Source organism: Streptomyces sp. NPDC040589 (genome assembly GCF_055594445.1).
Genome location: NZ_JBVIWP010000001.1, coordinates 358,746 through 472,420, shown reverse-complemented (window position 1 = coordinate 472,420; position 113,675 = coordinate 358,746). Strand labels below are relative to the sequence as shown.

99 protein-coding genes (2 of these 99 cut by a window edge) are annotated in these 113,675 nt (G+C 70.4%); 50 read left to right on the top strand and 49 right to left on the bottom strand.

Translation table 11 applies throughout. The annotated features are described in order from the left end of the window. From ACZ58V_RS02055 to ACZ58V_RS01990, 14 genes are all read left to right on the top strand, one after another. Positions 1 to 177, top strand: the final stretch of a protein-coding gene (locus tag ACZ58V_RS02055) for an L-threonylcarbamoyladenylate synthase (RefSeq protein ID WP_382832890.1). Its footprint begins 471 nt before the window's first position; only the last 177 of its 648 coding nucleotides appear in the window; the start codon falls outside the window, past its left edge; it ends in the stop codon at positions 175 to 177. Next, entirely contained in the window at positions 174 to 854 is a 681-nt protein-coding gene (locus ACZ58V_RS02050) for an arsenate reductase/protein-tyrosine-phosphatase family protein (protein WP_215118527.1), read from the top strand. The genes ACZ58V_RS02055 and ACZ58V_RS02050 overlap by 4 nt, the downstream gene beginning before the upstream one ends. Before the next feature lie 72 nt (positions 855 to 926). Then, positions 927 to 2,165, top strand: a complete 1,239-nt coding sequence (locus tag ACZ58V_RS02045) for a serine hydroxymethyltransferase (protein WP_471287900.1) — start codon at positions 927 to 929, stop codon at positions 2,163 to 2,165. A 129-nt stretch (positions 2,166 to 2,294) separates the two neighbouring features. Then, positions 2,295 to 3,620, top strand: a complete 1,326-nt coding sequence (locus tag ACZ58V_RS02040; RefSeq protein ID WP_468188091.1) for an MraY family glycosyltransferase — start codon at positions 2,295 to 2,297, stop codon at positions 3,618 to 3,620. Positions 3,621 to 3,917: 297 nt separating this feature from the next. After that, complete coding sequence (locus ACZ58V_RS02035) at positions 3,918 to 4,355, top strand: hypothetical protein (RefSeq protein WP_468188093.1); 438 nt, start codon at positions 3,918 to 3,920, stop codon at positions 4,353 to 4,355. Positions 4,356 to 4,628: 273 nt separating this feature from the next. Continuing rightward, positions 4,629 to 5,396: a F0F1 ATP synthase subunit A gene (gene atpB, locus ACZ58V_RS02030; protein ID WP_382832954.1), complete on the top strand. Its 768-nt coding sequence runs from the start codon at positions 4,629 to 4,631 to the stop codon at positions 5,394 to 5,396. 65 nt (positions 5,397 to 5,461) lie between these two features. Beyond that, the gene (locus ACZ58V_RS02025; RefSeq protein ID WP_030246434.1) at positions 5,462 to 5,701 is read left to right on the top strand and encodes an ATP synthase subunit c family protein; all 240 of its coding nucleotides are present in this window, start codon (positions 5,462 to 5,464) and stop codon (positions 5,699 to 5,701) included. Positions 5,702 to 5,739: 38 nt separating this feature from the next. Then, positions 5,740 to 6,288 (top strand): F0F1 ATP synthase subunit B, encoded by a 549-nt coding sequence (locus tag ACZ58V_RS02020; RefSeq protein WP_189723229.1) that lies wholly within the window; start codon positions 5,740 to 5,742, stop codon positions 6,286 to 6,288. Next, positions 6,285 to 7,100, top strand: a complete 816-nt coding sequence (locus tag ACZ58V_RS02015; RefSeq protein ID WP_233878801.1) for a F0F1 ATP synthase subunit delta — start codon at positions 6,285 to 6,287, stop codon at positions 7,098 to 7,100. Before ACZ58V_RS02020 ends, ACZ58V_RS02015 begins: the two co-directional genes overlap by 4 nt. 123 nt (positions 7,101 to 7,223) lie before the next feature. Continuing rightward, a complete protein-coding gene (gene atpA / locus ACZ58V_RS02010) occupies positions 7,224 to 8,813 on the top strand; it encodes a F0F1 ATP synthase subunit alpha (RefSeq protein WP_184590444.1) in 1,590 nt (529 codons plus the stop codon). A gap of 20 nt (positions 8,814 to 8,833) precedes the next feature. Continuing rightward, the gene (locus ACZ58V_RS02005; protein ID WP_189723231.1) at positions 8,834 to 9,748 is read left to right on the top strand and encodes a F0F1 ATP synthase subunit gamma; all 915 of its coding nucleotides are present in this window, start codon (positions 8,834 to 8,836) and stop codon (positions 9,746 to 9,748) included. A 2-nt stretch (positions 9,749 to 9,750) separates the two neighbouring features. Continuing rightward, positions 9,751 to 11,187, top strand: a complete 1,437-nt coding sequence (gene atpD / locus ACZ58V_RS02000) for a F0F1 ATP synthase subunit beta (RefSeq protein WP_359886338.1) — start codon at positions 9,751 to 9,753, stop codon at positions 11,185 to 11,187. Between the two features lie 116 nt (positions 11,188 to 11,303). Then, positions 11,304 to 11,681, top strand: a complete 378-nt coding sequence (locus ACZ58V_RS01995) for a F0F1 ATP synthase subunit epsilon (protein WP_184590438.1) — start codon at positions 11,304 to 11,306, stop codon at positions 11,679 to 11,681. A 130-nt stretch (positions 11,682 to 11,811) separates the two neighbouring features. Then, on the top strand, positions 11,812 to 12,258 hold the full coding sequence (locus tag ACZ58V_RS01990) for a DUF2550 domain-containing protein (protein ID WP_189723233.1): 447 nt from the start codon (positions 11,812 to 11,814) through the stop codon (positions 12,256 to 12,258). A 14-nt stretch (positions 12,259 to 12,272) separates the two neighbouring features. Here the strand turns inward: ACZ58V_RS01990 and ACZ58V_RS01985 are convergent, their stop codons facing one another. From ACZ58V_RS01985 to ACZ58V_RS01975, 3 genes are all read right to left on the bottom strand, one after another. Next, positions 12,273 to 14,096, bottom strand: coding sequence for a glycosyl hydrolase family 18 protein (locus ACZ58V_RS01985; RefSeq protein ID WP_468188098.1), 1,824 nt, complete (start codon positions 14,094 to 14,096; stop codon positions 12,273 to 12,275). Between the two features lie 123 nt (positions 14,097 to 14,219). Beyond that, positions 14,220 to 14,861, bottom strand: coding sequence for a response regulator (locus tag ACZ58V_RS01980; RefSeq protein WP_468188100.1), 642 nt, complete (start codon positions 14,859 to 14,861; stop codon positions 14,220 to 14,222). Beyond that, the gene (locus tag ACZ58V_RS01975) at positions 14,858 to 16,042 is read right to left on the bottom strand and encodes a sensor histidine kinase (protein WP_468188102.1); all 1,185 of its coding nucleotides are present in this window, start codon (positions 16,040 to 16,042) and stop codon (positions 14,858 to 14,860) included. The genes ACZ58V_RS01980 and ACZ58V_RS01975 overlap by 4 nt, the downstream gene beginning before the upstream one ends. 151 nt (positions 16,043 to 16,193) lie before the next feature. On the opposite strand from ACZ58V_RS01975, the gene ACZ58V_RS01970 reads away from it, so the two are divergent. Both ACZ58V_RS01970 and ACZ58V_RS01965 read left to right on the top strand, forming a co-directional pair. Then, a complete protein-coding gene (locus tag ACZ58V_RS01970; RefSeq protein ID WP_468188104.1) occupies positions 16,194 to 16,778 on the top strand; it encodes a hypothetical protein in 585 nt (194 codons plus the stop codon). Then, complete coding sequence (locus ACZ58V_RS01965; RefSeq protein ID WP_189723238.1) at positions 16,775 to 16,963, top strand: DUF5708 family protein; 189 nt, start codon at positions 16,775 to 16,777, stop codon at positions 16,961 to 16,963. The genes ACZ58V_RS01970 and ACZ58V_RS01965 overlap by 4 nt, the downstream gene beginning before the upstream one ends. Here ACZ58V_RS01965 and ACZ58V_RS01960 read toward each other — a convergent pair. The 3 genes from ACZ58V_RS01960 to ACZ58V_RS01950 are packed head-to-tail and all read right to left on the bottom strand — an operon-like array spanning position 16,960 to position 19,106. Beyond that, positions 16,960 to 17,532 (bottom strand): cob(I)yrinic acid a,c-diamide adenosyltransferase, encoded by a 573-nt coding sequence (locus ACZ58V_RS01960; protein ID WP_468188106.1) that lies wholly within the window; start codon positions 17,530 to 17,532, stop codon positions 16,960 to 16,962. The two genes, ACZ58V_RS01965 and ACZ58V_RS01960, sit on opposite strands and share 4 nt — an antisense overlap. 13 nt (positions 17,533 to 17,545) lie before the next feature. After that, positions 17,546 to 18,295 carry an ABC transporter permease gene (locus tag ACZ58V_RS01955; protein ID WP_405507410.1) on the bottom strand — a complete coding sequence of 250 codons (750 nt, stop codon included), beginning with the start codon at positions 18,293 to 18,295 and terminating at the stop codon, positions 17,546 to 17,548. 28 nt (positions 18,296 to 18,323) lie between these two features. Continuing rightward, positions 18,324 to 19,106 (bottom strand): ABC transporter ATP-binding protein, encoded by a 783-nt coding sequence (locus ACZ58V_RS01950; protein ID WP_189723241.1) that lies wholly within the window; start codon positions 19,104 to 19,106, stop codon positions 18,324 to 18,326. A 94-nt stretch (positions 19,107 to 19,200) separates the two neighbouring features. On the opposite strand from ACZ58V_RS01950, the gene ACZ58V_RS01945 reads away from it, so the two are divergent. The 4 genes from ACZ58V_RS01945 (at position 19,201) to ACZ58V_RS01930 (ending at position 24,072) form a co-directional block, all read left to right on the top strand. Then, positions 19,201 to 19,842 carry a TetR/AcrR family transcriptional regulator gene (locus tag ACZ58V_RS01945; protein ID WP_468188109.1) on the top strand — a complete coding sequence of 214 codons (642 nt, stop codon included), beginning with the start codon at positions 19,201 to 19,203 and terminating at the stop codon, positions 19,840 to 19,842. A 128-nt stretch (positions 19,843 to 19,970) separates the two neighbouring features. After that, positions 19,971 to 20,819, top strand: a complete 849-nt coding sequence (locus ACZ58V_RS01940) for a 3-hydroxyacyl-CoA dehydrogenase family protein (RefSeq protein WP_189723243.1) — start codon at positions 19,971 to 19,973, stop codon at positions 20,817 to 20,819. A 150-nt stretch (positions 20,820 to 20,969) separates the two neighbouring features. Then, positions 20,970 to 21,293 carry an STAS domain-containing protein gene (locus ACZ58V_RS01935; RefSeq protein ID WP_003993003.1) on the top strand — a complete coding sequence of 108 codons (324 nt, stop codon included), beginning with the start codon at positions 20,970 to 20,972 and terminating at the stop codon, positions 21,291 to 21,293. Positions 21,294 to 21,561: 268 nt separating this feature from the next. After that, complete coding sequence (locus ACZ58V_RS01930; RefSeq protein WP_471287893.1) at positions 21,562 to 24,072, top strand: ATP-binding protein; 2,511 nt, start codon at positions 21,562 to 21,564, stop codon at positions 24,070 to 24,072. Positions 24,073 to 24,158: 86 nt separating this feature from the next. On the opposite strand, the gene nucS is transcribed toward ACZ58V_RS01930, so the two are convergent. Further along, positions 24,159 to 24,830 carry an endonuclease NucS gene (gene nucS, locus ACZ58V_RS01925; protein WP_184590411.1) on the bottom strand — a complete coding sequence of 224 codons (672 nt, stop codon included), beginning with the start codon at positions 24,828 to 24,830 and terminating at the stop codon, positions 24,159 to 24,161. A gap of 253 nt (positions 24,831 to 25,083) precedes the next feature. On the opposite strand from nucS, the gene ACZ58V_RS01920 reads away from it, so the two are divergent. After that, positions 25,084 to 25,476: an SCO5389 family protein gene (locus tag ACZ58V_RS01920; RefSeq protein ID WP_003993005.1), complete on the top strand. Its 393-nt coding sequence runs from the start codon at positions 25,084 to 25,086 to the stop codon at positions 25,474 to 25,476. 84 nt (positions 25,477 to 25,560) lie between these two features. Here the strand turns inward: ACZ58V_RS01920 and ACZ58V_RS01915 are convergent, their stop codons facing one another. Continuing rightward, entirely contained in the window at positions 25,561 to 26,589 is a 1,029-nt protein-coding gene (locus ACZ58V_RS01915) for an LLM class flavin-dependent oxidoreductase (protein WP_468188114.1), read from the bottom strand. Positions 26,590 to 26,840: 251 nt separating this feature from the next. Here ACZ58V_RS01915 and ACZ58V_RS01910 point away from each other — a divergent pair, with 251 nt between their 5' ends. Then, positions 26,841 to 27,173, top strand: coding sequence for an ATP/GTP-binding protein (locus tag ACZ58V_RS01910; RefSeq protein ID WP_189723247.1), 333 nt, complete (start codon positions 26,841 to 26,843; stop codon positions 27,171 to 27,173). Positions 27,174 to 27,179: 6 nt separating this feature from the next. On the opposite strand, the gene ACZ58V_RS01905 is transcribed toward ACZ58V_RS01910, so the two are convergent. The 7 genes from ACZ58V_RS01905 to mce form a co-directional block, all read right to left on the bottom strand. Beyond that, positions 27,180 to 28,058, bottom strand: a complete 879-nt coding sequence (locus tag ACZ58V_RS01905) for an ABC transporter permease (RefSeq protein WP_468188117.1) — start codon at positions 28,056 to 28,058, stop codon at positions 27,180 to 27,182. Further along, a complete protein-coding gene (locus ACZ58V_RS01900; protein WP_471287890.1) occupies positions 28,055 to 29,464 on the bottom strand; it encodes an ABC transporter ATP-binding protein in 1,410 nt (469 codons plus the stop codon). The genes ACZ58V_RS01905 and ACZ58V_RS01900 overlap by 4 nt, the downstream gene beginning before the upstream one ends. A 152-nt stretch (positions 29,465 to 29,616) precedes the next feature. Beyond that, positions 29,617 to 30,387 carry an ABC transporter permease gene (locus ACZ58V_RS01895; protein WP_468188121.1) on the bottom strand — a complete coding sequence of 257 codons (771 nt, stop codon included), beginning with the start codon at positions 30,385 to 30,387 and terminating at the stop codon, positions 29,617 to 29,619. Between the two features lie 2 nt (positions 30,388 to 30,389). Next, on the bottom strand, positions 30,390 to 31,352 hold the full coding sequence (locus ACZ58V_RS01890; protein WP_468188123.1) for an ABC transporter ATP-binding protein: 963 nt from the start codon (positions 31,350 to 31,352) through the stop codon (positions 30,390 to 30,392). An 85-nt stretch (positions 31,353 to 31,437) separates the two neighbouring features. Then, entirely contained in the window at positions 31,438 to 32,373 is a 936-nt protein-coding gene (locus ACZ58V_RS01885) for a coiled-coil domain-containing protein (protein WP_454365891.1), read from the bottom strand. 209 nt (positions 32,374 to 32,582) lie between these two features. Next, complete coding sequence (gene scy, locus ACZ58V_RS01880; protein ID WP_468188125.1) at positions 32,583 to 36,497, bottom strand: polarized growth protein Scy; 3,915 nt, start codon at positions 36,495 to 36,497, stop codon at positions 32,583 to 32,585. Positions 36,498 to 36,707: 210 nt separating this feature from the next. Then, complete coding sequence (gene mce, locus ACZ58V_RS01875; RefSeq protein WP_468188127.1) at positions 36,708 to 37,148, bottom strand: methylmalonyl-CoA epimerase; 441 nt, start codon at positions 37,146 to 37,148, stop codon at positions 36,708 to 36,710. Positions 37,149 to 37,296: 148 nt separating this feature from the next. Here mce and ACZ58V_RS01870 point away from each other — a divergent pair, with 148 nt between their 5' ends. Beyond that, a complete protein-coding gene (locus ACZ58V_RS01870) occupies positions 37,297 to 38,496 on the top strand; it encodes an acetyl-CoA C-acetyltransferase (RefSeq protein WP_468188129.1) in 1,200 nt (399 codons plus the stop codon). A 65-nt stretch (positions 38,497 to 38,561) separates the two neighbouring features. Next, on the top strand, positions 38,562 to 39,518 hold the full coding sequence (gene meaB, locus ACZ58V_RS01865) for a methylmalonyl Co-A mutase-associated GTPase MeaB (RefSeq protein ID WP_382832841.1): 957 nt from the start codon (positions 38,562 to 38,564) through the stop codon (positions 39,516 to 39,518). Positions 39,519 to 40,071: 553 nt separating this feature from the next. Here the strand turns inward: meaB and ACZ58V_RS01860 are convergent. Then, positions 40,072 to 40,722 carry a PepSY domain-containing protein gene (locus ACZ58V_RS01860; RefSeq protein ID WP_471287886.1) on the bottom strand — a complete coding sequence of 217 codons (651 nt, stop codon included), beginning with the start codon at positions 40,720 to 40,722 and terminating at the stop codon, positions 40,072 to 40,074. Between the two features lie 116 nt (positions 40,723 to 40,838). Here ACZ58V_RS01860 and ACZ58V_RS01855 point away from each other — a divergent pair, with 116 nt between their 5' ends. Then, the gene (locus ACZ58V_RS01855) at positions 40,839 to 41,507 is read left to right on the top strand and encodes a response regulator transcription factor (RefSeq protein WP_468188133.1); all 669 of its coding nucleotides are present in this window, start codon (positions 40,839 to 40,841) and stop codon (positions 41,505 to 41,507) included. Next, positions 41,504 to 42,913 carry a sensor histidine kinase gene (locus ACZ58V_RS01850; RefSeq protein ID WP_471287884.1) on the top strand — a complete coding sequence of 470 codons (1,410 nt, stop codon included), beginning with the start codon at positions 41,504 to 41,506 and terminating at the stop codon, positions 42,911 to 42,913. Before ACZ58V_RS01855 ends, ACZ58V_RS01850 begins: the two co-directional genes overlap by 4 nt. A gap of 37 nt (positions 42,914 to 42,950) precedes the next feature. Here ACZ58V_RS01850 and ACZ58V_RS01845 read toward each other — a convergent pair whose 3' ends face one another. The 4 genes from ACZ58V_RS01845 to ACZ58V_RS01830 form a co-directional block, all read right to left on the bottom strand. Beyond that, a complete protein-coding gene (locus tag ACZ58V_RS01845; RefSeq protein ID WP_184590382.1) occupies positions 42,951 to 43,427 on the bottom strand; it encodes a MarR family winged helix-turn-helix transcriptional regulator in 477 nt (158 codons plus the stop codon). 116 nt (positions 43,428 to 43,543) lie between these two features. Beyond that, positions 43,544 to 44,344 carry an AIM24 family protein gene (locus tag ACZ58V_RS01840; RefSeq protein ID WP_382832833.1) on the bottom strand — a complete coding sequence of 267 codons (801 nt, stop codon included), beginning with the start codon at positions 44,342 to 44,344 and terminating at the stop codon, positions 43,544 to 43,546. Beyond that, positions 44,341 to 44,991: an AIM24 family protein gene (locus ACZ58V_RS01835; protein ID WP_468188138.1), complete on the bottom strand. Its 651-nt coding sequence runs from the start codon at positions 44,989 to 44,991 to the stop codon at positions 44,341 to 44,343. Before ACZ58V_RS01835 ends, ACZ58V_RS01840 begins: the two co-directional genes overlap by 4 nt. A 1-nt stretch (position 44,992) precedes the next feature. After that, positions 44,993 to 45,625: an AIM24 family protein gene (locus ACZ58V_RS01830; protein ID WP_471288722.1), complete on the bottom strand. Its 633-nt coding sequence runs from the start codon at positions 45,623 to 45,625 to the stop codon at positions 44,993 to 44,995. A gap of 220 nt (positions 45,626 to 45,845) precedes the next feature. Between ACZ58V_RS01830 and ACZ58V_RS01825 the strand changes: the two genes are divergently transcribed. From ACZ58V_RS01825 to glxA, 4 genes are all read left to right on the top strand, one after another. Continuing rightward, positions 45,846 to 46,190: a DUF3817 domain-containing protein gene (locus ACZ58V_RS01825; RefSeq protein ID WP_468188140.1), complete on the top strand. Its 345-nt coding sequence runs from the start codon at positions 45,846 to 45,848 to the stop codon at positions 46,188 to 46,190. Then, entirely contained in the window at positions 46,187 to 46,480 is a 294-nt protein-coding gene (locus tag ACZ58V_RS01820) for an MTH1187 family thiamine-binding protein (protein WP_189723263.1), read from the top strand. The genes ACZ58V_RS01825 and ACZ58V_RS01820 overlap by 4 nt, the downstream gene beginning before the upstream one ends. A gap of 575 nt (positions 46,481 to 47,055) precedes the next feature. After that, on the top strand, positions 47,056 to 48,900 hold the full coding sequence (locus tag ACZ58V_RS01815; RefSeq protein WP_471287881.1) for a glycosyltransferase family 2 protein: 1,845 nt from the start codon (positions 47,056 to 47,058) through the stop codon (positions 48,898 to 48,900). A gap of 3 nt (positions 48,901 to 48,903) precedes the next feature. Beyond that, positions 48,904 to 50,859, top strand: coding sequence for a radical copper oxidase GlxA (gene glxA / locus ACZ58V_RS01810; RefSeq protein WP_468188145.1), 1,956 nt, complete (start codon positions 48,904 to 48,906; stop codon positions 50,857 to 50,859). A gap of 19 nt (positions 50,860 to 50,878) precedes the next feature. Here the strand turns inward: glxA and ACZ58V_RS01805 are convergent, their stop codons facing one another. Next, entirely contained in the window at positions 50,879 to 51,877 is a 999-nt protein-coding gene (locus ACZ58V_RS01805; protein WP_468188147.1) for a glycoside hydrolase family 6 protein, read from the bottom strand. Positions 51,878 to 52,059: 182 nt separating this feature from the next. Between ACZ58V_RS01805 and ACZ58V_RS01800 the strand changes: the two genes are divergently transcribed. From ACZ58V_RS01800 to ACZ58V_RS01790, 3 genes are all read left to right on the top strand, one after another. Then, a complete protein-coding gene (locus ACZ58V_RS01800; RefSeq protein WP_468188149.1) occupies positions 52,060 to 52,569 on the top strand; it encodes a MarR family winged helix-turn-helix transcriptional regulator in 510 nt (169 codons plus the stop codon). Positions 52,570 to 52,612: 43 nt separating this feature from the next. Further along, positions 52,613 to 52,951, top strand: a complete 339-nt coding sequence (locus ACZ58V_RS01795; protein WP_468188151.1) for a DUF3817 domain-containing protein — start codon at positions 52,613 to 52,615, stop codon at positions 52,949 to 52,951. Between the two features lie 84 nt (positions 52,952 to 53,035). Then, the gene (locus ACZ58V_RS01790) at positions 53,036 to 54,736 is read left to right on the top strand and encodes an acyl-CoA mutase large subunit family protein (RefSeq protein ID WP_471287879.1); all 1,701 of its coding nucleotides are present in this window, start codon (positions 53,036 to 53,038) and stop codon (positions 54,734 to 54,736) included. 8 nt (positions 54,737 to 54,744) lie between these two features. Here ACZ58V_RS01790 and ACZ58V_RS01785 read toward each other — a convergent pair whose 3' ends face one another. Then, positions 54,745 to 55,353, bottom strand: a complete 609-nt coding sequence (locus tag ACZ58V_RS01785; protein WP_468188155.1) for a TetR/AcrR family transcriptional regulator — start codon at positions 55,351 to 55,353, stop codon at positions 54,745 to 54,747. A 233-nt stretch (positions 55,354 to 55,586) separates the two neighbouring features. On the opposite strand from ACZ58V_RS01785, the gene ACZ58V_RS01780 reads away from it, so the two are divergent. The 5 genes from ACZ58V_RS01780 to ACZ58V_RS01760 all read left to right on the top strand — a co-directional run bounded on the left by ACZ58V_RS01780 (position 55,587) and on the right by ACZ58V_RS01760 (position 60,523). Beyond that, positions 55,587 to 56,561 carry a tetratricopeptide repeat protein gene (locus ACZ58V_RS01780; protein WP_468188157.1) on the top strand — a complete coding sequence of 325 codons (975 nt, stop codon included), beginning with the start codon at positions 55,587 to 55,589 and terminating at the stop codon, positions 56,559 to 56,561. A 622-nt stretch (positions 56,562 to 57,183) separates the two neighbouring features. Continuing rightward, positions 57,184 to 57,828, top strand: coding sequence for a DUF6230 family protein (locus ACZ58V_RS01775; RefSeq protein ID WP_189723272.1), 645 nt, complete (start codon positions 57,184 to 57,186; stop codon positions 57,826 to 57,828). A gap of 190 nt (positions 57,829 to 58,018) precedes the next feature. Further along, the gene (locus ACZ58V_RS01770; protein ID WP_468188159.1) at positions 58,019 to 58,603 is read left to right on the top strand and encodes a DUF6114 domain-containing protein; all 585 of its coding nucleotides are present in this window, start codon (positions 58,019 to 58,021) and stop codon (positions 58,601 to 58,603) included. Further along, entirely contained in the window at positions 58,593 to 59,933 is a 1,341-nt protein-coding gene (locus tag ACZ58V_RS01765; RefSeq protein ID WP_468188161.1) for a hypothetical protein, read from the top strand. Before ACZ58V_RS01770 ends, ACZ58V_RS01765 begins: the two co-directional genes overlap by 11 nt. Before the next feature lie 83 nt (positions 59,934 to 60,016). After that, positions 60,017 to 60,523 carry a hypothetical protein gene (locus ACZ58V_RS01760; RefSeq protein ID WP_468188163.1) on the top strand — a complete coding sequence of 169 codons (507 nt, stop codon included), beginning with the start codon at positions 60,017 to 60,019 and terminating at the stop codon, positions 60,521 to 60,523. 59 nt (positions 60,524 to 60,582) lie between these two features. On the opposite strand, the gene ACZ58V_RS01755 is transcribed toward ACZ58V_RS01760, so the two are convergent. The 4 genes from ACZ58V_RS01755 to pta all read right to left on the bottom strand — a co-directional run bounded on the left by ACZ58V_RS01755 (position 60,583) and on the right by pta (position 69,611). After that, entirely contained in the window at positions 60,583 to 64,308 is a 3,726-nt protein-coding gene (locus tag ACZ58V_RS01755; protein WP_468188165.1) for a hypothetical protein, read from the bottom strand. A gap of 500 nt (positions 64,309 to 64,808) precedes the next feature. Continuing rightward, complete coding sequence (gene pyk / locus ACZ58V_RS01750) at positions 64,809 to 66,236, bottom strand: pyruvate kinase (protein WP_468188167.1); 1,428 nt, start codon at positions 66,234 to 66,236, stop codon at positions 64,809 to 64,811. 73 nt (positions 66,237 to 66,309) lie between these two features. After that, positions 66,310 to 67,524 carry an acetate kinase gene (locus tag ACZ58V_RS01745; RefSeq protein WP_468188169.1) on the bottom strand — a complete coding sequence of 405 codons (1,215 nt, stop codon included), beginning with the start codon at positions 67,522 to 67,524 and terminating at the stop codon, positions 66,310 to 66,312. After that, positions 67,521 to 69,611 carry a phosphate acetyltransferase gene (gene pta, locus ACZ58V_RS01740; protein ID WP_468188171.1) on the bottom strand — a complete coding sequence of 697 codons (2,091 nt, stop codon included), beginning with the start codon at positions 69,609 to 69,611 and terminating at the stop codon, positions 67,521 to 67,523. Before pta ends, ACZ58V_RS01745 begins: the two co-directional genes overlap by 4 nt. 226 nt (positions 69,612 to 69,837) lie before the next feature. Between pta and ACZ58V_RS01735 the strand changes: the two genes are divergently transcribed. Beyond that, entirely contained in the window at positions 69,838 to 70,863 is a 1,026-nt protein-coding gene (locus ACZ58V_RS01735) for an ATP-dependent 6-phosphofructokinase (RefSeq protein WP_382497242.1), read from the top strand. Here the strand turns inward: ACZ58V_RS01735 and ACZ58V_RS01730 are convergent. Next, complete coding sequence (locus ACZ58V_RS01730) at positions 70,860 to 71,615, bottom strand: helix-turn-helix domain-containing protein (protein WP_468188174.1); 756 nt, start codon at positions 71,613 to 71,615, stop codon at positions 70,860 to 70,862. The two genes, ACZ58V_RS01735 and ACZ58V_RS01730, sit on opposite strands and share 4 nt — an antisense overlap. Positions 71,616 to 71,793: 178 nt before the next feature. On the opposite strand from ACZ58V_RS01730, the gene ACZ58V_RS01725 reads away from it, so the two are divergent. After that, positions 71,794 to 72,252 (top strand): PPOX class F420-dependent oxidoreductase, encoded by a 459-nt coding sequence (locus tag ACZ58V_RS01725; protein ID WP_468188176.1) that lies wholly within the window; start codon positions 71,794 to 71,796, stop codon positions 72,250 to 72,252. Positions 72,253 to 72,350: 98 nt separating this feature from the next. On the opposite strand, the gene ACZ58V_RS01720 is transcribed toward ACZ58V_RS01725, so the two are convergent. Continuing rightward, positions 72,351 to 73,139, bottom strand: coding sequence for an IclR family transcriptional regulator (locus tag ACZ58V_RS01720; protein ID WP_468188177.1), 789 nt, complete (start codon positions 73,137 to 73,139; stop codon positions 72,351 to 72,353). A gap of 170 nt (positions 73,140 to 73,309) precedes the next feature. Between ACZ58V_RS01720 and ACZ58V_RS01715 the strand changes: the two genes are divergently transcribed. Then, positions 73,310 to 74,647, top strand: coding sequence for a gluconate:H+ symporter (locus ACZ58V_RS01715; RefSeq protein WP_471287873.1), 1,338 nt, complete (start codon positions 73,310 to 73,312; stop codon positions 74,645 to 74,647). A gap of 36 nt (positions 74,648 to 74,683) precedes the next feature. Continuing rightward, a complete protein-coding gene (locus ACZ58V_RS01710) occupies positions 74,684 to 76,015 on the top strand; it encodes an enolase C-terminal domain-like protein (protein WP_471287871.1) in 1,332 nt (443 codons plus the stop codon). A 277-nt stretch (positions 76,016 to 76,292) separates the two neighbouring features. Here the strand turns inward: ACZ58V_RS01710 and ACZ58V_RS01705 are convergent, their stop codons facing one another. The 5 genes from ACZ58V_RS01705 to ACZ58V_RS01685 all read right to left on the bottom strand — a co-directional run bounded on the left by ACZ58V_RS01705 (position 76,293) and on the right by ACZ58V_RS01685 (position 81,936). Further along, positions 76,293 to 77,132 (bottom strand): carbohydrate ABC transporter permease, encoded by an 840-nt coding sequence (locus ACZ58V_RS01705; RefSeq protein WP_468188183.1) that lies wholly within the window; start codon positions 77,130 to 77,132, stop codon positions 76,293 to 76,295. Positions 77,133 to 77,136: 4 nt separating this feature from the next. Next, on the bottom strand, positions 77,137 to 78,057 hold the full coding sequence (locus tag ACZ58V_RS01700) for a carbohydrate ABC transporter permease (RefSeq protein WP_471287869.1): 921 nt from the start codon (positions 78,055 to 78,057) through the stop codon (positions 77,137 to 77,139). Between the two features lie 16 nt (positions 78,058 to 78,073). After that, positions 78,074 to 79,447, bottom strand: coding sequence for an extracellular solute-binding protein (locus ACZ58V_RS01695; protein WP_468188187.1), 1,374 nt, complete (start codon positions 79,445 to 79,447; stop codon positions 78,074 to 78,076). Between the two features lie 123 nt (positions 79,448 to 79,570). Continuing rightward, on the bottom strand, positions 79,571 to 80,269 hold the full coding sequence (locus ACZ58V_RS01690; protein ID WP_382497225.1) for a response regulator: 699 nt from the start codon (positions 80,267 to 80,269) through the stop codon (positions 79,571 to 79,573). Further along, entirely contained in the window at positions 80,266 to 81,936 is a 1,671-nt protein-coding gene (locus ACZ58V_RS01685) for a sensor histidine kinase (protein ID WP_471287866.1), read from the bottom strand. Before ACZ58V_RS01685 ends, ACZ58V_RS01690 begins: the two co-directional genes overlap by 4 nt. A 177-nt stretch (positions 81,937 to 82,113) precedes the next feature. Here ACZ58V_RS01685 and ACZ58V_RS01680 point away from each other — a divergent pair, with 177 nt between their 5' ends. Beyond that, a complete protein-coding gene (locus tag ACZ58V_RS01680; RefSeq protein ID WP_471287863.1) occupies positions 82,114 to 83,505 on the top strand; it encodes a cation:dicarboxylate symporter family transporter in 1,392 nt (463 codons plus the stop codon). A gap of 233 nt (positions 83,506 to 83,738) precedes the next feature. Further along, the gene (locus tag ACZ58V_RS01675) at positions 83,739 to 85,250 is read left to right on the top strand and encodes an AAA family ATPase (RefSeq protein ID WP_471287860.1); all 1,512 of its coding nucleotides are present in this window, start codon (positions 83,739 to 83,741) and stop codon (positions 85,248 to 85,250) included. Positions 85,251 to 85,259: 9 nt separating this feature from the next. Here ACZ58V_RS01675 and ACZ58V_RS01670 read toward each other — a convergent pair whose 3' ends face one another. The 4 genes from ACZ58V_RS01670 to ACZ58V_RS01655 form a co-directional block, all read right to left on the bottom strand. Then, positions 85,260 to 85,481: a ferredoxin gene (locus ACZ58V_RS01670; RefSeq protein ID WP_468188197.1), complete on the bottom strand. Its 222-nt coding sequence runs from the start codon at positions 85,479 to 85,481 to the stop codon at positions 85,260 to 85,262. 4 nt (positions 85,482 to 85,485) lie between these two features. Next, positions 85,486 to 86,727, bottom strand: a complete 1,242-nt coding sequence (locus ACZ58V_RS01665; RefSeq protein WP_471287859.1) for a cytochrome P450 — start codon at positions 86,725 to 86,727, stop codon at positions 85,486 to 85,488. A 73-nt stretch (positions 86,728 to 86,800) separates the two neighbouring features. Further along, a complete protein-coding gene (locus tag ACZ58V_RS01660) occupies positions 86,801 to 87,691 on the bottom strand; it encodes a DUF4097 family beta strand repeat-containing protein (protein WP_468188201.1) in 891 nt (296 codons plus the stop codon). Positions 87,692 to 87,787: 96 nt separating this feature from the next. Next, positions 87,788 to 88,315 carry a toxin-antitoxin system HicB family antitoxin gene (locus tag ACZ58V_RS01655; protein WP_471287858.1) on the bottom strand — a complete coding sequence of 176 codons (528 nt, stop codon included), beginning with the start codon at positions 88,313 to 88,315 and terminating at the stop codon, positions 87,788 to 87,790. Positions 88,316 to 88,533: 218 nt separating this feature from the next. Between ACZ58V_RS01655 and ACZ58V_RS01650 the strand changes: the two genes are divergently transcribed. Next, a complete protein-coding gene (locus tag ACZ58V_RS01650; protein WP_468188205.1) occupies positions 88,534 to 90,783 on the top strand; it encodes an MMPL family transporter in 2,250 nt (749 codons plus the stop codon). On the opposite strand, the gene ACZ58V_RS01645 is transcribed toward ACZ58V_RS01650, so the two are convergent. Further along, positions 90,780 to 91,697: an aldo/keto reductase gene (locus ACZ58V_RS01645; protein ID WP_468188207.1), complete on the bottom strand. Its 918-nt coding sequence runs from the start codon at positions 91,695 to 91,697 to the stop codon at positions 90,780 to 90,782. The two genes, ACZ58V_RS01650 and ACZ58V_RS01645, sit on opposite strands and share 4 nt — an antisense overlap. Position 91,698: 1 nt before the next feature. Next, complete coding sequence (locus ACZ58V_RS01640) at positions 91,699 to 92,613, bottom strand: NAD-dependent epimerase/dehydratase family protein (RefSeq protein WP_471287856.1); 915 nt, start codon at positions 92,611 to 92,613, stop codon at positions 91,699 to 91,701. Positions 92,614 to 92,658: 45 nt separating this feature from the next. Here ACZ58V_RS01640 and ACZ58V_RS01635 point away from each other — a divergent pair, with 45 nt between their 5' ends. From ACZ58V_RS01635 to ACZ58V_RS01620, 4 genes are all read left to right on the top strand, one after another. Next, the gene (locus ACZ58V_RS01635) at positions 92,659 to 93,168 is read left to right on the top strand and encodes an Lrp/AsnC family transcriptional regulator (RefSeq protein ID WP_382832764.1); all 510 of its coding nucleotides are present in this window, start codon (positions 92,659 to 92,661) and stop codon (positions 93,166 to 93,168) included. A gap of 29 nt (positions 93,169 to 93,197) precedes the next feature. Then, positions 93,198 to 93,611 (top strand): MerR family transcriptional regulator, encoded by a 414-nt coding sequence (locus ACZ58V_RS01630; RefSeq protein WP_468188212.1) that lies wholly within the window; start codon positions 93,198 to 93,200, stop codon positions 93,609 to 93,611. Beyond that, on the top strand, positions 93,608 to 93,922 hold the full coding sequence (locus ACZ58V_RS01625) for a thioredoxin family protein (RefSeq protein WP_468188302.1): 315 nt from the start codon (positions 93,608 to 93,610) through the stop codon (positions 93,920 to 93,922). Before ACZ58V_RS01630 ends, ACZ58V_RS01625 begins: the two co-directional genes overlap by 4 nt. A 141-nt stretch (positions 93,923 to 94,063) precedes the next feature. Then, positions 94,064 to 96,325 carry a HelD family protein gene (locus tag ACZ58V_RS01620; RefSeq protein ID WP_468188214.1) on the top strand — a complete coding sequence of 754 codons (2,262 nt, stop codon included), beginning with the start codon at positions 94,064 to 94,066 and terminating at the stop codon, positions 96,323 to 96,325. A gap of 49 nt (positions 96,326 to 96,374) precedes the next feature. On the opposite strand, the gene ACZ58V_RS01615 is transcribed toward ACZ58V_RS01620, so the two are convergent. From ACZ58V_RS01615 to ACZ58V_RS01585, 7 genes are all read right to left on the bottom strand, one after another. Continuing rightward, complete coding sequence (locus ACZ58V_RS01615; protein WP_468188216.1) at positions 96,375 to 96,782, bottom strand: hypothetical protein; 408 nt, start codon at positions 96,780 to 96,782, stop codon at positions 96,375 to 96,377. Next, positions 96,779 to 97,249, bottom strand: a complete 471-nt coding sequence (locus ACZ58V_RS01610) for a hypothetical protein (RefSeq protein ID WP_468188218.1) — start codon at positions 97,247 to 97,249, stop codon at positions 96,779 to 96,781. The genes ACZ58V_RS01615 and ACZ58V_RS01610 overlap by 4 nt, the downstream gene beginning before the upstream one ends. Before the next feature lie 152 nt (positions 97,250 to 97,401). Continuing rightward, a complete protein-coding gene (glgB, locus tag ACZ58V_RS01605) occupies positions 97,402 to 100,236 on the bottom strand; it encodes a 1,4-alpha-glucan branching enzyme (RefSeq protein WP_471287854.1) in 2,835 nt (944 codons plus the stop codon). 31 nt (positions 100,237 to 100,267) lie between these two features. Next, on the bottom strand, positions 100,268 to 101,710 hold the full coding sequence (locus ACZ58V_RS01600) for a maltokinase N-terminal cap-like domain-containing protein (RefSeq protein WP_468188222.1): 1,443 nt from the start codon (positions 101,708 to 101,710) through the stop codon (positions 100,268 to 100,270). A gap of 155 nt (positions 101,711 to 101,865) precedes the next feature. Next, positions 101,866 to 103,566: a maltose alpha-D-glucosyltransferase gene (treS, locus tag ACZ58V_RS01595; protein WP_468188224.1), complete on the bottom strand. Its 1,701-nt coding sequence runs from the start codon at positions 103,564 to 103,566 to the stop codon at positions 101,866 to 101,868. Next, on the bottom strand, positions 103,563 to 105,683 hold the full coding sequence (locus ACZ58V_RS01590; RefSeq protein WP_471287852.1) for an alpha-1,4-glucan--maltose-1-phosphate maltosyltransferase: 2,121 nt from the start codon (positions 105,681 to 105,683) through the stop codon (positions 103,563 to 103,565). Before ACZ58V_RS01590 ends, treS begins: the two co-directional genes overlap by 4 nt. A gap of 215 nt (positions 105,684 to 105,898) precedes the next feature. After that, complete coding sequence (locus ACZ58V_RS01585) at positions 105,899 to 107,101, bottom strand: S8 family peptidase (protein ID WP_468194647.1); 1,203 nt, start codon at positions 107,099 to 107,101, stop codon at positions 105,899 to 105,901. 289 nt (positions 107,102 to 107,390) lie between these two features. On the opposite strand from ACZ58V_RS01585, the gene ACZ58V_RS01580 reads away from it, so the two are divergent. Then, positions 107,391 to 110,009 carry a glycosyltransferase family 1 protein gene (locus ACZ58V_RS01580; RefSeq protein WP_468194650.1) on the top strand — a complete coding sequence of 873 codons (2,619 nt, stop codon included), beginning with the start codon at positions 107,391 to 107,393 and terminating at the stop codon, positions 110,007 to 110,009. A 72-nt stretch (positions 110,010 to 110,081) separates the two neighbouring features. Here ACZ58V_RS01580 and ACZ58V_RS01575 read toward each other — a convergent pair whose 3' ends face one another. The 3 genes from ACZ58V_RS01575 to ACZ58V_RS01565 form a co-directional block, all read right to left on the bottom strand. Next, complete coding sequence (locus ACZ58V_RS01575) at positions 110,082 to 110,603, bottom strand: DUF1990 domain-containing protein (RefSeq protein ID WP_189727713.1); 522 nt, start codon at positions 110,601 to 110,603, stop codon at positions 110,082 to 110,084. 69 nt (positions 110,604 to 110,672) lie between these two features. Further along, positions 110,673 to 112,316, bottom strand: a complete 1,644-nt coding sequence (locus ACZ58V_RS01570) for a M4 family metallopeptidase (protein ID WP_471287849.1) — start codon at positions 112,314 to 112,316, stop codon at positions 110,673 to 110,675. A 242-nt stretch (positions 112,317 to 112,558) separates the two neighbouring features. Further along, on the bottom strand, positions 112,559 to 113,675 hold the 3' portion of the coding sequence (locus ACZ58V_RS01565) for a M4 family metallopeptidase (protein WP_468194656.1). The gene runs 965 nt beyond the window's last position; only the last 1,117 of its 2,082 coding nucleotides appear in the window; its start codon lies beyond the right edge, outside the window — the gene reads right to left on this strand; it ends in the stop codon at positions 112,559 to 112,561.

The following is a 113,675-nucleotide window of genomic DNA, read 5'->3' as shown; positions in this document are numbered from 1 at the left end:
GCGCAGGAGATGCTCGGCGACTCCGTCTCCGTCTACCTCGACGGCGGCCCGACCCCCGGCAACGTGCCGTCGTCGATCGTCGACGTGACCCGTGAGGTGCCTCTGCTGCTGCGCGCGGGCGCGATCTCGGCCGACGAGCTGCGAAAGGTCGTACCCGACCTCGAGGTGGCGAATTGACGGCCCCTGGAGCGGGGCGTGGCATAGGCAACGGGGAAAGCGCGGCGGAGATCACGACGACGTTCGTGGGGCTTCCGCGTGACAGCTTCCGCATCCTCCACGTCAGTACCGGCAATGTGTGCCGCTCGCCCATCACCGAGCGGCTGACCCGCCATGCCGTGCGGGAGCGCCTCGGGATCCTGGGCGGCGGTCTGATCGTGGAGAGCGCGGGTACCTGGGGCCACGAGGGCGCGCCCATGGAGTCCCACGCGGAGACCGTCCTGGCCGACTTCGGCGCGGACGCCTCCGGCTTCACCGGGCGCGAACTCCTCGACGAGCACGTGATCCGCGCCGACCTGGTGCTGACCGCCACCCGGGACCACCGGGCCCAGGTCATCTCGATGGGGCACTCGGCGGGCCTGCGGACCTTCACGCTCAAGGAGTTCACCCGTCTGGTGAAGGCCATCGACCCGGCGACCCTGCCTCCCCTGGAGGAGGGCGTGGTCACCCGCGCGCGTGCGCTGGTGCGTGCCGCGGCGGCTCTACGCGGGTGGCTCCTGGCGCCGAACGCCGAGGCGGACGAGGTGTACGACCCGTACGGGGCGCCCCTGACGTTCTTCCGGTCCATCGGGGACGAGATACACCAGGCACTCGATCCGGTGGTCACGGCCCTCACGGGTGTCCCCGCGAAGACGTAACCGACCGAGCGCCCCGGGGGCCCCGGGCCTACATTGGACGTACGTCACCGTCGACGCCGCCCGGAGCCCATCATGACGGTCACCCCTGCCATCGAGGCCGACGTCCTGCGCCACCAGGACCCCGAGCTCGCCGACATCCTGCTCGCGGAGCGGGAGCGGCAGTCGACGACGCTCCAGCTGATCGCCGCCGAGAACTTCACCTCGCCGGCCGTGCTGGCCGCCCTCGGCTCACCGCTGGCCAACAAGTACGCCGAGGGCTACCCGGGGGCGCGCCACCACGGCGGCTGCGAGATCGTCGACGTCGCCGAGCGCCTCGCCGTGGACCGGGCCAGGGCCCTGTTCGGCGCCGACCACGCCAACGTCCAGCCGCACTCGGGCTCTTCGGCGGTGCTGGCCGCCTACGCCGCCCTGCTCCGCCCCGGCGACACCGTCCTCGCCCTCGGCCTGCCTTACGGCGGCCACCTCACCCACGGCTCGCCCGCCAACTTCTCCGGCCGCTGGTTCGACTTCGCCGGATACGGCGTGGAGGCCGAGTCCGGGTTCATCGACCACGAGCAGGTGCGCACCCTGGCCCGCACGCGCCGGCCCAAGGCGATCGTGTGCGGTTCGATCGCCTACCCCCGGCACATCGACTACGCCTTCTTCCGCGAGGTCGCCGACGAGGTGGGCGCCTACCTGATCGCGGACGCCGCGCACCCCATCGGGCTCGTCGCGGGGAGGGCGGCGCCGAACCCGGTGCCGTACGCGGACATCGTCTGCGCGACCACCCACAAGGTGCTGCGCGGCCCGCGCGGCGGCATGATCCTGTGCCGCGCGGAGCTGGCCGAGCGGGTCGACCGGGCCGTGTTTCCTTTCACACAGGGCGGCGCGCAGATGCACACCATCGCCGCCAAGGCGGTCGCGTTCGGGGAGGCGGCAACACCGGCGTTCGTCGCGTACGCCCATCAGGTGGTCGCCAATGCGAGGGTTCTCGCGGCCCGGCTGGCCGCCGAGGGCCTGGTCGTCACCACCGGTGGCACCGACACCCACCTCATCACGGCCGACCCGGCACCCCTGGGCGTCGACGGGCGCACCGCCCGTGGCCGTCTCGCCGCGGCCGGCCTGGTCCTGGACTGCTGTGCGCTTCCTCACGGCGACACCCGGGGCCTCAGGCTGGGCACGGCCGCGGTCACCACGCAGGGCATGGGAGAAGCCGAGATGGCGAGGATCGCCAAACTGCTCGCGGGCGTGCTCAGGGGCGTGACCGAGACCGCCAGGGCCCGTGAAGAAGTGCGGGAGCTGGCCGGTGGATTTCCGCCGTATCCGCGCTGAGTGGGGGTAGACGCACCAGGGTGCACAGCCACTCGTGCAACCATCGTCGCTACCCGGAAGTCCCCACCCATATGCGCGCATCGCTAGGGTGTGGGGCTGTGATGGCCAGCGAGACCTGTGGGGAAGCCCGTGCGTGAATACCTGCTGACGCTCTGCATCACGGCCGCGGTGACGTATCTGCTGACAGGGCCGGTACGGAAATTCGCGATCGTGGCCGGAGCGATGCCGGAGATCCGGGCACGTGACGTGCACCGGGAACCCACTCCGCGGCTCGGCGGGATCGCGATGTTCTTCGGCCTGTGCGCGGGGCTGCTGGTCGCCGACCACCTGACCAACCTCAGCCAGGTCTTCGAGACGTCGAACGAACCCCGGGCGCTGCTGTCCGGGGCGGCGCTGATCTGGCTGATCGGTGTGCTGGACGACAAGTTCGAGATCGACGCCCTGATCAAGCTGGGCGGCCAGATGATCGCCGCGGGCGTGATGGTCGTGCAGGGTCTGACGATCCTGTGGCTGCCGATCCCGGGCGTCGGTTCGGTCGCGCTCTCCCAGGGGCAGGGCACGCTGCTGACGGTGGCGCTGGTCGTCATCACCATCAACGCGGTCAACTTCGTCGACGGCCTGGACGGTCTGGCGGCGGGCATGGTGTGCATCGCGGCCGCGGCGTTCTTCCTGTACGCCTACCGCATCTGGTACTCGTACGGCGTCGAGGCCGCCGCCCCCGCCACTCTCTTCTCGGCGATCCTGATGGGCATGTGCCTCGGCTTCCTGCCGCACAACATGCACCCGGCGCGGATCTTCATGGGCGACTCGGGCTCCATGCTCATCGGCCTGGTCCTGGCCGCCGGCGCGATCTCCGTCACCGGGCAGGTCGACCCGGACGCGCTCAACCTGTACGTGGGGTCCGAGAAGGAGGCCGTGCACCAGACGGTCCCGGTCTACATCCCGCTGCTGCTGCCGCTGACCATCATCGCGGTGCCCGCCGCCGACCTGATCCTGGCCATCGTGCGGCGCACCTGGCGGGGCCAGTCGCCGTTCGCCGCCGACCGCGGCCACCTGCACCACCGCCTCCTGGAGATCGGCCACTCGCACAGCCGCGCGGTGCTGATCATGTACTTCTGGTCGGCGCTGATCGCGTTCGGGGCGCTCGCCTACTCGGTCAACTCGGCGTCCATGTGGATCGTGCTCGGCGTCGTGTTCCTCAGCGCGATCGGTCTGCTGCTGCTTCTGCTGCCGCGCTTCACGCCGCGCGCCCCGCGCTGGATGGAGCGCTTCGTGCCGCCGCGCTACCGGCGCCGCGGCTCGGTCGCCGCCCTCGCACCCGAGGCCTCGACGCCGGCGTCAGCGGCGGCCGCGGCGGCCGTGTCAGGGGTCTCCGGTGTCTCCGGTGTCAACGGGGCGACCGCCATCGGCCCCCGTTCGCGTCTGGCGGACCGGCGCAAGGCCGGGACAAGGTAAGAATCTGACTAGAGCATTGCCAAGTCGTGGGGTTGTGATGGGGGAGCGAAGTGCCCCAATACCAGACAAGTCGGCGCCGTTCTTGCACAGACGCGCAGCTTCACTCTCATGTGTGACAGCTCGCACACCCCCAGGTAAAGACTGCATCAAATAGTTTGTGATACGGTTCACGAGAACCCCCGGATAGAGCCGAAGGACCGCAGTGCGACGGTCCATTGGCGTGAGGACTCCACTCAGCCCGGGACTACGCTCGTCCATGACGACACCCCTGCCCCCTGCGAAAGCGGAGTTGCCGCCATGCCGTCCAATGACGCCCGGAATCTTCTGCAGTGCGCTGTGCCCACAGCGGCTGCCGGTGCGGTCGTGGTCGCCGTCAGTGGCGTGGTGGCCGGAGGCAAGGGAGCCGTCGGAGCGGCCGTCGGCACGGTGCTGGCCATTCTCTTCATGGGGGTCGGCCTGTTCGTTCTCCAGTGGACGGCAAAAACGCTCCCGCAGTTGTTCCAGGCCATGGGGCTGATGCTCTATGGCGCCCAGTTGCTGCTGCTTCTGATCTTCGCCGCCGTCTTCAAGGACACCTCTCTCTTCAACCCGAAGACGTTCGCCATCGGGCTCGTCGTCGCGACCGTCGTATGGATGGCCGCGCAGGCCCGTGCGCATATGAAGGCCAAGATCTTCTACATCGACCCGGACTCGGAGAAGGGCGAGAAGCCCGAGAAGACCGGGTCGTCGTCGTGACGAGTAGGGGCGCGATAAAGGGCAGTACGAACTCCTGCTATCGTCCGGTGCCAACTGCGGCATCGCGGGCGCGGGCATCTGAGCTGACGCCTGCTCGAACGCGAGGCTCGATGCCCCAAAGCCGCCCTCACATCCGTAACACCAGTCCAGTGCCGATCCGCGGCTGCGCGCCGCGCCGACACAACGAGGTTGCCGTACCCATGCGTCACGCCGAAGGAGCCCCCGGTGAGTGCTGACCAGACCCAGCTCGCCTTTGACTGGAGCTGTCGGATCATGTCCGACGGGTGTGGTTTTCCGGCACCGGGCCTGCACTCGTTCCTCTTCAAGCCGATCGCCACGGTCGGGGGGTTCGAGTTCAACAAGGTGATGCTGCTCGCCATCATCACCACCGTCCTCGTCATCGGCTTCTTCTATGCGGCCTTCGGCAAGGCCAAGGTGGTGCCGGGCAAGCTGCAGATGGTCGGTGAGGCCGGCTACGACTTCGTCCGCCGCGGCATCGTCTACGAGACGCTCGGCAAGAAGGAGGGCGAGAAGTACGTCCCCCTGATGGTCTCGCTGTTCTTCTTCATCTGGATCATGAACATCTGGTCCGTGATCCCGCTGGCGCAGTTCCCGGTGTCGTCGATCATCGCGTTCCCGGCCGTCCTGGCCGTGATCGTCTACGTGACCTGGGTCTCGCTGACCTTCAAGAGGCACGGCTTCGTCGGGTTCTTCAAGAACGTCACCGGCTACGACAAGTCGCTCGGCGGCGTGCTGCCGCTCGTGATGGTCATCGAGTTCTTCTCGAACCTGCTCGTCCGGCCGTTCACGCACGCGGTGCGACTCTTCGCCAACATGTTCGCCGGTCACCTGATGCTGGTCATGTTCACCGTCGCCTCCTGGTACCTGCTGAACAGCTGGATGATCCCGGCGGCCGGTGTCTCGTTCGTGATGACCATCGCCATGATCGGCTTCGAGCTCTTCGTGCAGGCCGTCCAGGCGTACGTCTTCGTACTCCTCGCCTGCACGTACATCCAGGGCGCTCTCGCCGAGCACCACTGAGCCCCACCACCCCAGTCGTCCGGTGGCCAACCCCCACCGGTCCGTTAAGAGAAGGAAGATTCAGCATGGCTGCCACTGAGACCCTTGCCGCTGTCTCCGGTTCCATCGGTTCCGTCGGTTACGGCCTCTCGGCTATCGGCCCCGGCATCGGCGTCGGCATCATCTTCGGCAACGGCACCCAGGCCCTCGCCCGCCAGCCCGAGGCCGCCGGCCTGATCCGTGCCAACCAGATCCTGGGCTTCGCCTTCTGTGAGGCGCTCGCCCTCATCGGCATCGTCATGCCGTTCGTGTTCGGTATTGACTAAAGATTCCCTACCGACAGGCATCGACGAAAGGCACTGATGTGATCGCCAACCTGGTGCAGCTGGCGGCCGAGGAAGAGCAGAACCCGCTCGTTCCTCCGGGCCCCGAGCTGCTCGTCGGCACCATCGCCTTCGCCATCGTGTTCTTCTTCTTCTGGAAGAAGCTGCTTCCGAACATCAACAAGGTTCTGGAGGAGCGCCGCGCGGCGATCGAAGGCGGTATCGAAGAGGCCGAGACCATGAAGGTCGAGGCCCAGAGCGTCCTTGAGCAGTACAAGGCACAGCTCGCCGAGGCCCGGCACGAGGCCGCGCGCCTGCGCCAGGAGGCGCAGGAGCAGGGCGCCACGCTCATCGCCGAGATGCGGGCCGAGGGCCAGCGTCAGCGCGAGGAGATCATCGCGGCCGGCCACTCCCAGATCGAGGCCGACCGCAAGGCCGCCGCGTCCGCGCTGCGCCAGGACGTCGGCAAGCTCGCCACCGACCTGGCCGGCAAGCTCGTCGGGGAGTCCCTCGAGGACCACGCCCGCCAGAGCCGCGTGATCGACCGGTTCCTCGACGACCTCGAGGAGAAGGCCGAGGCCGGGCGATGAACGGAGCGAGCCGCGAGGCCCTGGCAGCCGCACGAGAGCGTCTCGACGCGCTGACGGACTCCACGTCCGTCGACGCGGGCTCGCTCGCCGACGAGCTGGCCGCCGTCACCGCTCTGCTCCACCGCGAGGTTTCGCTGCGTCGGGTCCTCACCGACCCGGCGCAGGCTGGAGAGGCCAAGGCCGAGCTGGCCCAGCGTCTGCTCGGCACCCAGGTCAGCGGCCCGGCCGCCGACCTGGTCGCCGGCATGGTGCGCTCCCGCTGGTCGCGGTCGCGCGACCTGGTGGACGCGCTGGAGCAGCTGGCCGACACGGCCGACCTCACCGCCGCGCAGAAGGCCGGCAAGCTCGACGACGTCGAGGACGAGCTGTTCCGGTTCGGCCGGATCGTCTCCGGCAGCACCGGGCTGCGTGCCGCGCTGACCGACCGGAAGGCCACCACCTCGGCCAAGAGCGAGCTGCTGCGCAGCCTGCTCGGCGGCAGGGCGCAGTCGGCCACCGAGCGTCTGGTGACGCGCCTTGTGACCGCGCCGCGGGGACGTAGCCTGGAGTCGGGACTGGAGTCCCTGTCCAAGCTCGCCGCCGAGCGCCGGGAGCGCATGGTGGCCATCGTCACCTCGGCGGTGCCGCTGAGCGACCCGCAGAAGCGACGCCTGGGCGCCGCCCTCGCGAAGGTCTACGGCCGCCAGATGCACCTCAACCTGGACGTGGACCCCGAGGTCCTCGGCGGAATCCGGGTGCAGGTCGGCGACGAGGTCATCAACGGCTCCCTCGCGGACCGGCTGGAGGACGCGAGCCGCCGCCTGGCGAGCTGAGCAGCAACTCAATAGCACCACGTACTTACGACGGCCCTGGTTGGGCCGTGCAGAAGAATCCTGGGGGTCGCCCCCAGACCCCCAAAGAAACTTCGGGCCCAACAAGGAGAGCAGGGAACCCAGATGGCGGAGCTCACGATCCGGCCGGAGGAGATCCGGGACGCGCTGGAGAACTTCGTCCAGGCGTACAAGCCGGACGCGGCCTCGCGCGAGGAGGTCGGTACGGTCACCTTTGCCGGCGACGGCATCGCGAAGGTCGAGGGTCTGCCCTCGGCCATGGCCAACGAGCTGCTGAAGTTCGAGGACGGCACCCTCGGCCTCGCCCTCAACCTCGAGGAGCGCGAGATCGGTGCCATCGTCCTCGGCGAGTTCAGCGGCGTCGAGGAGGGGCAGCCGGTGCAGCGCACCGGTGAGGTTCTCTCCGTCGCGGTGGGCGAGGGCTACCTCGGCCGCGTGGTGGACCCCCTCGGCAACCCGATCGACGGCCTCGGCGAGATCGAGACGGACGGCCGTCGCGCCCTGGAGCTGCAGGCCCCGGGCGTCATGGTCCGTAAGTCGGTCCACCAGCCGATGGAGACCGGCTACAAGGCCGTCGACACCATGACCCCGATCGGCCGTGGCCAGCGTCAGCTGATCATCGGCGACCGCCAGACCGGCAAGACCGCCCTGGCCGTCGACACGATCATCAACCAGCGCGACAACTGGCGCTCGGGCGACCCGGACAAGCAGGTCCGCTGCATCTACGTCGCCATCGGCCAGAAGGGCTCCACCATCGCCGGCGTGCGCGGCGCTCTGGAGGAGGCCGGCGCGCTGGAGTACACGACCATCGTCGCCGCCCCGGCGTCCGACCCGGCCGGCTTCAAGTACCTGGCGCCGTACACCGGTTCGGCCATCGGTCAGCAGTGGATGTACGACGGCAAGCACGTCCTCATCATCTTCGACGACCTGTCGAAGCAGGCCGACGCCTACCGCGCCGTGTCGCTGCTGCTGCGCCGCCCGCCGGGCCGTGAGGCCTACCCGGGTGACGTCTTCTACCTGCACTCCCGCCTGCTGGAGCGCTGTGCCAAGCTCTCCGACGAGATGGGCGCCGGTTCGATGACCGGTCTGCCGATCGTCGAGACCAAGGCCAACGACGTCTCGGCGTTCATCCCGACCAACGTCATCTCCATCACCGACGGCCAGTGCTTCCTGGAGTCGGACCTGTTCAACGCCGGTCAGCGCCCCGCGCTGAACGTCGGTATCTCCGTCTCCCGAGTCGGCGGTTCCGCCCAGCACAAGGCGATCCGCCAGGTGTCCGGCCGCCTCCGCGTGGACCTCGCCCAGTTCCGTGAGCTGGAGGCGTTCGCCGCCTTCGGTTCCGACCTGGACGCCGCGTCCAAGGCGCAGCTGGAGCGTGGTCAGCGCATGGTCGAGCTGCTGAAGCAGCCGCAGTACCAGCCGATGGCCACCGAGGACCAGGTCGTCTCCATCTGGGCCGGCACCACCGGCAAGATGGACGAGGTCCCGGTCGTCGACATCCGCCGCTTCGAGAAGGAGCTGCTGGAGTACCTGCACCGCAAGGAGCAGGGCCTGCTGACCTCCATCCGCGAGGGCGGCAAGATGTCGGACGACACCCTCCAGGCCATGGCCGACGCCATCGCGGAGTTCAAGAAGCAGTTCGAGACCTCCGACGGCAAGCTGCTCGGCGAGGACACCCCGGCTGCCGGCAAGTGACGACGGAAGGGACCTGACTCATGGGAGCCCAGCTCCGGGTCTACAAGCGTCGCATCCGATCCGTCTCCGCGACCAAGAAGATCACGAAGGCGATGGAGATGATCGCCGCCTCGCGCGTCGTCAAGGCGCAGCGCAAGGTGGCGGCCTCCACCCCGTATGCGACCGAGCTCACCCGCGCGGTCACCGCGGTCGCCACCGGGTCGAACACCAAGCACCCGCTGACGACGGAGGCGGAGAACCCGACCCGCGCCGCGGTCCTGCTCCTCACGAGCGACCGCGGTCTGGCCGGCGCCTTCAACTCCAACGCCATCAAGGCCGCGGAGAGGCTCACCGCGCAGCTCGAGGGTGAGGGCAAGGAGGTCGTCAACTACATCGTCGGCCGCCGTGGTCTCGCCCACTACAACTTCCGCGAGCGCAAGGTCGCGGAGTCGTTCACGGGCTTCACCGACGACCCCTCGTACGCGGACGCCAAGAAGGTCGCGGCCCCGCTGATCGAGGCGATCGAGACGGAGACGGCCGAGGGCGGCGTGGACGAGCTCCACATCGTCTACACCGAGTTCGTGTCGATGATGACGCAGACGGCGGTCGAGGCGCGGCTGCTGCCGCTCAGCCTCGAAGAGGTCGTGGAAGAGGCCAAGCCCAAGGGCGAGATTCTTCCGCTGTTCGACTTCGAGCCCTCGGCGGAGGACGTCCTGGACGCCCTGCTGCCGCGCTACGTCGAGAGCCGCATCTACAACGCGCTGCTCCAGTCGGCCGCCTCGAAGCACGCCGCCACGCGGCGCGCGATGAAGTCGGCAACCGACAACGCCGGTGATCTCATCGAGAACCTCACCCGGCTTGCCAACCAGGCCCGCCAGGCCGAAATCACCCAGGAAATCAGCGAGATCGTCGGTGGTGCCAGTGCCCTGGCCGACGCGACCGCGGGGAGTGACTGAAAATGACCACCACTGTTGAGACGGCCACGGCGACGGGCCGCGTCGCGCGGGTCATCGGCCCGGTCGTCGACGTGGAGTTCCCCGTCGACGCGATGCCGGACATCTACAACGCCCTTCACGTCGAGGTCGCCGACCCGGCGCTGGCGGGCCAGAAGAAGACGCTGACCCTCGAGGTCGCCCAGCACCTGGGCGACGGCCTGGTCCGCGCGATCTCCATGCAGCCCACCGACGGTCTGGTCCGCCAGGCCACGGTGACCGACACGGGCGCGGGCATCTCCGTCCCCGTCGGCGACTTCACCAAGGGCAAGGTGTTCAACACCCTCGGTGAGGTGCTGAACAGCGACGAGGCCTACGAGGGCGAGCGCTGGTCCATCCACCGCAAGGCCCCCGCGTTCGACCAGCTCGAGTCGAAGACCGAGATGTTCGAGACGGGCCTGAAGGTCGTCGACCTGCTCACCCCGTACGTCAAGGGCGGCAAGATCGGTCTGTTCGGTGGTGCCGGTGTCGGCAAGACCGTGCTGATCCAGGAAATGATCATGCGTGTCGCCAACCTCCACGAGGGCGTCTCCGTCTTCGCGGGCGTCGGTGAGCGCACCCGTGAGGGCAACGACCTCATCGCGGAGATGGAAGAGTCCGGCGTTCTGGACAAGACCGCCCTGGTCTTCGGTCAGATGGACGAGCCCCCGGGCACCCGTCTGCGCGTGGCCCTGGCCGGCCTGACGATGGCGGAGTACTTCCGTGACGTCCAGAAGCAGGACGTGCTGTTCTTCATCGACAACATCTTCCGCTTCACCCAGGCCGGTTCCGAGGTGTCGACCCTGCTCGGCCGTATGCCCTCAGCGGTGGGCTACCAGCCGAACCTGGCCGACGAGATGGGCACGCTCCAGGAGCGCATCACCTCGACCCGTGGTCACTCGATCACCTCGATGCAGGCGATCTACGTCCCCGCGGACGACCTGACCGACCCGGCCCCGGCCACCACCTTCGCCCACCTCGACGCGACGACGGTTCTCTCCCGTCCGATCTCCGAGAAGGGCATCTACCCGGCCGTGGACCCGCTGGACTCGACGTCCCGCATCCTCGACCCGCGGTACATCGCGGCGGACCACTACAACGCCGCGATGCGCGTGAAGAGCATCCTGCAGAAGTACAAGGACCTGCAGGACATCATCGCGATCCTCGGTATCGACGAGCTCGGCGAGGAGGACAAGCTCGTTGTCCACCGTGCCCGTCGCGTGGAGCGCTTCCTGTCCCAGAACACCCACGCCGCCAAGCAGTTCACCGGCGTGGACGGTTCGGACGTGCCGCTGGACGAGTCGATCGCCGCGTTCAACGCGATCTGCGACGGCGAGTACGACCACTTCCCGGAGCAGGCGTTCTTCATGTGCGGTGGTCTCGAGGACCTGAAGAACAACGCCAAGGAGCTGGGCGTCTCCTGACCCGAGCCGCGCTCGAGTCATGAGGGGGCGGGGCTCGTCCCGCCCCCTCTGTCACGCCTACTAGACTTGTAACCAACACCCGGCACTACCGCCGGGTGGTGACCCGAGGAGCCACCTTGGCTGCTGAGCTGCACGTCGCGCTGGTCGCCGCCGACCGTGAGGTCTGGTCCGGCCAGGCCACCCTGGTCGTCGCGCGCACCACGTCCGGCGACATCGGCGTCATGCCCGGTCACCAGCCGCTGCTCGGTGTGCTGGAGTCGGGCCCGGTGACCATCCGCACGAGCGATGGCGGGACGGTCGTCGCCGCGGTCCACGGCGGTTTCATCTCGTTCGCGGACGACAAGCTCTCGCTTCTCGCCGAAGTCGCCGAGCTGTCGGACGAGATCGATGTCCAGCGCGCTGAGCAGGAGCTCGAGCGCGCGAAGGCGGAGGACGACGCGGACGCCCAGCGCCGCGCGGACGTCCGTCTGCGTGCGGCCACGGCGGCGCGCTGACCCTGTCCGCCGTGTGAAGTCGTCACTCAGCCGCGGCTGGGTACCGGAGAGATCCGGACCCAGTCGCGGCTGAGGCAGATGTGGGAGTTTTTTCCGTTCCGTTACCTAGGAGACGAGGAGGTCGGTGTCGATGGTCCTCGCTCTGACTGTGTGCGGAATCGTGGTGGCGCTCGTTGTGGTGGGACTGTTCGTCTTCGGTCTGCGCCGCCGGCTCATCCAGCGTTCGGGCGGAACCTTCGACGCCAGCCTGCGCTGGGACGCCCCGGAGCAGGGCGACACCAACGGCAAAGGGTGGGCGTACGGGGTGGCCCGGTACAACGGTGACCGTGTCGAGTGGTACCGCGTCTTCTCGTACTCGCCGCGCCCGCGCCGCACCCTGGAGCGCTCCGCGATCGAGGTGGCCGGCCGCCGCGTTCCGGAGGGCGAGGAGGAGCTGGCGCTCCTCTCCGACCATGTGATCCTGGCCTGTCTGCACCGGGGCTCGCGTCTCGAACTCGCGATGAGCGAAGACGCGCTGACCGGTTTCCTCGCGTGGCTCGAGGCGGCCCCGCCCGGTCAGCGTGTCAACGTGGCATAACGCGCCGAACAGTTCTACGACAGGCCGTTGTTGATCGCGGTCACCAGCTCGCCGTTCCCTGTGTCACCGCTGAACTCCCAGAAGAACGCGCCGCCCAGACCCTGGTTCTTGGCCCAGCTCATCTTTCCGGCGATGGTCGACGGGGTGTCGTACGACCACCAATTGCTGCCGCAGTGCGCGTACGCCGTGCCCGCGATCGTGCCGGTGGCCGGGCAGGAGTTCTTCAGGACCTTGTAGTCCTCGATGCCCGCCTCATATGTGCCGGGAGCCGCGCCGGTCGCCGATCCGCCCGGTGCGGACTGGGTGACGCCGGTCCAGCCGCGGCCGTAGAAGCCGATGCCGAGCAGCAGCTTGGCGGACGGGACGCCCTTCGCCTTCAGCTTGGCGATGGCGTCGGCCGAGTTGAAGCCGGCCTGCGGGATCCCGGGGTACGAGGTGAGCGGGGAGTGCGGGGCGGTCGGGCCGTCCTTGTCGAAGGCGCCGAAGTAGTCGTACGTCATCACGTTGTACCAGTCGAGGTGCTGTGCGGCGCCGCCGTAGTCGGCCGCGTCGATCTTGCCGCCGGAGGAGCCGTCGGCGGTGATGGCCGCGGTGACCAGGTAGTTCGGGCCGAACTCGGTGCGCAGTGCGGACATCAGGTTCTTGAAGGCCGCCGGGCCGGACGTGTCGCAGGTCAGGCCGCAGGCGTTCGGGTACTCCCAGTCGATGTCGATGCCGTCGAAGACGTCGGCCCAGCGCGGGTCCTCGACGACGGCCTTGCAGGACTTGGCGAACGCGGCCGCGTTGGCGGCGGCCTGGCCGAAGCCGCCCGAGTAGGTCCAGCCGCCGAAGGAGTACAGCACCTTGATGTGCGGGTACTTGGCCTTCAGCTGGCGGAGCTGGTTGAAGTTGCCACGCAGCGGCTGGTCCCAGGTGTCGGCGGTGCCGCTGACGGACTGGTCGGCGGTGTAGGCCTTGTCGTAGGCGGCGTAGGTGTCGTCGACGGTGCACTGACCGTTCTTGACGTTGCCGAACGCGTAGTTGATGTGGGTGATCTTCGAGGCCGAGCCCGACGACACCAGGTTCTTGACGTGGTAGTTGCGGCCGTAGACGCCCCACTCGGTGAAGTAGCCGAGCTTGACCTTGTCGCCCGTCGGCGGTTCGGTGCCGCCGCCGGTGGTGCGCACCGCGCGGGCGCCGCTGACCGGGCCGGTCTGGTCGGCGGTGTCGCGGGCCTGGACGGTGTAGGAGTAGTCGGTTCCCGCGGTCAGGCCGGTGTTCGTGTACGACGTGGTGGTCACGGTGGCGACCTTGGCGCCGTCGCGCAGGACGTCGTAGTTCTTGATGCCCTTGTCGTCGGTGGCAGCGCTCCAGGACAGCTTCACCGAGGTGTCGGTGATGTCCGAGGCGGTGGGTGTGCCGGGGGCGCTCGGGGACTTGTCGCCGGGTTCGGTGGTGCCGCCGTCGCAGCTTCCGCCGTTGAGCTTGCAGTTCGCGGGGGAGCCGGAGCCGGTGCCGTTGAAGCCGAAGGAGACGGAGGCGCCGGGGGCGAGGGTGCCGTTCCAGGACTTGTTCCTGGCGGTCCAGTGGGTGCCGGAGGAGGTGACGTCGGCGTCCCAGGCTGAGGTGACGGACGTACCGGAGGGGAAGTCCCACTCGACGGTCCAGGAGCTGAGGGCGGTCGTGCCGGTGTTCTTCACCGTCCACTTGCCCTCGAAGCCGGAGCCCCAGTCCTGGGTCTTGGCGTAGGTGGCGGTCGCGGATGCCGCGGCCTCGGCGGGGCTCGCGAGGCCGACGAGACCGGCCAGCGGGAGCAACAGGGTCGCGAACCCTGCCGCGGCTCTGTGTCTGAAGCGCATGCTGCGCCTCCCTTGTGGGGTGGTCGGGGCGTGACTGAGCCTCACGCCCCTCATGGTGCGGTGAGAATAGAAAGGTCTGGACCACCGGTCAATAGGTCTGGACCACCGCTCCCCACGGTCGGGTCAGATACCCAACTCCTGCGCCAGCACCGCCGCTTGTACCCGGCTGCGCAGCTCCAGCTTCCCCAGAAGCCTGCTGACATGGGTCTTCACGGTCGCCTCGGCCATGTCGAGCCGGTCGGCGATGTCCGCGTTGGACAGGCCCTCGCCGAGGCAGGACAGCACCTCGCGCTCACGCCGGGTCAGCCGGTCCAGGACGGCCGGGTCGGCGGTGGGCTCCCGCGTCGGCTTCGCGGCGAACTCCGCGATCAGCCGCCGGGTGACCGCCGGGGAGATCAGCCCTTCCCCGCGCGCGACCGTCCGTACGGCCTCCAGCAGCTGCCTCGCCTCGGTGTTCTTCAGCAGGAAGCCGGACGCGCCCGCCCGCAGCGCCCCGAAGACGTACTCGTCGAGGTCGAAGGTGGTCAGCACCAGCACATCGGCGAGCCGTTCCGTGACGACCTGCCGGGTCGCCGACACCCCGTCCAGGCGTGGCATCTGAATGTCCATCAGCACCAGGTCCGGCCGCAGCTCGCGGGCCAGCGCCACCGCCTGCTCGCCGTCCGCCGCCTCGCCGACCACCTCGATGTCGGGCGCGCTGCGCAGGATCAGGACCAGTCCGGCGCGGACGGCGGACTGGTCCTCGGCGACCAGGACGCGGATCATGCGGGTTCTCCTTCGGTGACGGGCAGGGTCGCGCGTACGACCCAGATCTTGCCGTGCGGCGAGTCCTCGGGGCCGGCCTCGAACGTGCCGTCCAGCAGCGCCGTGCGTTCCCGCATACCGACCAGACCGGCGCCGGAGCCGGGGGCGCTCGGCCCGTCCCGGTCGCCGTAGGGACTGGTCACCGCGACGGTCAGCAGCCCGTCCCGCCGGGCGAGGGACACGGTGACCCGGCCGGGTCCGGCGTGCTTGAGCGCGTTGGTGAGGGACTCCTGCACGATGCGGTAGGCGGCGAGTTCGACGGGCGCGGGAACCGTGCCGTGAGCGGAGTCGAGCGTGACGTCGAGGCCGTTGGTGCGGGCCCCCTCGACCAGGGAGCCGAGCCCGTCGAGGGTGGGGGCGGCGACCGGCTCGGTGTCACCGCTGGAGTCGCGCAGGATGCCGATCAGCCGCCTCATCTCCGAGAGCCCCGCGACGCTGTTCTCACGGATGACCACCATCGCCTCCTGCGAGGTCTTGGGGTCGTCGAGGGAGAGGGCGGCCGTGGAGTGGATGGCGATCGCGGACAGGTGGTTGGCGACCATGTCGTGCAGTTCGCGGGCCATCCGGGCGCGTTCGGCGGTGACCGCCTGGGTGCGGTCCATCTCGGCGAGCAGCGCGGTCTGCTCGGCGCGCAGCCGGGCGGACTCGGCGGCGTCGCGGTGGTTGCGGACGATCAGGCCGGTGGCGGCGGGACCGAACGCCACGATGCCCGTGACCACACCGATCAGCAGCGCCTCGGGCTCGCGCCACAGGGCGAACGGCACCACGGCCCCGGCCACCGAGAGCAGCCCGGTGATCCGCGGAATGCGGCGGGCCGAGGCGGGCGTGCCGTACAGGACGGCCGCGTACATCAGATCGGTGTACATCAGGATCGTGACCAGGTTGCCCTGGGTGAGGGTGTCCAGGACGATCGCGGCCGTGCCGGTCAGCAGGGCGGTGCGCGGGGCGGCCCGGCGCAGCAGCTCGCAGCCGGCCATGACGAAGAGCGGCAGCAGCAGCGGCCAGCGGCCCGGCAGGAGCACGTACGCCTCGGTGTGCGGACGGGTGGCCAGTCCGAGGCCCCACAGCAGCAGTCCGCCGAGCAGGCCGCCCGTCGCGATGTAGACGTCGAAGCGGTGTGGGCGGGGGAGTCGTACGGCCATGACTCCATCCAACACGGCCGTGGCGCCTCGTGCGTGATCCCCGCGTAGGGTCCCTGGCTGCATCTTTCGATGTACCGCGGGTTCGTCAGAAGCGACGACGATTCCGGCCGCCCCGACCGGGAGCCTTGAAGGTGACCGAGAGGAGCGAACCGTGATCGTCGCATTGATCGCCGCCTGCGAGATCGGCTTCTGGGTACTGCTGGCCGCCGGACTGGGCGCCCGCTACCTGCTGAAGATGCCGCGCACCGGCCTGGCGCTGCTGCTCTGCGAGCCGCTGCTGGAGGTCGTCCTGCTGGTCGCCACCGCGCTGGACCTGAAGAACGGTGCCGACCCGAACTGGACGCACGGCCTGGCCGCGCTGTACATCGGCTACACCGTCGGGCACGGCCACCGCACCGTGAAGTGGCTCGACGGCCACGCGGCCCACCGGTTCGGCGGTGCCCCGCCTCCGCAGAAGCCCCCGCGCGACGGCATGGCCCGCGCGCGCCACGAGGCGAGGATCTGGCTGGGCACGCTGGTCGGCGCGGTCGTCGCGACCGTGCTGCTCCAGGGCGCCATCTGGTACGTGGACGACCCGAGCCGCGTCACGTCCCTGGAGAGCTGGCGCTTTACGGCCTGGCGGGCCGCAGGCATCCACGGCCTGATCGCACTGAGCTACTTCGTCTGGCCGCGCAAGCCCTCCGCCGGGGAGCAGGACACCACCGTCAGCACATCGAAGGAAAGGATCCAGTCATGACCAAGGCAAAGCAGTATCTGACCGAAGGCGTCGTCACCTTCCTGATCGGCCTGCTGCTGTGGCGCTTCACCGGAGACGTGGACGTCCCCGTCGTCACTCTCACCAAGGTCGGCATCGTGATGATGATCGTGGGCGGGGTCCTCTCCGCCAACGGCCTCTGGCATGCCGCCCGGGGGAGAACCTAGCGCTCTCCGCCCGGCACCCACAACACGTCTCCGACCTGCTTGTTCGCCGTCCTCGCGAGGATGAACAGCAGGTCGGAGGCGCGGTTGAGGTAGGTCGCCGTCAGGGGGTTCATCGTCTCGCCGTGCACCTCCAGGGCGGCCCACGTCGAGCGCTCCGCCCGGCGTACGACCGTGCAGGCCTGGTGGAGCAGGGCCGCGCCCGGGGTGCCGCCGGGCAGGATGAAGGAGCGGAGCTTCTCCACCTGTTCGAGGAAGCGGTCGCAGTCCGCCTCCAGCTTGTCGATGTAGAACTGCTCGACCCGCAGCGGGGGGAACTCGGGGTTCTCCACCACCGGGGTCGACAGGTCCGCACCCACGTCGAACAGGTCGTTCTGCACACGGGTGAGGACCTTGACGACCTCCTCGTCCAGGCCACCCAGGGCGATCGCCGCGCCGATCGCCGCGTTCGCCTCGTTGGCGTCGGCGTACGCGGAGATCCTGAGGTCGGTCTTGGCGACCCGGCTCATGTCACCGAGGGCGGTGGTGCCCTGGTCGCCGGTCCTGGTGTAGATGCGCGTCAGATTGACCATGTGGCCAGCGTAGTTACGCTCCGGCGGTTCGGAACACGCGTGTGCCCACTGTCACGGCCAGAGTCGTGAGGCCGACGGCCACCAGAACGCCGTACAGCATGGGCGCTGTCGCGTAGCTGCCGACGTACGCGTCCCGCACCGCGTCCACCAGATAGCGGAACGGCATGAGGTGCGACAGGACGTCCAGCCAGGCCGGGCCCAGGGTCATCGGGAGCATCAGGCCGGACAGCAGCATGGACGGCATGGTCAGCGCGTTGATCGCCGGGCCGAAGCTCTGCGGGGTGTCCAGCTTCATGGCCAGCGCGTACGACAGCGAGGCCAGCGAGAGCGAGAGCAGGGCGACGAACCCGAAGCCGATCAGAACACCGGCCAGCGGGGCCCGCAGTCCCATCGCCATCGCCGCCAGCACCAGCAGCACCGCCTGGAAGACGAACACCGTGGCGTCCCGCAGCACCCGGCCCAGCAGCAGGGCCAGTCGGCTGACCGGGGTGACGCGCATGCGTTCGACCACCCCCTGGCCCTTCTCGATGATGATCGAGAAGCCGGCGAACGACGCCCCGAACAGACCCAGTTGGAGCAGCAGACCGGGGACGAGCACCTGCCAGGAGCTGCCCCGCTCGCCGAGCGGCAGGTCCGTGAGCAGGGGACCGAAGAACAGCAGGTACAGCAGCGGCATCAGGACGCCGAAGAGCAGCGCGAAACGGGAGCGCAGGGACTGACGGAGATAGCGCCCGTAGACGAGCGCGGTGTCGTGCAACAGCATCGGGAGTCCTCTGGGTCCTCTCTGGGGCCTATACGGCGACGGGGGTCTGGTCGGCCGGCGCGGCGCTGCGGCCGGTGATGGCGAGGAACGTGTCCTGGAGCGAGGCGTCGAGCGAGCCGCCGTAGCGGAGCTTCAGCGCGCTCGGGGTGCCCTCGGCGACCACCACGCCCTGGTCGACGACGACCAGCCGGTCGGAGAGGGCGTCGGCCTCGTCGAGGTAGTGGGTGGTCAGGAAGACGGTCGTGCCGTGCTCGTCGCGCAGCCGGCGCACCAGGTCCCACAGGTCGGCACGGCTGCCGGGGTCGAGACCGGTCGTCGGCTCGTCGAGGAACAGCACCTTCGGGCGGTGGGTGAGCGCCATCGCGATGTCCAGGCGGCGCCGCTGTCCGCCGGAGAGCGCGGCGCACTTGCGGTCGAGCAGTTCGGTGAGGCCCAGGTCGCGGGCGAGTTCCTCGGCGCGCTCGGCGGCCCGCGCCCTGGTCAGCCGGTAGAGGCGCCCCTGGGTGACCAGTTCCTCCCGCACGGTGATCCCCGGGTCCACGCCGCCGGACTGCGCCACGTAGCCGCAGGCCCGCCGCACCCCGGCCGGGTCGGTCGCCAGGTCGTGGCCCGCGACGGTGGCGGCCCCGCCGGTCGGTTCCAGCAGGGTCGTCAGCATCCGCAGGGTCGTCGTCTTGCCGGCGCCGTTCGGGCCGAGGAAGCCGAGGATCTCGCCCTCGCGGACGGTCAGGTCGATGCCGCGCACGGCCTGGACCGGGCCGCGCTTCGTCCGGAAGGTACGGGCCAGACCGGCCGTACTGATGATTGCCATGCCCCTGGTTTCCATGCCCATAGAAAAACAGAGTCTCTTAAAGTTTGCAATGACCCCAAGTTTTCATCGAGTCCACGGAAGCTAGGATTCGGACATGGCTGAGGGGCTCAGGGAGCGGAAGAAGCGCGAGACCAGGCAGCGCATCTCGGACATCGCCACCGGGCTGTTCCTGGAGCACGGGTTCGTGACGGTGACGATCGCGGACGTGGCGGAGGCGGCCGACGTCTCCGTGAACACCGTCTACAACTACTTCCCGGCCAAGGAGGACCTCTTCTTCGACCGCTCCCAGGGCGTCGTCGACCGCCTCTCCCGCTGGGTGCGCGGCCGGGACGCGGGAGAGTCGGCCACCCGGGCGGTGCTGCGCGAACTGCGCGCCGAGACCGAGGCCGTCTCGCCCCGGATGGGCCTCATCGAGGGCTACGACCGCTTCATGCGCTGCATCGACGAAGCGCCGCCGCTGCGCTCCCGCCTGTGGAGCATCCAGCAGGAGGTCCAGGACAACCTGGAGGCGACCCTCCGTGAGGAGGCCGGCGCCGGTGACGGCGACCCGCTGCCGGGGCTGATCGCCGGTCAGATCTGCTGGATTCACGGCACCGTCTTCGTCGCGATCGGTCGCGAGATGGTCAAGGGGCGCAACCCGGACGAAGTATCACGAGAGATGCTCGTCCTCCTCGACGACATCGAGGAGCTGTTGAGCGAGAAGGTGCTCAACTACGCCGTACGAGACCCCGAATGACCCGGCACGGTGTGATGTCCGTCATGTGAGACGTGACGCGCATTACTTAGCGGTCACACAGCGCCTCACGAACGCTAGTGTCCGCCCGAGAGGCATACATAAGAGCCGTGTCAGCAGGGAGTCGTAACGTGGCAGGGAAGCTCGCCGTCATCGGAGCCGGCCTCATGGGAGCCGGTATCGCCCAGGTCTCGGCACAGGCGGGCTGGGACGTCGTCCTGCGCGACGTCACCGACGAGGCGCTGAAGCGGGGCACCGACGGCATCAAGGCCTCGTACGACAAGTTCGTCGCCAAGGGCAAGCTGGAGGCGCACGACGCCGACGCCGCCCTCGCCCGGATCACCGCCACCACCGACCTGGACGCCGTGGCCGACGCGGACGTCGTCGTGGAGGCCGTCTTCGAGAAGCTCGAGATCAAGCACGAGATCTTCCGCACGCTCGACAAGCTCGTGAAGGACGAGGCGATCCTCGCCTCCAACACCTCCGCCATCCCGATCACCAAGATCGCGGCCGCGACGGAGCGCCCCGAGCGGGTCGTCGGCGCGCACTTCTTCTCGCCGGTGCCGATGATGCAGCTGTGCGAACTGGTCCGCGGCTACAAGACCAGCGACGAAACCCTCGCCAAGGCCCGGGAGTTCGCCGAGTCGGTCGGCAAGACCTGCATCGTCGTCAACCGCGACGTCGCCGGCTTCGTGACGACCCGTCTCATCTGCGCCCTGGTCGTCGAGGCCGCGAAGCTGCAGGAGTCCGGCGTGGCGACCGCCGAGGACATCGACCTCGCCTGCAAGCTGGGCTTCGGCCACGCCATGGGACCGCTGGCGACGGCGGACCTGACGGGCGTCGACATCCTGCTGCACGCCACGAACAACATCTACACCGAGTCCCAGGACGAGAAGTTCGCGGCTCCCGAGCTGATGCGCCGGATGGTTGACGCCGGTGACATCGGACGCAAGAGCGGGCAGGGCTTCTACAAGCACTGAAACCGCACATGCCCCGGGGGCATCACACCCCCGGGTGAATTCGGTATCGGTTCGCTTACAGGAAGCAACCTCTGCCGCCTCCACACAGTCAGAGGTTGCATCACCGGCATCAGAAACGCGGAGCACGAGACGCACGCACGGGGAGCGCATATGCACATCAGGGGCGACCACGCCGAGCTGGTCGTCGGGGGCCGCCTCGACGTCCGGAGCGCGGCGGACGCCCGTACGGTCCTGCACTCGGCCGTCGACGACGGAGTCGGCGACCTCGTGCTCGACCTGTCCGAACTGGACTCCTGGGACGCCACGGGACTGGGTGTGATCATGGGAGCCCACCGGCGGGCCGGCCGCTGCGGCCGGCGCCTGGTGCTGCGCGGTGTACCGCCGCAGATGCAGCGCCTGCTGGTGGCCACCCGCCTGCACCGGATCCTGGCGATCGAAGGGGGCATCGGGGTGGAGACACTGCCCCGCGTGTGACGCCGGCGTGCGGGTGTGAACCGGGAGACCGGGGAGGACCCGGACGGACGTTGTCGAATCGTGCGACGCGCACAATCCTCACGAGACCGTGACGTCTCGGACGCCGCGGTACCCCGGACTGTCGTAGATACTGTGCGAAGGTTTAGGGTTCGGCTGCCCGCTGCCTTGCCACCCTTCGAGCGGGCCCGGACCAGAAGCGACAGCGCGGTGTGCAGCAAGGCCGGGAGGGGCTTTCACAGCACACACCCGCTTTTGGGGGGCTTGTCTTATGGACCCGAACACCCGGGGACCCGAGGAGTACGGCCACGAAGGCGACGGCCAGGGGCCGCGCCAGCGCCCGCCCCGGGAATCCCTCGCACCCGACTTCGCGCAGCACGCGCCCGCGCTCGCCCGCACGGTGCGGCTCGTCGCCGGCGACTTCCTGCTGACGGTCAACCCCGTCGACGGCAGCGAGATAGAGGCCTGCCCGCCCGCCCAACGGCCCGCCCGGCCCGTGAAGCTCACCACGGCCGAACGCGCCGAGGCCGAGCGCGCGGCCCGGCCGCCCGTCCCGCCCGGCCCCGCGCGCCCCGCCCTGCCGCTGCTGGCCCGCCAGGACGAACGCGAGCGACTGGTGCGCCTGCTCGCCCGCGGCCGCTCCGTCCGCCTCACCGGACCCGCCGGCTCGGGCCGCACCCGCCTCCTCGACCTCGTCGCCGAGGACTGCTCGGACCTCGCCCCCGACGGCGTCGTCCGCCTCAACGGCTTCGGCCGCACCTCCGGCGACCTGCAGTACGAGCTCTTCCGAGCCGTCTTCAGTGCCCCCCTGTACCGCCCGGACCGGGACGAACTGCTCACCCACCTCCGTGAGATCGGCGCGGTCGTCGTCCTCGACGACATCGAGTTCGGCGGCGCCGCGCTCGACGAGCTGCTGGAGGCGACCCCCGAGTGCGCCTTCCTGCTCGGCGCCACCCCGGACGTGCCCGCTCCCTCCGCCGGATCCGCCGTCGAGGAGGTCGTCCTCGGCGGCCTGGAACGCGCGGCCGGACTCGACCTGCTGGAGCACGCGGTGGGCCGGTCCCTCACCGAGGAGGAGTCCAACTGGGCGGGCGACCTCTGGTTCGAGTCCGAGGGCCTGCCGCTGCGCTTCGTCCAGGCCGGTGCCCTGCTGCGGCAGCGCGACCGGCTGCGCGCCGGTACGAGTGCCGTCGACGAGTTCGGCGTCTTCGAGGACGCGCCCCCGGCCGAGGCGTACGACGCCGCCGACGGTGACGACGTACCGCTGCCCGCACTCGGCGAGGCCGCCGCCCCCGCCCCGCTGCTCGCCTCCCGGCTCAGCGCCTCCGCCCGCGCCACCCTGCGGTTCGCCGTCGCGCTCGGCGGCGAGGTGCCGCACCAGGCGCATCTGCCGGCCCTGGTCGGCGACACCCACGCGGACGCCGCCCTCGGCGAACTGGCCCTCTGCGGTCTGGTCTCCCCGGTCGGCTCCCGCTACCGGCTCGCCGCGGGCGTGCCGGCCCAGCTGGAGGCGGCCGGATACGCCGACGAGGCCGAGGCCGGGGCCCGCAGCGCCGCCCAGCACTACTCCTGGTGGGCCGGGCACCCCTCGGTCACCCCGGAGCGCGTGTGCGCCGAGTCCGACGCCGTCCTCGCCGCACTGGCCCTCCTCGGGCCGGTCACCCGGCCGCCCGCCGAGGACGAGGAGAGCGCGGCCGTCCACCTGGCCCGCACCGCCGCCCCCGCGTTCGCCGCCGGACTGCACTGGAGCGCCTGGGAACGGACCCTGCGGGCCGGCGCCGAGGCCGCCCGGCTCGCCGGGGACGTCGCCGAGGAGGCCTACTTCCACCACGAGCTCGGCATCCTCGCCCTGTGCCGGGAACAGCTCGACCGGGCGCGCGCCGAACTGGAGGCCTCCATCGGCCTGCGCGGCGCCCTGGCCGACAAGCGCGGCACGGTCGCCGGCCGGCGTGCGCTCGCCCTGGTCTCCGACCGCTCGGGCACTCCGCTCGGGCTCGGGCCGACCGCGGGGGAGGAGGTGCCCGACGCCCGGTACGAGGAGTCGGCGTCCCCGGCCGGCGGTGTTCCGGCGGCCTTCCCGACGCTCCAGCAGCCCTCCTCGCCGACCGTGGTCACCCACCACAGCTCGTCCGCGCCCTCGCGCAAGGCCCGGGGCGGTCTCAAGGGCCTGGCCCGTCGCAACCTCGTGGCCGCGGGCGCCGGTGCCCTGCTCGTCGCCGTGCTCGGCACGGTGGTGACCCTCGGCGCAACCTCCGACAAGGACCGGAACCCGCCGTCCGACCAGGTCGGCGTCAACCCCTCGGCCAGCCAGGGCCCGGGCGACGGCAGCCTGGGCGCCGACCCGGCGGCGAACGAGGGCGGCGACGACACCGGCGCGGCCACCAGCCGCCCGACCGACCCGGGTCCGGACGGCACGCTCGGCACGTCGGACGATCCGACGCCGACGGACGAACCGAGCGGATCGCAGGATCCGAGCGATCCGGCGTCGACGTCCAAGCCGCCGACGACCTCGAAGCCGCCGGCGACGTCCAAGCCGCCGGCCAGCCCGACCAAGCCGCCGTCCTCACCGACCAAGCCGCCGTCGAGTCCGCCGCCGTCCTCGCCGTCGCCGACACCGACGGACACCGGCGAGCCCACGCCGACGACGACCCCGCCGACGACCAGCCCGTCCACCTCCGACTCGGCCAGCGGCCCGGCGCCGAGCGCGCCCACGAGCACCACCGCGAGCGCGCCGCAGAGCAGTGGCGCGGGCACGCCCAGCAGTTCGGACCAGGTGATCTGACACCCCGTACACACAGCAGGGCCGGGTCCGCTTTCCGCGGACCCGGCCCTCTTCGTCAGGCGGGGTGGGTCAGAGACGGGGGTGGGTCAGAACAGCCGCAGCTTGTCGTCCTCGATGCCGCGCATCGCGTCGTAGTCGAGGACCTGGCAGCCGATACCCCGGTCCGTCGCGAGCACGCGGGCCTGGGGCTTGATCTCCTGCGCGGCGAAGACACCGCGGACCGGCGCGAGATGGGGGTCGCGGTTCAGCAGCTCCAGATAGCGCGTCAGCTGCTCCACGCCGTCGATCTCACCGCGCCGCTTGATCTCCACGGCGACGGTCTTGCCGTCGGCGTCCCGGCACAGGATGTCCACCGGCCCGATGGCCGTCGGGTACTCGCGGCGGATCAGGGTGTAGCCGTCGCCGAGTGTCTCGATGCGGTCGGCGAGCAGCTCCTGAAGGTGCGCTTCCACGCCGTCCTTGATCAGGCCGGGATCCACGCCCAGTTCGTGCGAGGAGTCGTGGAGAACCTCCTCCATCGTGATGATGAGCTTCTCGCCCGCCTTGTTGATGACGGTCCAGACGCCCTCTTCCTCGCCGGTGCCCTCCTTCAGCGTGCAGGGCGGCGACATCCAGTTCAGGGGCTTGTAGGCCCGGTCGTCGGCGTGGATCGAGACGCTGCCGTCCGCCTTCACCAGGATCAGGCGCGGGGCCGAGGGAAGGTGGGCGGTGAGCCGCCCGGCGTAGTCCACGGAACAGCGGGCAATGACGAGACGCATGGTCGGCAACGCTACTCGACGGGCGCCTGCCGACGCGATTCGCCCTGGAAAACACGTGTTCGGTAATGGCCGATTGTGTGCATGGTGTGCTCATTGAGAGTGTGCCATCTGCGCATTCTCCTGGTGCCGTCACCGCCGGTTGCTTACCGTATGAACGGGAGGTCGCGAGGTGTGTACGCAGCGTGTCCGGTATCGCGTACCTCCCCTATCTGTCCGGCAACCCCCGCTCATCGGGGGTGCGAGAGGAGAACTCATGTCGCTCGACGTCTCACCGGCCCTACTCGAACAGGCCGAGCGAGGCGAGGTCGACGAAGCGGAATTCGTCGACTGCGTCCGGACCTCCCTGCCCTATGCGTGGGAGATGATCAGCTCCCTGGTGGCCCAGCTGAAGGTGGACGGCGGTGCGTTCGCCGACAACCAGACGCCTCCGCCGGACGAGCAGGCACGCGGGCAGTTGCTGCGTGCGCTTGCGAGTGACGCGATACGCGGCGCGCTGCAACGGCACTTCGGTGTGCGGCTGGCTTTCCAGAACTGCCACCGGGTAGCCGTGTTCCCGCTTGACTCCTCGGTCGACGAGAAGCTGGACCGCTTCACCTCGGTCCGCAGCCAGGTGCTGAACCAGTCACCTGAGTTCCGGGACTGCTGACGCGGCGCCGCTTGCTTGCCGCTCCGTACGCGGGAGGTGCGCTTTTGTACCGGAGCGGCAAGCCCCCAGGAATTCACCGCGCGCTCAGACGAGTTGGGGGAGCACCTCGGTCCCCAGCCGCCGTACGTTCTCCTCGGTCGCCGCCAGGTCCCCGGAGCCCTCGACGAGCAGCGCGAAGCGGGAGATGCCGGTCCGCTCGCTGGTCGCCGCCAGCCGGTCGGCGCACAGCCGCGGCGTCCCCACCGGGTGCAGCCCGCAGAGCAGTTCGGTGTACGCCAGCGGGTCGCGCATCCGGCGTGTGCGGCCGTCGACCGTGACATGTGCCTCCAGCCCCTGCTTCAGCCAGCCCGGCATCGCCTTCATCAGCGTCTCCGCCGCGTCGACCCGCCGGTCCGCGATCTGGCAGACGCCCGCCGACACATGGGACGCGCCGAGGATCTCCTCGGCGGGCCGGCCGCTCGCCCGCGCGTGCCGCCGCCACAGGGCGACCATCTCGGCCTTCTCCTCGTCCCCCACATGCATCCCGAGCAGCATCGAAAGACCGCGCTCGGCGGCCAGCCGCACGCTCGCCGGGGAGGTGCAGGCGACGACCAGCTCCGGTCCCTGGACGTCCGTCAGGGCCTCCGACGGCCGGGGGACCACCGGGACTTCACGGAACCGGAAGCGCTCCCCGTCGGCTGCCACGGACGGTTCGCGCAGCCAGCGCTCCAGGAGGTCCAGGGCCTCCGGGAACCCCTTCTCGTACGCCTCGAGGCCCGCGCCGAACACCTCCAGGTCGACCCACGGACCGCCGCGCCCGACGCCCAGCGTGAAACGGCCGCCGCTCGTGTGGTGCAGCAGCGCGGCCTGTTCGCCGAGGGCCACGGGGTGGGCGGTGGGCAGGACGCTGACCGCCGTACCGACCCGGATACGCCGGGTGCGGCCGAGCAGCAAGGCGGCCAGGGTGATCGCCGACGGGCAGGTGCCGTACGGCACGAAGTGGTGCTCGGCCAGCCAGACCGCGTCGAGCCCCGACTCCTCGGCCACCTCGGCCGAGCGGACCGCGCGGTGCAGCGCCTCGCCCTCGCCCTGGCCGGGGAACTGGGCCGCCAACACGAAACTTCCAACGTGCATTGCTTTCCTGCTTCCTTGGCTCCGACACGGAGCTCCCCCACAGGGCATAACCGTCTGACACGTGCCGAGGACACGGCCGGGCGGAGTATTTTGCGGATTGTCTGCAGAATGGGGCGTTCCGCTGAGAGCCGGGGAGCACCCGCCTCGCCCGGAGAGGGACTTGTGGCGATTGGTGCCGTACGCGTACCCTCGTCCGCGCCGCGTAGGCTGGACACGGCTCGTGCTCCCTGTATATCCCCGAGAGGTGTCCCGTGTCCCCGCGTCGTAACCGACCCAAGGATGCCGGTTCGTCCGGCCGGAGCGCCGAGGACGACAGCCCCGGCCGCTACGGCGGCTGGCAGTCCTCGGAGAACTGGCAGGGTGAGAACTGGAGCGTGCGGCATGTGGCCGGCGCGAGCGCGCAGGGCAAGTCGTACCGCTGCCCCGGCTGCGACCAGATGATCCCCGACGGTGTGCCGCACGTGGTGGCCTGGTCCGAGCACGCGGGCGTCGACGATCGCCGGCACTGGCACAAGGCCTGCTGGAACGCGCGGGACCGCCGCACCCCGGGGGTGCAGCGGTCCCGTAACTCGCCCAGATTCTGAGGGAACTCAGACGTCCCGCTTCTCCAGCAGCGCGAAGGCGGCGGCGAACGCGACGGCCGTCGCGGCGAGCATGATCCACAGCGGGTCCCAGCCGGACGGGCCGGACTCGCTGAGGGAGTTGGCGTAGAAGATGCTCAGCTGGTTCGGGATGGAGTACTCGAACAGGGCGTCACGCACGGCCCGCAGCGACTCCGAGAACATGAACAGCGCGATCACCAGCGGGGCGAGCACGGCGCCGATCATGATGGTGATGGCGCCCGCCGAGTGCCGGATGATCGAGCCGACGGCGAGCGAGAGCAGGCCCAGCAGCGCGACGTAGGCCGACATGCCGACCGTGGCCTTCAGCCACTCCCCGCCGGTGGGGGACTTGGCGCCGTCGCCCTCCAGCATGGCGACGTGCAGGAAGGCGACGAGGGACGAGGACACCAGCGTCACCACGAACGCGACCAGGAAGAACACGATGGCCTTCGCGGCCAGCACCCGGCTGCGGCTCGGGCACGCGACCATCGTGGTGCGGACCATGCCGGTGCCGTACTCCGAGGCCGTGGTCAGCACGCCCAGCGTGATGATGCACATGCTGCCCAGCAGCAGCCCGAAGAAGCCCAGGCCGAGCGGGCTCTCACCCTGTAGGGCCGGGTCGGAGTTCGCCACCACCGCGCCGGTCAGCAGACCGATGCCGACGACGAGCAGGACGAACACGCCGAGCGTCCACATCGTGGAGCGCACCGACCTGATCTTCGTCCACTCGGAGGCGATGGCGTGCCCGAGGTGCGTGCGCACGACCGGGATCGGCGAGGTGTAGCCGGAGGCGGGGTAAGCAGAGCCGGGGGCCGCCGCCTGCCAGGTGGGCGCGGCCTGTGGCGTCTGGGACTGGGGGCTGCTCATCGGGCGTCCTCGGGCTTGGTCAGGTCGGAGGTCGGGGCGGGAGCCGGCGGGACGGCGGGCGCCTGCGGTGGCACGGGCGGCTGGGCAGCCGCCTGCGGGGCCGGAGCGGCGGCGGGCTGCGCGGGGGCTGCGGGGCCGCCCTGCGGCGCCTGCCCGGCGGGCTGGCCGGGGGCTTGCGGGGGAGCCTGAGGCGCATGGGACGCGGGCTGCGTCGGGGCCTGGGGCGCGGGCTGGGCGTACGGGTTGGGTGTTCCCGCGCCGGAGGCGACAGGGGCGCCCGGAGCGGACCCGGGGGCGCCGGAAGTACCGGGAGCCCCGTACGGGCCCGCCGGGGTCTGACCCGGCGCGCCCTGCGGCGGCATCGGGAGCGGCTGCCCGCCCTGCTGGGGCGGCGGCGGGGCGTACCAGCCCGGCTGGCCCTGGCCCGGCACCGGCGTCGGCGGCTGCGCGCCGGGCGGCAGCGGCTGCTGGAGCCCTTCCTTCTGGTCGATGGTCGAGCGGTAGTCGACGGCGCCCTGCGTCATCCGCATGTACGCCTCCTCCAGCGAGGCCTGGTGCGGCGACAGCTCCCACAGCCGTACGTCGGCGTCGTGCGCGATGTCGCTGATGCGGGGGAGCGGCAGCCCGGTCACGCGCAGCGCGCCGTCCTGCTCGGGCAGCACGTGCCCGCCCGACTCGGTGAGCGCGGCCGACAGCTTCTCCCGCTGCTGCGGCTCGGTGTCGGGCGTGCGGACCCGCGCGAAGTCAGCGGAGTTCGCGGAGATGAAGTCCGTGACGCTCATGTCGGCGAGCAGCTGTCCGCGCCCGATGACGATGAGGTGGTCGGCGGTCAGCGCCATCTCGCTCATCAGATGGGAGGAGACGAAGACCGTACGGCCCTCCGCCGCCAGCGCCTTCATCAGGTTGCGCACCCAGTGGATGCCCTCGGGGTCGAGGCCGTTGACCGGCTCGTCGAACAGCAGCACCTGGGGGTCGCCGAGCAGCGCGGCGGCGATGCCGAGCCGCTGCCCCATGCCGAGGGAGAAGCCCTTGGACCGCTTCCTGGCCACCTCCTGCAGACCGACGACCCCGAGCACCTCGTCCACGCGCCGGGCCGGGATGCCGGACAGCTGGGCCAGGCACAGCAGGTGGTTGCGGGCGGCCCGGCCGCCGTGCACGGCCTTGGCGTCCAGCAGGGCGCCGACCTGGCGGGCGGCGTTGGGCAGCTTGCGATACGGATAGCCCCCGATCGTCACCTGCCCGGCCGTCGGGTTGTCCAGGCCGAGGATCATCCGCATCGTCGTCGACTTGCCCGAGCCGTTCGGCCCGAGGAAGCCGGTGACGGCTCCGGGCCGCACCTGGAAGGAAAGGTTGTACACAGCGGTCTTGTCGCCGTAGCGCTTCGTCAGGCCGACTGCTTCGATCATGCTCCGCACCCATCGCAAGGTTCAGGACAGCGGGGCACACGCCCCCCGTAAGGGTTAGGAGGATATCGAGGCGCTGACGGTTCCGCCCAAATCAAAGTAAAGGGTGGGGCCCCGTAGGGCCCCCGACAGCCCCCTCCCAGACCCTGCCCAGCCTAGGCGTCGCGCTTCTTCAGCAGCACGTACCCGCCGATCAGGGCCGCGAGCACCCACAGCCCCATGATCCCGAGGCCGCCCCATGGCCCGTACGGGGTGTCGTCGTCGATCGGCGTGACCACCTGCATGATCTTGCTGCCGGCCTGGTCGGGCAGAAACCGGCCGACCTTCTTCGTCGCGTCGACATTTCCGAGGATGTTGGAGATCAGGAAGAAGAACGGCATCAGGATGCCCAGCGACAGCATCGGCGAGCGCAGCATCGCGGCGACGCCCATGGAGAACATCGCGATCAGGGCCATGTAGAGGCCCCCGCCGAACACGGCCCGCAGCACACCCGTGTCGCCGATCTCCGCCCGGTGCCCGCCGAGCATCGCCTGCCCCAGGAAGAACGCGGCGAAGCTGGTGACGAGCCCGACCAGCAGGGCGAGACCGGTGGCCACCGCGATCTTGCTGAACAGGAAGGAACCGCGCTGTGGCACGGCGGCCAGCGAGGTGCGGATCATGCCGGTGCTGTACTCGTTCGACACCACCAGCACGCCGAACACGATCATCGCCAGCTGGCCGAGGCTCATCCCCGCGAAACTGATGAACGTCGGATCGAACTCCGCCCGGTCCTGCGCGTTCATGCTGTCGAACTCGTTCTTCGACAGCGCCGAGATCAGCATGCCGAGAGCGACCGTCACGACCACCACCAGCGAGAGCGTCCACACCGTGGACGCCACTGACCGGATCTTGGTCCACTCCGACCGTACGACCTGGGTCGTCGCCATGCTCAGCCCCTCTTCCAGCCGTCGCCCCACTGCTGCTGCTGTGGCGGCTGCGGACTCGTCTCGCTGTGTGCGTGGTACTCCACCGACTCCGCGGTCAGCCGCATGAACGCCTCCTCCAGCGAGGCCTGTTGCGGACTCAGCTCGTGCAGCGTCAGCCCGTGCTGCGCCGCCAGCTCGCCGACGTGCTCGGCCTTGCCGCCGTCCACCTCCAGCACCCCGTCGCCGCTCTCCACGGCCACGATCCCGGCCTGGTGCAGCACATCGAGCAGCCGCTCCCGCTGCGGGCTGCGGACCCGGACGTACGACCGTGAGTTGCGCGCGATGAAGTCGGCCATGGAGGTGTCGGCGAGCAGCCGCCCCTGCCCGATGACGACGAGGTGCTCGGCCGTCAGAGCCATCTCGCTCATCAGATGGGAGGAGACGAACACGGTCCGGCCCTGCGCGGCCAGCGACTTCATCAGGGTGCGGATCCAGTGGATGCCCTCGGGGTCGAGGCCGTTGACCGGCTCGTCGAACATCAGGATCCGCGGGTCCCCGAGCAGCGCGGCGGCGATACCGAGCCGCTGCCCCATGCCCATCGAGAAGCCCTTGGTCTTCTTCTTCGCGACCGCCGTCAGCCCGACCGTCTCCAGTACCTCCCGCACCCGGCCGCGCGGAATGCCGTTGCTCTGCGCGAGGCACAGCAGGTGGTTGTAGGCGGTGCGCCCGCCGTGCCAGGCCTTGGCCTCCAGCAGGGCGCCGATGTACGTCAGCGGGTCCTTGAGCTGCTGATAGTGCTTGCCGTCGATACGGACGTCGCCGGCGGTGGGGTGGTCAAGACCCAGGATCATCCGCATGGTCGTGGACTTCCCCGCGCCGTTGGGCCCGAGAAAGCCGGTGACGATGCCTGGTCTGACAGTGAAGGACAGGTTGTTGACCGCCACCTTCTCGCCGTAACGCTTGGTCAGCCCCTCGAGCTCAATCATGCCGCCACGCTAGAACGGGACAAAGCCCTCTGCCACCCGAGCGGCAGAGGGCTTTGCGGAGATTCAGACTCCGTATGCCGGCGTGTTACCGGGACTGCTGGGCCGGGACCCCACGGGAGATCGGCTCGTCCTCGGCCGGCGTACCGGCGGCGGCCACCGCGGCGCCCGTGAGCGTCGCGAGCATCTCGCGGACGTTCGTCAGCTGGGCGTTGATGCTGTCGCGACGGTTGGTGAGGGCGGCCAGCTCGCGCTCGGATTCCGAACGGATGCGGTCGGCCTTGGCGTTGGCGTCGGCCACGATGTCCTCGGCCTGGCGCTGGGCCGTCTCCACCGTCTGGCGGGCGCGGCGCTCGGCGTCCGTGCGCAGCTTCTCCGCCTCGAGGCGCAGCTGCTCGGCGCGGTGCTCGATCTCGGCGAGGCGCTTCTCGGCCTTGGCCTGACGGGACGCCAGGTCGCGCTCGGACTGCTCGCGGCGCTTGGCGAGGTTCGTCTCGAAGTCCGCGGCGGCCTGCGCGGCCTTGGCGCGGGTCTCCTCGAAGAGGGCGTCCGCCTCCTCGCGCTTGGACTGCGCGTCCTTCTGCGCCTCGGAACGCAGCTGGGAGGCGTCACTCTTGGCCTTCTCGACGATCCGCAGGCCCTCGTCCTCGGCCTTGGCCTTGCGCTCCGCGGAGTACGCCTCGGCGTCGTTGCGCACCTGCTGGGCCGCCGACTCGGCGAGCTCACGGTGCTGCTCGGCCGCGCGCCGGGCCTCCTCGCGCAGGTCCTTCGCCTCTTCCTCGGCGAGGCGGAGAATCTTCTCCACGCGCGCACCGAGACCCGCGTACGACGGCTCGGCGTCGGTGACCTGGGCCTGGGCGTTCTGCGTCTCGAGGTGGAGCTCTTCGATGCGCTTTTCCAGAGCGGTGATGCGGGCGAGAGCGCTGTCACGGTCGGAGACGAGCTTGGAGATTCGTTCGTCCACCTGAGCGCGGTCGTATCCACGCCGCACAAGCTCGAAGCCGTAGGGGGAAGTGTCGCTCATGGGGTTCCTGTCGAATGAGACCGGTGAGGTGATAGGTGGAATCCTAGGGGCCGAAACGGTGTGTCATCGAGCGGATGCGCGTTTGATCTGCAAAATGAGACCCCTTTTGGGTGGCTGAGCGGCAGAGGGCTTGCCAAAACTTGGTCAAAGCCCCCGGATGGCCCCGGAATCGGCCTCCCGCCCAGGGTGTCACGGGCCGCCCGAAGGCCCTAGCTCTCCGAGGACTTGCCACCCGAACGAGGTGCGCCGACCGTCGCACCGGCCTTGACTCCGTTGTCCTTGCCCCCGGCCGGGGCCTCGAAGGACTCCAGCGCCTCCAGGACGTCCTGGACGCGGGAGATCTCGGCGTTGATGTCCTCGCGGCGGCGGACCAGGACCTCCAGCTCGCGCTTGCCCTCCTCGACCGTGCGCTTGGCCTCGCGGATCGCCTCGGCCTTGAGCTCCTCGGCCTCCCGGACCAGCGTGGACTTCTTCTGCTCGGCCTCCTTGAGCAGCCCTTCGGCCTTCTTCACCGCGGCGATACGGACCTTGCCCGCCTCGGAGTTGGCCTCCGAGACGATCTCCTTCGACTTCGCCTGCGCCTTCGCGAGCTGCTCCTCGGCGGCCTTGACGAGCGCGTCGCAGCGGTCGCCCGCCGACTTCATCGTCTCGGCCGACTCCCGGCGGGCCCGCTCGTGCAACTCCTCGATCTCACCCGTGATGCGGTCGCGCAGCTCCTCGGCGCGCTCCCTGATCTGCGTGGCGTCCCGACGCGCGCCGACCAGCAGCTCGTCCGCGTCCGTACGGGCCTTCTCCACCAGCGAGTTGCCCTCGACCGTCGACTCGGACACCAGCCGGTCGGCCTCCGTGCGGGCCGCGCCCACCATCCTGTCGGCCTGCGACTCGGCCTCGGCCGTGGTCTTGTGCGCCTGCTGCTGCGCCTCGCTCAGCAGCTTGTCGGCCTCGGCCGTGGTCTCCGTGATGAGCTTGTCGACCTGCTCGGCCGCCTCGGAGCGCCGCTTGTTGGCGTCCTTGCGGGCCTCGTCCAGGGTGCGGTCGGCCTCCGCGCGCGCGGTGGCGACGAGCCGCTCCGCCTCCGCCTCCGCGTCGGCCTTGACCCGGCCGGCCTCGCTGCGGACCCGCTCGGCGTGCTGCTGCGCCGAGCCGACCGTCTCGGCGGCCTCGGCCCGCAGCCGCTCCGCCTCGCCGGTGGCCTCCCCGACCAGCTGGTCGGCCTTGGCGACCGCCTCGGCCCGGACCCGCTCGGCCTCGTTCAGGGATTCCGCGCGGACCCGCTCGGCCTCGGCGACCGTCTCCATCCGCAGCCGGTCCGTCTCCGTGACCGTCTCGGTCGTGAGCCGCTCCGCCTCGTTGCGCGCCTCGGTGATGAGGGTGTCCGCCTGTGTCGCCGCGTCCGACCGGATGCGGTTGGCGTCCTCACGGGCGTCCGCCCGGGTGCGCGAGGCGTTCTGCTCGGCCTCGGCGATGGCGTCCGACGCCTCCGTGCGCGCCCGCTGGGCATGCTCGGAGACCTCCGTACGGATGCGGTCCGCCTCCGCGATCGCCTCGGACATCGTGCGCTCGGCGAGCGCCTTGGCGGCCTCGGTCTCCTCGTGCGCCTCGCGCCGCAGCCGGCCGGCGTCCTCGCTCGCCCGCTCCCGCTCCGCGTAGGCGTCGGTGCGGACCCGGTCCGCCTCCTCCTGGGCCTCCCGCCGCGTACGGTCCGCGACGTGCTCGGCGGCGCTGCGCAGCCCGGCGATCTCGTCCTGGGCCTGCTCGTGCAGTCCCGCGACGGAGTCCCGTACCTGCTGGGCGTGCTGCTCGGCGGCCGACACCATCTCCGTGGCCCGCCGGTCGGCTTCCTCGACCAGGCGCACGGCCTCGGCCTGCGCCTCCTCCACGCGCTTGCGCGCCGAGGCCAGCAGCTCCTCGCTCTGCTCGCGGGCCCGCTCGCGCTCCTGGTCGGCCTCCTGCCGGGCGCTGCCGAGGAGTTCCTCGGCCTCGCGGCGTCGGCGGTTGGCCTCCTCCTGGGCGGCGGCCAGCGTCTCGGACGCCTCCGTGCCGAGCCGCTCGGCGGCGGCCTGCGCCTCCGCGCGCATCCGGTCGGCGCTCTCCTGCGCCTCCGACTTCAGCCGCTCTGCCTCGTTCGAAGCCTCCGAACGCAGGCGTACGGCGACGGCCTCGCCCTCGGCACGCGAGGCGGACGCGTCGGAAGCGGCCTCGTCGCGCAGCCGCTCGGCCTCCGTCTCGGCCTGCTGCCGGAGCGTACGGATCCGCTCGGCGGCCTCCTCGCGCAGCCGCTCGTTCTCCTCGGCGGCCTCGCGGCGGATCCGCGCGGCCTCCTCACGGGCGTCCGACAGCGCCTGCTCGGCGGCCGTCAGCCGCTCCTCGGCCTCCGTCTGGAGCCGCGTCAGCTCCTCGGCGGCCTCCGTGCGGCGGGCCTCTATGGCGCGCTCGGTCTCCTCGTGCAGCTCGACCGCCGCGCGCTCCGCGTCCGCCTTGAGGCTCTCGGCCTGCTCGACGACCTCCTCGCGGTGCCGCTCGGCCTCCTGCCGGGTGCGCTGGAGGGTCTCCTCGGCCTGCCGGCGCAGGGTCGTCGCCCGCTCGATGGCCTCGGTGCGGACCTTCTCGCTGTCCCCCTGGGCGTTCGTGCGCAGCTCGTCCGCGTCCGCCTTGGCCTTGGCGAGCAGCTCCTCGGCGGACCTCGCCGCCTCCTCGATCTGCGCCACGGCCTCCTTGCGGGCCTCGGCGCGGATCTTCTCGCCCTCTTCGACGGCGTCCGCCCGCAGCTGCTCGGCGTCGCCCCGCAGCCGGCGGGCCTCCTCCTGCAGCTCGACCGTCTTGGCGCGGTACTCCTTGGTGTCGTCCTTCGCCGTGCCCTTGAGCTCCTCGGCGATGTCGTGCGCCTCGGCGCGCAGCCGGTCCGCCTCGGCCTCGGCCTCCGAGCGGATCCGCTCGGCCTCCTCGGCCGCGGCCTTGGTGGTCTTCTTGGCGTCCTCGGACGCCTTGTTGAGGACCTCCTCGGCGGTCCTGGCCGCCTTGGACAGCTGGGTCGCGGTCTCCTCGGCGGTGGACGTACGGGCCTTCTCGGAGGCCTCCGCGACGATCTTCTCGGCCTCGGCGCGGGCGTCGGCGACGAGCTGCTCGGCCTCGGACTTGGTGTTCTCGGCCTCCTTCGTGGCCTCCTCGACCAGCCGGGCGACCTGCTCCTTGGCGGTGCGCGTACGCGTCTCGTTCGCGGCCTCGGCACTCGACAGGGCCTTGGCGGCGGCCTCCTTGGCCTCCGCGACCAGCTTCTCCGACTCGGTCTGCGCCTTGCGCAGCGCCTCCTCGGCCTCGGCCATCCGCTGCTCGGCGGCCTTGCTCAGCTCCGTGGCCTCGCGGCGCGCGGACTCCGACTCGGTGGCGGTGGACGTCCGCAGCTGCTCGGCGTGGTCCGTGGCCTCCTGGGCCTGCGAGGAGGCCGCGTTGAGGAGCCGCTCGGCGTCCGTGCGGGCACGCCGAAGGATCTGCTCGGCCTCGGCCCGGGCCTCCTCGGCCGCGCTGGTCAGCCGCTGCCGGGCCTCGCCGGCCAGCCGCTCGGCCTCCGCGCGGGCCGTGGCCATGGCCTGCTCGGCCTCGGCCCGGGACTCCTCCAGCAGGCGCCGGGCCTGCTGCTCGGTACGGGCCCGCAGCTGCTCGGCCCAGGCCACGTTCTCGTTGACGTGCGACTCGACCGTCTGGCGGCGCTCGGCCAGCTCCTGATCGAGCTGCTGGCGGCGGGTCACCGCCTCCTGGTGCAGTTCCGACTGGAGCCGGGCCGCCTGCTCGGCGTGCTCCTGGAGGATCCGCTGGGTCTGCGCCCGCGCCTCGCTCAGCTCACGGTCGGCGTCCGTCCGGATCTGGTCGGCCTGCATCTGAGCGTTGCGCAGCAACTGCTCGGCCTGCCAGCCGATGTCGCCCCCCTCGAAGGAGGGCCGGGACATGATGGTGCGCCGCGCTTCGTGCAGCTTCGCACGCAGCACCTCGACCTGGTAGCCGAGGTCCTCGGCGTGCTGGATCGCCTTTTCCCGCTCGGTCTTCAGCCGCTTCATCTCGGCTTCGAACCGAGAGAGGTGGTCGACGTCAGCCGCCGGCTCTCGCTCCTGGCTCTCGTAGCCCCGCACTGCGCGGTCCCATCCGTCCCCTGGTCGCAACTCTCTCCAAACGAGCTCCGTCCATCCGCCGAACGGGGCCCCCGGGGAATGGTGTCAGATCATCGGCGGAGCAGAGGCTGCTGCCCCGACGCTCGTCCCCCGAAACCCGGACCCCGGAATGCGGTCGCCGCAGATTGAGCGGTGACCGCACCCAACCCTACCGGCCCTTATGTACGAGGGTCAGTGCTCAGGTGACTCAACAGGCGCCGAAGTGACCAGTTCTGTCAGTACGCCATGGCAGTCCTTGGGGTGCAGGAAGGTGATCCGTGACCCCATGGAACCGCGTCGCGGCTCTTCGTACAGGACGCGTACGCCCTTGTCGCGGATCCCGGCCGCCTCCGCGTCCACATCTGCCGTACCGAAAGCGATGTGGTGAACACCCTCGCCGTTCTTGTCGAGCCACTTCGCGACGGTGGAGTCCGGGCGGGTGGGTTCGAGAAGCTGCAGGTACGAGGCGCCGCCGTCGGACGTATCGTTGATCTTGAGCATGGCCTCGCGCACGCCCTGCTCCTCGTTGACCTCGGAGTGGAACACCTCGAAGCCGTAGGTGGCACGGTAGAACTCGACGGTCTTGTCGAGGTCGAAACAGGCGATTCCGATGTGGTCGATTCGCGTCAGCATGGATTCAGTGCAGCGCTCCGGAGGTGGTTACGCAACGTGCGCGCGATCACACCGACAGCCCGATGACGGGGTGGAGTACCGGTCAGTACATTCGAAGTAAACCCTCGTTCACTCCTCGGCTGTGCAGCCGGTAAGGGGATCGCAGCTCATGTCTTCTGCAACGACCAGCTCGGTGATCGTCGCGGGCGCGCGTACGCCCATGGGGCGGTTGCTCGGATCGCTCAAGTCCTTCTCCGGAGCCGACCTCGGCGGCTTCGCGATCAAGGCCGCCCTCGACCGTGCGGGGATCGGCGGCGACCAGGTGCAGTACGTGATCATGGGGCAGGTGCTCCAGGCCGGGGCGGGGCAGATCCCGGCGCGCCAGGCCGCGGTCAAGGCCGGCATCCCGATGAACGTGCCCGCGCTGACGATCAACAAGGTGTGTCTGTCGGGCCTGGACGCGATCGCGCTGGCCGACCAGCTCATCCGCGCGGGTGAGTTCGACGTGGTCGTCGCGGGCGGTCAGGAGTCCATGACCAACGCCCCGCATCTGCTGCCCAAGTCCCGTGAGGGCTTCAAGTACGGCGCCGTCGAGATGATCGACGCCATGGCGTACGACGGGCTGACCGACTCCTTCGAGAACGTCGCCATGGGCGAGTCGACGGAGAAGCACAACACCCGGCTGGGCATCGGCCGGGCCGAGCAGGACGAGATCGCCGCGCTGTCGCACCAGCGGGCCGCCGCCGCGCAGAAGAACGGCCTGTTCGACGCCGAGATCACGCCCGTCGAGATCCCGCAGCGCAAGGGCGACCCGGTGCTGTTCAGCAAGGACGAGGGCATCCGGGGCGACACGACGGCCGAGTCGCTCGGGAAGCTCCGCCCGGCGTTCGCCAAGGACGGCACGATCACCGCCGGTTCCGCGTCGCAGATCTCCGACGGTGCGGCGGCCGTCGTGGTGATGAGCAAGGCCAAGGCCCAGGAGCTCGGCCTCGAGTGGATCGCCGAGATCGGGGCGCACGGGAACGTGGCCGGGCCGGACAACTCGCTGCAGTCCCAGCCGTCCAACGCGATCGCGCACGCCCTGAAGAAGGACGGCCTGGAGGTCGCGGACCTCGATCTCGTCGAGATCAACGAGGCGTTCGCGGCGGTGGCCGTGCAGTCAATGAAGGATCTTGGGGTGTCCACCGAAAAGGTGAATGTCAACGGCGGTGCCATCGCCCTGGGTCACCCGATCGGGATGTCCGGTGCGCGTCTCGTGCTGCACCTCGCGCTGGAGCTGAAGCGGCGGGGTGGTGGCGTGGGCGCGGCGGCGCTGTGCGGTGGTGGCGGTCAGGGTGACGCGCTGATCGTGCGGGTACCGAAGGGCTGAGCGGCGGTTTCACGGCCTCACCTCGGCCTTCGCTTTTGGTCCCCTCCTTCATGAACGGAGCTGTGATGCAGGACGTCTCCACGCTGGTCGCCCAGGCCAGGGAGGGCCGGCCGCGGGCCGTGGCCCGGTTGATCTCCCTGGTGGAGGGGGCGTCCCCGCAGCTGCGGGAGGTCATGGCGGCTCTGGCGCCGCTGACGGGCGGGGCGTACGTGGTGGGGCTGACCGGGTCGCCCGGGGTCGGCAAGTCCACGTCCACGTCGGCGCTGGTGACGGCGTATCGCAAGCAGGGGAAGCGGGTCGGCGTGCTCGCCGTCGACCCGTCGTCCCCGTTCTCGGGCGGGGCGCTGCTCGGGGACCGGGTGCGGATGTCGGACCACGCGTCGGATCCCGGGGTGTACATCCGTTCGATGGCGACGCGGGGGCATCTGGGCGGGCTCGCGTGGGCCGCGCCCCAGGCGATCCGGGTGCTGGACGCGGCGGGCTGCGACGTGATCCTCGTCGAGACGGTGGGGGTCGGGCAGTCCGAGGTGGAGATCGCCTCGCAGGCGGACACGTCCGTGGTGCTGCTGGCTCCCGGGATGGGGGACGGGATCCAGGCGGCCAAGGCCGGGATCCTGGAGATCGGTGACGTGTACGTGGTGAACAAGGCCGACCGGGACGGGGCCGATGCGACGGCCCGCGAGCTGAACCACATGCTGGGGCTCGGGGAGTCCCGAGGGCCGGGGGACTGGCGTCCGCCGATCGTGAAGACGGTCGCCGCGCGGGGTGAGGGCATGGACGAGGTCGTCGAGGCTCTGGAGAAGCACCGGGCCTGGATGGAGGAGCGGGGGGTGCTGGCGGAGCGGCGGGCCGCGCGGGCTGCCCGTGAGGTCGAGACGATCGCGGTGACGGCGCTGCGGGAGCGGATCGGGGATCTGCACGGCGACCGGCGGCTGGGGGCGTTGGCCGAGCGGATCGTGGCCGGGGAGCTGGATCCTTATCGGGCGGCTGATGAGCTGGTGGCGGGGTTGACGGAGGGCTGATGAGCGGGTGGGGGTGCGCGTCGCGCCTATGCGCCGGGTTGTGGGGCGGGGCCGTGTCGGGGGGTGTCCGTCCTCGGAACGGCGCGATGGGGTTGGACGCCGACTGACTGTTCGTTGACGCGCCAACCGCTGCGGGCGGACACCCCCCGACACGTCCCCTCCTGTGATCCGGCGGCTGCGGGCGCGTCGTGGCTTGCGCCTCCGCGCCTCCGGCCTGCCGCTTGGCTGCGGGCTGCGGGCTGCGGGCTGCGGGCTGCGCTCGGCTTGGCTGCCGCCTGTCGCCTGTCGGCGCAGGAACCCTGCTTGGCTGCGGGCATGCGTGTCTCCCCCGGTGCCTTAAGGGCCTGGGAGGTGTCCCCAGGGCGGCACGGGTGGGCGGTGGGGGGAGGCACCCCGTTCCGCCGGGCCGCGGGCCCACCCGGCCTCAGCATCAACGCCGCGTGCCTTGAAGCGCCGGGCTGCGGACCCCCGGCACCGGCGGCCACGCTGGGTACGGGGACGCCCCGGCGTCAGGGGGGGAGACGCCGGGGCGGTCGGAATGGGGCAGGAGCGGTCAGTCCTGGTCGTCGGCGTCGTCCGCGTCGTCGTCCTGGGCGTCCGAGTGGTCCGCCGTGACCTTGCCCGTGTTGAGGTCGATCTTCCAGTCCTGCTCGGCGCCGCCCGACTTGCGGGTCTCGGCCTCCCAGGACTTGTCCTTGCCGTCCTCGTCCAGGTCGACGGACGTCACCGTGCCCTTGCCGGCGGCAGCCTTCGCGGCCTCCTCGGCCGTCACGGAGGAGCCCTTCAGGGCCGCCCGCACCTGCGCCGTGTCGTCCTCGTCGTCGGTCTGCGCACCGAGGACCTTGCCGCTGGACGGGTCGACGCTGACGCTGTGCCAGGCGTTGTCACCGGACAGGACGTCGACCTTCCAGATCACCTTGTCGCTGTCGTCCTCGTCGTCCAGCTCGGCGGAGACGACCGTGCCGGGCGTGTGCTTCAGCGCGGAGGCGATCGCCTCGGGCGCCGTCACGTCGCCGGAAACCGCCTGCGCGGCATCGTCGTCGCGGTCGTCCTGGTCGTCACGGACGTCGTCGTCCGACAGCCGCGTGTTCGCCGCCTGCTGCGCCGAGCCCCCGCCGTCTCCCGTGGTCGCGAGGGCCGTGGCCGTGCCGCCTCCGATCAGAGCGGCAGCGGTCACGGCGGCGATCACGATGTTGCGCTTCATGGGGGTTCCTCCCGAGTCGGTTTGTTTTCGACGTGTTCCAAGGTGGCTGACCGAGGCTGAGAGGAACCTGAAGCCCCCTGAAGGGATCTTCAGCTTGGTTTTGCGACTCTTTACCCATGCGCCTGTTGATCGTGGAGGACGAGAAGCGGCTGGCCCTGTCGCTCGCCAGGGGCCTGACGGCCGAGGGGTACGCCGTGGACGTCGTCCACGACGGACGGGAGGGGCTGCACCAGGCCTCGGAGGGGACGTACGACCTGGTGATCCTCGACATCATGCTGCCCGGCCTCAACGGCTACCGGGTCTGCGCCGCCCTGCGCGCCGCCGGGCACGAGGTGCCGATCCTGATGCTGACCGCCAAGGACGGCGAGTACGACGAGGCCGAGGGGCTCGACACGGGGGCGGACGACTATCTGACCAAGCCCTTCTCGTACGTCGTGCTCGTCGCCCGGATCAAGGCGCTGCTGCGGCGGCGTGGGGTGGGTGCCGGGGCCTCGCCCGTGCATGTGCACGGTGAGCTGAAGGTGGATACGGCCGCTCGGCGGGTGTTCCTGGGGGAGGACGAAGTCTCCTTGACCACCAAGGAGTTCTCCGTGCTGGAGCAGCTCGTGCTGCGGGCCGGGGAGGTCGTGTCCAAGTCCGAGATCCTCGAACACGTGTGGGACTTCGCGTACGAGGGTGACCCCAACATCGTCGAGGTGTACATCAGCACCCTGCGGCGGAAGCTGCGGCCGGGGCTGATCCGGACCGTGCGCGGGGCCGGGTACCGGCTGGAGAAGGCGCCATGAGGCGGCTGTTCGGGTCCGTCCGGGCGCGGGCCACGCTGGGCGCCACGCTCGTGGTCGCGGTGGCGCTCGTCGCGGCCGGGGCCGCCGTGCTGCTGTCGCTGCGGTCGAATCTGATCGGCGAGGCCGGGACGCAGGCCGAGCAGTCCGCCCGGGCCGTCGCCTCCGAGCTGGCCGCCGGGACGCCGTACGACAAACTGTCCGGGCTGGACGGTGACGACGGGCCGGTGCAGGTCCTCGACGAGCACAAGCGGCTGGTCGCGGCCAGTGAGGATCTCCAGCAGATCAGCGGCACCGACTCCGACCAGGTCAGGCCGCAGCCGCCGGCCGCGCCCCGCGGGGACGAGGACGACGACGCCGACGACCACGAAGAGGCCCTCGAACCCGGGGAGATCGCCGGGGAGAGCGTCTTCAGCAACGGGTCGGCGACGATCGACGGTGACGAGGAGGACTACCGGTTCGCCGCCGTGGAGGTGGAGACCCAGGACCGGGGGACCCTCAAGGTCTACGCCGGTTCGCCGCTGGCCGCCGAGCACGGGGCCGTGCGGACCGCGCTGACGGTGATGCTGATCGGGTTCCCGCTGCTGCTCGGCGTGGTCGCGGGAGTGACCTGGCTGGTCACCCGGAGGGCGCTGCGGCCGGTCGAGGGCATCCGGAGCGAGATGGCCGCGATCACCCAGTCCGAGGACCTCGCGCGGCGCGTCCCGGAGCCGGACACGCACGACGAGATCGCCCGGCTCGCCAGCACCACCAACGAGACGCTCGCGGCGCTGGAGACCTCCGTGGAGCGGCAGCGGCGCTTCGTCGCCGACGCGTCCCACGAGCTGCGGAGTCCGATCGCCTCACTGCGTACGCAGCTGGAGGTGGCCGCCGCGCATCCCGAGCTGCTGGACCTCGACGGTGCCGTGGAGGACACCGTACGGCTCCAGCGGCTCGCCGCCGACCTGCTGCTGCTCGCCCGGCTGGACGCGGGGGAGCGGCCGAACGACGCGGGGGTAGACCTCGCCGGGCTGGCCCGGGAGGAGGCCGAGGGGCGGACCGGTGTGACGGTGGACGCGGAACCGGTGGAAGTGGCCGGATCGCGGGGGCAGCTGGGACGGGTGCTCGCCAATCTGCTCGACAACGCCCAGCGGCATGCCCGGTCGGCCGTCACCGTGAGCGTGCGGCGGGAGGGTGACCGGGCCGTGGTCGGCGTGGCGGACGACGGGGACGGGGTGCCCGAGGCCGACCGGGAGCGGATCTTCGAACGGTTCGTACGGCTGGACGCCGCCCGCAGCCGGGACGACGGCGGCGCCGGGCTGGGTCTCGCCATCGCCCGGGACGTCGCCGTACGGCACGGCGGCACGCTCACGGCCGGACAGGGGCCCGCAGGCGGAGCCCTGTTCGAACTCCGCCTGCCGCTCGCCTAGGTTCTGTCGCCCGACCGGCGCGGGTGTGCCGTCAGGGTCAGGGGCGCCCGCGCTGTCCGCGCAGGTGCTCCGCGATGGGCTTGAGGGCCTTGTCGAGCTCCGTCAGGGCCTCGGGGGACAGCAGGTCGATGAAGTGCCTCCGCACGGACGCCACATGGTGGGGCGCGACCTTCTGCATCGTCGCCATGCCGTGGTCGGTGAGGACCGCGTAGAGCCCCCGGCGGTCGGATTCGCAGTTCTCCCGCCGGACCAGGTTCGCGTTCTCCATGCGCGTGATCTGGTGCGAGAGGCGGCTCTTGGACTGGAGGGTGGCGGAGGCGAGGTCGCTCATCCGCATCCGCTGGTCCTCCGACTCTGAGAGATTCACCAGGATCTCGTAGTCGTTCATAGTCAGGCCGAACGGCTGCAGGTCCTTTTCGAGCTGGTACGTCAACAGCCTGTTGACCTCCAGGTGGGTGCGCCAAGCGCACTGCTCCGCATCGGTCAGCCAGCGCGTGGCCGTCTCGGTCTCCATGAATGAAGTCTACCTAAAATGTTGAAAGGCGAACTAGTGAGGGTTTTCGTGTGACGGCGCAGGCCTGCCGAACATTGGTGCGCAGGCGTTCGATGTCACACTCCGCAGACTACCGCTCACAGCCCGAAGCGACGCTGGAGGTCACCCAGCTGTCCGGGAAGACGTGGTGCGCCGGATTGACCGGGGTGGGGGCCGGATGCCCCGCCGCCGGGCACACCGGCCTGGTGCGGAACGGTCCCCGTGGCCTGCTCGGCCATCAGGGTCTCGGACGACTGGAGCAGCACCGTGCCGGCGCCGACGAACTCGAACTGGTGCTCCTCGCCGGAGACCCCTCCGAGGCCTGTCAGTGCACGTAGACCGCCCATGACGCCGGTCATGTACCCGTGGTCGTAGTGGTGGCAGGGCGAGGGGCAGTCGGCCCATCCGACCAGGGCCTGGGGGTCGACCCGGATCGGGGGTTCCATGAACACCACCGGGCCGTTCGACGCGGCCACGAACTTTCCGGTTCCGATGAGGGTCAGAAAACCCGGCACGATTGATTGCTTCAGCGCGAGAGTTGGCTGAAAAGCGAGGAGGTTGCCCGAGCGAATGGTCAGATTGCCGTCCTCGAGGTCGAACGAATTCACGTCGAAGGCCCGGTCGGCGAGGAGCATCTTGCCCGAGCCCTCCGCCACGACCCAGTCGCTCGCGTGCAGAGGCGAATGGAACGACGTACGGACCAGACGGTCCAGCCGGCCGTGCCCGACGCCGTTGAAGTCGATCGAGCCGTAGTAGGCGATCATCTTCCCCTTCTGCAGGAACCACTGGCTCCCCTTCAGTTCCACGCAGAAGGTGTAGGGATTGACGTTGTCGTCGGGCGGCAGCGACGCCGGGTCGAAGACCGCGGGGCCGGCGCCCGGAGTTCCGTACGTGCTCACAGCTTCTCCTCCGACGCCTGGACGTACACCGCACCGCTGCCGCTGAGCTCCAGCTGGAACGCCTCGCCCGAGCCGCGGCCCACCATGTCCCGCCAGCCCAGGGCGGTGGACAGTTTGTTGCGGACGTCGCCGTGGTGGGCGACGTAGGCCTGCGGGTCCACATGCACCGGCCGCTGGGGCGTGATCGGGATCTCGATCACTCCGCCGTGGGCCATGACCGCGACGGCCCCGTGCCCCTTCAGCGTGGTCGTGAACAGCCCCTGGCCGCTGACCTGGCCGCGGACCATGCCCATGACGCCGCCCTGCGAGCCGAGGAACATCGTGCCCTGCTGGAGCGAGCCCTCGAAGGCCAGGAGGCGGTCCGCCTCGACGTACAGCGTGTCGCCGGAGAGCCGGATCACCTGGATGTGATGCCCGCCGTGCCCGAAGAGGACGGTGCCGCTGCCCTCGACGGTCATCAGGGGCGTGTCCTCGTCCGCCACCCTGCGGCCGATCATCGACATGACCCCGCCCTGCCCGCCCGCCGTATTGGGCGTGAACGACACCTCACCGCGATACGCGAGCATCGCGCCGCGCTGACTGAACAGCCGCTGACCGGGCGTCACCGTCGCCTCGACCATCTTCGCGTTGATCTCCCGGAAGGCCATGTCACACGTCTCCCGCGATCGTGTTCCGCTCGCTCGGCTGCACGTACACCAGCCCGTCCCCCTCGAACCGCATCTGGAAGGCCTCGCCGCCGCCCTCCCCGAGCAACGTGCGGAACGTCACACCGGACTGGAAGGACTGCCGAAGGTTGCCCTGATGCGCCACGTACGCCCCCGGGTCGACGGTCAGCGGATACTGCGGACTCACCCGCAGCACCACCGCCGGCCCGTCCGACATGATCGCCGCCTGGCCGTGGCCCTCGACGGACGTCGTGAACAGCCCGTTGCCCTGCGAGGCGCCGCGCAGGCCGGTGAACTCCGTCCCCGTGCGCAGCCCGCCGTCGGTCGCGAGCAGGTTGCTCGACTCGACGTAGAGCTTGTCGCCCTGGAGGCCGACCAGGTTGATCTCGGAGGCGCGGTCCGCGAACCAGCAGGTGCCGCGCCCCTTCACCTCCATCAACGTCATCTGCTCACCGGTCAGCCGCCGGGTCACCATGCCCCGGATGCCCTCGCCGCCGCCGCTGAGCTTCTTGAAGGCCATCTCGCCGTCGTACGCGACCATCGAGCCGTTCTTCGCCTTCATGGCATCTCCGGTCATGTCGACGGCGAGCACCTTGTTGCTCTGAAGTCGGAACATCGCCACGTACGGGAAGGTAGCCGCAGGCCGGGCCCCGTGGACAGGGCCCGTGGGTGGAGAAAGTCCCTGATCGCACCCTTAGGGGCCGGGGAGGCGGACCCCGGGCCGAGGACCCTCCGGCTGTTTGCCACAATGGGCGGGACGCTTGTGCGTGCGTTCACAAACCCTCTTGCCGTTCAGCCCGTCCAGACCGCCGCGTCTCTCCCACCGAAGGTGACCCGTGGACCTCAAGACCGCCACCGCCCTCCGCCGCCTCCGCCTGGTCTCGGCACCCGAGGCGATCTCCTTCCTTCTCCTGCTGGTCTGCTCGGTGCTGAAGCGGACCACGGAGTTCAATGCCGTGCCGGTGATGGGCATGGTGCACGGTGTTCTGTTCGTGCTCTACGTGATCTTCTGGGCCGACGCGTGGAACCGGACGAAGTGGTCGGTGAAGACCGCCGCGCTGTACTTCGTCCTCTCGGTGCTGCCCACCGGCGGCTTCTTCGCCGACCGCAAGCTGCGGCGTGAGGCCGAGGACGCGGTCATCGCGTCCCGGGCGCGCCAGGAAGGGGCTGTGAGCGCGTGATCGTCGCCTTTTCCGTGACGCCGCTGGGGGTCGGTGAGGACGTGGGGGAGTACGTCGCCGACGCCGTGCGGGTGGTTCGTGAGTCGGGGTTGCCCCATCGGACCGATGCGATGTTCACGTCCGTCGAGGGGGAGTGGGACGAGGTCATGGACGTCGTCCGGCGTGCCGTGGCCGCGGTCGAGCGGCGTGCGCCCCGGGTGTCCCTCGTCCTCAAGGCGGACATCCGGCCCGGGGTGACGGATGGTCTGACCTCCAAGGTCGAGACGGTGGAGCGGCATCTCGCCGAGTAGTCGTACTCGAGAGCGGAAGCAACGACGGGAACCCTGGTCCGATGCGGGCCGGGGTTCTTTCGTGTTGGGGCCGGGTGGGTCCGCGGCCCGGAGGAGCAGGGTGCCCTGGCGGTACCTCCCAGGCCCTTAAGGCCCTGGGGGAGGCGCGATGCCCGCAACTGGGGCGGCTACGGCGAGCCCGCGGCGACGGCCGGTGGCAGCTGGGCCGGCACGAGGCTGCCCGCAGCCAAGCGGCAGGCCGCAGGCGCAAGCCACGACGCGCCCGCAGCCGCCGATGCACGGAAGGGGACGTGTCGGGGGTGTCCGCCCGCAGCGGTTGGCGCGTCAACGCCGGTCAGTCGGTATGAAACTCAATCGCGCCGTTCCGAGGACGGACACCCCCCCCGGCGCGGCCCCGATTCACCCCACCGCGCAGGCGCCACACGCACCCCCCGCCGGAGCCGCTGAGGCTGCCGCAGGCATATGCGACCCCCACCCACCTGGACGCCCTCAGTTCGACAGCGCCCCAAAGGTCCACTTTTGTATGGGTATCGAGGTACCGCGCTTCGATCAGGCCTCAATTACTGGAGGGCGCTGTGCGGCCGGAGGGCTACGACTACGACTCCTACAGCCGACTCGCCGGACCGCTCACGGAGCCGTCCGGTGAGGGGTACCGGGTGCAGTACGTCTCGCTCCTCGCCCGTGAGCCCCGTCGAATACGAGCCGTCCTCCTGATGAGCCTCGCGCCGCTGCTCACCGGCGCCCTGCTGGTCTACCTCGTCTGGCCCACCCACTGGGTGGAACGCGAGGGCGCCCAGCGCTGGCTCATCGGTCTCGACGTCACCATGCTGATGGCGATCGGCCTCATCGAGCTCTTCATGCTCGTCAACGTCGCCTCCGTCGCCCACGCCACGATGGTCGCCTGCGACCCCGTCCCCGTCGTCCCCGAACCAGGCACCCGCGTCGCCTTCCTCACCACGTACGTGCCCGGCAAGGAACCCCTCGCCATGGTCCGCGCGACCCTGGAAGGAGCCACCCGCATCCACCACACCGGCCCCCTCGACGTCTGGCTCCTCGACGAGGGCGACGACGCCGAGGTGAAGGCCATGTGCGCGGAACTGGGCGTACGCCACTTCACCCGCCGCGGCGTCCCCGAGTGGAACCGCGACACGGGCGTCCACAAGGCCCGCACCAAGCACGGCAACTACAACGCCTGGATCGCCATGCACGGCGACGCGTACGACTTCTTCGCGTCCGTCGACACCGACCACATCCCGATGCCCAACTACCTCGAACGGATGATGGGTTACTTCAGGGACCCCGACGTGGCCTTCGTCGTCGGCCCCCAGGTGTACGGCAACTACCACAACCCCGTCACCAAGGCCGCCGAGTCCCAGCAGTTCCTCTTCCACGCCCTCATCCAGCGCGCGGGCAACCACTACCGCGCCCCCATGTTCGTCGGCACGAACAACGTCGTACGGATCTCCGTCCTCAAGCAGATCGGCGGGCTGCACGACTCCATCACCGAGGACATGGCCACCGGTTTCGAGATCCACCAGCACCGCAACCCGGACACGAACCGCTTCTGGCAGTCCGTCTACACCCCGGACGTGCTCGCCGTCGGCGAGGGCCCCGCCTCCTGGACCGACTTCTTCACCCAGCAGATGCGCTGGTCGCGCGGCACCTACGAGACGCTCATCACGCAGTACTGGAAGGCGCCCCTCAGCATGCCGCCGGGCCGCCTGCTGTCCTACACGCTCATGCTCGTGTACTACCCGATGGCGGCCGTCAACTGGTTCCTCGGGATCTTCAGCTGCTTCCTCTTCCTCTGGTTCGGCGCCTCCGGCACCGAGGTCGCCGTATCGGTCTGGATGATGCTCTACAGCGACGCGGCCGCCTGCCAGATCGGGCTGTACCTGTGGAACCGCCGGCACAACGTCTCACCGCATGAACCGGAGGGCTCGGGCGGCCTGGCCGGCATGGGGATGTCGGCCGTGTCCGCGCCGATCTACCTCAAGTCCCTCACCGAGGCGGTCATGCGCCGCCCCAGCCGATTCGTCGTCACGCCCAAGGGCGACGACGCCTCACCCGACCAGCTGGCCACCTTCCGTATCCACCTCTTCTGGGCGGCCCTGCTGGCCACGTCCCTGGCCGCCTCGGTGGCCCTGGACCACACGCATGCCGCGATGCGCACCTGGGCCTTGCTCGGCATGGCCATCTCCCTGGCGCCGGCCGCGGTGTGGGCCACCACGGCCTGGCAGGACCACCGGGAGCGGCAACGGCAGCTCGCCCACGCCGGCGCGCAAGCACCGGCACAGGAACAGGCACCCCCGCACCCGCACCCACGCGTGCCGGAGAGCAACGAGCCGGCCCCCGCCCCGGCCCTCGCCACCGCGTCCCCCGCGGCCCCGGTCTCCGGCACCACGACAGGAGGCAGCTAGGCCATGGCCTACCAGCTCTCGCAGAAGACCAAGAAAACCGTCCTGGGTATCGGCGGCATCGCGGTCCTGGCGGGCCTCAACGCCCCGGCCGCGCTGGACTTCGTCTCCACGCAGTACCACGAGTACAAGATCGCCCAGCCGGAGTACATGGCGAAGTACGGCTCCTGGACCCAGCTCGACATCCCGGAGGAGTTCCGCACCAACGCCATCCACGCGGCCCTGCTGCACACGGGCAAGGTGCTGATCGTCGCCGGGTCGGGCAACGAGCAGCGCAAGTTCGACGCGGGCGAGTTCGACACCGTCCTGTGGGACCCGGAGAAGAACACCTACAAGAAGATCCCCACCCCGGAGGACTTCTTCTGCGCCGGGCACGCCCAGCTCCCCGACGGCCGGCTGCTGGTGGCCGGCGGCACCGCCCGCTACGAACGCCTGGGCGCCGAGGTGACCCGGGCCGGCGGCGGCATGCGCGTGAAGAACGAGAGCCCCGACAAGGCGGTGTTCCTGAAGAAGGGCACCCGCTTCCGCTCCCCGGCCGGCTTCGAGTACGTCACCAAGTTCGACGTCACCGTTCCGAAGGCCAAGCGCAGCCAGAAGATCACGTACAACAGCCGCGGTGTCATGAAGCCCTGGAAGACCAAGATCACCGCCAGCGAGGCCCGCGTCTGGGTGGAGGCCGTGGACAAGGGCTCCCTGTCGGCCACCCAGAAGCAGGCGCAGTACGCCATCGTCGGCCTGACGGGCAAGGCCGCCGACAACGCGTACGGCCTGTCGGAGAAGATCACCCTCGACAAGCAGGACTTCCAGGGCATCCGCGGCGCCTACGAGTTCGACCCGAAGGCCGAGAAGTACATCCCCGTCGACCCGATGGACAAGGCCCGCTGGTACCCGACGCTCGTCGGCCTCGACGACGGCCGGGTCCTCGCGGTGTCCGGCCTGGACGACGTCGGCATGATCGACCCGGGCGACAACGAGATCTACGACCCGGAGACCAAGAAGTGGTCACCGGGACCCAAGCGGTACTTCCCGACGTACCCCGCCCTGTTCCTCACCAAGGGCGGCAAGCTGTTCTACCCGGCCTCCAACGCCGGTTACGGGCCCGCCGACCGGGGCCGTGAGCCGGGACTGTGGGACCTGGAGAAGAACACGTTCCGCAAGGTGCCGGGGCTGACGGACCTCGACCAGACCGAGACCTCGGCCTCCCTGCTGCTGCCCCCGGCGCAGGACCAGAAGGTGATGATCCTGGGCGGGGGCGGCGTCGGCGAGTCGAGCAAGGCGACCCCGCGCACGGCCGTCGTGGACCTGAACAAGGACAACCCGGCCTTCCGGGACGGCCCCGACCTGCCCCAGGGCACGCGCTACCTGAACAGCGTGATCATGCCGGACGACACGGTGTTCACCTCCAACGGCTCCAGGGACTACCGCGGGCGCAGCGCCAGCAACATCCTCAAGGCGCAGTTCTACGACCCCAAGAGCAACGCCTTCCGGGAGGCCGCCGCGCCGAGGGTGGGCCGCAACTACCACTCCGAGGCGCTGCTGCTGCCCGACGGCAGGATCGCCACCTTCGGCTCCGACCCGCTCTTCGACAACCAGCAGAACACCAAGCTGGGCCACTTCGAGCAGCGCATGGAGGTCTTCACCCCGCCCGCCCTGCACAAGAACCCCCGGAACCGCCCCGTACTGAAGGGCGGTCCGGAGAAGCTGAACAAGGACCACAGCATCACGTTCCGTACGGACCACCCGGAACGCGTGGCCGCGGCGCGGCTGATGCGGCCCAGCGCGGTCACGCACACGACCGACGTCGAGCAGCGCTCCATCGAGCTGGACATCACCAGGAAGGGCGGCGCGGTGACCTTCGAGGTGCCCCGCGACCCGGCCCTGGTCCCGCCCGGCTGGTACATGCTGTTCGTGACGGACGGCCAGGGCACGCCCTCGCGGGCCAAGTGGATCCACGTGGAGTGAGCGTGAGCGGAGGGCCGGGTCAGTCCTCCGCGTTGCGCGCCAGCTCCAGGGCGTACTCCGGCCACCAGCGCCCGGCGTCCGGGCCGCCCTCGCAGTCTCCGTCCGACTCGCCGGGCCGCTTGATCCACAGGTAGGCGTCCAAGGTCTGTTCGCCGGTGTGGGTCGTGGGCGGGGTGCCGAGCGCCCGGCCCGGCGGGTTGCACCAGATGCCGGGCAGGGGGCCGTTGCCGTTGCGGCTGGTGTCGATGACGAAGTGCTTGCCGTCGAGGGCCTCGGCGAGCCGGATGCCGTACTCCGTGCTCTCGTCGTCGGTCTGGAAGTTGGAGACGTTGAGCGCGAAGCCGTCGGCCTGTTCGATCCCGGCCCGCTGCAGCGGCTCCACCAGCTTGTCCGGCTCCCGGATCCAGTCCGCGTTGCCCGCGTCCAGGTACACCTTGGTGTTCGGCTGCTGCTTCAGCCGGGTGATCGCTTCGCCGAGCAGCTGTTCGCGCTCGGCGTGGTACTCGCCGGGCGTGCAGCCGTCCACGATGTGCGCGACCGCGTCGGGTTCCAGGACGACCAGCGCCTTAGCCTCGCCGAGGGCGTCGGCGAACTGCCCGATCCATTCCCGGTAGGTGTCCGCGTCCTCGGCCCCGCCCGCCGAGTGCTGGCCGCAGTCCCGGTGCGGGATGTTGTACGCGACGAAGACCGCGGTCTTCCCCTCGTCGCTCGCGGCCGAGGCCGCCGCCCGCACCGCCGGTGCCGGATCGATCTCGCCGGGCGGCCACAGTGCGACGGGCCGGTCGGCGATCCGCCGGATCAGCTCGGCGTCGTCCTCCCGGTCCTGCTGCTCCCAGAGCCGCGCCTGCTGGGCCGCGGGGCTCTCGGGGTCGACCCAGAAGGGTGAGCCGGCCGTGTAGCCGGCCTTCGTGGTGTCGTCGCCGGTGTCGGCCGTCTCGGCGCGGCCGTGAGCGGACGAGCAGCCCGCAGCGAGACCGAGCACCGCGAGTGCCGCGAGGGCGTGGATCAGCCGTCTCATGCCGCTCCCTGTGAGGAAGGTGACGTTCAGTGATGGAGCCGTTGTCAATAGTTACATACTCGTATGAATCGCCATGTAAAGGACATGGCCTCGCCCTGCCCCCGGATGGCGGAGCCGGAGGCGCCGGACCGAAGGGCGAGACGGGGCTGACCACCATGTGACCGGCCGGTAAGGTCGGGTTCGTGCCGAAGCCGCTCAGTCTCTCCTTCGATCCGATCGCGCGCGCCGACGAACGCTGGAAGCAGCGCTGGGGAAACGTGCCGTCCATGGCCGCGATCACCTCGATCATGCGCGCCCAGCAGATCCTTCTCGCCGAGGTCGACTCGGTGGTCAAGCCGTACGGGTTGACGTTCGCGCGCTACGAGGCGCTGGTGCTGCTCACCTTCTCCAAGTCCGGCGAGCTGCCGATGTCCAAGATCGGCGAGCGGCTCATGGTGCATCCCACGTCCGTGACGAACACCGTGGACCGGCTGGTGAAGTCGGGTCTCGTCGACAAGCGGCCCAACCCCAACGACGGGCGAGGCACCCTCGCCAGCATCACCGAGAAGGGCCGCGAGGTGGTCGAGGCGGCCACCCGCGACCTGATGGCGATGGACTTCGGGCTCGGGGCGTACGACGCCGAGGAGTGCGGGGAGATCTTCGCCATGCTGCGGCCGCTGCGGATCGCGGCGGGGGACTTCGAGGAGCGGTGACCCGGGGCAAGATCCCCCGGAACGGGTCGTTACGCTCGACGGCATGAAGAAGAGCGTGCTGACCCGCTACCGCGTGATGGCCTATGTCACCGGCGTGCTGCTGGTCCTGCTGACCCTGGGCATGATCGGCAAGTATGTGCTCGACCTGAACGGCGCGGCCGACTTCACGCGCGTCGTCAGCATCGCGCACGGCTGGCTGTACGTCCTGTACCTGGTCTTCGCCTTCGACCTGGGCTCCAAGGCGAAGTGGCCGGTCGGCAAGCAGGTGTGGGTGCTGCTCGCCGGGACCGTCCCGACGGCCGCGTTCTTCGTGGAGCGCAGGATCAGCCACGAGCTGGAGTCCCGGCTCGCGGAGGAGTCGCCCGCGCCCGCCAAGGCGTAGCCCCCGCGGTCTCACCGCCGTACGGACGAACGTGCGGCGGTCTGCCATCGACATTTACTTGGACGTCCTAGTAAATTCGAAGGTATGGACGCTGACGCCATCGAGGAAGGCCGCCGTCGCTGGCAGGCCCGGTACGACGCCGCGCGCAAGCGCGAGGCCGACTTCACCACGCTCTCCGGCGACCCCGTGGAGCCGGTGTACGGGCCGCGGCCCGAAGACAGGTACGAGGGGTTCGAACGGATCGGGTGGCCCGGGGAGTACCCCTTCACCCGCGGCCTGTACGCGACCGGCTACCGAGGGCGTACGTGGACCATCCGGCAGTTCGCCGGGTTCGGCAACGCCGAGCAGACCAACGAGCGCTACAAGATGATCCTCGGCAACGGCGGAGGCGGGCTCTCGGTCGCCTTCGACATGCCGACGCTCATGGGCCGTGACTCCGACGACCCGCGCTCACTGGGCGAGGTCGGGCATTGCGGTGTCGCCATCGACTCGGCCGCCGACATGGAGGTCCTGTTCAAGGACATCCCGCTGGGCGACGTCACGACGTCGATGACCATCAGCGGCCCGGCCGTCCCCGTCTTCTGCATGTACCTGGTCGCCGCCGAACGCCAGGGAGTCGACCCGGCCGTTCTGAACGGCACGCTCCAGACGGACATCTTCAAGGAGTACATCGCCCAGAAGGAGTGGCTCTTCCAGCCCGAGCCGCACCTGCGGCTCATCGGCGACCTGATGGAGCACTGCGCGGTCGGCATCCCCGCGTACAAGCCGCTGTCCGTCTCCGGCTACCACATCCGCGAGGCCGGGGCGACGGCCGCGCAGGAGCTGGCGTACACGCTCGCGGACGGCTTCGGGTACGTGGAGCTGGGGCTCTCGCGCGGCCTGGACGTCGACGTCTTCGCCCCCGGGCTCTCCTTCTTCTTCGACGCGCACGTCGACTTCTTCGAGGAGATCGCCAAGTTCCGCGCGGCGCGCCGGATCTGGGCGCGGTGGATGCGGGACGTGTACGGGGCGAAGAGCGAGAAGGCGCAGTGGCTGCGCTTCCACACCCAGACGGCCGGGGTCTCGCTCACCGCGCAGCAGCCGTACAACAACGTCGTACGGACTGCCGTGGAGGCGCTGGCGGCCGTGCTCGGCGGGACCAACTCGCTGCACACCAACGCCCTCGACGAGACGCTCGCGCTGCCGAGTGAGCAGGCGGCGGAGATCGCGCTGCGGACGCAGCAGGTGCTGATGGAGGAGACCGGGGTCGCCAACGTGGCCGATCCGCTGGGCGGTTCCTGGTACGTCGAGCAGCTCACCGACCGGATCGAGGCCGACGCGGAGAAGATCTTCGAGCAGATAAGGGAACGGGGGCTGCGGGCCCACCCCGACGGTCAGCACCCGATCGGGCCGATCACCTCCGGGATCCTGCGCGGGATCGAGGACGGGTGGTTCACCGGGGAGATCGCCGAGTCGGCGTTCCAGTACCAGCGGGCGCTGGAGAAGGGCGACAAGCGGGTCGTCGGTGTCAACGCCCACCACGGGTCCGTGACCGGGGACCTGGAGATCCTGCGGGTCAGTCACGAGGTGGAGCGGGAGCAGGTGCGGGTGCTCGGCGGGCGGAAGGCCGGACGCGATGACGCGAGGGTGCGAGCCGCGCTCGACGCGATGCTGGTCGCCGCGCGCGGTGGCACCAACATGATCGAGCCGATGCTGGAGGCTGTGCGGGCCGAGGCGACGCTGGGGGAGATCTGCGGGGTGCTGCGGGACGAGTGGGGGGTGTACACGGAGCCTGCCGGGTTCTGAGGAGCCGGCTAGGCCAGGCCCTGCAGCAGCACCCGTGTGAATCCGCGTACCCACTCCTCGTCCGCCGGTTCCGCGCTGACGAGGGTGCGGTGGACCACCGCACCCGCGACCATGTCGAAGATCAGGTCTGCCGTGCGGGCCGCCGACTCCGGGTCCGGCTCGGGAGGCAGCTCGCCTCTCGCCTGGGCCCGGGAGCGGCCCTCCAGGACCAGGCGTTTCTGGCGCTCGACCACCGACGCGCGGATGCGTTCGCGCAGGGCGTCGTCGCGGGTGGCCTCCGAGATCACCGCCATCAGGCCGCTCTTCGCCTCCGGGCGGGCCAGGATCGTGGCGAACTGGAGGACGACGCCCTCGATGTCCGCGGCCAGCGAGCCGCTGTCCGGCAGCTCCAGCTCGTCGAAGAGTTCCGCCACCGCGTCGACGACCAGCTCGTTCTTGCCCGCCCAGCGACGATAGAGGGTTGTTTTTGCAACCCCGGCGCGGGTCGCGACGTCTCCCAGGGTGAGTTTGGACCAGCCCAGTTCCACCAGTGCCGCACGGGTGGCGGCCAGGATCGCGGCGTCCGCCGCGGCGCTGCGGGGGCGCCCGGTGCGGCTGGCTGGGCTGCGGCTGTGCATGCCATGACCATAACGGGCGGTTCCTGTGTGGCCGTGAGGGAGATCACCGGGGGGTGGTGGTCCGGCGGTTCGGTGTGCCATTACGCTACGTCTCGTAGCGAAAGCCCGTGAAGGACGTACGCGGGCTTCGGCGACATGGCGTGGGGTGGGGACCCGGCGCCGAACGGGACCCGACCGGCCCGGCTTTCACACCGTTTTTCACACGCGCGCGCAGTACGGGGGAGGATAGACGCATGCAGCCACGGAACATGTCCATGAGCGGAGTCGTCGACCTCGCCGCGGTGAAGGCGGCCCAGGAGGCCAAGGCGAAGGCGGAGCAGGCACGTGCCCAGGCCGCCCGGGAGGGTGGTGCGGGGGCGATCTCCCCGGCCGACCTCGTCATCGACGTCGATGAGGCGGGCTTCGAGACCGAAGTCCTGCAGCGGTCCGCCGAAGTGCCGGTCGTCATCGATTTCTGGGCCGAATGGTGTCAGCCCTGCAAGCAGCTGAGCCCGGTCCTGGAGCGGCTGGCCGTCGAGTACAACGGCCGCTTCCTGCTCGCCAAGATCGACGTCGACGCCAACCAGATGCTGATGCAGCAGTTCGGCATCCAGGGGATCCCCGCGGTGTTCGCCGTCGTCGCGGGGCAGGCGCTGCCGCTCTTCCAGGGGGCCGCGGGCGAGGAGCAGATCCGGGGAACCCTGGACCAGCTGGTGCAGGTCGCCGAGCAGCGCTTCGGCCTGACCGGCCTCACCGTCGACCCCGACGCCGAGGCGGGTGACGCCCAGGCGGCTCCCGAGCGTCCGGCCGGTCCGTACGACGGGCTCCTCGAGGCCGCCGTGCAGGCGCTGGACTCGGGTGACCTGAGCGGTGCCATCCAGGCGTACAAGAACGTACTGAACGAGGAGCCGGGCAACGAGGAGGCCAAACTGGGTCTCGCCCAGGCCGAGTTGCTCCAGCGGGTGCAGGGCGTCGACCCGCAGCAGGTCCGCAAGGACGCGGCCGACAAGCCGGCCGATGTGCAGGCGCAGATCGCCGCCGCCGACCTGGATCTGGTGGGCGGTCATGTCGAGGACGCTTTCGGCCGTCTGATCGAGACCGTGTCGCGCACGGTGGGTGACGACCGGGACACCCTGCGGATGCGGCTGCTGGAGCTGTTCGAGGTGGTCGGGCCCGAGGACCCGCGGGTGATCGCGGCTCGCAGGGCCCTGGCGCGCGCCCTGTTCTGACCAGTCGTTAAACACGCGGGCTTGTGGTGCCCACGTGAAAGATTTGCCCACGGAGCGTCACTGCGGCCGCGCTTTACCAAAACTTGGTAATCGCGGCCGCTGTTACTGCGAGTAAGTCGCGAGCGTTGATCTGTCGGTTTCTGTCCATCGATCAACAGCTTTGTACCACCGGTGGGGGCCACCCTGTGTCGTCGGCCGAGACCGATGGGCCGTTGTTCGGTTATACGGCCGTTACTAGCCAGTAACGAACCCCCTTGTGCGGGCGGCGAGAATGCACCACGATCGGCCACGCTCGGTCCATTCCCGTACCCCGGCAGCCGGTTGGGTCGCGGGACGTCCTGGGTCCCCACCGAGCAGAGCCGGCGGCAGTGGCGCCGGCTCTTGGACAGGGGGGTCTTCGCCCACCCGGCGAAGCCTGTCCAGCAGGGTTGTGCGTGATGCGTGTCAGGCGCGACCAGTGGTTGTCGCTCGGGGGTGATCGCCGGTGATTCGGGCGCGAGTTGCGCCGCCGAGTGCAGGCGCTCTCCTTCCCGAGGACGTAGCACTTCTCCCATCCCTGCCCGGCTGAGCCGCCATTCGGGGCGAGCCAGGACAGGAGATGTACGTCCGAGAAGGAGGAAATATGGAGTCCCAGGTGCGTGGCGGGACCAGATGGAAGCGGTTCGCTGTGGTGATGGTGCCCAGCGTCGCCGCTGCGGCATGTGTGGGTGTAGGGCTCGCGCAGGGTGCGCTGGCCGCGTCGTTCAGCGTCTCCGGTCAGCAGTTCAAGGTGTCGGCCAGTCACCTGCACGGTGAGGGTTTCGCGCAGTACGGCGGAATCGACAGCGTCTACACCTCGACCGACGGTGAGAAGAAGACGCAGGTTCCCGTCGCGATCTCGTCGTTCGACGACGCGACGATCAGCAAGATGTGCCAGTCGGTCGCGACGCCGATCCCCCTCATAGGCAAGACGGTCTACCTCCGTCTTGAGGCGGGGAACGACGCCAAGAAGCCGGTCAAGGCCGAGAACCTCTACATCGACGTCGCCCAGCTCGACGCCGACGCGGAGTTCAAGGACATCGACATCGGCGTCGCGGTCAAGGACAAGACCCGTGGTCCTGCGGTCAAGGACACCAAGACCACGCTGCCGGGCGGGTTCGCCCAGCAGGCCAGGGAGGCCGACCTCTACGGCGTCAAGCAGACGGCGTGGGCGACCACGGCCGGCACGTTCAAGCTGAGCGGCCTGTCGATGAAGCTCGGCATGGACAAGGGCATGGAGTGCTACTGACAGCCTCCGTCCCACGGGTGTCCGGGGGCGGCTGACCCGTCCCCTTCGAGGGGCGGGGAGGCCGCCGCTTCCCCGCCCCTCGGGCCCGGCCCCGCGCCGGGCCACCACACAGACTTAGACTTTCCGGCTTCTCCACACGCCTACGGCCGAGCCGGTACGTACCTCCATCGGACCGAGGGAGCTGTTTTCCATGAGTGCCGAGACTCCGGTCCAGAGCGCCGGGACTTTCGCCCGGTTGCGTCTGCGATTCCGTGACTGGCGGGGCACCCGGCCGTTCTGGGCAGGCCTGTTCACCATCCTCGGCGGGGTGCCGATCGCCTACTTCCCCTACGCCACCCTCAAGTTGGGCACCATGTCGCTCACCATGGCGACCACCGCGGGTGCCGGCTCCCTCATCATCGGGGTCCTGCTGATCACGCTGGGTCTGACCATGTGGTTCCAGCAGGCGACGCGGGTCTTCGCCGGTGTCGCGGCGATCATCCTCGCCCTGGTGTCGCTGGTGGTCTCCAACATCGGAGGCTTCCTGATCGGCTTCCTGCTGGCGATGCTCGGCGGTGCCCTCGCCGTCGCCTGGGTGCCGGGCAAGACGGAGGACACGGGGAAGGGGCCTCGGGCGGCCGGTCAGGGACCGACGGGAGAAGGAGCCGTGGAGCCCTCTTCCGAGAGCACGGCCGGTGAGACGGATGGGACGCACCCTCCGTACGGGCCCGGTGACGGCGGCCCGGCGGGCGACGTCCGGTCCGAGGCCCGCAACGGGGGGTACCGTGTCGGCTGAACCCCGCGACGGCTCTCCCGCCGCCCAGACGAAGGCGAGAACGGGGCCACGTCACGCGGCTCCCAAGAAGCCGCTCTTCACCCGGTTCCAGATGCCCGCCGGCAAGGCCATAGCCATGGCGGCGATGCCCACCGCCGTCCTCATGGGCATGGGATTCACCCCGACGCTCGCCCTCGCCGACGAGCAGCCGTCGACCGCCAACAGCCTGACGGCCGACGAGTACAAGGACTGCCTCGCGGCGATGGAGGACGACAAGGACGGCGCCTCCCCGTCGCCCTCGGCGAGCGAGAGCGAGGCCGCGGGCGACGAGGACAAGGGCACGGCCGAGCCGACTCCCTCGGCGTCCGCCGGCTCGGACGCGGGTGCGGACAAGGACGGCTCGTCCTCTTCGTCGGATTCAGGTTCCGACGACGACGGCGACAAGACCGAGCCCACCCCGACCCCTTCGGCGTCCGAGGGCACGTCGGGCGATGACGACGAGGCGACGCCCAGCCCGTCGGCGTCCAAGAGCGGCGGCAACGTCCTCGAGGACATCGGCGACGCGATCGGCGGCATCTTCAACGGCGGCAAGTCCACCGAGAGCCCGAGCCCCACGCCCTCCGCCTCCGCCTCGCCGTCCGGGGACACGAGCAACGCCGAGGACACCGAGACGTCCTCGGACACGAGCGAGGACGACGCGTCCGACGCCGTCAAGAAGACGACCGACACGGTCGAGGACACCGTCAAGGACACGACGGACGCGGCGTCGAAGGCGGCCGGGGACACGACCGACGCCGTCGAGAAGGCGGCCGGGGACGCGGCAGACAAGGCCACCGCCTCTCCCAGCCCGTCCGCGAGCCCCTCCGTGGACCCCGAGGACTGCCCGGCCGCCACGGACGCCGAGGGCGGGGTGGACAACGAGCTCCTCGTGCCCGACGAGCCCTGGCGCCTGGAAGCCAGCTCGCTGAAGCTGCACGGCGCCGACTACCAGGGCATCGTCGAGGTGAAGACGGCGAGCGGTGCCACGAAGAAGGTCCTGAAGTTCGTCATCTCCAAGGGCACCGAGATCGGGGACCTGCACCAGCTCGTCAAGGACAAGCAGTCCGGCAAGACCCACCACGTCCAGGCGGCCAAGGGGTCGACGTCCACGATCACCGACGGCAAGACGGTGATGTACACGGAGAAGATCTCGGGCAACCTGCTCGGGCTGGTCCCGCTCACGTTCGACCCCGAGCACCCGCCGCCCCTGAACCTCCCGGAGATCTACTTCACCAACGTGAAGGTCACCCAGGCAGGCCAGTTCGGCGGCACGCTGACCGTGCCGGGGCTGCATCAGTACGTCACGGACTGACGTACCCGACGGACTCGAGGGCGCCCCCTGGCCACAGGGGGCGCCCTCGCCGCTGTACGGGACAGATGAGGGATGATCGAGGCATGACCATCGTGGAGGTGCTGACGGGGTTCGCCGAGTCCGGAGGAATTGGCGTTCTCAAACCGGGGGCGTCTCTCGCCGACGTTTCCGAGCGGCTGGGACCGCCTCAGGACGGGGAGTACTTCCCAAGCCGGCGGAGGAAGAGGGGCGAGCCGCGCAACGTGCGCTACGGCGATGTACGTCTCGAGGTCTGCTGCGACATCCTCCAGACGGTGGCACTGAGCACCGGGGCCGGGCCCGTCGACCTTCCGAGCGGCGTACCGGGTGAGACGGAGGAACTGCCGTCGGCCGTGACCGCCGCGCAACTTCGCGATGCGTTCTCCTCCGCCGGAATACGTGCCGAGGAGGGGCCGTGGCCCGAGTCGGCCGACCAGATCACCCTCGTGGTGCGCCATTCCCCCGCAGACGTGCACTTCACCTTTCGCCGGACGGTCCCGGACGAGTCCGGGGACAGCGGTACGGTCCTGCACAGCGCGATCGCCCGAGGCACCCATCACGTCTGCCACTGAGGCGAAGGCGGAGGCCGGCCCGCATCGCGGACCGGCCCCCTTCAGCTCTGCGTCGGTGCCTACCCGACACCCTTCTGGCGGCTGATTTCCTTCAACGCGTCGACCAGGAACTTCAGTTTCGGCGCGAAGTTGGTCTTGCAGCCCCACCTCAGCGGCTTGGGCTTCTGACCAGTCTCCAGCTTCTCGTTGTACCTCTGGTTCGCGGCGTCCTGGTTGAAGATGCGCATCGCATCGGTCGACTTGGCGATCAGATCCTCACGCAGCCGGTCGTCGTCGATGAGCGTCTGGACGACCGCGCGGATCTCGTCATTGGTGGCCGATCCGGCCTTGACGTCGATCGCGTAGCCCATGATGCCGCCCTTGACTTCGGTGGTCTGCAACCCCACCTCGCGGCCGTTCTTCAGATTGACGTGCGCACCCCGCTTGGTGCACCAGTCCCCGTCGATCGGCGAGATGTGGTCGATCCCGCAGAACCGCTTCTTGCCCCCGGCCGCCTTGGCAGCGGCGAGACCCTTCGCCTTGGAAGACCCGGCTGCGCCGCTGAACAGGTCCGCGGCGTCCAGCACGCACTCGCCGAGCTGGCCCTTGCGGTACTTCTCGATGATGTCCTTCAGCCGGGCGAGGGTCTTCTTGCCCCAAGCGGCCTTCTCGAAGAACTCGGCGATACCGCTGGCGACCCGGACGATCGCCTTGCCGACGGCGGGGAGTTTGCCCACGACCAGCGCGAGGGACGCCACGTCGACGAAGGACCACAGGCAGCTTTCGATGTCGTCCTCACCGAAGCAGCGCTTGACGTTGTTGACGCCCAGCACCTCCAGCAGGATCTCGCCGCCGTTGGCCTTCACCCAGTCGATCACGCTCAACGAGACGGCCGCCTGAGCGGCGCGGAAGTCGTCGACGCACTGCTGACCGCACTGGGCCCGCAGGATGGCCTCGTCGTCGGCGCTCAGGGCCGGTCCCGGATTCCCTCCGGACACACCGGTGTCGCCCGTCTCCATGGCTTCACGGCGCTGCTGTTCGAGCCGCTTGCGCTCCTCCTGTTCCGCGCGATCGGCAGCCTGGTCGGCCTCCTTCGCGGCACCGTCGGCGTTCTTGGCCGCCGTCTCGGCCGCCGTGGCGTCCTGTTCCGCCTTGGTCGCGGTGCCGCGAGCGCTCGCCGCGTCCTTCTCCGCCGCGGTGGCGGCGGAGCGGGCACTGCTGGCGTCCTTCTCCGCCTCGTCGGCCTCACGGTCCGCCGCGGCGGCTTCGGACTCCGCCTCGTTCGCGGCCATCCCGGCGTAGACGGCGTCCGTACCGGCCTGCTGGTCGTACTTCTGGGCGTTGGCGTCGGCCTTCTTCGCCGCTTCCGCGGCGGTGGCGGCCTCGGCCGCGGAAGCGCGCGCGGCGGCCACCGAGGCCGCGGCCTTGGCCGCGTCGTCGGCTGCCGCCGCGGCGGCCTGGGCGGCCAGCTTGGCGTCGCCCTTCGCCTTCTCCGCCAGAACCTTGGCCTCCTTGGCCGCCCTGGCGGCCTCTTCGGCCTTGGCCTTGGCGGCGGCGGCCTGGCGTTCCGCGATCGGCTTGGACGTCTGGCCGACGAGGACCGCGAAAGCGGCCGAGACGTCGGTCTCCTTGTATGGGGTGCCCATGGCGATGGCCTGGTTGGCAGGCTTGATCACCTCGGCGGCCGAGTCGCGGGCGGCGGTGGCCGCCTCACCCGCCGCGAAGGCGTGACCGGCCGCGGTGGCGGCCCAGGTGGCCGTCTTAGCGGCCTCGGCCTTCGCGGCCGTGGCCTCCTGGCGTGCCGTGACCGCCGCGGCGGCGGCCTTCTTGCCCTCGGCCTCGGCGTCGTCGGCGTTCTTCTTGGCCGCGGCTGCGGCGTCGATCGCCTCGGCCGCGGCGGCGTGCGCCGTGGCGGCCGCGGCGCGCGTGGTCTCGTACGCGGACCACGCGTTGTCGGCAGCGGCGCGGGAACGGGACGCGGCGGCGTCGGCGCGCGTGGCGGCCGCCCGAGCCTTCACGGCGGCCTCGCTCGCATCGTCGGCCGCGGCCCGGGCGTCGCGCGCCTCGTCGGTCGCCTCGGTGGCGGCGGAGCGGGCTTCTGTCGCGGCCTCACGGGCCTCACCCGCGGCCGCCGAACCCTTGGCAGCTTCGGCGGCGGCCTCCAGGGCGGCCGCCCTGGACTTGGCGGAGTCGCGCTTCCGTTCGGCCGAGACGGCCAGATCGCGAGCCAAGTACGCCTGGGCTTCGGACTCCTCGGCCTCCTGGCGCTTGGCGGCGGCGGTGCTGCCCGCCGCTTCTGCGGCGCCGCGTGCCCGGGCGGCGGCATCTCGATCCGCCTGCGCTCGCTGCTCGGCATCCTTCGCCTTGGTCCGTTCGGCCGCCGCGTTGGCCCGCTCCCGCTTGGCGTTGTCGCGTTCCTTCTCGGCCGTGGCCCGTTCGACCGCCGCCCTCGCGGCGCCCGCCTTCGCCGTCTTCTCGGCCGCCTCCGCCGTCGCCTGGGCGTTCTTCGCCTTCGTGGCGTTGGCGGCGGCCTCCTTGGCCAGCGCGTCCGCGGACACCCGGGCCGCCTTCGCCTGGGCAGCCGCCTCCTGCGCGGCGATCCGCCGGAACTCGGTGTTGATGGCGTGCGCCTGGGTCTGGGAGAGCGCGAACAGCGTCTTGCTGTCGGCCACCGTCGCCTTGGCGGCGTTCACCGCGGTCTGGGTGGCCTTCGCCGCCGCCTGGGCCGCGGCGTACGAGGCCTTGGCGACCTGCACCGACTGCTGGGTGTACAGCAGTCCCCGGCCGCGCGGCGTCTTGGCCGCGTCAGCGATGGCGTACGCGTCGTTCTGCGCCGTGGTGGCCTGTCCGGAGGCCATCTTGGCGGCGGCCACCGCCTTGTTGGCCAGCGTCAACTGGTCCGCGGTCCGCTTCTGGGCGTTGGCCAGGTCCGTCTTGGCCTGGGTGAACACCGCTGCCTTGGGCCGGTGGATGTTGTCCTTGGGCTGACCCGCCCAGTACTTCTGCCACAGCAGGATCTGCTCGGCCAGCCACGCCTGCCCGATGGACTCGATCATTGCATCAGTGGCCTTGCGGGCCTGCGCCGACGCGTTCGCTTCAGCGGCCATGATGGTGGCTCGGGGCTTGGCCTGGGCGGCGTACTCCTGCTCCCACTCCTGGTGGGCCGTCAGAACGACTGGAGAGAGGATTCGCCGGGCGTCGACCGGGTTCCCGCTGTCGCAACCGCCCCAGGCGACCTTGAGTGCCTCGACCTCCAAGCGGTACTCGGTGGAGCCTTCCTCCAGTGGCGTGGTGACGAAACCACCGTTCCGGAGGAAGGATGCGACGTCGCTGGCTGTGGTGCCGTTGTGGGGGCCCCGGACATCGCTGTCATCGAAGATCGCGCTGGCGGCGAAATCGTTCCAGCTGTCCTGGCCCGCGATCTCGCCGGCGATTTTCCTCGCCTGGTCGACTGACGCCTGGGTGGGGACGCTGCGGCCGTCCTGTCCGAGCATGCCCCAGAGATCCTGCTGCGTGCGGAACGTGAAGGCCAGGACGTCCGCGTTGAACTCGGGGGCATGGAAGCTGGTGCCCGAGTCCCAGCCGGTCTGCGCGTAGATCTTGTTGGCGGACTCCCAACTCTCCTTGCGCGCCCGGGACTGGTCCCCGTACTGGGAGGCGCCCTCCACGTCACTGTCTCGGGCACCGCCGAGGGCGCCCGCGCCCCAGAGAACGCCGTCAGTGGCGGCTGCAAGATCGGCATCGGTGCCGTTCAGAGACTTCGAGGCCGCTGCCTTCATAGCGGGGCCGCCGATGTGCAGCGCCACGCCGGCGATACACCTGTTGGTCCGAGTCTGTTGGCCAAGGCTGATCCGGAACCTGCCGTCATCCGGATCCCCGGCCGGCGGTTCGTCGGCCCGGGCCGGTGCCGCGTACACCAGTCCCGTCAGTACGGCCGATGCCGCCACCAGGGCGGTGCCGGCTAACCCCCGTGAGCGCAGGGCTCTTCGCATGTCGTCGCCTGTCTGCTGGATGAATGGTCGACCCAGGAGGAGGGCAGGCGGACATGGCTGCGCGGCAGTCGTGGTCGGACTGCAGGCAGGTCACTTCCGTCAGGAGTTGTCCATATTGGACAGATGCGTTCGCGCGCTGGTCAGGCACGCTTCCCCCGCACCCTCTCCCCAAGGGCTTCGCAACAGTTACACGGGAAACGGGAGAGTGCCAGAGGGATTTTCAGTGGCAAAGGCCATGTACGAGACGAGGGCGCCCCCTGGATCGCAGGGGGCGCCCTCGGTGCCGTTCAGGGGCCTGTACGGCCCTTTGCGGGTCAGGACTTGGCTTCGCCCAGGTGGTGGACGCGGACCATGTTGGTGGTGCCGGGGACGCCGGGGGGCGAGCCGGCGGTGATGACCACGATGTCGCCGTCGTTGAAGCGGTTGAGCTTGACCAGCTCCTGCTCCACCAGGTCGACCATCTCGTCGGTGCTGTTCACGAACGGGACCACGTACGGCTCCACGCCCCAGCTCAGCGCCATCTGGTTGCGGGTGCCCTCGTCGGTGGTGAAGGCGATGATCGGCTGCTGGGCGCGGTAGCGGGACAGGCGGCGGGCGGTGTCGCCGGACTGGGTGAAGGCCACCAGGCCCCGGCCGCCGAGGAAGTCGGCGATCTCGCAGGCGGCACGGGCCACCGAACCGCCCTGCGTGCGCGGCTTCTTGCCCGGGACGAGCGGCTGCAGGCCCTTGGACATCAGCTCCTGCTCGGCCGCGGCGACGATCTTCGACATCGTCTTGACCGTCTCGATCGGGTACGCGCCCACGCTCGACTCGGCGGACAGCATGACCGCGTCGGCGCCGTCCAGGATCGCGTTGGCCACGTCGGAGGCCTCGGCGCGGGTCGGACGGGAGTTGGTGATCATCGACTCCATCATCTGGGTCGCCACGATCACCGGCTTGGCGTTGCGCCGGCACAGCTCGATCAGGCGCTTCTGCACCATGGGGACCTTCTCGAGCGGGTACTCGACGGCCAGGTCACCGCGGGCGACCATCACGCCGTCGAACGCCATCACGACGTCCTCCATGTTCTGCACCGCCTGCGGCTTCTCCACCTTGGCGACGACCGGGACGCGGCGGCCCTCCTCGTCCATGATGCGGTGCACGTCCTGGACGTCCTTGGCGTCGCGGACGAAGGACAGCGCGACCAGGTCGCAGCCCATGCGCAGCGCGAAGCGGAGGTCCTCGATGTCCTTCTCGCTCAGCGCGGGCACGTTGACGGCCGCGCCAGGCAGGTTGATGCCCTTGTGGTCGGAGATGACGCCGCCCTCGATGACGATCGTCTTCACCCGGGGGCCCTCGACCTCGGTGACCTTCAGCTCGACGTTGCCGTCGTTGATCAGGACCTGGTCGCCCTTGGTCACGTCGCCGGGCAGGCCCTTGTAGGTCGTCCCGCAGATCGTCTTGTCGCCCGGGACGTCCTCGGTGGTGATGGTGAACTCGTCACCGCGCACCAGCTCCACGGGACCTTCGGCGAAGGTCTCCAGGCGGATCTTCGGGCCCTGGAGGTCGGCGAGGACACCGATGGCCCGGCCGGTCTCCTTGGCGGCGGCACGGACCCGGTCGTACCGGCCCTGGTGCTCGGCGTGCGAGCCGTGGCTGAAGTTGAAGCGGGCCACGTTCATACCGGCTTCGATCAACGCGACAAGCTGCTCGTGGGAGTCGACCGCGGGGCCGAGAGTACAGACGATTTTCGAACGGCGCATGGGGCGATCCTATCGGTTTGTTTCGCAACGGAATATTCCGTCTGGCGGAAAATACAAAAGGGCGGGATGCCGCTCAGGTGTGATTCCCTGAACCAATTACCAGCGCGTAGGTCTGCGTCGCGATCTCCAATTCCTCGTCGGTGGGCACCACCGCCACCGCCACCCGGGCGCCGTCGGGCGAGACCAGCCTCGCCTCGTCGCCGCGTACGGCGTTGCGCTCGCCGTCCACCACCAGGCCCAGCTCCTCCAGGCCCGCCAGGGCGGCCTCCCGCACGGGGGCCGCGTTCTCGCCGACACCGGCGGTGAAGGCGACCGCGTCCACCCGTCCGAGTACGGCGTAATAGGCACCGATGTACTTCTTCAGGCGGTGAATGTAGATGTCGAACGCCAGCTCCGCCTGCTCGTCGCCCTCGTCGACGCGACGGCGGATCTCCCGCATGTCGTTGTCGCCGCACAGACCGATCAGACCGCTCTTCTTGTTGAGAAGAGTGTCGATCTCGTCGGCGGACATTCCACCAACACGCATCAAATGGAAGATGACGGCCGGGTCCATGTCTCCGGAGCGCGTACCCATCACGAGCCCCTCCAAAGGCGTCAGTCCCATGGAGGTGTCCACACATTTGCCGCCCCGAACGGCAGAGGCGGACGCCCCGTTGCCCAGGTGCAGCACGATCACGTTCGTCTCGGCGGGGTCCTTGCCCAGCAGTTCGGCGGTGGCCCGGGAGACGTAGGCGTGCGAGGTGCCGTGGAAGCCGTAGCGCCGGACGCGGTGCTCGTCGGCCGTCTTCACGTCGATCGCGTAGCGGGCGGCCGACTCCGGCATGGTCGTGTGGAACGCGGTGTCGAAGACGGCGACCTGCGGCAGGTCGGGCCGCAGCGCCCGCGCCGTGCGGATCCCGGTGAGGTTGGCCGGGTTGTGCAGCGGGGCCACCGGGATGAGCCGCTCGATCTCGGCGAGCACGGCGTCGTCGACGACGGTCGGCTCGGTGAAGGACTTCCCGCCGTGCACCACCCGGTGCCCGATCGCGGCCAGTTCGGGCGAGTCCAGACCGAGGCCGTCCTTGGCGAGCTCCTCGGCCACGGCCTTCAGCGCGGCGTCGTGGTCGGCGATCGCGCCGCCGCGCTCCCGGCTCTCGCCGTCGGCCGGAGTGTGCTTGAGCCGGGAGGTCTGCTCACCGATGCGTTCGACAAGCCCCACCGCCAGCCGGCTGCTGTCGCCCATGTCGAGCAGCTGGTACTTCAGCGACGAGGAGCCGGAGTTGAGGACGAGGACACGGGACGGGCTCACTGGGCGGTTGCCTTCTCACTCGGGGACTGGGCCTGGATCGCTGTGATGGCGACGGTGTTGACGATGTCCTGGACGAGGGCGCCCCGGGACAGGTCGTTGACCGGCTTGCGCAGGCCCTGGAGCACCGGGCCGACGGCGATCGCGCCGGCCGAGCGCTGCACGGCCTTGTAGGTGTTGTTGCCGGTGTTCAGGTCGGGGAAGATCAGCACGGTGGCCTGCCCGGCGACCTCGGAGCCGGGCAGCTTGGTCGCCGCGACCGACGGTTCCACGGCGGCGTCGTACTGGATCGGGCCCTCGATCTTCAGGTCGGGCCGCCGCGCGCGGGCCAGCTCGGTGGCCTCGCGGACCTTGTCGACGTCGGCGCCCGAGCCGGAGGTGCCGGTGGAGTACGACAGCATCGCGATGCGCGGCTCCACGCCGAACTGCTCCGCCGTGGTCGCCGACTGCATGGCGATGTCCGCGAGCTGCTCGGCGTTCGGGTCGGGGTTGACCGCGCAGTCGCCGTAGACGAGGACCTTGTCGGCCAGGCACATGAAGAACACCGACGAGACGATGTCGGCGTCCGGCCTGGTCTTGATGATCTCGAAGGCCGGGCGGATGGTCGCGGCCGTGGAGTGCACGGAGCCCGAGACCATGCCGTCGGCGAGACCTTCCTGGACCATCAGCGTGCCGAAGTAGTTCACGTCGGAGACCACGTCGTACGCCAGCTCCACGGTGACGCCCCGGTGGGCGCGCAGGGCCGCGTACTGCTCGGCGAAGGAGTCGCGCAGGTCGGAGGTGGCCGGGTCGATCAGCTGGGACTCGCCCAGGTCGATGCCCAGGTCGGCGGCCTTCTTGCGGATCCGGTCGACCGGGCCGAGCAGGGTCAGCTCGCACACGCCCCGGCGCAGCAGTACCTCGGCGGCGTGCAGCACGCGCTCCTCGGTGCCCTCGGGCAGCACCACGCGGCGCAGGTCGGAGCGGGCCTGCTCCAGCAGCTTGTGCTCGAACATCATCGGCGTGACGCGGTCGCTGCTGGGCGCGGAGACCCGGCGGGTGAGCTCACCGGTGTCGGTGAACCGCTCGAACAGGCCGAGTGCCCGCTCCGCCTTGCGCGGGGTGGCCGCGTTCAGCTTTCCCTCCAGGGAGAAGAGCTGCTCGGCGGTGGGGAAGCTGGTGCCGGTCACCGACAGCACCGGGGTGCCCGGCGCGAGGCGGTCGGCGAGGGTGAGGATGTCGGCGCCGGGCACCTCGTCCAGGGTGAGCAGCAGGCCGGCTATCGGCGGGGTGCCGGCGCTGTGCGCGGCGAGCGCGCCGACGACCAGGTCGGCCCGGTCGCCCGGGGTGACGACGAGGCAGCCCGGGGTCAGGGCGCCCAGGAAGTTCGGCAGCATCGCACCGCCGAAGACGAAGCCGAGCACGTCCCGGGCGAGCCCCGAGTCGTCGCCGAGCACCACCCTGCCGCCGAGCGCGTGGCTGATCTGCGAGACGGTCGGGGCGGACAGCGCGGGCTCGTCGGGCAGGACGTAACAGGGCGCGGGGAGCCGGGAGTCGAGCCGGCGTGCGATCTCGTCGCGGTCCTCGCGGGCGACCCGGTTGGTGACCATGGCCAGGACGTCACAGCCCAGCGTGTCGTAGGCCCGGTAGGCGTTGCGCGTCTCGGCGAGCACCGACTCGACCGTCTGCTTGCGGCCGCCCACGACCGGGATCACCGACGCGCCGAACTCGTTCGCCAGCCGGGCGTTGAGCGCCAGCTCGTCCGGGAGCTGGGTGTCGGCGAAGTCGGTGCCGAGGACCAGGACCACGTCGTACTCGCGGGCCACCCGGTGGAACCGTTCGACGAGCGTGGACACCAGCTCGTCCGTGCCCGCCTCGGCCTGGAGGGCGGACGCCTCCTGGTAGTCCATGCCGTAGACGGTCGACGCGTCCTGGGCGAGCCGGTAGCGGGCGCGCAGCAGTTCGAAGAGGCGGTCGGGCCCGTCGTGGACGAGGGGCCGGAAGACGCCGACCCGGTCGACCTGCCGGGTGAGGAGCTCCATGACCCCCAGTTCGACGACCTGGCGGCCGTCGCCTCGGTCGATGCCGGTCACGTACACGCTGCGGGTCACGCGCGCTCTCCGTTTCGTCTCGGTGGCATGTCGCTGCTCGGGATGTCTCTGTTCGGGATGTGTGGGACGTCGAAAAATCGCCCATCGAGGTGAGCGGAACCGCCTTGACAATACCTCCGCCGATGGATAAGGCGCCCGTCAGAGCCGGGTACCCCGCCGGGCCGGGGAGCGTGAAACAATCGGCAGAAGCTCACCGGTGTCAACAGCGAGCAGGAGACACAGCACGATGCGTATCGGAGTTCTCACCGCAGGCGGCGACTGCCCCGGCCTGAACGCCGTGATCCGGTCGGTCGTGCACCGGGCGGTCGACAACTACGGCGACGAGGTCATCGGCTTCGAGGACGGTTACTCGGGCCTGCTGGACGGCCGCTACCGCGCCCTCGACCTGAACGCGGTCAGCGGGATCCTGGCCCGCGGCGGCACGATCCTGGGATCGTCCAGGCTGGAGCGCGACCGGCTCCGTGAGGCCTGCGAGAACGCCTCCGACATGATCCACGAGTTCGGCATCGACGCGCTGATCCCGATCGGCGGCGAGGGCACGCTGACGGCCGCGCGCATGCTGAGCGACGCGGGCCTGCCCGTCGTGGGCGTCCCGAAGACGATCGACAACGACATCTCCTCCACGGACCGCACCTTCGGCTTCGACACGGCGGTGGGGGTCGCCACCGAGGCGATGGACCGTCTGAAGACGACCGCCGAGTCCCACCAGCGGGTGATGGTGGTGGAGGTCATGGGCCGGCACGCCGGCTGGATCGCGCTGGAGTCCGGCATGGCGGCGGGTGCGCACGGCATCTGTCTGCCGGAGCGTCCGTTCGATCCGGCCGATCTCGTCAAGATGGTCGAGGAGCGCTTCGCCCGCGGCAAGAAGTTCGCGGTCATCGCCGTCGCCGAGGGCGCCCACCCCGCGGACGGCACCATGGACTACGGCAAGGGCGCGATCGACAAGTTCGGCCACGAGCGCTTCCAGGGCATCGGCGCGGCACTCGCCCATGAGCTGGAGCGTCGGCTCGGCAAGGAGGCCAAGCCGGTCATTCTCGGCCACGTCCAGCGCGGCGGCTCACCGACCGCGTACGACCGGGTGCTCGCCACGCGGTTCGGCTGGCACGCGGTGGAGGCGGCGCACCAGGGCCGCTTCGGCCGGATGACCGCGCTGCGCGGGACGGACATCGTGATGGTGCCGCTCGCGGAGGCCGTGACCGAGTTGAAGACGGTGCCCAAGGACCGGATGGACGAGGCCGAGTCGGTCTTCTAGGCGCCGGTGCTTCCGGCCGGGCTCCCCTGGATTCTCGTCCAGAAGTGCTCGACGATCCGGTCGAGGAAGTCGCGGGCGGTGCCGCCCGCGTCGCCGCTGCCGCCTCCCCAGCTCAGGGTGGCGGCCATATGGCCCTGGTAGTCCTCGTGCAGCGCCCGCAGGGCGCCCTCCAGGAACGGCCGGTCCAGGGGTACGAGTTTGGCCACCGGGCGCACATAGGCCTGCCAGCGGGTGCTGACCGCGCTGCGCAGCAGTTCGCCGAGCTTGGCGTCGCGGCCCGTGACGGTGACGAAGTCGGCGAGGCCCAGGCCGAGCAGGTCGGCGAGGGCGCCGGACTGGCGGTCCGTGCCGCGCCAGGTGTCGGTCTCCTCCATGCGCAGATACGCGTGGACCTCGTGTCCCACGGCCCGGGCCACGTCCTCGGGGGCGAGGCAGCGGGCGATGCGGTGCTCGCGCAGGGTGCGGGGTCTGCCGATGAGTTCGCCGGGTGAGCACCACAACACGCCCGCGAGAGCGGTGAGTTCGGAGTTCGACGGGGCCGAGGCCCCGCGCTCCCAGTCGATGACGTGGTCCGGGGTGACGCGGGGGTGTCCGTAGGAGACGCGCATGCCGTGGGCGACGTGCTCGGGCGTCATGCCGAGGGCCGCGCGCAGACGGCGGGCGGCCGGGGCGTTGAAGGGCGGGGTCGTCGGGGCGGACTGTGGAGGGGGAGTGGGAGCGGACTGGCTCGGGCGGGCTGAAGGTCGGCGCACGCGCCACAAGCTAGGGGGGCGAAGGTGCGATGACTACGGTCTGTTCGGCCAGGATCACGGATTGTAGGAAGCTACGGCTACCGGCGGGTTCGGCCGGGGCCGGAGATCGGCTTGTCGGTCGCGGCGGGTTGGGGGTAAGGATGACCCCGGGCCCGATGATCTTGGGTCCGGAAAGGCAGTGACTTACGTGAACGGCAAGCTCAACGGGCATATTCGCGAGCGACTTCTCGCGCCGAACTTCTGGCATCTCGCGACGGTCGGGGCTGACGGGGCGCCTCAGGTGTCGCCCATGTGGGCGGACATCGAAGGCGAGTTCGTCATGGTCAACACCTCGATCGGGCGGGTGAAGGAGGAGAATCTGCGGCGCAATCCGTACGTTTCGCTGTCCCACCACGACCCGGAGAACCCGTACGACCGGGCCGAGATCCGGGGGAAGGTCGTCCGGTTCGTGGAGGGCGAGGAGGCGGAGCGGGGTATGGACCGGCTGACGCGCAAGTACCTCGGTCAGGACCGGTATCCGTGGATGCTGCCCGGCGAGCGCCGGGTGATGCTGCTGATCGAGCCGACGCGGGTGCGGACGCTCGAAGGCGTGGAGCCGTTCCGGCCCGGGGTCCTGCCGGACGGGGCGACCGGCTGAGCGGGATGTCTGCCTGAGTCTCAGGCGTGTTGGGGAAGCGCTGGTCACGGTCATGTGGCCGGCGCTTTTCCGTGTCGAGGGCGGTGGGCGCGGCGGCCCTAGCGCCAGTCCGGTACGCCCGAGACCGGTGGCAGCCGGGACTCGATCCTCGCTCGGATGTCGCTCATCACGGAGACGACGCGGCTCTCGTGCTCCGGGGTCAGCCGGGCCACCGGGACCGAGCAGCTGATGGCGTCGACGGCCGGAGTTCCGTAGCGCAGGGCGAAGCCGAAGCCGGCGATGCCCGGCACCGTCTCCTCGCGGTCGACGGAGTAGCCGCGCTCGCGCACCCGGGCCAGGTCGGCGAGCAGGGCGGCGCGGTCGGTGTGCGTGTTCTCCGTGAGGCCGGTCAACGGCTCGTCGTCGAGGGGTAGTTCGTCGTCGGCGCGTTCCGCGAGCAGTGCCTTGCCGAGGGCGCCGGCGTGGGCCGGGACGCGGCGGCCGACCCGGCTGATCGTGCGCAGGTACTCGTGGGACTCGCGGGTGGCGAGATAGACGACGTCCCGGCCGTCGAGCCGTGCCATGTGGATCGTCTCGCCGAGCGCGTCCGACGCCTCGTCCAGGTACGGCCGGACCACCCGGATACGGCGGTCCCCGTCGAGGTAGCCGGTGCCGGTGAGCAGCGCGCGGATCCCGATGCCGTAGAGGGAGCCGGTGGCGTCGGTGCGGACCCAGCCGGAGTCGACGAGCGTCTGGAGCAGCTGGTACATGCTGCTGCGCGGCACGTCCAGGTCCTCTGCGAGCTGGTCGAGGCGGGAGGGTTCCTCGCCTCGCTCGGCGAGCAGTTCCAGCAGTGCGACGGTTCTGGCCGCCGACTTCACGCCGCGGACGCCTCTGCTCTCCTGCATGGGCTCATCGTAGGTCCGCGTCGATCGTGCACATCAATCTGTGATCGTCCGGGCCATTGACCCACTCCGTTCACGCACTTAGCCTCCATCTGCATACGTGGACACCATCTGCATACAGGGATGAGAGCCCCACCGGTTCAGAGCTCCCACCAGTTCAAAGGGGAACTGCCTTGCCTCTGCTCGTCGTCGGGATCAGCGTTCTGGTCCTGCTCCTCCTCATGACCCGGCTGAGAATGAACGGCTTCGCGGCCCTGCTGCTCGTCGCGGTGGGGGTCGCGCTGGTCCGTGGCATTCCGGTGGCGACCATCCCGGACGTCCTCTCCGAGGGCATCGGGGACCAGATCGGCGACACGATGCTGACCATCGGGCTCGGTGCCATGGTCGGCCGGGTGATGGGGGACTCGGGCGCCGCGCAGCGCATAGCCGGCAAGCTCCTCGACGCCTTCGGTCCGCGGTGGGTCCAGGTGGCCATGGTGGTCACGTCCATGCTCATCGGCGTGACCATGTTCTACGAGGTCGCGTTCGTCATCATCGTGCCGATCGCGTTCACGCTGGTCAGGGTCACCGGCGCGAAGCTGCTGTGGGTCGGGCTGCCGATGTCCATCGCCCTGTCCACCATGCACAGCTTCCTGCCTCCGCACCCCGGCCCCACCGCCGTCGCCGCGACCTTCCACGCCTCCGTCGGACTGACGCTGTTCTACGGCCTGTTCATCGCCGTACCCGCCGGGGCGCTCATCGCCCTGGCCTGGCCCCGTCTTCCGTTCGTCGCGAGGATGACGCCGTCCATCCCCAAAGGGCTGGTCAGTGAGCGTGAGTTCAGTGAGGAGGAGATGCCGGGGCTCGGGTGGTCGCTCTTCGTGGCGCTGTTCCCCGTGGTGTTGATCGTGGCCGCGGCCGTGACCGACATGGCGGCTTCGGGAGACAGTCCGTTCCTGCACGTCGTGGCCTTCATCGGCTCGGCGCCGATCGCCCTGCTGCTGACCCTGTGCCTGGCGATCTGGGTGTTCGGGCCGCGGATCGGGCGGAGCCTGAGCGACGTCGGGGCCTCCTGTGCCTCGGCGGCCCAGGCGATGGCGATGATCCTGCTGGTGATCGGCGCGGGCGGGGCCTTCAAGAACGTCCTCGTCGAGGGCGGCATCTCCGACTACATCAAGGACGTCACCCACGGCTGGTCCATCTCGCCGATCGTTCTCGCCTGGCTCGTCGCCGTCATCCTGCGCATCGCGCTCGGCTCTGCCACGGTCGCCGTGGTCACGGCCTCCGGTGTCGCGCTGCCGCTGCTCGCGGGCAGTGGAGTGCACCCGGAGGTGATGGTGCTCGCCGTGGCGTGTGGATCCATCGCGTTCTCGCATGTGAACGACCCTGGGTTCTGGCTGTTCAAGGAGTACTTCAACCTGTCCGTCGTCGAGGCGATCAAGGTGCGTACGTCCTATACGACGGTGCTTGCCGTGCTCGGGCTGGGGGGCGTGCTCGCGGTCGAGTGGGCGCTGGACGTTCTTGGGCTGTAGACCGATTCATCCACTAGTCAAGGGACTTGGACCAGCATGAGCAGTCAGCCGACCGTCACCGCGTTCGCCGTCTACCCCGTCGCCGGGCGGGACAGCATGGAGCTGAACCTCTCCGGTGCGCACGGGCCGTACTTCACCCGCAACGTCGTCGTTCTCACCGACTCCGAGGGGCGTACCGGGCTGGGGGAGGTACCCGGCGGGGAGAAGATCACGCAGACGCTGCGGGATGCCGAGTCGCTCGTCGTCGGGGCCAAGGTGGGGGACTACCAGCGGGTGCTGCGGGAGATCGGTGAGCGGTTCGCCGACCGTGACGCCGGTGGACGGGGCGCCCAGACGTTCGATCTGCGGACCACGGTTCATACGGTGACCGCGGTGGAGTCGGCGCTGCTCGATCTTCTCGGGCAGCATCTCGATGTGCCGGTCGCCGCGCTGCTGGGGGACGGGCAGCAGCGGGAGTCCGTGCGGGTGCTGGGTTATCTCTTCTACGTGGGTGATCCGGACCGGACCGACCTGGAGTATGTCCGGGAGCCGGACTCGGACGTGGCGTGGTACCGCGTGCGGCACGAGGAGGCGTTGTCTCCGGAGGCGATCGTGCGGCAGGCGGAGGCGGCGTACGACCTGTATGGGTTCCGGGACTTCAAGCTCAAGGGGGGTGTGCTGGAGGGGGCCGAGGAGGTCGCGGCGGTGCGGGCGCTGAAGGCGCGGTTTCCCGAGGCGCGGATCACGCTCGACCCGAACGGGGCGTGGTCGCTGCGGGAGGCGGTTGAGCTGTGTCGGCCGCTGGTGGGGACGCTGGCGTATGCCGAGGATCCCTGCGGGGCGGAGGAGGGTTACTCGGGGCGGGAGGTTCTCGCGGAGTTCCGGCGTGCGACCGGGTTGCCGACGGCTACGAACATGATCGCTACGGACTGGCGGCAGATGGCGCATGCGTTGGCTCTGCAGTCGGTGTCCATCCCGCTGGCCGATCCGCACTTCTGGACGATGCGGGGGTCGGTGCGGGTCGCGCAGTTGTGCAACGCGATGGGGTTGACGTGGGGGTGCCACTCGAACAACCACTTCGACATCTCGCTGGCGATGGTGACGCACTGCGGGGCCGCGGCTCCGGGGGAGTACAACGCGCTGGACACGCACTGGATCTGGCAGGAGGGGCTGGAGCGGCTCACTGTTTCCCCGCCGCGCATCGTGGGTGGGGAGGTCGCGGTTCCGGATGCTCCGGGGCTGGGTGTGCGGCTCGACATGGACCGGCTTCTCGCGGCGCACGAGCTGTACCGGGAGAAGGCGCTGGGGGCTCGGGACGATGCGGTGGGGATGCGGTACCTGGTTCCGGGGTGGGAGTTCGACGGGAAGCGGCCGTGTCTGGTGCGGTAGTCGCCTGACGCCGGGTGGGGGGTCGGGGCCGTGTCGGGGGGTGTCCGTCCTCGGAACGTCGCGATGGGGTCGGATACCGACTCACTGTTCGTTGACGCGACAACCGCTGCGGGCGGACACCCCCCGACACGGCCCCTTGCGTGGTCCGGCGCCCGCCGCTGCGGCATGCGTAGCGCCCCCGCTGCGGGCATGCGTGCCGCTGGGGGCGGCACGGGTGGGCGCAGCGGCACCCCGCTCCGCCGGGCTGCGCACCCACCCGCCCCCAGCCCCGACGCGTTCAGCCCTTCACCGCCCCGCCCAGGGCGAAGCCTCCTCCCAGGCGGCGTGAGATCAGTACGTACAGGAGGATGACCGGCGTCGAGTAGATGATGGAGAACGCGGCCAGTTGGCCGTACGCCACCATGCCCCGGTTGCCGAAGAAGTCGTTGATGCTGACGGACGCCGGCATCTGGTCGGGGGTGAGCAGGAGCATGAAGGGGACGAAGAAGTTGCCCCACATCATGACGAAGGAGAAGACCGTCACGACGGCCACGCCGGGGCCCATGAGGGGCAGGACGATGCGGACCAGGGACTGGAACGCCGACGCCCCGTCCGTCCACGCCGCCTCCTCAAGTTCCTTCGGTACGCCGTCCATGAAGTTCTTCATCAGCCAGATGGCGAACGGCAGTTGGGACGCCGCGAAGAAGAAGATCGTGCCCTGCATGGTGTCGATCAGGTCCACTTGGACGAAGAGGGCGTAGACCGGAACCATGATCGCCGTGATGGGCAGGCTGGTGGCGAACAGGATCGTCAGCAGGAACGGGCGGTTGAAGCGGGAGCGGAAGCGGGAGAGCGGGTAGGCCGCCAGGGCCGCGCAGACCACTGTCAGCAGGGTCGCGCCGCCGCACAGGACCAGGCTGTTGAGGAGGGGGGTGAAGGTGATCTCGGGAGTCAGGACCGCGTCGAAGTTGTCCAGGGTGAGGCCGTCGGGGGCCTTCACCCGGAGGCCCGCGTGAGGGTCGAGGGAGGACAGGACCACCCAGGCCAGGGGGAGCACGAAGGCCGCGGCGACCACCAGGAGTCCCGCGTCGGCCGCCAGACGGCGGGTCGTGCGCCGGGAGGAGAGGGTGTGGGGCATGCGGTCAGACCTCCGTGCGGAGCAGGCGCAGGTAGACCAGGGAGAACAGGGAGCCGACCAGCAGGAGCAGTAGCGCGACCGCCGTGCCGTAGCCGATCAGACTGTTCTGGAAGGCCTGTTCGTACATGAACAGGGGGAGCGTCTGGCTTCGGCCGCCGGGGCCGCCCCTGGTCATGACCCAGATCAGACCGAAGACCGAGAGGGTCTGGAGGGTGTTGAGCATCAGGTTCGTGCCGATGGACCGGCGGATCATGGGCAGGGTGATGTGCCACATGCGGCGCCAGCCCCCGGCCCCGTCGACCTCCGCGGCTTCGGTGATCTCCTGGGGGATCTCGTTCAGGGCCGCCGAGTAGACCAGCATCGAGAACGCCGTACCGCGCCAGACGTTCGCGAAGGACACCGCCAGGATGGGGAGCGTGAACAGCCAGTTCTGGGAGGGCAGGTGCAGCCAGTCCAGGATGGCGTTCAGGGTGCCCTCGCGGCGGAAGAAGGCGTAGAGGAGGAAGCCCGCGACGACCTCCGGCAGGACCCATGCCGTGACGACGATGCCGCCGGTGAGTGTGCGGACCGGTTTCGACGCGCGCTGCATCAGTGCCGCCAGGGCCAGGCCGAGCGTGTTCTGTCCGATGAGGGAGGAGAGGACGGTGAACACCAGCGTCAGCCATACGGCGTTCAGGAACGCCTCGTCCCCGAAGGCCCGGGTGAAGTTGTCGAAGCCGACGAACGACTCCTGGGCCTGGCCGGTGAGCTGGAGGTCGGTGAAGGCGATGTAGACGCAGTAGGCGATCGGGCCGGCCAGGAAGAGGAGCAGGAGGACGACCGCGGGGGTCAGGGGCAGGGCCCGCACCGGCAGGCGGGGGCCGCGTGCCGGGTGCGTGTCCTCGGGGGCCTTCGTGAGCCGCGGGTGTGGTGCTGTGGCGGTCATACCTGAAGGCCCTCGCTCATCGCTCGGCCACCTGGTTGTCCGTCGCGTCCTTGAGTGCGTCCGTGTAGGCGCTCGTCGCCTCGTCCACCGACGTGTCGCCCGTCGTCACGCCCTCCATCGCCTCTTGGATCGCCACCGAGACCTTGGGGTAGGCCGGGTAGGCGGGGCGGTAGTGGGTGTTCGCCACGAGGTCCGTGAAGAACTTGATGCCGGGCTGGGCCGTGGCGTACGCCGGGTCCTTCGCCACGTCCTCGCGGACCGCGATGCCGGAGTTGGCGACGTACCACTTCTGCGCGTTGGCCTTGGTCTGCATCGTCTTGATGAACTCGAACGCCAGGTCCGGGTTGCCCGCCTTGGCCGGGATCGACCAGGTCCAGCCGCCGGACATGCTCACCTTCCCGGGCGCCTGGCCATTCTGCGTCGGCATGGCGGCCAGGCCCAGTTTCTCCGACCACTCGGGCCACTCGTGGCCGCTGCCGGACAGCCAGTCCTGCGGCAGCCAGGACCCGTCGAGGGCGATGCCGAGCTTGCCCTGCGGGAGCCACTCGCCGCGGACCCGGGTCATGACGTTCGGGTCGAGCGCGTCGGAGACGTCCGGGCCGAGCTTCTCCTTGTAGACCGTCTCGACGAAGGAGAGCGCGTCCTCGAAGCCCTTGCCGCCGGCGATCCACTTCTTGCTCGACTTGTCGTAGAGGGGGTCCGTGGTGCCGTCGTTCGTGCCGTAGAGCAGCATTTCGAACGTCTGCATGGTGGCGGCCTCGCCGACCGGCTTGCCCGTGTAGATGTTGAGGGGGATGGTGCCGGGGACTTCTCGCTTGATGGCGCGGGCGGCGGTGAGGACGTCGTTCCAGGTCTTCGGCTGCCAGTCGGCGGGCAGGCCGGCCTTCTTGAAGATGTCCTTGTCGAACCAGAGGCCGCGGGTGTCGGTGCCGTCGGGGACGCCGTAGGTCTTGCCGTCCTCGCCCTTGGCCGCCGCCTTCGCCGTGTCGATGAACTGGTTCCAGTCCGGCCACTTGGCGAGATAGGGGTCGAGGGGCTTGAGATAGCCGCTGGTGATGTCCGAGTTGATGAGGAACGTGTCCTCGTAGACCAGGTCGGGGGCGGTCTTGGGGGAGCGGAGCATCTGCTGGAGCTTGGTGTAGTACTCCGAGTCCGGCGCCTTGATCGGGACGAGCTCGACCTTCTTGCCGGGGTGGGCCTTCTCGAACTGCTTCTTGATGTCCGCGAGATACGTGTCCATCACCTTGACGGAGTTGTCCGTGGACTGCTTGAAGGAGATCTTCACGGTGTCCGGGTCGCTGCCGGAGCCCCCGCCGCAGGCGGTGAGGGTGGACGCGGCGAGGGCCAGGGCGACGAGGGGGGTGAGAGCGGCGGTGGGGCGCACGGGCACGACCTCCTGCGGGCGCACTTCTTTGTGGCCTGGACGGCTGCGTCGCGAACCTAAGTTGAGTGGTCTAGTCAGGTCAATGCGTGTGCGGGGGTTTGATCCCGGCACGTGAGAGCTGATGGGTCGTCACTGGCCGGTGACCCAGCGGTACTGCAGCTCCGGGCGCCCCACCGTGCCGTACTGCGGGCGGCGGGCCGCGCGGCCCGCGTCCACCAGATGCTCCAGATAACGGCGGGCCGTGATGCGGGAGATGCCCACGGTCTCCGCCACACCGGCGGCCGTGAGGCCCTCCGCGCTGTCCCGCAGGGTCACCGTCACCCGCTCCAGCGTCGGCGCGCTCAGGCCTTTGGGCAGCGCGGCCGGGCCGGGGGCGCGCAGAGCCGCCAGGGCCCGGTCCACCTCGTCCTGGCCGCTCGCCTCGCCGACCGACGCGTGGAACTCGGCGTACCGCACGAGGCGGTCCCGCAGGGTCGCGAAGGTGAACGGCTTCAGGACGTACTGCACGACCCCGAGCGAGACGCCCTCGCGTACGACGGCCAGGTCGCGCGCCGACGTCACCGCGATCACGTCCGCGTGGTGGCCGGCGGCTCTGAGGGACCGGGCGAGATGCAGCCCGTGCACGTCCGGCAGGTGCAGGTCGAGCAGGAGGAGGTCCACCGGGGTGCGTTCCAGGGCCCGGCGGGCCTCCGCGCCCGTGTGCGCCTTGCCCACCGCCACGAACCCGGGGACCCGGCCGACGTACAGGACGTGGGCGTCGGCGGCCACCGGGTCGTCCTCCACCACCAGGACCCGGATGGCGTTCGCGTGCGTCGTGTCGCTCGTCATGCGGGGCCTCCAGAGCCCTCGGACACCGGGCCTCCGGATGTCACTCCTGCGGCGACCGCGCCGGACTCCCGCAGCGGCAGCCGTACCTCGAACTGAGCCCCGCCCCCGTCGGCCTCCGTCACCGACAGTGTCCCCTCGTGCCGCTGCGCCGCCTGGCGTACCAGGGCCAGCCCGAGACCTCGTCCGCCCGGGCCGGACGGCTTCGTCGTAAAGCCTCGCTGGAAGACCGCCTCGGTGTGCTCCGGGTCGACGCCCGGGCCCGTGTCGGAGACCCGCAGCACCAGCTCGGGGCAGTCCTCGGTGTCCCGGGTGTACGCCGCCACCGTCACCCGCGCCCGGGCGCTGCCCTGTGCCGCGTCCACGGCGTTGTCGATCAGATTGCCGAGGATGGTCACCAGGTCCCGCGCCGGGAGCGTCTCGGGCAGCAGGCCGTCGTCCAGGCTGCTGTCCTCCGACACCATCAGCTCCACGCCCCGCTCGTTCGCCTGGGCCGTCTTGCCCAGCAGCAGCGCCGCCAGCACCGGCTCGCTCACCGCCGCCACGACCTGGTCGGTCAGTGCCTGCGCCAGCTCCAGCTCGGCCGTCGCGAAGTCCACCGCCTCCTCCGCCCGGCCCAGCTCGATCAGCGAGACGACCGTGTGCAGCCGGTTCGCCGCCTCGTGCGCCTGCGAGCGCAGCGCCTGTGTGAAGCCCCGCTCGGAGTCCAACTCGCCCATCAACGACTGGAGTTCGGTGACATCGCGCAGAGTGACGACCGTACCGCGCCGCTCGCCGCCCGACACCGGGGAGGTGTTGATGACCAGGACCCGCGACGCCGTCAGATGCACCTCGTCCACCCGCGGCTCCGACGCCAGCAACGCGCCCGTCAGCGGGGCGGGGAGCCCGAGCTCGGCCACCGACCTGCCCACCACGTCCCCCTCCACGCCGAGCAGCTCCCGCCCCCCGTCGTTGATCAACGCCACACGGTACTGCCCGTCCAGCATCAGCAGCCCCTCCCGTACGGCGTGCAGGGCGGCCTGGTGGTAGTCGTGCATCCGGCTGAGCTCGGTCGCGTTCATGCCGTGGGTGTGGCGGCGCAACCGGGCGTTGACAACGTAGGTGCCGACGGCGCCCAGGGCCAGTGCCCCGGCCGCGACGCCGACCAGGGCCGTGACCTGGCTCTGCACCCGCTCGGTGATCGCCTGGACCCGGATGCCCGCGCTGACCAGGCCGACGATCTCCGTGCCGTCCTGGATCGGGGTGACCGCGCGCACCGACGGGCCGAGGGTGCCGGTGTAGGTCTCGGTGAAGGTCTCGCCCCTCAGGGCCCGCTCGGTGTGGCCCTGGAAGGTCTGGCCGATCTGGTTTGGGTCGGGGTGCGTCCAGCGGATGCCCTGCGGGTTCATGATCGTGATGAAGTCGACCTCGGTGTCCCGCATGACCTTCAGCGCGTACGGCTGGAGCTCGCCTGTCGGGTCGGGGGCGCGGGCCGCCGCCAGCACGGACGGGGAGTCGGCGACGGAGCGCGCCACCGCCCTGGCCTGGCGCCTTGCGGCCTCCTCGGCCTGGCTGCGGTCGCTCACGTAGGTGAACAGTGCACATCCGGCCACGACGACCGCTATCAGTACGGCCTGCATGGCGAAGAGCTGGGCCGCCAGGCTGCGGGGTCGGGGGACGGAGAAGCGCATGTCGTCAGTCTGCCCCTTGGCTGATTGTGAACTAAATGAACGGAAGGGTGACCGCGCTCACAGAGCAGGACATAGTCACGGCATTCCCTATAACGCATCTCCGGGAGCCCCGCTCCCAGTTTTCCGGACGTGAGCCGCACGCCGGTGATGCCGACGACGTCGTCAAGGAGGGCCGCCGTGACCAGCGCAGCCGATACGGCACCTGCCGCACGCAAACCCAAGCGGGACCGCACCCACTATCTCTACATCGCGGTGATCATCGCGGTCGCTGCCGGTATCGCGGTTGGCCTGGCCGCACCGGACTTCGCTGTCGGGCTGAAGCCGATCGGCACCGGGTTCGTGAACCTGATCAAGATGATGATCTCGCCGATCATCTTCTGCACGATCGTGCTGGGCATCGGCTCGGTACGGAAGGCCGCCAAGGTCGGTGCCGTCGGCGGTATCGCCCTGGTCTACTTCACGATCATGTCGCTCGTCGCGCTGGGCATCGGCCTGGTCGTCGGCAACATCCTGGAGCCGGGCACCGGCCTGGCGGTGACCGACGCGATCAAGGACGCCGGTCACGCGCAGATCGACTCCGAGGCCAAGGGCACCACCGAGTTCCTGCTCGGCATCATCCCGACCACGATCGTGTCCGCCTTCACCAACGAGTCGGTCCTGCAGACCCTGCTGATCGCCCTGCTCGCAGGCTTCGCCCTGCAGGGCATGGGCTCGGCCGGCCAGCCGATCCTGCGGGGTATCGAGCACATCCAGCGGCTCGTCTTCCGGATCCTCGCCATGGTCATGTGGGCGGCCCCGATCGGTGCCTTCGGTGCCATCGCCGCCGTCACCGGTTCCGCCGGCGTGGACGCGCTCAAGAGCCTCGCCGTGCTGATGCTCGGCTTCTACGTCACCTGTTTCCTGTTCGTCTTCATCGTGCTCGGCATCCTGCTGCGCGTCATCTCCGGCCTGAACATCCTCACGCTGTTCAAGTACCTGGGCCGGGAGTTCCTGCTGATCCTGTCCACCTCCTCCTCCGAGTCCGCGCTGCCGCGGCTCATCGCGAAGATGGAGCACCTGGGCGTCAGCAAGCCGGTGGTCGGCATCACCGTCCCGACCGGCTACTCCTTCAACCTCGACGGCACCATGATCTACATGACCATGGCCTCGCTGTTCATCGCCGACGCCATGGGCACGCCGATGTCCCTCGGCGAGCAGATCCCGCTGCTGCTCTTCCTGCTGGTCGCCTCCAAGGGCGCCGCCGGTGTCACCGGCGCGGGCCTCGCGACCCTGGCCGGTGGTCTGCAGTCGCACAAGCCGGCCCTGGTGGACGGCATCGGCCTGATCGTCGGCATCGACCGCTTCATGAGCGAGGCCCGCGCCCTGACCAACTTCGCAGGCAACGCCGTGGCCACCGTGCTGATCGGTACCTGGACGAAGGAGATCGACAAGGAGCGGGTCAACGAGGTCCTCGCCGGCCAGCTGCCCTTCGACGAGAAGACGCTGCTGGACGACGGCCACGGCGGCTCGTCCGACGAGCACGCCGAGGTGCCCGAGCAGGGCGGCGAGAAGGAGCTGGCGAAGACCTGACGGTCGCGTCGCGCTCCGCGAGACTCCGGGCGGCTGGGTGTCCCCCCGTCGCTCAGCCGCCCGGTCTGTGAAACGCCGAGCGGGCAGGTCCTCCTCCCCTAGGGACCTGCCCGCTCGGCGTCGCCGTTTCCGCCCGCGCCCGTCACCCGCGCGCCCAAATGCTTTGACCCGTCCGGACACCGGGGCACAGGCTGGGAAACCTTGGACGCAGCGCGCACGCACGGAGGCGGGGCATGGGGGATTCACAGCACGTCGAGATCATCAGCTCGGACGAGTACGGGGCGCGGTTCGGGGCCGGACGGGAGCCGTCCGCGCTGTCCATGGAGCAGATCGGTGAGCTGTTCCAGGAATTCCTGATGGCGGTGGCCCGGCCGAAGCGGCGGGACGGTGACGGCAGCCGCGATCTCTCCGAGCGGCTCCGGGAGCATCTGGGCTCCACCCCGGGGGACCGGCCCGTGGTCAAGGCCGCCTATCCGCCGTACGACCTGCCCAACGTGCATCTCGCCCTGGAGCGCTGGTTCGAGGGGGCCGGACGGTCGTACGAGCTCGTCGGTATGCGGGGTGCCCAGCATCACGGCGAGCTGACCCTCGGCGACATCCTCGAAGCGGCCGACCGGTACGACCGGTTCACCGTCGGCGCCGTCGACTACGCCCAGCTGCCCGTCTCTCCCGACGCGGAACTCGCCTGTGTCTCCTGCGGGTTCTACCTCGGGGCGGAGGGCGACGACCGGTTCGCCGTCCTGCTGCGCGGGCCGCAGGACGAGTACGGGCGCGACAAGGTGGAGATCGAGGTGCTGGCCGGGGAGAAGGAGTTCGCCGACCGGCTGCTCGCCGAGATCGACACCCTCGTGCGCGAACTCAACATCTTCCGGGGCCAGGTCCTCTCCTTCGAGGGCTCGGAGTTCGGCCACGGCCTCGGACCGTTCCGCTTCCACCGCAGGCCCGGACTGACCCGCGACGACATCGTGCTCCCCGACGGGCTCCTGGAGCGGGTGGAGCGACAGGTCGTGGGCGTGGCCCGGCGCCGTGCCCGCCTGCGCGCGGCCGGCCAGCACCTGCGGCGCGGACTGCTGCTGTACGGCCCGCCCGGCACCGGCAAGACCCACACCCTCCGGTATCTCCTCTCGCACCTCCCCGAGTTCACGGTCGTCGTGCTGTCCGGGACGAGCATCGACGCCATCGGGCCGGCCTGTGCCCTGGCCCGGATGCTCCAGCCGGCGCTGGTCGTCCTGGAGGACTGCGACCTCATCGCCGAGGCCCGTGACCACGGCGGTGGCGAGCAGCCGCTGCTCTTCCAGATCCTGAACGAGATGGACGGCCTCGGCGACGACGCCGATGTCGCCTTCCTGCTCACCACCAACCGCGCCGACCTGCTGGAACCGGCCCTGGCCCAGCGCCCGGGGCGGGTCGACCTCGCCGTGGAGATTCCCCTGCCGGACGCCGACGGGCGCGCCCGGCTGCTCGGTCTGTACGGCTCCGGCCTCGGTCTGGGCAAGGAGATCACCGACGAGGTGGTGGCCCGCACGGAGGGCACGACGGCGTCCTTCACCAGGGAACTGGTCCGCAGGTCCGTCCTGATCGCCGCCGAGCGCGAGTCGCCTCGCACGGAGGCGGAGGACGTCCGCGCCGCCCTCGACGAACTCCTCTGCGACCACGACCGGCTGACCCGGCGCCTGCTCGGGGTGCCGGGTGCCGAGAACGTCGAGGACGTCGAGGACGGGCAGGGGGACGACGACTTCGAGTGACCGGGCCCGTCAGTCCGGAGTATCGAGGGCGATGGCCCCGGCGGGGCAGAGCCCGGCGGCCATCCGGGCGGCGGCCCGGTGCTCGGGGGCCGGGGCGGGGCGCAGGAGCACCACCAGGCCTTCCTCGTCGTCCTGGTCGAAGACCTGGGGAGCCGTCAGGGCGCACATGCCGGCGCCGGCGCAGCGCTCACGGTCGACTCCGATCCGCAGCGGCTCGCGTGGGTCGCTCACGGGGCTACTCCTTGTCCCAGGTGACGGGCAGGCTGATCACGCCGTAGATGTTGGAGTGTTCGCGCAGCGGCACCTCCCGGGGCGGCACGGCGAGGCGCAGGGTGGGGAAGCGGGCGAAGAGCGCGGGAAACGCGACGGTCATCTCGACGCGGGCGAGCTGCTGGCCCAGGCACTGGTGGGCGCCGTGCCCGAAGGAGAGGTGTCCGGTGGCCCTGCGGTGGATGTCGAGCCGGTCGGGGTCGGGGAAGCGGTGCGGGTCGCGGTTGGCGGCCTGCACGGAAACGGTCACCGTCTCGCCCGCCTTGACGATCTGTCCCTCCACCTCGACGTCCTCGAGTGCCGTCCGCAGGATCGGGTCGGCCACGCTGAGGTAGCGCAGCAGTTCCTCCACGGTCTGCCCGGCGAGGCCGGGGTCGGCGCGCAGCGCGTCGAGCTGGTCGGGGTTGCTCAGCAGGGCGAAGGTGCCGAGGGCGAGCATGTTCGCGGTGGTGTCGAGCCCGGCGGCGAGCAGCAGTCCGCCGATGCCGGCCAGCTCCTCGTCGGTGAGGTCGGAGGTGGTCAGATCGCTGAGCAGGTCGTCGGTGGGCTCGGCGCGCTTGGCGAGGACCAGTTCGTTCAGGTACTGGAGCAGCGCCGCGTAGGCACCGCCCCTCGCCTCCGCGTCCGCCGACTGGTCGAAGATGACCGCCACCTGGCTCTGGAACCGCTCCCGGTCGGCGTACGGCACGCCGAGCAGCTCGCAGATCATGAGCGCGGGCACGGGCTGCGCGAACGCCTCCACCAGGTCGGCCGTGGGCCCGGCCTGCTCCATGGCGTCCAGGCATTCGATGGTGAACTGCTCGACGCGCTCCGTGAGTTGACGCATGCGCCGGACGGTGAACCTGCCGGTGAGCAGGCGCCGGTAGCGGGTGTGCTCGGGGGCGTCGAGGCCGGTGATGTCGCCGACCGGGGCCGGCGGCAGCTCCGCGGGCATCCCGGGGACCGGTACCGGCATGTGCAGGAGTTCGTAGCGTGAGCTGAAGCGCGGGTCGGCCAGCACCGCGCGGGCCGCGGCGTGGCCGGTGGCGAGTCGGCCGATGTGTCCGTCGGCGTAGCGCAGGCGGCGCAGCGGCTGGTCGCTCAGCGCGGTGAGTTCGGCGGGCGGGTCGAAGGGGCAGCCGGTGTGCCGGTCGGTGGGCAGGGTGGGCGGCTCCTCGGCGGTGGTGCCGGCCGTGGTGGTGCCGGCGTCCGTCGGGTCGTACGGCATGCGGTCCTCCTGCGATCGTCGGGTGGGGTGCGCATCGTGAAGTGGGGCTGGAGAGCTGGGGGCGGACGCGAAGTCAGGCGCGGCGGACGATGATGTCGCCGGCCGCGGTCCGGGCGTGCACCTCGACGGTCTCGTCGGAGTCCGCGGGGCCGGCCGAGGAGCCGAGCGAGTTGCGTACCGTGCCGTACTTGGCGTTCAGGTCGAGCCAGGCGGCGGTGCCCTCGTGGATGCCCACTTCGAGGTCGCCGACGGAGGTGCGCAGTTCGATCCGGCCGCGGGTGGCGTCGCCGACGCGGATGCGGCCGTTGGAGGCCATCGCGTCGACCCCGGCGTGGGCTACGCCGATCTCGATCCGGCCGTTGGCGCACTTGGCGCCGACGTCGCCGTGCGCGATGCCGACGGAGATGTCGCCGTTGGCCGCGTTGGTCTTCAGGCCGCCGGTGACCTCGCCGACCTCGGTGGCGCCGTTGCTGTTCTTGACGGTGGCCGTGCCGGCGACCGTGCCGACCTCGACCCGCCCGGCGCCGATGATCTCGACGTCTCCGGTCGAGCGGGCCAGGCGGATGTCGCCGTGGTCGGTCTTGAGGACGGCACCGGCCGCCTCGTCGACCTGGACGTCGCCGAGCGAGGTCTTGAGCGTGACGTCCCCGAAGCGGCCTTCGCAGAAGAAGCCGCCCATGGCCGAGGTGCCCCGGACATCCGATCCCGCGGGCAGTTCGACGCTCACCTCGATGGCACCCGGCTTGCCGAACAGGGACCGCTTCCTGGGCGTCCTGATCGTGAGGCGGCCGCCCGAGCAGGTGACCTGGGTCTGCTGCACGGCGCGCACGTCGTTGTCGTCGGAGCCGTTGCGCGGCAGCACTTCCACGACCGTGTCGGTGCGCTTGCCCGCGGTGACGCGGGCGGTCCCGGCCTCCAACTCGAGGGTGACGGAGATCGGTTCGGGGGTGTCGAAAGCAGGCATGGCTGTCCCGTCCTCTTTGGCTTGGGTGGGTGGTCCCGCCGGTGAGGCGGGTGATGAGTGACGGCCGGTGAGTGTGGGGTGGGCCCGGCCGGGCGCCTAGTGGACCCAGCCGGTGAGGCTCCGGCCGTCCGGGTCCTTGCCGCGGCCCGGGCTCGCGCGCTCCCCGCCGTCGAGGGCGAGGGACACGGCCCGCACCAGCCAGGTGTTGACCGACAGGCCCTCGGCCGCCGCGGCCTCCTCGGTGCGGGCCTTGAGCTGGGCGGGGAGGCGGAAGTTGATCCGGGCCATGGCGCCGTCGTCGGACTCCGCGGGCAGCGGTGGCGGCGATGACGCGGCGGGGGCCGTGACCGGCTCCCGCGCCTCCCGGAACGGTTCCGGGGCGTGCGGCGCCGTCACCACGAACTCCGGGTCGGATCCGCGCAGCCGCACGTCGACCGAGCCCGGCGCCAGCTCCCGCGTGACCTCGCCCATGGCGGCGGACAGCGCGTCGAGGAGCGTCAGCCGGGCGGCGGACTCCAGCGGGGCGGTGAGCCGCTCGGCTAGGGCGCGGGCGTCGTCGCCGCCGGCCTCCGCGGCCACGGCCAGCTCGTGCCGGAGGGTGTCGACGTAGGGCGTGAGGTCCATGACGTCATGATGGCACAAGGATGGCGCCATGGCGAGCCATTTTGGCTCCATCGCGTGAGAATGGGCTCTGACCTGCCCTTCCTTCCTCTGATTGAGGTGTCATCGTGCCGCGCCGGGCATGAAGGGGCTTGCGGTGGAGCCGGAGTGATGCCATGGTGGCGTCACTTCAGCGCCAAAGTCTGGTGCCATCCCTCGCCCACCGACAGGAGTTCCCCGCCGTGGCTACCTTCCTTTACAAACTGGGCCGTCTCGCCTTCCGGCGCCGATGGCTGCTGGTGTTGCTGTGGGTGGTGGTCCTCTGCGGTGCGGGCTTCGCCGCCTCCGCCGCCCCGGCGCCGCCCGCGGACACCTTCTCGATGCCCGGCACGGAGTCGCAGAAGGCCTTCGACCTGCTGGAGAAGAAGTTCCCCGGCGCGAGTGCCGACGGCGCGAGCGCCCGGGTCGTGGTCCGTGCGCCCGAGGGCGGGAAGATCTCCGACCCCGCGCGCAAGGCCCACGTCGCCGCGCTGGTCGCGGAGTTGAGGAAGGCCCCGCAGGTGGCCTCGGTGAGCGACCCCTTCACGACGAAGGCGGTCAGCGAGGACGGCTCCACCGCCTATGCCATCGCCACCTACAAGGTCCCCGCCACCGAGGTCGGCGACAAGGCGCACGACGCCCTCGACGACGCACTGGCCCGGGCCCGCGACGCCGGCCTGACCGCGGAGGCCGGCGGCGACGCCGTGAAGATCGACGCCGCCATGAGCGGCACCGGCGAGAAGATCGGCATCCTGGTCTCCGCCCTGGTCCTGCTCCTCACCTTCGGCTCGGTGATCGCCGCCGGAATGCCCCTGCTCACGGCCCTCATCGGCGTCGGCATCGGCATATCCGCGATCACGGCCCTCGGCGCCACCCTCGGCCTGTCCGGCACCACCTCGACCCTGGCGATGATGCTGGGCCTCGCCGTCGGCATCGACTACGCCCTGTTCATCGTCTCCCGCTATCGCGCCGAACTCACCGAGGGCCGCGACCGCGCCGACGCCGCGGGGCGGGCGGTCGGCACCGCGGGCTCCGCGGTCGTCTTCGCCGGGCTCACCGTCATCGTGGCCCTCGCGGGCCTGGCCGTGGTGAACATCCCGATGCTCACCAAGATGGGCCTGGCCGCCGCCGGCACTGTCGCCATCGCCGTCCTGGTCGCCCTCACCTTCGTGCCGGCGCTGCTCGGCTTCGCGCCGGTCAAGGTCCTGCGCCGCCGGGACCGCCACCGGTTCTCCGGCAAGCCCCTCAGCGCCCGCCGGCAGCGCAAGGCCGACCGGCGTGCCGCGAAGGACGCCCGTCGCGAGCCCAACCTCGGCTCGCGCTGGGCCGGTTACGTCCTGCGCCACCCCGTCGCCGTCCTGGTCCTGGCCGTCCTCGGCCTCGGCGCGGTCGCCGTGCCCGCCGCCAGTCTGGAGCTCGGACTGCCCGGCGAGGGCACCATGGCCCCCGACACCACCCAGCGCAAGGCCTACGACCTGCTTTCGGAGTCCTTCGGCCCCGGGTTCAACGGACCGCTGACGATCACCGTGGAGGGCCCGGACGCCAAGGCCGCGGCCGACACCGTCGGCAAGCGCCTCGCCGGGCAGGACGGCGTCGCCACCGTCACCCCGGCCACGCCCAACGAGACCGGCGACACCGCGATCCTGAACGTCGTCCCGGCCACCGGCCCCACCGACGCCGCGACCGAGGACCTGGTGCGTCATCTGCGCTCCCTCGCCGACGGCTTCCGGGCCGACACCGGCGCCGAGGTCCTGGTCACCGGCCAGACCGCGATGTTCATCGACTTCTCCGAGACCCTCGACGACGCGCTGCTCCCCTATCTCGCCCTGGTCGTGGGCCTGGCGTTCCTGCTCCTGATGGTGGTCTTCCGCTCGGTCCTCGTGCCGCTCAAGGCCGCGCTCGGCTTCCTGCTCTCGGTGACCGCCGCGCTCGGCGCCGTCGTCGCGGTCTTCCAGTGGGGCTGGCTCGCCGATGTCTTCGGCGTCGACCAGCCGAGCCCGATCATGAGCACCATGCCGATCTTCATGATCGGCGTGGTTTTCGGACTCGCCATGGACTACGAGGTGTTCCTGGTGACCCGGATGCGGGAGGCCTACGTCCACGGGGCACGGCCCGCCGAGGCCGTCGTCACCGGGTTCCGCTACGGCGGCCGGGTGGTCGCCGCGGCCGCCGCCATCATGATCAGCGTGTTCTCCGGCTTCATCGTGGAGGACAACGACTTCGTCAAGATGATCGGCTTCGGCCTCGCGGCCGCGGTGCTCTTCGACGCCTTCCTCGTCCGGATGACGATCGTCCCCGCCCTGTTCGCCCTGCTCGGCACGTCGGCCTGGTGGCTGCCGCGGTGGCTCGACCGACTGCTTCCGAACCTCGACGTCGAGGGCGCGAAGCTCGCCGGCACGGCCCCGGCCGCGCCGGTGGCGCCGCAGCGCCGCGCACCCGAACTGGTCGACTAGCGACCCGGGGTGACCGTGATCGGGTCCGGCTCGGCGGCCTCGTCCAGGCGGGCCTGCTCCTCTTCGCCGAGGAGCAGGTCCGCCGCGGCCGCCGAGTCCCTGGCCGTCTCCGGCCGGCTCGCCCCCGGAATCGGGACGACGGCCGGGGAGCGCGCCAGCAGCCAGGCCAGGCCGACCCGCTGGGGACTGACACCGCGCTCCGCCGCGACGGCGTGGAAGGCGGCGAAGCGGTCCGCTCCCTCCGTCCGCGACGGCCCGTCCAGGGAGCTGCGGGCCAGCCCGCCCAGCGGACTCCACGGCAGGAACGCCAGCCCCAGTTCCGCGCACAGCCGCAGCTCCGGCTCGCTGCTCCGGACGGCGGGGGAGTACCGATTCTGCACCGACACCAGACGGTCGCCGAGGATCTCACGCGCCCGGCGGATCAGGTCCGCGTCCGCGTTGGACACCCCGGCCAGCCGGATCGTGCCCGCGTCGAGCAGCTCCCGCAGGGCACCGACCGACTCCTCGAACGGCACGGCGGGGTCCGGCTTGTGGAGTTGGTAGAGGCCGATCGCCTCCACCCCGAGGCGCTTGCGGGAGGCCTCGGCGGCGGCCTTGAGGTGGCGCGGCGAGCCGTTCACCGTCCAGTCGCCGCCGGCCGGGCGGCCGCGCCCGCCCTTCGTCGCCACCAGCACGCCGGAGGTGTCACCGCCGTACGTGGCCAGCGCCCGGGCCAGCAGACGTTCGTTGTGGCCGGGCTCCGCGCCCGGCAGATGGTAGGAGTCGGCCGTGTCCAGGAGGGTCACGCCCGCCTCGAGCGCGGCGTGCACGGTGGCCAGGGCGCGCTTCTCGTCCGGCCGGCCCTCGAGGGACAGCGGCATCGCGCCGAGCCCGATCGCGCTCACCGGCAGCCCGCCCAGTGTCCTGTACCGCATGTCAGTCGTCCTTTCCGAGCGTCTCGGCGACGGCACGCGGCAACCACTGCCGGGCGTCGCCGAAGGTGTGGCCGAGCCGGGTGGCACGGGTGTTGTCCATGCCGTAGGAGCGGCGGAAGGAGAACGGCGAGACCTCGCCGACCTCCACGGGCCGGAACACGGCCCGGCCGCCCGTTACGTGCGCGGCCACCGCCGCGCACAACTCCTCGGTGCTCAGCGTCCCGTGCGAGGCGGCGTTCACCGGCCCTGTGAACTCCTCGCCCGCCGCCCAGACCAGGAAGCCCGCGATCTCCTCGACGTGGATGTACGTCGCGGGCCGGTTCACCACCGGCACGGCGATCGGCTCGCCGGTGCGGATCCGCTCGGCGTAGTGGGCCAGCCTGCCGGTGAAGTCGTCGTCCCCGCCCAGCACATGGGCCACGCGCACCGCCGTGTACGGGAACGCCGGGCCGTCGGCCGCGAGGACCGCCTCCGCCTGCCGCTTGCCCTCCCCGTAGTGCGCCTCCAGGAACACCGGGTCGTCCCAGGGCAGTTCGAGGTCCACGGGCACCGTGGACGGGACGACGGCCTCCTCGCGCACGAGGGCGGGGGAGTCCTCGTACTCGTACACCTCGACCGTCGAGGTCATCACATAGCGGCCGGTACGGCCGGTGAAGACACGGCGGGCGAGCGCCGCCTGGCGCGGGGTGTAGCAGACCTGGTCGACGACGACGTCGAAGACCCGCGAGCCCAGCGCCTCGGTCAGCGACCGCTCGTCGTCCCGGTCGGCGACGAGATGCTCCACCCCGGCCGGCGGCGGGGCGGACCCCCGGTTCAGCACGCTGACCCGGTGCCCTTCGTCCCGCAGCCGTGCGATCAGGCGCTTGCCGATGTAGCGGCTTCCACCGATGACCAGTACGTTCCGGACCTTTTCCATGGCCATAATTCTCCTGGCGTACATCCATGTACTGAAGGGGGAACCATGGGAGTTCAGGCCGCCACGCCGAAAGAACCACGGCATCTGCGCGCCACCGCCGACGAAACCTCGGTGGTCTTCGACGCGCTGGACCGGCAGATCCTCCACCTGCTCCAGACCGACGGCCGGATCAAGCTCAGCGAACTGGGCCGCCGGGTCCGGCTCAGCCCGGCGGCGGTCACCGAGCGGGTGCGGCGACTGGAGGCAGCGGGCGTGATCAGCGGCTACGGCGCCCAGGTCGTCCCGGCCCGCCTCGGCTACGGCATCCAGGCGTTCATCCGGGTCAACCCGCACGGCGGCTACAACCTGAAGCACCCGAGGACCCTGGAGTTGATCGAGCGGCCCGAGATCACCGAGGTGCACCACGTGGTCGGCGAGGACTGCTGGATCCTCAAGGTAGCCGTCCGGGACACCGTCCACCTGGAGGAGGTCCTGGAGGGCGTCTCCGCGCTGGGGCGCACGACGACGTCGATCGTGCTGACCTCCCCGGTGGAGCGGAAACCGCTGTTGCCTTGACGCGGGCGTCAAGGAATACGTTCGTACGCATGCGAATCGGCGAGCTGGCCGCACGGGCCGGGACCACGACGCGGACGCTGCGGTACTACGAATCGCGGGGGCTGCTGCCCGCGCGGCGCACGGGCAACGGATACCGCAGCTACGACGAGAGCGATCTGCGGCTGCTCCGGCAGATCCGGACGCTCCAGGACTTCGGGTTCGACCTGGAGGAGACGCGGCCCTTCGTGGAGTGTCTGCGGGCCGGGCACCCCGAGGGCGACTCGTGCCCGGCGTCGCTCGCGGTCTACCGGCGCAAGCTGGGCGAGCTGGACTCACTGATCGGTGAGCTGACCACCGTCCGGGAGACGGTCGCGCGGCAACTGGCGCGGGCCGAGCTGGCCGCCGAGGCTCAGGCTCCGGGCGGTCCGGAGCCGCAGTGCGAGCTGGGAGGGGACACATGGTGACCGATGTGACGGACGCGGATTTCGAGGCCGAGGTGATCGGTGCGGAGCTGCCGGTGCTCGTGGAGTTCACCGCCGACTGGTGTCCGCCGTGCCGGCAGATGGCCCCGGTGCTGAAAGCCCTCGCATTCGAGGAGGGCGACCGGCTGAAGGTGGTGCAGCTGGACGTGGACTCCAACCCGGAGACGACCAACGCCTACAAGGTGCTGTCGATGCCGACCTTCATGGTGTTCCGCGATGGTGAGCCCATGAAGTCGATGGTGGGCGCACGGGCCAAGCGGCGGCTGCTGGAGGAGCTGGCCGACGTGCTCTAGGCGACCCGCCCGGACAACAGGAAATCCCCCGAGCAATTGCGCTCGGGGGATTTCCTTGCGTATATTTGTTTGTTCGTGACTTCAACCCGAAGGAAGTCACGTGAAGTTCAGTGAGCACAGTATATCCGGGCGGGAGTGGAATTGTCAAACACCGAATTTCCGGACGATGAATTGCGGCAGGAGCAGGAATTCATCGACGGGTTGTACGCGCGCGTGGACGCCCTGCGTGGCGACACCGAGTCCTCCGTCACGGACGCGCTCGCCCAGGGCAACACGCCCATGCAGGCCAGACTCGAGCGGGACATCCTCGTCGCCGAGCGCTCCGGGCTGCTCGCCGCGCTGAACGCGGTGGACGGCTCCCTGTGCTTCGGCCGGATCGACCTCACCTCGGGCGTCACCCACCACATCGGCCGGATCGGGCTGCGCACCGACGACGCCGAGCGCACCCCCGTCCTGATCGACTGGCGCGCCGACGTCGCCCGCCCCTTCTACCTCGCCACCGGCCACACCCCGATGGGCCTGCGGCGCCGGCGGCACATCGCCACCGACGGCCGGCGGGTCTCCCATCTGCACGACGAGATCCTCGACCTCGGCGACGAGACCCGCACCGGCCACGAGGACCCGACGGGCGACGCCGTGCTGCTCGCCGCGCTCGACTCGGCCCGCACCGGCCGGATGAGCGACATCGTGCAGACCATCCAGGCCGACCAGGACCGCATCATCCGCGCCCCGCACCGCGGCGTCATGGTGGTGGAGGGCGGTCCGGGCACCGGCAAGACGGCCGTCGCCCTGCACCGCGCCGCCTATCTGCTGTACGAGCACCGCGAACTGCTCGCCAAGCGGGCGGTACTGATCGTCGGACCCAACCCGGCGTTCCTCGGCTACATCGGCGAGGTGCTGCCCTCCCTCGGCGAGACGGGCGTGCTCCTCGCGACCGTCGGCGAGCTGTTCCCCGGCGTGAAGGCGACCGCGACCGACACACCCGAGGCCGCCGCGGTGAAGGGCCGGGCCGGCATGGCCGACGTCCTCGCCGAGGTCGTCCGGGGCCGGCAGGCGCTGCCCGACCCGGTGATCGCCATCGAGCACGACCGCGAGGTCCTCATGCTCGACGACGGTCTGGTGAACGTCGCCCGCGAGCGCACCCGCGCCGCCAAGCTGCCGCACAACGCGGCCCGCGAGCACTTCGAGGGCCACATCCTCAACGCGCTCACCGACCTGTACGCCGAGCGGATCGGCACCGACCCCTTCGACGGGTCCAGCCTGCTCGACCCCAGCGACATCACTCAGATCCGCGACGACATCGCCGACAACCCCGACGTCTGGTCCGCCATCGACCAGCTCTGGCCGGTGCTCACCCCGCAGCGGCTCGTCGCCGACTTCCTCGCCGCGCCCGAGGAGTTCCTGCCCGCCGAGGACGCCGAGGCCGTACGCCGCCCGGTGACCCGGCGCTGGACGGTCGCGGACGTGCCGCTGCTCGACGAGGCCGCCGAACTCCTCGGCGACGACGACCGGCTGGCCCGGGAGCGCGCCGCGCGCGAGCGGGAGGAGCAGATCGCCTACGCGCAGGGCGTGCTGGAGGTGTCGTACGCCTCCCGGACTTACGAGTTCGAGGACAAGGAGGACAGCGACCCCGACGGCAGCGAGGTGCTGTCCGCGCACGACGTCATCGACGCCGAGCGGTTCGCCGAGCGGCACGAGGAGGATGACCACCGCAGCGCCGCCGAGCGCGCGGCGGCCGACCGCACCTGGGCGTTCGGGCACATCATCGTCGACGAGGCGCAGGAGCTGTCGCCGATGGCCTGGCGGCTGCTGATGCGGCGCAGCCCGACCCGCTCGATGACCCTGGTCGGCGACCCCGCGCAGACGGCTGAGGCGGCCGGTGTCGGCTCCTGGGCGGGCATCCTCGACCCGTACGTCGAGGACCGCTGGGAGCACACCCGCCTGGGCGTCAACTACCGCACCCCGGCCGAGATCATGGACGCCGCGGCGGCCGTGGTCCGCGCCGAGCACCCGGAGTTCGAGCCGCCGAGTTCGGTCCGCTCCACGGGTGTACGGCCGTGGGCACGGGCCGCCGACGACCTCCCGGGCGCCGTCGCCAAGGCGGTCGAGGAACTCACCCCGGCCGAGGGGCGGCTCGCGGTGATCGCCCCGCGCGACCTCCACCGCGGCCTCGCGGCCCGGCTGGACGGCGTGACGGCGGGCGCCGAACCCGACCTCACCCGGACGGTCGTCCTCCTCGACCCGCGCCAGGCCAAGGGCCTGGAGTTCGACTCCGTCCTGGTGGTCGAGCCCGGCCGCTACGGCACCAGCGACCTGTACGTGGCCCTGACCCGGGCCACCCAGCGGCTCGGCGTGCTGCACACCGGGGAGCTGCCGAAGGCCCTGGCGGAACACTTCGGGTAGCTCCACCGGCACGGGCTCTCCGACGCCCTGCGGGACCTGAGGCCGCCTGTCACAGCAGCGACCTCGGATCCCGCAGGGCGTGCCACAGCCCGGCCGCGAGCGGGACGACGGTCAGGGCGAAGAAGACCCAGAACACGAACTCGGCGCCGGGGGCGAGGTCATAGGTGGTGCCGTCCTCCCACTCGCAGTAGGCCCGGGGCGGAAACGGCGTGGAGACTCCCCAGGCCTTCCCGTCCCCGAGGAAGCCCTCCCGCATCGGCTCCGCGGGGCAGGGGGCCGTATCCGGGAACAGGAAGGGGTCGTCCGCCGTCATGATCACGACCCAGGTGACGGCGCCGCACGGCACCGCCCAGAACACCGCGGTCCGCACCCACAGGGGCAGCAGCGGATGCGCCAGCAGCCCGCGCAGCGCTACCAGGACCACCACGAGCCCGACGAAGACGGGAAGCAGCGTCATGAGCCGGCCGCGGTCTTCCGGGCACGGAACTCGGTCGCGTAGCCCGCGCCGATGGCGAGCCCGGCGGCGGACAGGGCGCAGGACACGCTCGCCCAGTTCATCCACCCGTAGGAGGAGTCGGCGGTGTAGACGGTGCCGTTCTCGCGGACGCAGTCGAAGCGCAGGGGCAGGTACGAGGCCCGGTGGTGGGAGAGGCCTTCGATCGTGTCCGGGGCGAAGCCGTCGAGGCAGGCCCGGGCCGGGACCGAGGACGCGCCTTCGCCGAACTCCCACTCCGATTCCAGCACGGCGAAGAGCCCCAGGGAGTAGACGGACACGGCCGCCCAGGCGAACATCGTCGCCGCTCGGCGCAGCAGCGGTGGCGGCCAGGGCTCGGGGCGGCCGGGAAACGCCATGGCCACGACTCCCGCGGCCGCGACCAGCGCGCCGAGGGCACAGACGACGGAGATGCCCAGACCGATCAGCACGCCGTGACCCCATCCCGCGCGGGCGGACCCCCACGGCCCGGTGGGGTGGCACGGCGCATGCCGCCACCCCACCAGGGGCCGACCGGACGGGCTGTGGCGGAAGCCACTCCTCCCGTCACAGAGGTGTCACAGGTCGCTGTAGGCCTGTTGCCTCACGCCGGGCGCAGCCACACTGTCGACAGCGGCGGCAGGGTCAGGCGGATGCTGGCCGGGCGGCCGTGCCAGGGCTGGGCCTCGGGCTTGACCGGGTCGGGGTTGGTGATGTCGCTGCCGCCGTAGCGGGCGGCGTCGGTGTTCACGGCCTCGTGCCAGGCGGGGACGTCCTCGGGCACGCCCAGGCGGTAGTCCTGGCGGGCGACCGGGGCGAAGTTCGACACCGCCAGGATCGGGGTGCCCTCGGGGTCCAGCCGCAGGAACGCGAGCACGTTGTCGTCGGCGGCGTCCCCGACGATCCACTCGAAACCGGCCGGGTCGGTGTCGAGGCGCCACAGCGCCGGGGTGGCCCGGTAGACGGTGTTGAGGTCGCGCACCAGGTCACGCACGCCCCGGTGGTCGGGCTCGGCCCCGTAGCCCGGGTCCAGCAGCCACCAGTCCGGGCCGTGCGCCTCCGACCACTCGGCGCCCTGCGCGAACTCCTGCCCCATGAACAGCAGTTGCTTGCCCGGGTGGGCCCACATGAAGCCGAGGTAGGCCCGGTGCCCGGCCCGCTGCTGCCACCAGTCGCCGGGCATCTTCGACACCAGGGACCGCTTGCCGTGCACGACCTCGTCGTGCGAGATGGGCAGGACGTAGTTCTCGCTGTACGCGTACACCATCGAGAACGTCATCTCGTGGTGGTGGTACTTGCGGTGCACCGGCTCGTGGCTCATGTACTGGAGCGAGTCGTGCATCCAGCCCATGTTCCACTTCAGCCCGAACCCGAGCCCGCCGAAGCCGCTCGGTCCCTCGTGGTGGGTGGCCCGGGTGACCCCGTCCCAGGCGGTCGACTCCTCGGCGATCGTGACCACGCCGGGCACCCTGCGGTACACCGTCGCGTTCATCTCCTGGAGGAACGCCACCGCGTCCAGGTTCTCCCGGCCGCCGTGCTCGTTGGGCGTCCACTGCCCCGCCTCGCGCGAGTAGTCGAGGTAGAGCATCGAGGCGACCGCGTCCACCCGCAGCCCGTCGATATGGAACTCCTCGCACCAGTACAGGGCGTTCGAGACCAGGAAGTTGCGCACCTCCCGCCGCCCGAAGTCGAACTCCAGCGTGCCCCAGTCGGGATGCGCGGCCCGCAGCGGATCCGCGTGCTCGTACAGGGGCCGCCCGTCGAACTCGGCCAGCGCCCAGTCGTCGCGCGGGAAGTGCGCCGGCACCCAGTCCATGAGGACACCGATCCCGGCCCGGTGCAACGAGTCGACCAGGTACCGGAAGTCGTCCGGCGTGCCGAGGCGGGCCGTCGGCGCGTAGAAGCCGGTGACCTGGTAGCCCCAGGAGCCGCCGAACGGATGCTCCGCGACCGGCATCAGCTCGACGTGCGTGAAGCCCAGGTTCTTCACATACCCGGGGAGCTGATCGGCCAGCTGCCGGTACGTCAGCCCCGGGCGCCAGGAGGCCAGATGCACCTCGTACACCGAGAACGGCGCCTCGTGCGCCGGAGTCTGAGCACGCCGGTCCAGCCACTCGGCGTCACCCCACTCGTACCGCGAGGACGTGATGACCGACGAGGTCGCGGGCGGCACCTCCGTGCGGCGGGCCAGCGGGTCGGCGCGCAGGGTCTTGGAGCCGTCGGGGCGGGTGATGTCGAACTTGTACAGCTCGCCCTCGCCGATGTCCGGCAGGAACAGCTCCCACACGCCCGACGAGCCCAGCGACCGCATGGCGTGGCCGGTGCCGTCCCAGAAGTTGAAGGTGCCGGCCACGCGCACGCCCTGCGCGTTCGGCGCCCACACCGAGAAACGGGTGCCGGTCACGCCCTCGTGGATCGTCGGGTGCGCGCCCAGCGCCGTCCACAGCTCCTCGTGCCGGCCCTCGCCGATCAGATGCAGGTCGAGGTCGCCCAGCGTGGGCAGGAAGCGGTAGGCGTCCTCGGTGTCCAGGACCGTGCCCTCGTATTCGACGAGCAGCCGGTACGCCGGCACCTCCCGCAGCGGCAGCAGCCCGGAGAAGAACCCCTCCCCGTCGTCGTGCAGCTCCGCCCGCAGTTCCCCGGCGACGACGGTCACCGACAGGGCGTACGGCCGGAACGCCCGGAAGGCGACGCCGCCGGGCACGGGGTGCGCGCCGAGCACGGAGTGCGGATCGTGATGCGTCCCGCCGAGCAGCCGCTCCCGGTCCACCGCGTCGACGGCGGGCGAGACGGCGATCTCCATCTCCGGCGGCACGGCCTGGGCGGGGCCGGTCTTCTCGGCAGCGGTTTTCCTGGCGCCCGCTGTCTTGGCAGGGGCTTTCTCGGCGGTGGCTGTCTTGGCAGGGGCTTTCTCGGCGGTGGCCGTCTTGGCAGGGGCTTTCTTCGCCGCGGCCTTCTTGGCAGGGGTGCCGGTGGCCGTGGTCCTGGTGGCCGCGGCCTTCGCCGTCGTGGCCTTCGCGGTCGCGGCCTTCTTGGCGACAGCCTTCGTGGCCGTGGTCTTCTTCGCGGTCGCCTTCTTCGCCGCGGTCTTCTTGGCGGCTGTCTGCTTCGCGGCCACCTTCTTGGCGGTGGCCTTCGCCGCGGTCCTCTTCGCGGGATCCGCCTTCTTCGCGACGGCCTTCTTCGCCGCGGTCGTCTTCGCGGGATCCGCCTTGTTCGGGACGGCCTTCTTCGCCGCGGTCGTCTTCGCGGCAGTCGTCTTCTTCGCCGGTGACTGCGCCGAGGCCGCCTTCTTGGCGGCGGCCTTCTTCGCCGCCTGTTTCGGTACCGCCGTCTTCTTCGCGGAGCTCTTCCGCTGGGCGGCCGTCGGCTGCTCGGGGATCTTCTCCCCGGCCGTCTTCTTCGGGTGCGAACCGCTGGACTCGGAGCGGGGGGTCACGGGCGCAGCCTCCTGGGCGCAGGTGGGTCAGTCAGGTCAGGTGGCCGGACGAGGAGAGCCGGCTTATGGCGGCCAGCGGCACCGGCAGCCAGTCGGGGCGGTGCCGGGCCTCGTACACCACCTCGTAGATCGCCTTGTCCGTCTCGTAGGCGCGCAGCAGCACCGGGTCGGTGCGCGGATCGCGGCCGGAGGCCTCCGCGTAGCCGGAACAGTACGCCGACCGGCAGGTCTCGGCCCAGTCCGGCTGGGGCGGATCGGCCGAGCGGGCCGCGTAGTCGAAGGACCGCAGCATGCCGGCGACGTCCCGCACCGCGGGCTGCGGCATGCGCCGCTCGGGCAGGGGCCGGGCCGGCTCGCCCTCGAAGTCGATCAGCCACCACTCACCGGCCGGTGAGCGCAGGCACTGCCCGAGATGCAGATCGCCGTGCACGCGCTGCGCGGTCCAGGTACGGCCCTCGGCGGCCAGATCGCCCAGCGCCGTGAACGCCGACCGCAGCCCGCCGGCGTAGGGCCGCAGCGCGGCCACCGTCTGGACGGCCGCCTCCAGCCGCTCGATCATTCCGTCCACCATGAGCTGGAGCTGCATGTGACCGAGCGTGACCGTCGGCAGCGCGCGGGCCAGCGCGGTGTGCACCTCGGCGGTGGCCCGTCCCAGCGCCCGCGCCTCGGCGCCGAAGTCCTCGCCCTTGGCCAGTTCGCGCAGCGCCAGCTCCCAGCCGTCGGAGGCGCCCTGCACGAACGGCTGGAGCACTCCCAGCACGTACGGCTGGCCGGCGGGGTCCGCCGGGCCCGTCGAGATCACCGGGTCCGCCGTGGGGTCGATGTCCGCGACCATCCAGGCCGTCGGCGCGGGCACCCGGGGGCGGCCCTCGCGGGCCAGCGCCAGCGGCAGCTCCAGATCGGGGTTGACCCCGGGCACGATCCGGCGCAACAGCTTGAGGATGAACGTATCTCCGTAGACGACCGACGAGTTGGACTGCTCCGCGGTCACCACGCGGGGCACCAGCCCGGACCGGATGTCCTGGCCGAGGTCCCGCTCGAAACGGAGCCTGCCGATACGGGCCTGGGTGCGCAGCGCCTCCAGGAGCAGTTCGGCGGGCCTCGGGTCGAGCAGGGCGTCGTAGACCGTCCGGCCGGCCAGCGGCCCCGTCGGAACATGTCCGATCAGCGCGGGCGCCAGCCGACGCGGCAGCGCCTCGCGCACGCCTATCAGGAGCTGGTAGCAGTCGCCGGGATGGCCGGGCGCGCCGTGGGACGGCACGGGCGGCTGATGGGCGCGGACGAGCAGGTGGTACAGACCGAGCTTGGCGCTGGCGGGGAGCAGCTCGGTGGCCTCGACCAGCGTGAACCCGGTGACCGGACGGCCTTTGCCGGCGAACCAGCGCTGCCGTGGCAGCCATTCCCGCAGCAGTGGATCGAGGGAGGCGAGAAGGCCGGGCGGGGTGGTGACGGTGCGTGTGACGGCTTCCGACATGACGTCGCGTCCTTTCACCCATGTGTGATGCGTCACCGGGTGGGGTGTTCTTCATGCGTGCCCCGGGCGGGGCAGGAGAAACGCCCCGCCGCGGGGGTTTGCGGCCTGCCCCGCGGATCAGGCCTCAGCAGGCCGTTCCAGGCCTCACGCGGCCCTCATACGGTGTCCCCGCGGAGCCGGAACCAGTAGAAACCGTGGCCCGCCAGGGTCAGCAGATACGGCAGCTCGCCGATGGCAGGGAAGCGCACCCCGCCGAACAGCTCCACCGGGTGCCGGCCCTCGAAGGCGCTCAGATCCAGCTCCGTGGGCTGGGCGAACCGGGAGAAGTTGTTCACGCACAGCACCAGGTCGTCCTCGTACTCCCTGAGGAACGCCAGCACCGCCGGGTTCGTCGACGGCAGCTCGGTGTACGTGCCGAGTCCGAAGGCGGGATTCTGCTTGCGGATCTCGATCATGCGGCGGGTCCAGTGCAGCAGCGAGGACGGCGAGGACATCGACGCCTCGACGTTCGTGACCTGGTAGCCGTAGACCGGGTCCATGATCGTCGGCAGGAACAGCCGCCCCGGGTCACTGGACGAGAAGCCCGCGTTGCGGTCGGGCGTCCACTGCATCGGCGTGCGCACCGCGTCCCGGTCGCCGAGCCAGATGTTGTCGCCCATGCCGATCTCGTCGCCGTAGTAGAGGATCGGCGAGCCCGGCAGGGCCAGCAGCAGGGCGGTGAACAGCTCGATCTGGTTGCGGTCGTTGTCGAGCAGGGGGGCGAGACGGCGCCGGATGCCGATGTTGGCGCGCATCCGTGGGTCCTTGGCGTACTCGGCCCACATGTAGTCGCGCTCTTCGTCGGTGACCATCTCGAGCGTCAGCTCGTCGTGGTTGCGCAGGAAGATGCCCCACTGGCAGTTCGAGGGGATGGCCGGGGTCTTGGCCAGAATTTCCGAGACCGGGTAGCGGGATTCCCGCCGTACGGCCATGAAGATGCGCGGCATGACCGGGAAGTGGAAGGCCATGTGGCACTCGTCGCCGCCGCTGGGGTAGTCGCCGAAGTAGTCGACGACGTCCTCGGGCCACTGGTTGGCCTCGGCGAGCAGCACGGTGTCCGGGTACTGCGCGTCGATCTCCTTGCGCACCCGCTTCAGGAAGTCGTGCGTCTCCGGGAGGTTCTCGCAGTTCGTGCCCTCCTGCTGGTAGAGGTAGGGCACCGCGTCCAGCCGGAACCCGTCGATGCCCAGGTCCAGCCAGAACTTCAGCGCGGAGATCATCTCCTCCTGCACGGCCGGGTTCTCGTAGTTGAGGTCCGGCTGGTGGGAGAAGAAGCGATGCCAGTAGTACTGCTTGCGGACCGGGTCGAAGGTCCAGTTGGAGGCCTCGGTGTCGACGAAGATGATCCGAGCGTCAGGGAACTGCTTGTCGTCGTCGGCCCACACGTAGTAGTCGCCGTAGGGCCCGTCGGGGTCCTTGCGCGACTCCTGGAACCAGGGGTGCTGGTCGCTGGTGTGGTTCATGACGAAGTCGATGATCACGCGCATGCCGCGCTGGTGGGCGGCGTCGACGAACTCCACGAAGTCGGCGAGGTCGCCGAACTCCGGGAGCACGGCCGTGTAGTCGGAGACGTCGTAGCCGCCGTCGCGCAGGGGCGACTTGAAGAACGGCGGCAGCCAGAGGCAGTCGACGCCGAGCCACTGGAGGTAGTCGAGCTTGGCGGTGATGCCCTTCAGGTCACCGACGCCGTCGCCGTTGCTGTCCTGGAACGAGCGGACGAGCACCTCGTAGAACACGGCGCGCTTGAACCACTCCGGGTCGCGGTCCCTGGCAGGAGTGTCCTCGAAGGTGTCCGGAACGGGTTCGTTGACGATCATGTTGTGGGTGACCCTCCGATCTGCGGGGTGGACGGTCGCAGCACCGTGAAGACGTGCGCGGGGCTCCGGCCCGGTTCGAGACGCACGTAGTTGGACCTGCCCCAGTGATAGGTCTCGCCGGTGAGCTCGTCCCGCACCGGCACCGACTCGTGCCAGTCCAGGCCGAGTTGCGGCATGTCCAACGAGACCGTCGCCTCCTGGGTGTGGTGGGGGTCGAGGTTGGCGACCACCAGAACCGTGTTCGAGCCCTTCCGCTTCGAGTAGGCGATCACCGCTTCCTGGTCCGCGTCGTGGAAGTGGAGATCGCGCAGCTGCTGGAGGGCCGGATTTTCCCGCCGGATGGTGTTGAGCCTGGTCAGCAGCGGGGTGATGGTGCGTCCCTCGCGTTCGGCGGCGTCCCAGTCGCGGCGGGTGAGCTGGTACTTCTCCGAGTGCAGGTACTCCTCGCTGCCTTCCCTGAGCGGGGTGTTCTCGCACAGCTCGTAGCCGGAGTAGATGCCCCAGGCCGGGGAGAGCGTCGCCGCCAGCACCGCCCTGACCTCGAAGGCGGGGCGGCCGCCCTGCTGGAGGTAGGCGTGCAGGATGTCGGGGGTGTTGGCGAAGAAGTTCGGCCGCATGTAGGACGCGGCCTCGCCGGAGAGTTCCGTGAGGTAGTCGGTCAGCTCCTGCTTGGTGTTGCGCCAGGTGAAGTACGTGTAGGACTGCTGGAAGCCGATCTGGGCCAGGGTGGCCATCATGGCCGGGCGGGTGAACGCCTCGGCCAGGAAGATCACGTCGGGGTCGGTGCGGTTGATGTCCGCGATGACCCGCTCCCAGAAGACCACCGGCTTGGTGTGCGGGTTGTCCACGCGGAAGATCCGCACGCCGGTGTCCATCCAGTGCCGCAGTACGCGCACGGTCTCGGCGATGAGGCCGTCCATGTCGGCGTCGAAGGCGATGGGGTAGATGTCCTGGTACTTCTTCGGCGGGTTCTCGGCGTAGGCGATGGTGCCGTCGGGGCGGTGGTGGAACCACTCGGGGTGTTTCTGCACCCAGGGGTGGTCCGGGGAGCACTGCAGCGCGAAGTCCAGCGCCACCTCCAAGCCCAGCTCGCGGGCCTGGCCGACGAACCAGGTGAAGTCCTCCAGGGTGCCCAGAGCGGGGTGGACGGCGTCGTGGCCGCCCTCGGGCGAGCCGATCGCCCAGGGCACGCCGACGTCGTCGGGTCCGGGGGAGAGGGTGTTGTTCTTGCCCTTGCGGAAGGTCGTGCCGATCGGGTGGATCGGGGGCAGGTAGACCACGTCGAAACCCATGGCGGCGATCGCCGGAAGGCGGCGCGCGGCGGTGCGGAACGTGCCGTGCGGCTGCTCGGAGGTGCCTTCGGAGCGGGGGAAGAACTCGTACCAGGAGCCGTACAGGGCCCGCTCCCGCTCCACCAGCAGCGGCAGCGGCTCGGAGGTGGTGACCAGGTCCCGCAGCGGATGACGGGCCAGTACCTCGTCCACCTCCGGCGCCAGCGCCCCCGCGAGCCGCGAGGCCGCCGGGCGGCTCTCGTCCCGCAGGGCGTCGACGGCGGCCAGGACCACGTCCCGCAGGCCCTCCTCCTCGGGTATGCCCTCGGCGGCCCGCTCGTACAGGCGTGCGCCCTCCTCCAGGACGACGTCCGTGTCCATGCCGGCCGGGATCTTGATCTGAGCGTGGTGGCGCCAGGTGGCGACGGGGTCGCCCCACGCCTCCACGGTGAACGTCCACAGGCCGGGCTTCCCGGCGGTGACCGTGGCGCCCCACCGGTCCGTGCCGGGGGCCAGCTCCCGCAGAGGTGTCCACGGCCCGGGGCGGCCCTCGGGGTCCTTCAGGACGGCATTGGCGGCGACCGCGTCGTGCCCCTCCCGGAACACGGTCGCCGAGATCTCGAAGGTCTCGCCGGTCACGGCCTTGGCCGGCCGGCGTCCGCGCTGGACGACCGGACGGACATCGAGCACGGGTATGCGCCCGACGGCGGTCGCCTCGCCCACGGGGGGTGGTTGCGGGACCGGTGGACCGGCGTCGGCCGGGCGCACGGGGGGTGCCTCGCCGCCGGGCGCGTGCGCCCCGGTGCGGCGGGTCGGGGGTGGTGACGAAGGGTGCTTGGCGGGCATGACCGCTCCTGTCCGCGTCAACGTGGGTGGGCGGAGGTCTATGGGGAGGTGGGTCCTGCGTGGTGCTCCTGAGAGGGGTACCCGCAGGAGCCTTCCCACCCTATTCGGGTGGGCAATCCGGCACTTTGTTAACTACTCACGCGTATGTCGACACACAAGACCGGCCTCGTCCGCGACGGACGAGGCCGGCCCTTGTGTGTGGCTGCTCCTTCGCCCTACGGGTGGGGCACCCGCAGTAACCTGTCCGGCGAACCGATACCCCGGCCGGAGATCTTCCCGGTCGCCGCTCCCGTCGTCAGAGCCCTCCCGACCTGGGACGGAGTCGCTTTCGGATGATCGGCCAGATACAGCGCGGCCGCGCCCGCCGCGTGCGGAGACGCCATCGACGTGCCCGAGAAGGTGGCCCGCGCGGTGTCGCTCGCGGCGGCCGCGGAGGTGATTTCGACGCCCGGGGCGAAGAGATCGAGGGCCGGACCGTGGTTGGAGAAGGCCGGTTTCGTATCCCTCCGGTCGGTCGCGCCGACCGTGATCGCCTGCTGGACGCTGCCCGGGGAGTAGAGCCCGGCCGGCCTGGCGTCGTTGCCCGCGGCGACCGTGTACGTGACGCCGGACGCGATGGAGGCGCGGACGGCGGCGTCCAGCCGGTCGTTGCGCGGGCCGCCCAGGCTGAGATTGGCGACCGCGGGCTTCCTCGCGTGCCGGGTCACCCAGTCGATCCCGGCGATCACCCGGGCCGTGGTGCCGCCGCCCGCGGCGTCGAGGACCCGTACGGAGACGATCCGGGCCTTCCCGGCGACGCCGTGGGTCTTGCCGGCGACCGTGCCGGCCACGTGCGTGCCGTGGCCGTTGGCGTCCGCCGCGACCTTGTCGTTCCCGACGAAGTCCCAGCCGTGGCTCGCCCGGCCCCCGAAGTCCCGGTGGGTGGTGCGGACGCCGGTGTCGATCACGTACACCGTCACCCCGGCACCCGCCGACTCGGGCCCGGTGTAGCTCCGGTCCAGGGGCAGACTCGCCTGGTCCACGCGGTCCAGCCCCCAGGACGCCGGGGTCCGCTGTGCGTGGTCCAGCCGCACGCGGGTGTCCTGGACGACCGAGGCGACCCGCGGATCGGCGGCGAGCCGTGCCGCCTGTCTCGGGTTGGCCCTGATCGCGTAGCCGTTCAGGACCGTGCCGTAGGTGTGGCTTATGTCCACCCCGTACGTCTCGGCGAGGCCCTTTCCGGCCCTCGAAGGTGCCCGCGTGCCCTCCTTCAGTGTCACGAGATAGCTGCCGTGCACGGAGCCGGGTCCTCCGGCGCCGAGTATCCGCCCCTCCGGTACGGCGTGCGCGGGCAGGGTGATGGCCGAAAACGCCGCGGCGCAGACCGCCGCGGCCAGGCCCCCCGTCCAGCGCGGGCGCCGTGTACGCGTCCGTGCCATGGTCCGAGTTCCCCTCCTCGACTCGGCGTACGGCTGCCGCGCGGCGCCGCGAGCGGCGGGCGCGGGCCGGTACGCCAGGGGCAGCCTCTCGTGACGCGTGAAACACCACAAGGACGCCTATGGGGGTGGAATCGGCCATATCCGTGAATGGTGCTGTTCAGGCCGATCGGGGGTCCGACGGCGGAGCCTCAGCGGCGGCGGCACCTCCGCCGGTACTGTCGTAGGAGACGTCGATGAAGCCCTGTGTCAAAGCCCTGCGTCAACCAGCGAACGCGCCGAGGTGGAACCCGTGAAGGCGATCCGTCGATTCACCGTCCGACCCGTTCTCCCCGACCCCCTCCGGCCGCTCAGCGATCTGGCCCGCAATCTGCGGTGGTCGTGGCACACGGAGACCCGTGACCTCTTCCAGTCCGTCGACCCCGAGCGCTGGGCCGCCTCCGGGCGCGACCCGGTCCGGCTGCTGGGCAGCGTGCCGCCCGCGCGGCTCGCGGCCCTGGCCGAGGACCGCCGGTTCCTGCGCCGCCTCGCCTCGGTCGCGGGCGATCTGCACGACTACGTGACCGGCGACCGCTGGTACCAGGCCCAGCCCGAGGAGCTTCCCGCCGCGATCGCCTACTTCTCACCCGAATTCGGCGTCACGGCCGCCCTGCCGCAGTACTCCGGCGGCCTCGGCATCCTGGCCGGCGACCATCTGAAGGCCGCCAGCGACCTGGGCGTCCCGCTGATCGGCGTCGGGCTGCTCTACCGGCACGGCTACTTCCGCCAGACCCTCTCCCGGGACGGCTGGCAGCAGGAGCACTACCCCGTCCTCGACCCGAACGAGCTGCCGCTGGTCCTCCTGGAGGAGCCGGACGGCACCCCCGCCCAGGTCGCCCTCGCCCTGCCCGGCGGCAAGCAGCTGCGCGCCCGGATCTGGCTGGCGCAGGTCGGCCGGGTCCCGCTGCTGATGCTGGACTCGGACGTCGAGGAGAACGACCTCGGCGAGCGCGGTGTGACCGACCGGCTCTACGGCGGCGGCAGCGAGCACAGGCTGTTGCAGGAGATGCTGCTGGGGATAGGAGGGGTGCGAGCGGTCCGGACGTACTGCCGGCTGACCGGGCACCCCGCTCCGGAGGTGTTCCACACCAACGAGGGGCACGCCGGTTTCCTCGGCCTGGAGCGCATCGCCGAACTCTGCGCGGCGGGTTCGGACTTCGACGCGGCGCTGGAGGCGGTCCGCTCCGGGACGGTCTTCACCACCCACACCCCTGTCCCGGCCGGGATCGACCGCTTCGACCGCGAGCTGGTCGCCCGCCACTTCGGTCCCGACGCGGAGCTGCCGCGCATCGACGTCGGGCGCGTCCTCAAACTCGGCATGGAGACCTACCCCGGCGGGGAGTCCAACCTGTTCAACATGGCCGTGATGGGCCTGCGCCTGGCCCAGCGCGCCAACGGGGTGTCCCTGCTGCACGGCAACGTCAGCCGCGAGATGTTCTCCGGCCTGTGGCCCGGCTTCGACGCCGACGAGGTGCCGATCACGTCCGTGACCAACGGGGTGCACGCGCCCACCTGGGTCGCCCCGGAGGTGTTCCGGCTCGGCGCCCGGCAGATCGGCGTGCAGCGCGCCGAGGACGCGCTGACCGTCGGCGGCTCGGACCGCTGGGACTCGGTGGCCGACATCCCCGACCAGGAGATCTGGGAGCTGCGCCGGGGCCTGCGCGAGCAGCTCGTGACCGAGGTGCGGGAGCGGCTGCGGGCCTCGTGGCGGCAGCGCGGTGCCGGTACGGCCGAGCTGGGCTGGATCGACGGCGTGCTCGACCCGGACGTCCTCACCATCGGCTTCGCCCGGCGCGTCCCCTCGTACAAGCGTCTGACGCTGATGCTGCGCGACCGCGACCGGCTGATGGACCTGCTGCTGCACTCCGAGCGGCCGGTCCAGATCGTCGTGGCGGGCAAGGCGCACCCCGCGGACGACGGCGGGAAGCGGCTGGTGCAGGAGCTGGTGCGGTTCGCGGACGATCCGCGGGTGCGGCACCGGCTCGTGTTCCTGCCCGACTACGGCATGGCCATGGCGCAGAAGCTGTACCCGGGCTGCGACATCTGGCTGAACAATCCGCTCCGTCCGCTGGAGGCCTGCGGCACGTCCGGCATGAAGGCGGCGCTCAACGGTTGTCTCAATCTGTCCGTACTCGACGGGTGGTGGGACGAGTGGTTCCAGCCGGACTTCGGCTGGGCCATCCCCACGGCCGACGGTGTCGGGACCGACCCGGACCGCCGCGACGACATAGAGGCCGCGGCGCTGTACGACCTGCTGGAGCAGCGGGTGACGCCCCGCTTCTACGAGCGCGGCCGCAGCGGGCTGCCCGACCGCTGGATCGAGATGGTCCGCCGGACCCTGAGCCTGCTCGGGCCGAAGGTGCTGGCCGGGCGCATGGTCCGTGAGTACGTCGAGCGTCTCTACGCGCCGGCGGCGCTGGCCCACCGCTCGATGGGAGCGGACGCGGCGCGGGAGCTGGCCGAGTGGAAGGCGCGGGTGCGGGGGGCCTGGCCGGGCGTCACTGTCGACCATGTGGAGACGTCCGTGTCCGAGGCGCTGGCCGAGCTCGGGACGACGCTGGGGCTTCGGGTGCGGGTCGGGCTCGGGGATCTCGGGCCTGATGATGTCGAGGTTCAGGTGGTGTCGGGGCGGGTGGATGAGGAGGATCGGATCGGGGACGCGGCGGTTGTTCCGTTGAAGCCGGTGGGTTCTCCCGACAAGGACGGGCGGTGGGTGTACGAAGGGGCCTTGTCCCTGGATCGCACCGGGCCTTTCGGGTACACGGTGCGGATCCTTCCCGCGCATCGGCTGCTGGCCTCCAGTGCGGAGTTGGGGCTGGTGGCCGGGCCTTCCGAGGAGCTTGTGGAGGCTGCGGGGTTGTTGATGCGTTGAGTTTGGCCGCGGGTGTGTGGGGGCTGGTCGCGCCCACGTGGCGGAGCCGCAGATCGATACAGCCCCGCGCCCCTAGGTGTCTTCACCACCCTCCGTTGCCAGGTTCCGCAGAACATTGCCGCAGCGGCGGGCATAGGCGTGCTGGAGACCTCTGGTCGCCAGGCCGCCCGCCCTCGCGTACCACTTGGCCGGCCTGCTGAACGCGTTCACCGTCAGCCAGACCGTGCCGTCTCCTGTGCGGTCGACGACGAAGGACTCCTCGCCGCATTCCGGGTGGCCGGTCAGGGTGCCGTAGGCCCAGCCGGTGCGGCGGGGTTCCTCCAGGGTCCACACGACTCGGCAGGGGGCCTTGATCATGCCGGCGAGGGTGACGGTGACGTCGACGCCGGGGGCGGCTCGTTCCGCGCTCGCGTCGACGCCGACGCCCATGGCCCGGTGCATCTCCCAGGTGAGCACCGCCTCCGAGGCCCGTTGGAAGACCTCCTCGCCCTCCCCTAGGCGGGTGCGCACGTTCATGGGGTGGAAGCCCGGCGGGCAGAAGTGCTCCTCGCGGGTGGCGCCGACATCGGCGTAGGTGAAGTCCTCCGAAGACATGGTCCCCAAGAGTAGGGCGGTACCCGGAGCCGGCGTGGCTCCGGGTACCGCCCGTGGGTCGTGCTTCGGTCAGCCGACGTTGACCGCGGACCAGGCGGCGGCGACCGCCTTGTACTCGGTGCTGCTCGCGCCGTAGAGCGCCGAGGCCGCGTTCAGGGTCGCCGTGCGGGCCTGCGCGTACTTGGTCGTCGACGTCATGTACGTCGTCAGCGCCTTGTACCAGATCTGCAGCGCCTTGGTGCGGCCGATGCCGGTGACCGTGGAGCCGTTGGAGGTGGGCGAGTTGTAGGTCACGCCGTTGATGGTCTTCGAGCCGCTGCCCTCGGACAGCAGGTAGAAGAAGTGGTTGGCGGGACCGGAGGAGTAGTGGACGTCCACGCCGCCGAGGCTGGAGGACCAGGCGTCCTTGGAGGAGCCGTCCTTGCTGGGCTTGTCCATGTAGCGCAGCGGGCTGCCGTCGCCGTTGATGTCGATCTCCTCGCCGATGAGGTAGTCACCGACGTCGGAGGAGTTGTTGGCGAAGAACTCGGCGCCCGCGCCGAAGATGTCGCTGGTGGCCTCGTTCAGGCCGCCGGACTCGCCGCTGTAGTTGAGGCCGGCCGTGGCCGACGTCAGGCCGTGGCTCATCTCGTGGGCGGCCACGTCGAGCGAGGTCAGCGGGTTGGTGTTGCCCTCGCCGTCGCCGTAGGTCATGCAGAAGCAGCTGTCCGACCAGAAGGCGTTGACATAGGCGTTGCCGTAGTGGACGCGCGAGTAGGCGGCCTTGCCGTCGTTGCGGATGCCGCTGCGGCCGAAGGCGCTCTTGTAGAAGTCCCAGGTCACCTGGGCGCCGTAGTGCGCGTCGGCGGCGGCGGTCTCCAGGTTGGACGGGTTGCCGGTGCCCCAGACGTCGTCCGCGCCGGAGAACAGGGTGCCGGTGCCGGAGGTGCCGCGATTCAGGTTGTACGTCTTGTGGCCGCCGCGGGTGCTGTCCGTCAGGTTGTACGTCGACCCGGACTTGGTGGTCGTGAGGTCGACCTTGCCGCTGTACGTGGTGTTGCCGGTGCCGGTCTCGATGGCCTGGTGCTCGTAGAGCTTCTTGCCGGTGGCGGCGTCGGTGATGACGTGCAGCTCGTTCGGCGTGCCGTCCTCCTGGAGGCCGCCGACGACGGTCTCGTAGGCGAGCGTGGGCTTGCCGTCGGCCGCCCAGATCACCTTGCGGGGAGCGGAGTTCGCCTCGGTCTTCTCCGAGCCGGCCGCCTTGGCGAGCGTCACGGCCTGCTTCTCGGCCTTGGCGGCGGCGACCGCCGGCTTGAGGGAGGCGACCTTGAGGGCGGCCTTCGTCGCTCTGGTCACGCCCAAGGCCCCGCCGGACTTCGACTCGTGCACGACGAGGTCGCCGCCGAGGACCGGCAGGCCCGCGTAGGTGCGCTCGTAGCGCGTGTGGACCGTGCCGTCGGCGTCCTTCACGACGTCCTTGACGACCAGCTTCTCCTGTTCGCCGAGGCCTATCTCGTCGGCGGTCTTCGGGGCGTCCGCCTGCTGCTCCTTGACGAGAGCCGTGCGGGCGGGCGCGGAGAGCAGGACGGGGGCGGCGGCGAGGACCGGCTTGGAGGAGGAGTCGGCGGCGACGCTGCTGCCGGAGGTCAGACCGGTGGTGAGCAGGGCGCCGGCGGCGACGGCGGTGGCGATGGCCAGGGTGGTGCGCTTGTGACGCGCGTAGAGGGGGGTCACACGAGCTCCTTGATGTGGGGGAACTGCTGGGGTGCTGTGCGGCGGGTGGGGGAAGAGTGGCACCAAGGGCGCGTACATGTCAGGAGTAGCGCGTGATGTTGGCCGGAAATCGACGACAGGCTGACGGGTCCGGGCATGTGAAGCGGGCGCCGTCCCGGGGGAGTCGAACCCACCGGGGCGGCGCCCTGACTTGGGGACCGGTGCGGCCTGTGGCCTGTGGCCTACGGCCTACGGCCTACGGCTTACGGGAAGGTGAGCTTCCAGCTGTTGATGTAGCCGGTGTCGATGGCCGCGTTGTCCTGGACCCGCAGCTGCCAGGTGCCGTTGGCGACCTCGGAGGAGGCGTTCACCGTGTAGGTCTCGTTGATGTTGTCCGCGCTGCCGCCGGTGCCGTAGCCCTTCAGCGTGTACGCCGTGCCGTCGGGGGCGACCAGATCCACCTTGAGGTCACCGATGTAGGTGTGGACGATGTCCACGGCGACCTGGAGGTTGGAGGGCGCGTTGCCCGTCCGGCCGGTGACGGTGACCGGCGAGGTGACCGCCGCGCCCCGGTCCGGGATCGCCACGTCGGCGGCGTTCTCGAAGGACGTACCGCCGCCGCCCCCGTCGCCGGGGCGGGTGCCGACGTTGATGCCCGCCCACGCGTGCTGGACCGCCTTGTACTCGGCGCTGTCGGTGCCGTAGAGCTCACCGGTCGCGGCGAGGGTGCCGGTGCGGGCGCCCGCGTAGTTGGTCGTCGAGGTGAACTTCGTGGTCAGCGCGCGGAACCAGATCTTCTCCGCCTTGTCCCGGCCGATGCCGGTGACCGGAAGCCCGTCCGAGGTGGCCGAGTTGTAGGTGACACCGTTGATCGTCTTGGTGCCGCTGCCCTCGCTCAGCAGGTAGAAGAAGTGGTTCGCAGGGCCCGAGGAGTAGTGCACGTCGATCGAGCCGATGCCGGAGTACCAGCTGTCCTTGGACGCGCCGTCCTTGCTCGGCTTGTCCATGTAGCGCAGCGGGGTCCCGTCGCCGTTGATGTTGATCTCCTCGCCGATGAGGTAGTCACCGACGTCGGAGGAGTTGTTCGCGTAGAACTCGACGGTCGAGCCGAAGATGTCGCTCGTCGCCTCGTTCAGGCCGCCGGACTCGCCGCTGTAGTTGAGGCCCGCGGTGTTCGACGTCAGCCCGTGGGTCATCTCGTGGGCGGCCACGTCGATCGACGTCAGCGGGTTCGCGTTGCCCGAGCCGTCGCCGTAGGTCATGCAGAAGCAGCTGTCCGACCAGAACGCGTTGACGTAGTTGTTGCCGTAGTGGACCCGGGAGTACGCGCCCACGCCGTCACCGCGGATGCCGCTGCGGCCGTGCACGTTCTTGTAGTAG

Excerpts from the sequence above, each read along its gene's own strand:
- ACZ58V_RS01960 (WP_468188106.1), bottom strand. The coding sequence starts at position 17,532 with ATGGTCAATCTGACGCGCATCTACACCAGGACCGGCGACCAGGGCACC.
- ACZ58V_RS01870 (WP_468188129.1), top strand. The coding sequence starts at position 37,297 with ATGTCTTCTGCAACGACCAGCTCGGTGATCGTCGCGGGCGCGCGTACG.
- ACZ58V_RS01855 (WP_468188133.1), top strand. The coding sequence starts at position 40,839 with ATGCGCCTGTTGATCGTGGAGGACGAGAAGCGGCTGGCCCTGTCGCTC.
- ACZ58V_RS01985 (WP_468188098.1), bottom strand. The coding sequence starts at position 14,096 with ATGCGCTTCAGACACAGAGCCGCGGCAGGGTTCGCGACCCTGTTGCTC.
- ACZ58V_RS01615 (WP_468188216.1), bottom strand. The coding sequence starts at position 96,782 with ATGACGCTGCTTCCCGTCTTCGTCGGGCTCGTGGTGGTCCTGGTAGCG.
- ACZ58V_RS01645 (WP_468188207.1), bottom strand. The coding sequence starts at position 91,697 with ATGCGGTACAGGACACTGGGCGGGCTGCCGGTGAGCGCGATCGGGCTC.
- ACZ58V_RS01700 (WP_471287869.1), bottom strand. The coding sequence starts at position 78,057 with ATGACCGCCACAGCACCACACCCGCGGCTCACGAAGGCCCCCGAGGAC.
- ACZ58V_RS01975 (WP_468188102.1), bottom strand. The coding sequence starts at position 16,042 with ATGGCCGTACGACTCCCCCGCCCACACCGCTTCGACGTCTACATCGCG.
- ACZ58V_RS01720 (WP_468188177.1), bottom strand. The coding sequence starts at position 73,139 with ATGCAGGAGAGCAGAGGCGTCCGCGGCGTGAAGTCGGCGGCCAGAACC.
- meaB (WP_382832841.1), top strand. The coding sequence starts at position 38,562 with ATGCAGGACGTCTCCACGCTGGTCGCCCAGGCCAGGGAGGGCCGGCCG.
- ACZ58V_RS01885 (WP_454365891.1), bottom strand. The coding sequence starts at position 32,373 with ATGAGCGACACTTCCCCCTACGGCTTCGAGCTTGTGCGGCGTGGATAC.
- ACZ58V_RS02005 (WP_189723231.1), top strand. The coding sequence starts at position 8,834 with ATGGGAGCCCAGCTCCGGGTCTACAAGCGTCGCATCCGATCCGTCTCC.
- ACZ58V_RS01805 (WP_468188147.1), bottom strand. The coding sequence starts at position 51,877 with ATGAGACGGCTGATCCACGCCCTCGCGGCACTCGCGGTGCTCGGTCTC.
- ACZ58V_RS01835 (WP_468188138.1), bottom strand. The coding sequence starts at position 44,991 with ATGGCCTTCCGGGAGATCAACGCGAAGATGGTCGAGGCGACGGTGACG.
- atpB (WP_382832954.1), top strand. The coding sequence starts at position 4,629 with ATGTCCGACGGGTGTGGTTTTCCGGCACCGGGCCTGCACTCGTTCCTC.
- nucS (WP_184590411.1), bottom strand. The coding sequence starts at position 24,830 with ATGCGTCTCGTCATTGCCCGCTGTTCCGTGGACTACGCCGGGCGGCTC.
- ACZ58V_RS01640 (WP_471287856.1), bottom strand. The coding sequence starts at position 92,613 with ATGGAAAAGGTCCGGAACGTACTGGTCATCGGTGGAAGCCGCTACATC.
- ACZ58V_RS01930 (WP_471287893.1), top strand. The coding sequence starts at position 21,562 with ATGGACCCGAACACCCGGGGACCCGAGGAGTACGGCCACGAAGGCGAC.
- ACZ58V_RS01935 (WP_003993003.1), top strand. The coding sequence starts at position 20,970 with ATGCACATCAGGGGCGACCACGCCGAGCTGGTCGTCGGGGGCCGCCTC.
- treS (WP_468188224.1), bottom strand. The coding sequence starts at position 103,566 with ATGATCGTCAACGAACCCGTTCCGGACACCTTCGAGGACACTCCTGCC.
- ACZ58V_RS01705 (WP_468188183.1), bottom strand. The coding sequence starts at position 77,132 with ATGCCCCACACCCTCTCCTCCCGGCGCACGACCCGCCGTCTGGCGGCC.
- ACZ58V_RS01795 (WP_468188151.1), top strand. The coding sequence starts at position 52,613 with ATGAAGAAGAGCGTGCTGACCCGCTACCGCGTGATGGCCTATGTCACC.
- ACZ58V_RS01675 (WP_471287860.1), top strand. The coding sequence starts at position 83,739 with ATGGGGGATTCACAGCACGTCGAGATCATCAGCTCGGACGAGTACGGG.
- ACZ58V_RS02025 (WP_030246434.1), top strand. The coding sequence starts at position 5,462 with ATGGCTGCCACTGAGACCCTTGCCGCTGTCTCCGGTTCCATCGGTTCC.
- mce (WP_468188127.1), bottom strand. The coding sequence starts at position 37,148 with ATGCTGACGCGAATCGACCACATCGGAATCGCCTGTTTCGACCTCGAC.
- ACZ58V_RS01655 (WP_471287858.1), bottom strand. The coding sequence starts at position 88,315 with ATGGACCTCACGCCCTACGTCGACACCCTCCGGCACGAGCTGGCCGTG.
- ACZ58V_RS01790 (WP_471287879.1), top strand. The coding sequence starts at position 53,036 with ATGGACGCTGACGCCATCGAGGAAGGCCGCCGTCGCTGGCAGGCCCGG.
- ACZ58V_RS01945 (WP_468188109.1), top strand. The coding sequence starts at position 19,201 with ATGGCTGAGGGGCTCAGGGAGCGGAAGAAGCGCGAGACCAGGCAGCGC.
- ACZ58V_RS01690 (WP_382497225.1), bottom strand. The coding sequence starts at position 80,269 with ATGACGAGCGACACGACGCACGCGAACGCCATCCGGGTCCTGGTGGTG.
- ACZ58V_RS01635 (WP_382832764.1), top strand. The coding sequence starts at position 92,659 with ATGGGAGTTCAGGCCGCCACGCCGAAAGAACCACGGCATCTGCGCGCC.
- ACZ58V_RS02045 (WP_471287900.1), top strand. The coding sequence starts at position 927 with ATGACGGTCACCCCTGCCATCGAGGCCGACGTCCTGCGCCACCAGGAC.
- ACZ58V_RS01665 (WP_471287859.1), bottom strand. The coding sequence starts at position 86,727 with ATGCCGTACGACCCGACGGACGCCGGCACCACCACGGCCGGCACCACC.
- ACZ58V_RS01955 (WP_405507410.1), bottom strand. The coding sequence starts at position 18,295 with ATGCTGTTGCACGACACCGCGCTCGTCTACGGGCGCTATCTCCGTCAG.
- ACZ58V_RS02015 (WP_233878801.1), top strand. The coding sequence starts at position 6,285 with ATGAACGGAGCGAGCCGCGAGGCCCTGGCAGCCGCACGAGAGCGTCTC.
- atpD (WP_359886338.1), top strand. The coding sequence starts at position 9,751 with ATGACCACCACTGTTGAGACGGCCACGGCGACGGGCCGCGTCGCGCGG.
- ACZ58V_RS01845 (WP_184590382.1), bottom strand. The coding sequence starts at position 43,427 with ATGGAGACCGAGACGGCCACGCGCTGGCTGACCGATGCGGAGCAGTGC.
- glxA (WP_468188145.1), top strand. The coding sequence starts at position 48,904 with ATGGCCTACCAGCTCTCGCAGAAGACCAAGAAAACCGTCCTGGGTATC.
- ACZ58V_RS01860 (WP_471287886.1), bottom strand. The coding sequence starts at position 40,722 with ATGAAGCGCAACATCGTGATCGCCGCCGTGACCGCTGCCGCTCTGATC.
- ACZ58V_RS01710 (WP_471287871.1), top strand. The coding sequence starts at position 74,684 with ATGAGCAGTCAGCCGACCGTCACCGCGTTCGCCGTCTACCCCGTCGCC.
- ACZ58V_RS01585 (WP_468194647.1), bottom strand. The coding sequence starts at position 107,101 with ATGGCACGGACGCGTACACGGCGCCCGCGCTGGACGGGGGGCCTGGCC.
- ACZ58V_RS01575 (WP_189727713.1), bottom strand. The coding sequence starts at position 110,603 with ATGTCTTCGGAGGACTTCACCTACGCCGATGTCGGCGCCACCCGCGAG.
- ACZ58V_RS01590 (WP_471287852.1), bottom strand. The coding sequence starts at position 105,683 with ATGCCCGCCAAGCACCCTTCGTCACCACCCCCGACCCGCCGCACCGGG.
- ACZ58V_RS01660 (WP_468188201.1), bottom strand. The coding sequence starts at position 87,691 with ATGCCTGCTTTCGACACCCCCGAACCGATCTCCGTCACCCTCGAGTTG.
- ACZ58V_RS01770 (WP_468188159.1), top strand. The coding sequence starts at position 58,019 with ATGAGTGCCGAGACTCCGGTCCAGAGCGCCGGGACTTTCGCCCGGTTG.
- ACZ58V_RS01915 (WP_468188114.1), bottom strand. The coding sequence starts at position 26,589 with ATGCACGTTGGAAGTTTCGTGTTGGCGGCCCAGTTCCCCGGCCAGGGC.
- ACZ58V_RS01850 (WP_471287884.1), top strand. The coding sequence starts at position 41,504 with ATGAGGCGGCTGTTCGGGTCCGTCCGGGCGCGGGCCACGCTGGGCGCC.
- atpA (WP_184590444.1), top strand. The coding sequence starts at position 7,224 with ATGGCGGAGCTCACGATCCGGCCGGAGGAGATCCGGGACGCGCTGGAG.
- ACZ58V_RS01950 (WP_189723241.1), bottom strand. The coding sequence starts at position 19,106 with ATGGCAATCATCAGTACGGCCGGTCTGGCCCGTACCTTCCGGACGAAG.
- ACZ58V_RS01785 (WP_468188155.1), bottom strand. The coding sequence starts at position 55,353 with ATGCACAGCCGCAGCCCAGCCAGCCGCACCGGGCGCCCCCGCAGCGCC.
- ACZ58V_RS02035 (WP_468188093.1), top strand. The coding sequence starts at position 3,918 with ATGCCGTCCAATGACGCCCGGAATCTTCTGCAGTGCGCTGTGCCCACA.
- ACZ58V_RS01920 (WP_003993005.1), top strand. The coding sequence starts at position 25,084 with ATGTCGCTCGACGTCTCACCGGCCCTACTCGAACAGGCCGAGCGAGGC.
- ACZ58V_RS01780 (WP_468188157.1), top strand. The coding sequence starts at position 55,587 with ATGCAGCCACGGAACATGTCCATGAGCGGAGTCGTCGACCTCGCCGCG.
- ACZ58V_RS01775 (WP_189723272.1), top strand. The coding sequence starts at position 57,184 with ATGGAGTCCCAGGTGCGTGGCGGGACCAGATGGAAGCGGTTCGCTGTG.
- ACZ58V_RS01830 (WP_471288722.1), bottom strand. The coding sequence starts at position 45,625 with ATGTTCCGACTTCAGAGCAACAAGGTGCTCGCCGTCGACATGACCGGA.
- ACZ58V_RS01600 (WP_468188222.1), bottom strand. The coding sequence starts at position 101,710 with ATGTCGGAAGCCGTCACACGCACCGTCACCACCCCGCCCGGCCTTCTC.
- ACZ58V_RS01895 (WP_468188121.1), bottom strand. The coding sequence starts at position 30,387 with ATGGCGACGACCCAGGTCGTACGGTCGGAGTGGACCAAGATCCGGTCA.
- pyk (WP_468188167.1), bottom strand. The coding sequence starts at position 66,236 with ATGCGCCGTTCGAAAATCGTCTGTACTCTCGGCCCCGCGGTCGACTCC.
- ACZ58V_RS01965 (WP_189723238.1), top strand. The coding sequence starts at position 16,775 with ATGACCAAGGCAAAGCAGTATCTGACCGAAGGCGTCGTCACCTTCCTG.
- ACZ58V_RS01990 (WP_189723233.1), top strand. The coding sequence starts at position 11,812 with ATGGTCCTCGCTCTGACTGTGTGCGGAATCGTGGTGGCGCTCGTTGTG.
- ACZ58V_RS01760 (WP_468188163.1), top strand. The coding sequence starts at position 60,017 with ATGACCATCGTGGAGGTGCTGACGGGGTTCGCCGAGTCCGGAGGAATT.
- ACZ58V_RS01735 (WP_382497242.1), top strand. The coding sequence starts at position 69,838 with ATGCGTATCGGAGTTCTCACCGCAGGCGGCGACTGCCCCGGCCTGAAC.
- ACZ58V_RS01630 (WP_468188212.1), top strand. The coding sequence starts at position 93,198 with ATGCGAATCGGCGAGCTGGCCGCACGGGCCGGGACCACGACGCGGACG.
- ACZ58V_RS01685 (WP_471287866.1), bottom strand. The coding sequence starts at position 81,936 with ATGCGCTTCTCCGTCCCCCGACCCCGCAGCCTGGCGGCCCAGCTCTTC.
- ACZ58V_RS01900 (WP_471287890.1), bottom strand. The coding sequence starts at position 29,464 with ATGATCGAAGCAGTCGGCCTGACGAAGCGCTACGGCGACAAGACCGCT.
- ACZ58V_RS01890 (WP_468188123.1), bottom strand. The coding sequence starts at position 31,352 with ATGATTGAGCTCGAGGGGCTGACCAAGCGTTACGGCGAGAAGGTGGCG.
- ACZ58V_RS01905 (WP_468188117.1), bottom strand. The coding sequence starts at position 28,058 with ATGAGCAGCCCCCAGTCCCAGACGCCACAGGCCGCGCCCACCTGGCAG.
- ACZ58V_RS01980 (WP_468188100.1), bottom strand. The coding sequence starts at position 14,861 with ATGATCCGCGTCCTGGTCGCCGAGGACCAGTCCGCCGTCCGCGCCGGA.